This is a genomic window from Flavobacterium sp. CLA17, assembly GCF_013112255.2.
Classification (GTDB): domain Bacteria; phylum Bacteroidota; class Bacteroidia; order Flavobacteriales; family Flavobacteriaceae; genus Flavobacterium; species Flavobacterium circumlabens.
The window spans coordinates 2,578,520-2,693,862 of the sequence record NZ_CP068294.1; the positions used below are offsets into that span (position 1 = coordinate 2,578,520).

A 115,343-nucleotide genomic window follows, 5' to 3' on the forward strand; every position below is an offset into this window, starting at 1 on the left:
CTTTTGCAGACCCTCAAAAGATAACTCCAAAACAAAGGGAATACAAAATAACAAAAGGAAAACAGCAATTGCGTCTTCCTGCTTATTCGGTAACCGTTTTAAAAATGAAAATGATTTAAGGATTCAATAGGTTTAAAGGTTTATTTTCAAATTAAATTAAAAATGTATGCTATACAATTCTCTAAAAAAAAGTCTTTTTTTGCTGCTGATGACAGCAGGATTTTCTTGCTATTCACAACAGGATTTAAAATTGCAATACAACCAGCCAGCTGTTGAATGGACGGAAGCTTTACCTGTAGGAAACGGTACACTTGGAGCAATGGTTTTTGGAAGAACAGATACTGAATTAATTCAATTGAATGAAGCTACTTTGTGGAGCGGCGGACCGGTGCAGAAAAATGTAAATCCGGATGCTTTTAAAAATCTTGCTCTGATCAGGGAAGCGCTAACGGATGAAAATTTTGAAAAAGCGTATGGTTTGACCAAGAATATGCAGGGTGCTTACAGTGAAAGTTTTATGCCGTTGGGAGATCTTATCCTGACACAGGATTTTGAGGGAAAGAAGCCGGACCGGTACAAAAGAAGCCTGGATATACAAACCGGATTGGCGGTGACCACTTTTAATATTGGCGGCGTGAATTACCAAAGAGAAATATTTGCTTCGGCACCTGCACAGTGTATTGTCATTAAACTTTCGGCAGATCAGATACAAAAACTCTCTGTGGTAATTGATGCCGCAAGCCTTTTAAGAAATGAAAAATCAATACAAAATCAATCACTGGTTTTAAAAGGAAAAGCACCTTCACATGCCGACCCTAGTTATATAGATTACAATAAAGAACCCATTGTTTATGATGACGTAACAGGCTGTAGAGGAATGCGTTTTGAATTAATTATTAAACCAGTTATCAAAGACGGTGAGATAAGTTATGATGGAAATAAATTAATTATTAAAAAAGCATCTGAAATTGTACTTTTCGTTTCAGCGGCAACCAGTTTTAACGGATTTGATAAATGTCCCGACAGTCAGGGAAAAGACGAACATAAATTGGCAGAAAGTCCAATTAAAAAAGCTTTTGGTAAAAAATATGATAGTTTATTAAAAGAACATATTACAGATTTTCAACATTTCTTTAATAGAGTTTCATTACAACTTAATCAAAAAGAAACCAATAAATCAAACCTTCCAACAGATACAAGATTAGAAGAATATGCAAAAGGAGAAAAAGATGCCGGACTAGAGGCTTTGTTTTTTCAGTATGGACGCTATTTATTAATTTCGTCTTCGCGTACACATCATACGCCCGCCAACTTGCAGGGAATATGGAACAATAAACTTCGCGCACCCTGGAGCAGCAACTATACGACAAATATTAATTTACAGATGAATTATTGGCCTGTTGAATCAGGAAGTTTGTCTGAATTGTTTTTTCCGCTTGACGAATTCATTAAAAATGTTTCCGTAACAGGAGCAGAAACTGCCAAAAGTTTTTACCATGCTAATGGCTGGGTATTGCATCATAATTCAGATATATGGGCAACAACAAATCCAGTAGGCGATTTTGGAAAAGGAGATCCTATGTGGGCAAATTGGTATATGGGTGCCAATTGGTTAAGCAGACATTTATGGGAACATTATGAATATACCGGCGATAAGGACTATCTAAAAAAAGTGTATCCAATTATAAAAGGTGCAGCAGAATTTAGTTTAGACTGGTTGCAAAAAGACAAGAAAGGTTATTTGGTAACCATGCCTTCAACTTCTCCGGAAAATAAATATTATTATGATGGAAAAAAAGAAGGTGTTGTAACAACAGCTTCGACGATGGATATTGGGATTATAAAAGATTTATTTAAAAATACCATCGAAGCCTATAAAGTACTCAATACCGATTTAGAATTCAGGCAAAATGTAAGCCAGGCTGCAGATCAATTACTTCCTTTTAAAATAGGAAGCAAAGGACAACTTCAGGAATGGTATAAAGATTTTGAAGATGTAGATCCGCATCACAGGCATACTTCCCATTTATATGCTTTACATCCTGCTAATTTAATTTCGCCTTTAAAAACCCCAGAATTGGCTATGGCCGCAAAGAAAACATTAGAATTGCGCGGCGATGACGGTACAGGGTGGAGTCTTGCGTGGAAAGTCAATATGTGGGCAAGACTTTTAGACGGGAATCATGCTTATAAATTGTTTAAAAATCAGTTAAGACTTACTAAAGAGAATGACACACAGTACAATAGACATGGAGGATGTTATCCTAATCTTTTTGATGCACATCCGCCTTTTCAGATAGACGGAAATTTTGCTGGAACCGCGGGCGTTATTGAGATGTTAATGCAAAGTCAGAATAAAGAAATTCATCTTCTGCCCGCTGTGCCAGATGCTTGGACAGACGGCGAAATAAAAGGTATTACGGCAAAAGGCAGTTTTATTTTAGATATAAAATGGAATAACGGTAAAATGAGCAATACTAGAATCTTATCTAATAATGGAGGTACTTGCAGTGTAAGGTCGCAAGAACCATTTATAATTGAAAAACTTAATATTAAAAGTGAGAAATCATCTATTGGTTATACTGCTGTATTTGAAACTCAAAAAGGAGTGACTTATACAATTAGGCCATTTCAATAGCTTGCAAATTTAAGGCAGGAGGAGAATAGTTGAATTTGGTATATGACATAAAAATTCGTTGTTTTTTAATTGTTTTTATCTCACCAATTAGACAGAACCATTTCTCTTCCGGATTGTTTTTAGAAGGACATTTTCTTAAAGATAGATAAGTACGGGTATTTTTGACGAACAATGAAAATGGATCTTTTGATCTTACTTTTCTGAAATATTATGCTTATGCCAATAAAGATTTCACCGCTTTAGAAAGTGCTCTAAAATTGTTATTTGTTCCAAAATCTGAAAGAGTTTGTATTGATGGAGATAGTATTGAGAAGTATGGTGTATTTAAATACCTTCAACATCAATTGCGAATTCATTACTATTAGGTATCAGACCATAAGTTTAGATAAATAGGCTATGTCACAATTTTACTTACAATAAAAATGACCAGTTTCATTTTTTATTATAGATATTTCACTTCTTATTTGTGTACATGAAATAAAAGTTTAATTTTACTTTTAAACTTTACATACTTTCTTCTTGTCAGTACAAAATAATCCTTCCTAATTATTTAGACAAGTTTAATTAAAGAATGCATTTTAAGTGCTTATTTTTTATTTACAAAACTCAAAATTTCATGTATCAATTTGTAAAATATATTTTGATGCTTTTTTTGGCATCCTTAAGTTTAATATCCTGTAAACAAAAACAGGGGGATAAAATAAAAGTCGGGTTTTCTCAGGCCATGACTACTGACGATTGGCGCAAGCAAATGAACGGCTCTATAAAAATTGAAGCTTCATTACGACCAGAGGTCGATTTAAAAATTAGTGATGCCAATAACAACATCAATAAACAGATTGAAGATATAGAGCGATTTATTTCGAATAAGGTGGATGTTATTGTTGTATCTCCAATTCAATCTAAACCTTTAACAGCTGTTGTAGAAAAATCAATAAAAGCCGGAATTCCGGTTCTTGTTGTAGACAGAAAAATTGAGGGTGAAAACTACACCGCCTATCTTGGAGCCGACAATATTGAAATTGGCAGAATTGCTGCCCGATATATCATTTCGCATAGTAAAGGTTCAGGTAAAATCATTGAAATTACCGGAGCAAATGGTTCATCACCTGCTTATGAGCGCAGTCTGGGATTTAGTCAGATAATTAATGAAAGTAAGCGTTTCAAAATAGAAAACACTATTCAGGGTGACTGGGAAGGAGAATCGGTTAAGGAACCGCTAAAGGCTCTTCTTTTACGAAATCCAAATGTAGAATATATTTTTGCCCATAATGACCGTATGGCTTTAAGTGCTTGGGAAACTGCTAAAACTGTAGGTTTGGAAAACAAGATTAAATTTATAGGAGTTGATGGACTCAACACTGTTAATGGCGGGATAGAATTAGTAAAAAGCGGTGTTTTAGACGGGACCATTTTATATCCGACAGGAGGAAACGAAGCATTGAAATTGGCTCTGAAAATGTATAATAAAGAGCCAATTTCTAAGAATAATATTCTGAATACAATTGTTATCGATCAGAATAATGCTGAAATTATAGAAAACCAAATGGATAAAGTTGATCAGCAACAATTGGTTATTGAGACACAACAAGGTGCGATAAAAGTACAGGAAAGAGAATATGCTTCGCAGAACAATCTGGTTCGCTTACTTAGTTTTTTTCTAGTGATCATTTTAAGTTTGACGATTTACAGTATTTATTCTACTATTTCTATTTCAAGAAAGAAAAAACAACTTGAAAAAATTAATCAAACGGTAATTGATCAGAATAATGAAATTCAGGAAATGGCCCAAATTGCCCAAAAAAGCAATGAGGCAAAGTTGAATTTCTTTACCGGACTTTCGCATGAATTTAAAACTCCCATAACTTTGATTATGAGTTATGTAGAGTCGTTAATTGAAAATGAAAAAATTAAGGGTACAACGCTTGTTGATGAGGTAAAGCTGATCCATAAAAACTCGAACAGATTATTGCGATTAATAAATCAATTGCTGGATTTTAGAAAAATTGAAGAACAAAAATTCACATTACGAGCTTCAAATACTAAAATCTATGATTTTACAAATGATGTAATGGCGAACTTCAAAGGCGAAGCTGCCCGCAGAAATATTGATTTTCAGCTTTCCTGCAAAAATAAAAACCTGGAATTATTTATCGATAGAGGATTAATGGATAAAGTGTATTTCAATTTGCTTTCCAATGCCTTTAAATTTACTCCGGATAATGGAAAAATCAGCATTTCGATTATAGATAATCAAGACAATACAGTTAAAATTAGTTTTAAAGATTCCGGAATAGGGATCCCCGAAAATGAATTGTCAAATGTTTTTAATCCTTTTTTCAGAGCTTCAAACAATAATAAAAACAGTTCAGGAATTGGGCTTCACCTCTCAAAAGAATTTGTGCTTTTGCATTACGGAACAATCGAATTAAAATCAAAACAAGGAATCGAATTTGTAATTATTCTATTAAAAGGAGTGAGTCATTTAAAGCCTTCTGAAATGATTAATAAGGCTGAAAATCTTGATATTATGCCAAATTTAATATCAGATAATTTAGATATCGAAACGGAATTAAACGTAGTAAACGTGGTTTCTGAATCAGAAAAACATACGCTTTTAGTTATAGAAGACAATATAGATTTGGTCGCATTTTTAAAAGCTAAATTATCGAATGAATATGTAGTTTATACCTCTGACGGAAGCGACGCTATTGAAAAAGCAATGGAAATTGTTCCGGACATTATCATTTGTGATATTAATTTGGTAGACAAGGACGGTTATGAAATTAGCAAAGAATTGAAAAAGGATTTACGTTCCTCCCATATTCCAATTGTTATTTTAACGGCACAGGGCGATAAAGAATCTACTTTGAAAGGGCTGCAAAGTGGCGTTGATCAATATCTTACAAAACCGTTTAGTCTTTCTATTCTAAAACAATCCATTTCGGGTTTGCTTTTCAACAGGGAGAAACTTCGGTACTATTACACCAATAATATATACCGCATTGAGCCCGAGTCTAAATTTGGCAATCAGGAACAGTCCTTTATTACTAAAATGAATGATATCATAAAGAAGAATGTTGAAAACCCTAAATTCTCCGTAGAAGATTTAGCCGATAAATTAGGAGTTTCGAGAGTACAATTGTATCGAAAAGTAAAGGCTATTATCGGAATCAATATTAGCGACCATATTAATAATGTTAAATTAGAGAAAGCAGCAGAACTTTTGAAGTCAAATGAAATGAATATTTCAGAGATTGCATACTCTCTTGGATTCTCTTCTCCAAACTATTTTTCTACAGCTTTTAAGAATAAATTTGGAATTTCACCAAAGGAATACAAATCTTCCAATTAATATAAGTTCAAAATGGATACAAATTAAGTATCAATTTTGAACCTAATGTAACAAAATCGAAACTACATGGTTTTCGTAAATAAATTTTAAATTACGTAAAGCCTTGTGAATAAGGGTGTTTTTGTTTAAATGTCAAACTATCAGTATTTATAGAATTAAATTGTAACATCATTAAAAATAAGTTGTTTTTTTTGCGGATATCTTAGCGATAAGTTTTTAATACATCTACAATGAACAAGATATTGATTTGGTCTGTTACTGCTGCACTGGCAGGTTTTCTATTCGGTTTTGATACCGTAGTTATTTCTGGAGCTGATAAACAATTACAGCTTTTATGGCATTCATCTGATGCTTTTCATGGATCTGTTGTTATGGCAATGGCACTTTGGGGAACTGTTGTGGGGGCCATTTTTGGAGGAATTCCAACCAATAAAATTGGTCGTAAAAAAACACTGTTCTGGATTGGGATTTTATATCTTATTTCTGCGATAGGTGCAGCTTTTGCAAATGATCCATTTGTTTTTGCTGCTTTCAGATTTATTGGTGGTTTAGGAGTTGGTGCTTCAACCATTGCTGCTCCGGCCTATGTTTCTGAAATTGCTCCGGCAGATAAACGCGGACGATTAGTAGCTTTGTATCAGTTTAATATTGTACTGGGAATTTTAATAGCTTTTATATCCAATTACTTTTTAAAAGATATCGGAGAAAATGCCTGGCGTTGGATGGTAGGAGTTCAGGCAATCCCCTCTTTTATATATATTCTTTTTATACTTACTATTCCGGAAAGCCCGAGATGGTTATTGTCTAAAAACAGAGATGAAGAAGCACGAAAAGTGTTATTCAAGATAGATCCATCTGCAGACCTTAAAGACATCATGGATGATTCCAGAGAAAATGGCGTTACCAAACATGAAAATATCTTCATGAAAAAATATCGTTTTCCGTTAATGCTGGCCTTTTTAATTGCATTTTTCAATCAGTTTTCAGGAATCAATGCCTTTTTGTATTATGCGCCAAGAATTTTTGAAGAAGCAGGTTTAGGACAAAATACGGCTTTATTAAGCAGCATCGGAATCGGTGTTACCAATCTTATATTCACTTTAATCGGAGTCGCATTAATTGACAAATTGGGAAGAAAGTTATTGATGTACATTGGTTCTGTTGGGTATATTATTTCTTTAGGATTAGTCTCGGCTTCTTTTTATTTTAATTGGGGAGGATTATCAGTACCAATTTTCCTTTTTTTATTTATTGCTTCACACGCTATTGGTCAGGGAGCCGTTATCTGGGTTTTCATCTCAGAAATTTTCCCAAATCATATTCGTGCTTCGGGACAAGCTTTTGGAAGTTCAGTACATTGGGTTTTGGCAGCGATTATTCCATCCTTAATTCCAATGTTATTCTCAGAAATTGGTCCGGAAGTAGTCTTCTTAATTTTTACTTTGATGATGGTGCTGCAATTGCTGTTTGTCATTTTTATAATGCCGGAAACTAAAGGGATTTCTTTAGAAGTATTAAGCGAAAATCTAACCAAAAAAAATATCAAAAAAAATGAAATCAAAGAAACATCTACCGCTGGCATTTTATAGTGCTATACTACTATCGATAGCAGGTTGTAAACCATATTCAGCTGTTGCACAAAATACTTCTGTTTCAGTTTCAACTTCTTCAGAGGAGCAAATGTACCGTCCTAATTTTCATTTTACACCAAAAAAAGGCTGGATGAATGACCCTAACGGAATGTTCTACGCTGACGGATATTACCATTTATTCTACCAGTACTATCCTGAAAAAAGTGTTTGGGGACCAATGCATTGGGGCCATGCCATTAGTAAAGATTTAATTAAATGGGAGGAGCAGCCAATTGCGCTATATCCTGACAAAGACAAATATATTTTTTCAGGAAGTGCTGTTGTAGACAGATATAATACTTCAGGTTTAGGAACCGGAAAAAAGGCTCCAATTGTAGCAATTTATACGCTGCATGATATGACAAAAGAAAAAGAAGGTAAAATTGATGTTGAACAGCAGGATATTGCCTATTCGAATGACAACGGTTTTACATGGCAGAAATTTGAGGAAGGAAATCCTGTCGTGAAAAACCCCGGAATTCGTGATTTTCGTGATCCAAAAGTGACCTGGGATGAAACCCATAAACAATGGATAATGGTTTTAGCGGCACAAGATCGTGCTCAGTTTTATACCTCTGAAAATCTTAAAAAATGGGAATACTTATCTGAGTTTGGAAAAAATATTGGCGCCCATGGAGGGGTTTGGGAGTGCCCGGATTTCTTTCAGATAAAAGTTGAAGGAACCAACGAAACCAAATGGGTTTTAATTCAGAATTTAAATCCCGGCGGAGCTAATGGAGGTTCCGGAACGCAATATTTTATAGGGGATTTTGATGGAAAGACTTTTACACTCGATGTAAATTTTGCAAAAAGGGTAGAAGCAGAAAAAGCAGTTTGGCTGGATTACGGAAAAGATAATTATGCCGGAGTAACCTGGAATAATATTCCGGATGCTGATGGACGACGATTATTTATTGGATGGATGTCCAATTGGGATTACGCGCAACAGGTACCGACGAATGCCTGGAGAAGCAGTACTACCATTGCCCGAGAAATTCAGTTAATCAAAAAAGGAAATGATTATAGTCTGATCAGTAATCCGGTAAAAGAAATTAGCAAATATGTTTCTAAAACCATCAAAGGAAAAAGTGTAAAAGGAAAAGGAAAAATTTCAATTCCGGAAGCAGGAAAAATTGATTTAACTCAGGCAATTGTCAGCTTTAATTTAAAAAACTTAAAACAGGACACGTACGACTTTACACTTGCAAACGCAGTCGGTGAATCTTTGACTTTTGGCATCAATAATTCAGATCATTATTTATTTGTGGATCGTTCGAAATCAGGAAAAAATGATTTCTCAGAAAAATTTGCTGCAACAATTACCAAAGCAGCTTTAGAAGGAAATCAAAAAGAAGGTGTTTTTAAAATCATTTTAGACAAAACATCTATTGAAATATTTTACAACAATGGCGAAAAAGTAATCACGGAAATCTTTTTCTCAAACCAGCCATTTACCTCTCTGTCCGTTTCTTCAAACGAGGGAATTGAATTGAGTAACCTCGTAATTAACCAATTAAATATAAACTAACTAAAACCACTAACCTCATGAAAAGTAAAATTATTTATTTTCTATTTTTCTTCTTTCCAGTGCTGATGATGACAGCGCAGGAAAGTGGAATTAAAGGAACCGTAATTTCGTCAGATGACGGAATGCCGCTTCCGGGAGCAACCGTACTGATTTCGGGTACAAACACCAGTACCGTAACAGATTTTGATGGAAATTTTTCTTTCGGAAATATAAATTCAGAGGCTGTAATTGTTGTTTCTTTTATCGGATACGCGCCACAATCGATTCCCGTTAAAGGGCAAAAATCATTCCGTATAATTTTAAAAGTAGACAACAATCAACTAAATGAAGTTGTCGTAACAGGATATTCCAAACAAAAGAAAACAGATATTACCGGAGCGGTTGCTGTTGTAAACATGAAGGAAGTCATGAAACAGACCGAACCTAACCCAATTAAAGCGTTACAGGGAAGGGTAGCAGGGGTGAAAGTTTCGTCTGACGGATCTCCGAGCGGGGCAAATACAAAAGTGGTAATTCGTGGTGTAGGAACTTTAAACAACACTGATCCTTTGTATGTAATTGACGGAATGCCGACTAAATCAGGAATGCATGAATTAAATCCGAATGATATTGAAACCATTCAGGTATTAAAAGATGCTTCTTCGGCGAGTATTTATGGTTCCCGTGCTTCAAACGGAGTAATTATCATTACTACCAAAAAAGGAAAAGAAGGTAAAATGAGAATCAATTTTAGCACTTATACGTCTTTTTCTGATTATTCGAGAAAGCTTGAGGTGTTAAATGCCAATCAGTTTGGGCAGGCTTTGTGGCAGGCCAATATCAACGACGGACTAAATCCGAATAACAATAATTTGCGTTACCAGTTTGACTGGTCTGTGAATAATAACAAACCACAATTAAACAAAGTTTTGGTTCCTGAATATCTAGATGCGAATCAAACGCTGAAAGCATCCAATACCGACTGGTACGATGCAATTTCGCAAACCGGAATCGCAAAGTCGTATGATTTATCAGTTTCTAATGCATCAGACAAAGGAAGCTACGTTTTTTCTCTGGGATATTATGGAAATGAGGGAGTTGTAAAAACAACCGATTTTGAAAGAATTTCTGCCCGTATGAATAGTTCTTATAAGTATTTTGGCGGTAAATTGGTTATTGGGGAAAACTTTAGTTTCAATCGTACCAACGAAGTTACAGACCCCGGAGTTTTAGATCCTGCTCTTCGTGCTTTACCAATTATTCCGGTACATACGGTTGACGGAAAAGGATGGGGAGGACCAGTTGGCGGAATGAATGACAGACAAAATCCGGTACGACTTTTAGAATATAACAAAGACAATAAGTATGATTATTTACGTCTTTTCGGAAATATGTATGCAGATTTAGAGCTTATCAAAAACCTTCATATCAAAAGTAGTTTTGGTATCGATTACGGGTTTTATAAAAAGCGTACGCTGCAAAGAAGTTACCAGTCCGGTTATTTGCAAAACGATCAGACATCGGTTACAATGGATCAGTCCGTAAGTGATAAATGGACGTGGACTAATACTGCAATATATAGCTTGAATTTCGGAAAAAGCAATTTGAATTTAATGGCCGGAACCGAGATGTATAAAGATACTTTTGAGACCACAACTTTACGTAAAAATGACTTTTTGATCGAAACGCCTGACTATATGTATCCTGATGCGGGAACAGGAGAATCGTTTACAAGCGGAACTTCAACAGTATATTCACTGCTGTCTTATTTTGGAAAAGCAGATTATGAGTTCGATAATCGTTACTTGCTTTCGGCTACAATCCGTCGTGATGGTTCGTCACGTTTCGGTAAAAACAATCAATTTGGAACCTTCCCTGCAGTTTCGGCAGGATGGAGAATTTCTAATGAAAATTTCATTAAAAATAATGCACCCGTTTTTTCTGATTTAAAATTAAGAGCAGGATGGGGACAGACCGGAAATCAGGAAATCAGCAATACAGCTGTTTACAGTTTGTATTTGGCCAGTTATGCAGGAGGAAGTCCAACCTGGGCAACTTCTTACGGAACTGCTTATGATATTGCAGGAAACGGAAACGGATTACTCCCATCAGGTTTCATCGCAACCCAGTCCGGAAATGATGATTTAAAATGGGAAACTACCACACAAACCAACATTGGATTGGATTTCGGGCTATTCAAACAAAAATTAAGCGGTTCTGTTGATTATTACATCAAAAAAACAGAAGACATCCTGGTTTTACCACCTTATTTGGGAGTAATTGGCGAAGGCGGAAATCGCTGGGTTAATGGTGCTTCGATGGAAAATAAAGGATGGGAAGTATCTTTAGGGTATCATGATGAAACCTCATTTGGATTGAAATATGACATCTCCGGAAATATTTCGGGAAACAAAAATAAGATTACTCAATTGCCGGATGAGGTAAGAAATAATTATGGAGGAGACGGATTAAATGATAATATTTTAGGCCGCCCGATTAACTCGATGTACGGTTATGTTACTGACGGATTATTTAAAAGTCAGGGCGAAGTAGATAACTCGGCTATTCAGGAAGGAAAAGGCCTTGGTCGAATTCGGTACAAAGATTTAAACGGTGACGGAACCATTACAGATAAAGACCGTACCTGGATTGGTAATCCAAATCCGGGACTGACGTACGGATTTAATTTAGGTTTGGGATATAAAAATTGGGATTTTACCACTTTCTGGGAAGGAGCAAGTGATGTTGATGTCATTAACAATACAAAATACCAAACAGATTTCTGGAGTGTTGACGACGTAGGGTCAAACAAAGGAACTCGTTTATTAAATGCCTGGTCTTTAGATAATCCAAATTCTACGATTCCTGCCTTAACCACAGTAGACAGGAATGCAGAGTCAAGATTCTCCACTTATTATGTAGAAAACGGTAATTATCTTAAACTGCGTGTTTTGCAATTTGGATACAGTCTGCCAAAAGATTTATTGAAAAAAATGAATTTCGACAGCTTTAGATTGTACATCAGCGGACAAAACTTATTAATCATTGATGCTAAAAGTTTTACGGGTGTAGATCCTGAGAATGCAGGTTTTGGATATCCGCAGCCAACGACTTTCACGGCTGGTCTTAATTTTACTTTATAATAAAAGCTTAAATCAAAAAACATGAAAAAGATACTATATATAACAGCATTTTTAGTGATGGGAATATTGGGTTCCTGTTCTGATTTTCTGGAAAATGATCCGCGTGGTGTGTTGTCTGAAGAAGATATTGTAACACCACAATCGGTAGAAGGATTTATGAACGCAGCTTATGCTCAGTTGGGCAATGATCATTATGATTCACCTTATAGTTTGTGGCCATTTGGAAATGTACGCTCTGATGATGCTTACAAAGGCGGAAGCGGAACAAATGATATTCAGGATTTTCACTTTTTTGAAGTATCCAATAATATCAGACCGGATTTCGGAGAATTAGATTCTTTTTGGTACATCAGTTATGTGGGAGTTTCAAGAGCGAATAAAGCTTTGAAAGCATTAGAACAAATTTCGGAAGCCGATTATCCGCTAAAGAAAACACGTATGGCCGAGATGCGTTTTTTAAGAGGACATTTTTACTTTATGCTGAAAATTATGTTCAGGAACGTTCCTTACATCACAGAAGACATTCCGGTAGAAGCGTATAAGACGATCTCAAATAAAGCACTTTCAAACGAAGAACTTTGGAATAAAATTGCTGGAGATTTTCAGGCTGCCGCCGATGCTTTACCGGAAACTCAGCCGCAGGTTGGACGTGCTACTCAAAAAGCAGCTTATGCTTATCTGGCAAAAACCCGTTTGTATCAGGCCTATACACAAGATGACAGTTATAAAGTAACAGGAATCAGCCAGCAGCATTTACAGGAAGTGATTGCCGCGACAGACAAAGTAATCGGAAAAGCAAGCCTGGAACCTGATTTTGCGAATAACTTTTTGCCGGGAACTTTTGAAAACGGAGCTGAATCGATTTTCTCCATTCAATTTTCAGATAATGATGGAACTTTATACGGAAGATTAAATTTTTCGGATGTCCTGTCAACTCCTCAGGGTTTGGGATGCTGCGATTTTCATAAACCAAGCCAAAATTTAGTAAATGCTTTTAAAACGGGTGCAAATGGTCTGCCGGAATTTGACACCTTTAACAATCAGGATTTTGACTATAAAAATATTGATGCCAATACGGTTGATCCAAGATTGTACCACACTGTTGCCATGCCGGGTTTGCCTTATAAATATGATCCGGAATTTTTATATGTTGAAGCCTGGGTAAGATCTCCGGGAACATACGGCTATTTTGCTTCATTAAAAGAAAACGTGGCGCCAAACTGTAGCTGTGTGGTAAATATTGATCCGTTTTACGGGAATTCAAAAAATAGAATCCAGATTCGTTATGCCGATGTGATTTTAATGCGTGCCGAAGCCCTGATTGAACTGGGAAGACAATCAGAAGCTTTACCATTAATCAATCAGATTAGAGAACGTGCGGCTCAGAGTACAGGACGACTTCCGTATGTCAATAATTTTAAAATTAATACTTATGTTGACGGCGTTAATTGCAACTGGACACAGGATTTTGCCCGTAAAGCGATGCGTTTTGAGCGCCGTTTAGAATTGGCTATGGAAGGAAATCGTTTCTTTGATTTAGTTCGTTGGGGGGTTACAGATGAGGTAATGAATGATTTTTATGCGGGAGAAAAAACAAAACGCACCTATTATCAGGATGCCTTTTTTGATGCGCATAAGGAAGAATATTGCCCGATTCCTTTGAAACAAATTAATTTCAGTCAGGGATTATACAAACAAAACCCGGGTTATTAATCTATTTAAGAACAGCAACATGAGAAAATTTATATATAAAAATTGGACCGGAGTGTCTTTGATACTGGCAATGTTTTTTATGGTTACCGCCTGCGAAAACAGTTTTGAGAGTGGTGGTTTTGATGTCAATTCACCGTCTAATGTAACTTCATTTAAAATAAATGGAGCAGCAGGCGAAATTGACCAGAAAACCGGAAAAATAAATGTCACGATGCCTTATGGATCAGACATCACAGCTGTAAAACCCGAAATGGTACTAGAAGAAGGCGCAACATCAAATTTAGATCTAACGGTAACGGCTAATTATTCAAATCCGGTAAAGTTTAGAGTAATTAATGGCAATTTGTACAAAGATTATACAGTAACCACTATAGTTTTAAGTCCTATTAAGAGTTTTACCATTAACGGAGTTGCAGCAACGGTAAACGATGTAAACAGGACCATTACCCTGACATTGCCGGAGGGTACAAATTTAACAGCTTTAAAACCAATTATTCAAGTGACAGAAGGAGTTTCCATTTCACCTGCATCTGGCATGGCAATTGATTTTTCAAACCCAGTGACTTTTGTAGTAACGTCTAAAGGGAAAAGTGTGAATTATACGGCAAATGTTGGTGTTCCGGTAACTGGTTTGGTTGTTGCTTTTTTAGGAACAGCCGCAACGAGAGCTGAAATTACAAATATGGATGAAATTGCCGCTGCTGATTGGTTCTTTTCGACTTTTAGCGGAGCAAAATATATTTCATTTAACAGCATTGAAAACGGTACAGATTTAAACGATATTGATGTAATCTGGTGGCATTTTGATTCAGCTGCTAATTTGCCGGCAATTGCTTATAAACCTGCCGTAACAGCAGCTTTAAAGGATTTCAGATCTAATGGTGGGAATTTACTTTTAACCTCTTTTGCCTCTCAGTATGTAGATGCTTTAGGAATTGTTCCTTCCGGAAAAGGACCGAATAATGTTTTTGGAGATTTTCCACCAAACGGATTTGTAGATGCAAATTCCTGGGGAATGTCATTTGTTGGGCATGAAAGTCATCCCATTTTTGATGGATTAATAACTTTTGAAACCGGAAAAGCGAATCTATTGCAAGGCGGAACTTTCAGGCTAAATCATACTGCCTGGTGGTTTGTGCCGGAATGGGGAGGTTATGGTAATGGAGAAGGCTGGAGAAACCAAACCGGCGGAACTAACCTGGCTAGTGAAGCATGGGACAACAATCTTGACGGAAGAGTTACCATTGCAGAGTTTCCAAATACATCAGCTAATAAAAATGTGATCATGATTTCGATGGGAGCTTACGATTGGTATAATGAAACCAATAGCAGTGGAGTACCAAGTCAGGCCAATGAATTTATTACCAATATCAGGCTTTTGACACAAAATAGTATCAATTATTTAGCTAAAGATTAATCACTCTGAAACCAGCAAAATGAAATATAAAAATATAATAACGATAACGCTCCTGTTTTTTTCGCTTCTTTCCTGTAGTCAGGATGAAAATTATACCGGAGGTTCAATTTCGGGTGGGGAGTCTGAAATAACAAGTGTTTTTCCGGCGCCGCCGGCACAATGGATGGGAGCAAACGATCCGTATTACAGTGCAGGATTTACAGGTGATATAATGCCATTCTTTGATAATGGAAAATTTCACATTTACTTTCTGCATGATGCACAGAACAAACCAGCCGGAAAAGGCTTTCATGATATTCATGAATTTTTAAGTACCGATTTAGCTCATTTTACCTACGAAGGGCAAACTATTCCATACGGTGAAAATACTGATCCTGATTTTGCCGTTGGCACGGGATCAGTTGTAAAAGTCGGTAATCTTTATTATTTTTATTACACCGGACATAATGGTTTACCTGCTTTTTTGCAATCTAATGCCAGAGAGAGCGTATTGTGCGCGACAAGTCCGGATTTGAAAAACTGGACAAAAATCACTTTGTTTAAAATTACGGCGCCGGCGGGTTATTATAATTATGATTTCAGAGATCCTCATGTGTTTTATAATGAAGAATTGAAAAAATATTCCATGATTGTCAGTACACAGACCGAACCGGGAAGAAAAGCCGTTTTATTGCATTTTACAAGTGCTGATCCTGCTTCAGGAATATGGGACGTTCAAAACCCGATATATACGACAACACCTCAGGAAAATTATTTGATGATGGAATGTGCCGACATATTTAAAATGGGTAATTATTGGTATCTGATTTTTTCTGAAAACTGGAGTGGTAATAAAGGTACACATTACAAAATGGCCTCATCCATCAATGGCCCTTGGACAACACCACAAAATGACAGGATTGACGGGGAATTTTTTTATGCGGGAAAAACAGCTTCTGATGGAAATAAAAGATATGTTTTTGGATGGAATGCCAGAAAAACTCCCGAGAACGATCTCGGAAATAAAGATTGGGCAGGTAATATGGTCATTCATGAATTGATACAAAATACGGATGGTACTTTAGGAATGCAATCGCCAAAAGCCGTTGTGGATTTATTTTCTAAGAAAAACAGTAGTGCAGAAGTTGATGCGACTTTAGGAAGTGTGACAACAAATAATGGAAATTATACTTTGTCAGGTACTGCAGAAAAAGCAATGGTAACTTTTAAAGCTATCGGTAAAAAAGCCAAAATAAAAGCAGAAATTACCTTAGCAAATAATTCAGGTACTGCAGGAATTGTTTTTCATACCAATGATTCGGGCAGTTACTATAAAATAGCTTTTGATATCGCTAAAGGCAAAGTAATAGGATACAATTCTGCTTCACAGGAAACTACCGGAATACCCTTTCAATTTCAGGCTAATGTTAAATATAATATTGAAATAATTGCAGAAGGAAGTGTTGTAGTGATTTACATTAACGGTAGAACAGCACTTACAAACCGTATTTACGGAAGAGACAAGAATAAATGGGGATTAATTGCAGAAGGACAGAATACTGTGATTTCAAATCTTCAGCTTACACAACCAGAATAACATTAATAATAAATAATTTCAGAATGAATAACGGAAAAAACCTTAAGGCAGTGGCCTACGGAGAGGTGCTTTGGGATGTTTTTGCCAATGAAAAAAAGATTGGAGGGGCACCATTAAATGTGGCTTTGCGAATGAAAACAATAGGCTGCGAGGTGGCCATGATTAGTTGCGTGGGAAATGATGAAAATGGAAAAGCAATAATTGATCAGGTAAAAAGTTTAGGACTTGAGACAAATACAATTGTCACTTCAGACGATTTTCCAACTGGTTTGGTCAATGTTACTTTAAATGATCGTGGATCAGCAACTTATGAAATTGCATATCCTGCGGCCTGGGATAAAATTGTTTTAAATGATCAGGCTAAAAAAAAGGTTGTGGAAGCTGATGTTTTAATTTATGGCAGTTTAGTCTGCAGGGATGAGGTGTCAAGGCTGGCTTTAGAAGAGTTATTGAATGTCAATGTATATAAGGTTTTTGATGTTAATTTAAGGAAACCACATTATTCTTATGAAATGCTGGAGCAATTAATGAATGCTGCCAATTTCATTAAATTCAATGATGAGGAATTGTTAGAAATCACGGCAGCTATGAAGTCTCCCTTTAAAAGTTTGGAAGATAATATGAACTTAATTGCGGAGAGAACCGGAGTCACTGCTATGTGCGTCACAAGAGGCAAGCATGGAGCTTTGTTAATGTGGGAAGGTCAACTCTATGAAAACGGTGGCTATCCTATTCAGGTTGCTGATACGGTAGGAGCAGGAGATTCGTTTGTGGCAGCTTTGATTACATCACTACTTACCGGAAAAGAACCTCAATACGCTATCGATTTTGCCTGTGCAATGGGGGCTTTAGTAGCTGAAGCGCCTGGAGCCAATCCCGAGATTTCGTATTCTCAAATTGAAAAATTAATGTCTGGAATTAAAAATTAATTTCTGTTCTAAAAAGGGAACAATAGTATTCAATTGAATGAGTCGTTATGTTTTTAAAAGTTAAGCCTGATATCTTTTGATATCGGGCTTTTTTATGCAGAAGTTAAATGGTTTTTTTAATTTAAAATTTTGATGTTTACCTGTGAAAAACTAATTTTCGTTGCGATGTACTGAGAAGAAATGACACCTTTCACAAACCTATCAAAAGAGCACTCACAGAGTACATTCAGAAAATTGATGTTGGTGCATTCAGATTGATAGAAGAGCTTCACATTCCAACCCTAATTCGTCAGACCTTGTCGATGATAAGTTTTACTTCTGCGGAAAGCAGCCTTCATGATTCTGGCACAAAACTAATAATAGTGATAATCGAGATAATAATTAGACTGACAGCCTTAAATTTTTGTGGCAGAAAAGGTAACAGCTCCAAAAATGAAATTATATTAATCTGCCATTTCTATTAATCCTCCATCTCTGTTTTATTCAAAATTTAAACGCCTTCTTTTTTAGAATTACTGTACGACTTTAAAAACAGTTGATCTGAAGCATTCTCCATTTTTAGATTGATGTAAATACACCATTTGTCGTACATAATGCTTCAAATGTTCTATCCTAATGAATTCAGGAAAATTACATTTACAATCTCTGAATTTACTGATTTCATGTAAATGAACTGGTAAAATTACAGTATGCAAAATAAATTAGAATAAAAAAATATAATCTACTATCACCTACATAATTTAACAACACTGCAATAACTTAAAAACTATGATGAAAAAACAAATTAAAAAATATGCCTTTTTACTGCTAATTGTGTTTGGAAACGGATACGCGCAATCAAAAAAATACCTGGATGCCGGTAAACCAATTGAAGACCGGATTTCACTTTTAATGAAAGAAATGACATTAGAAGAAAAAGTAGGGCAAATGAACCAATACAATGGTTCATGGGATGTTACAGGCCCAAAACCAGAATCAGGTTCTAATGAAGAAAAATACAATAATATAAAGAAAGGATTGGTGGGTTCTATGCTAAGTGTACGAGGCGTTAAAGAAGTAAGGGCCGTACAAAAAATAGCAGTTGAAGAAACCCGTCTTGGCATTCCGTTACTTTTTGGTTTTGATGTGATACACGGTTATAAAACTCTTAGCCCTATTCCGCTCGCAGAAGCCGCAAGCTGGGATTTGGAAGCCATTAAAAATTCGGCATATATTGCTGCTGTTGAAGCCTCTGCTTCCGGATTAAACTGGACTTTTGCGCCTAATGTAGATATATCTAATGATGCAAGATGGGGACGAGTAATGGAAGGTGCCGGAGAAGATCCTTATCTGGGCAGTAAAATTGCTACTGCCCGTGTTAAAGGATTTCAGGGAGAGAATTTAAGTACTAATACCTCTATTATTGCTTGTGCCAAACATTTTGCAGCCTACGGTTTTGTAGAAGCAGGCAGAGAATACAATAGTGTCGATATGAGTAATTCTAAGCTGTACAATACTGTATTACCGCCTTTTAAAGCAGCAGTCGATGCCGGAATTCGTACTTTCATGAATTCATTTAATACATTAAACGGAGTTCCGGCAACCGGAAATAGCTTTTTGCAAAGAGATATTTTAAAAGGAGCATGGAAATTTAATGGTTTTGTCGTTTCTGACTGGGCTTCTATAGCCGAAATGATTACGCACGGTTACGCAGCCGATGCAGCCGATGCAGCTCAAAAAGCCGCTATTGCCGGTTCTGACATGGATATGGAATCAAATGTTTATGTAACAGAATTAGCTCAGTTGGTAAAAAAAGGATTGGTAAAAGAAAGTGTGATCGACGATGCTGTTCGCAGAATTCTTAGAGTAAAATTTGAATTAGGTTTGTTCGATAATCCATACAAATATTGTGATGAAGCCCGTGAAAAATCAAGTATTGGAAATAAGGCCAATAATGATGCTGTTCTGGATATGGCCAAAAAATCAATTGTGCTATTGAAAAATACTCTTCCGCAGGGGAGGAATGAAAAACTGTTGCCATTAAAAAAAGAAGGATTAAAAATCGCTTTAATTGGTGCTTTGGCAAATGATAAAAACAGTCCGCTCGGAAGTTGGAGAATTGCCGCTGATGATAATACAGCAGTATCGGTTCTTGAAGGAATGCAGCACTATAAAAACAATACGTTAGTTTATGAAAAAGGAACTGATGTGGCTTTAAATAAACAAGTATTTGTTGATGAAGTAAAAATTAATACAACCGATTTTTCCGGATTTGAAGCTGCTAAAAATGCAGCCAAACAGGCAGAAGTTGTCGTAATGGTTTTAGGAGAAATTGGTTTTCAAAGTGGTGAGGGACGCAGTAGAACAGAATTAGGCCTGCCTGGGAATCAGCAGCAATTATTAGAGGAAGTTTACAAAGTAAATCCTAATATTATTTTGGTTTTAAATAACGGGCGTCCGCTGGCATTGCCGTGGGCAGCAGAAAACATTCCTGCTATTGTTGAAGCTTGGCAGTTAGGAACCCAATCCGGAAATGCAATTGCCCAGGTTTTGTACGGAGATTATAACCCAAGTGGTAAGCTGACAATGTCATTCCCCAGAAACGTTGGGCAATGTCCAATTTATTACAATTTGTACAATACAGGACGACCAGCCAATAAAGACCAAAACGCTTTTTGGTCTCATTATATTGATGTCGAAAAAACACCATTATATCCGTTTGGTTATGGATTAAGCTATACTTCTTTCGAATATAAAAATCTGAAATTAGCAAAAACTTCCTTTCGAAAAGGAGAAAAAATTGAACTAAGTGTTGATGTTACCAATACCGGGAATGTTGATGGAAAGGAAGTAGTTCAGTTGTATATAAATGATGTCGCCGCCAGTGTGGTGAGACCTGTTAAGGAATTGAAAGGTTTTGAACTTATTGCATTAAAAAAAGGAGAAACTAAAACTGTTCAGTTTACCTTAACGGATAAGGAACTTGGATTTTATAACAACAATGGTCATTTTTTGACAGAGGCCGGTCTGTTTAATGTTATGGTTGGCTGGAATTCTAATGAAGGTCTTACCAGTAAATTTGAGCTGGAATAAATACTAATGAACTTAAAAACAAAAAGATAATCTTCGGGATTTCATTTATTTTTAAGCAATTTACAGCCTGAGTACGATTAATCCTTATGAGGTAATTAATCTACTCAGGTTTTTAGCAATATCGTAAATCTGGATAAAAAAGATAAGTGTTCTGTTTAGTTTTATTAATATTGTTTTAGATATGATTAAATAAAAATCAATTATAAATTTTATATCAAATAGAATTGATAAATATTAAAATGTAAATGAAAAATATCAAATATATTCTTCTGTGCTGCTTTGGGCTTATAAATGGTCTGTTTTCTCAGGATAAATTTGAAAACTACCAATTTAGAAGCATACAGGAAACTACTTCAAAAAGGGCTATTTCTTCTATAATTCAGGATCAAAATGGTTTTATTTGGATAGGTACAAACGGCGCAGGATTATATCGATATGACGGGGTAAATTATTTTGGATATAAGCATGATAAAAAATCAGGTTCAGTAAACAGTAACTTTATCTATGCCACTTTTATTGATTCTAAAAATAACTTATGGATTGGTACAGATGAGGGCTTGTGTTTATACAATCGGGATCTGGATAATTTTACTAAAATCAATATTCAGGATGCAATTGTAAAAGGCTACGAACAGCCAATTACTATAAAAACAATTATTGAGGATAACAACGGCGACATCATTTTAGGTTCGTATGGTTTTGGATTATTTAAATTAAATGTAAAAACTTTAAAAGCATCTTTAGTGCACTCCAAAGTTCTGGAAAAATCCAACTTTTTAATCAAATGTTCGGTAAAAAACAAACAGGGAGTTCTTTATTTAGGAACCAGTTACGGACTTTTAGAGATCGATCTAAACGGAAAAGTAAAGCAGGTTTATAAAGACAAGTTTAAAAGAGAACCTTTATTAGATGATGTAGAAAGCCTTGTCATAGACAAATTTGGATATTTATGGCTGGGAACGACTGAAAATGGCCTGATAAAAATTAAACCTGAAACGGATAATTATCAATTTGAGAATTTTTTTATTACCAAAAATAAAATCTTATCTATTATACAAAGCAGTCAGGATTATATACTTTGCGGTACCGAAAATGATGGATTATTAGTTGTAAATTATAAAGGAGAAGTACTTCAAAAATATCTGCACAGCAAATACAATAATTTTAGTTTAAAGTCGAATTCCGTATGGTCCTTATACGAAGACAAGGAAAAAAGACTTTGGCTGGGTTATTTCAATAAAGGGCTTGGCGTATTTGATAAGCCTAATAATAAATTTAATTCACTTGAGTCGCTTGTTAATAATGATAATTCCCTGCAAACAAGCTATGTAACATCAGTTATAAAAGATAAAAAGGGTAATTTGTTAATAAGTAATGAAGGCGGCGGACTGGATATCTATAATCTTTCGGCTAAAACCTATATCCATGTTAACAAAAACAATCAAAGTTACTATTCCGGTCTTGACGCTGTTGATATTCAGACTATATTTATCGATAGCAAACAAAATATCTGGATAGGCAGCTGGGACCGCGGCATCTATTTTTTGAAAAGTGGAACTACCCGATTCATAAACTTCAATACGACAAATACAGCCGGCTTGAAATCAAATCGGATTTTTAGTTTTTCTGAAGATTCCGGAGGGCGAATCTGGATTGGAACTTTCATAAAAGGACTTCATTATTTTGACAATAAGAACAACATATTTGTGCATTGTGATACTAAACCATTCGCAGGTAACGATTTAGATGAAGCATTTATTCGTAAAGTTTTTGTAGACTCTGATAATATTTTGTGGGTAGGAACGATTTTAGGACTATATCAGGTACACTTAAATGCCGATTCCGGTTTTAGAGTGATAAACATGCGGGATCAAATGTTCAGCGATAAAACGAAGTATAACGGTATTCAGACTATTTTATCAATTTATGAGTCAAACGATAAAAAAATATGGATAGGTACAGATGGTGAAGGACTTTTTAGTTATAATAAAAAAAATAAGATCTTTTCTGATTATGATGATTTCCCGGGTTTTGAAGAAAAATCAGTCCGCGCGATAATTTCTGATAATAATGGATCTTTATGGATAAGCGGTGGATCCGGTCTGACAAAACTCGATTTTAAAAACAAACAAAGCACAAATTTCAATAAAGATGATGGTCTTGTTGACAACGATTTTAATAATAATGCGGTCTTTAAAGATGGAAACGGAGAACTGTATTTCGGTGGTTATGAGGGAGTAAACTATTTTAATCCTAATGAAATTAAAAAAACAGAAAAAGCACCAAGGCTTTATTTCAGTGATTTCAAGTTATTTAATAAATCTGTAAAACCAAATGAAGAAAGTTCACCGTTAACCAAAGTAATTTCCCAGACAAAAGAAATTATTCTCAATCATGCACAATCCGTTTTTACGATCGAATATGTGGGGATAAACTATAATTATTCCAGAAAAAACCAATATGCCTATTATCTTGACGGTTTTGAAAAAGACTGGAATTATGTAGGCAATAACAGAACAGCTACCTACACCAATCTTGAGCCTGGTAATTATGTTTTTAAAGTAAAATCGGCCAATGCAGATGGTTCCTGGAGCAATGTTCAGTTAGAGCTAAAAATAAAAATTCTTCCTCCCTGGTGGAAAACCATTTGGGCTTATTTAATATACGCCTCAATTTTAGTTTTTCTGATAATATATTTCAACAAAATTTATCAAAATCGTTTTAAAGCCAGACAGGCCATAATTTTAGAACGGGAAAAAACAATTCAGTTAGAGAAGTTAAACAATAAAAAATTACAGTTTTTTACTAATATTTCGCATGAATTCAGAACACCACTCACTTTAATTATTAACCCTCTCGAAGATATTTTAAGAAGTAAGAATGTATCACGCGAAATACATAATAAATTAAAAACTGTACATAAAAGCTCAGACAGGCTTTCAAGGCTTATCAATGAGCTTATGGATTTTAATAAATTAGAGTTCAACAAAATTTTCCTTCAGGTTAAAAAAATTGAAGTGATCGCATTTGTAAAAGAAATTATAGGTTATTTTGATGAGGAAGCAGCCGCGAGAAACATAACTATTGATTTCGAATCAGAACTTGAAGAACTTGAGGATTGGTTAGATCCTAAAATGCTGGAAAAAATAATATTCAATATTATCTCAAACGCTTTTAAATTTACTCCCGATGATGGTTTTATTGCTATTTCTATAGATAAATTAGATGAGGATAATTGCTTAATAATTAATGGAAGTAAGGCTCCTTCTTTTTCAATAACAATTACAGATACAGGTTCAGGGATCTACAAAGAGGATTTGAAAAGAATTTTTGATAGATTTTATCAGGTTAATAATCTAAATAAAGATTACTATGGCAGCACCGGAATTGGCTTAGAGGTTGTAAAAGAATTTGTTGAGCTTCATAAAGGAAAAATTGATGTTGAAAGTACACCTGGAGAAGGAACAAAATTCATGGTAACATTTCCTCTGGGCAATTCTTTTTATAAAGAAAATGAAGTAGTGAATGAGGTTTTTGAAATAGAAAAAAATAAAAATAAGTTTTTGTTTGAATCGAATAAATATCAGGCAGATGATGAAGAGCTTACAAGCGATCCAACAAAAGAAATTACAGCAGATACAGCAAAAGCATATACTGTTTTGATTGTCGAGGATAATCTTGAATTACGAAATTATCTGAAAGCGGAATTGAGCAGATCATATAAAGTTATTACCGCCGAAAATGGTAAAAAGGGTTACGAACTGGCCGTTCAGAAATTGCCCGATATCATAATTACAGATGTTATTATGCCGGTAATGGACGGATTGCAATTGTGTAAAAATATAAAAGGAGATTTAAAAACAAGTCATATTCCGTTATTAATGCTCTCTGCAAAGGCAATGGTACAGGACAGGATTGAAGGAATAGACTCTGGTGCGGATATGTATTTGAGCAAACCATTTGAATTGGATATTTTAAAATCCAGTCTGGCGCAGCTTATTACAAGCAGACAAATAATGTTTAAGAAGTTTTATACCGGTATCACAAAAGACGGGAAAGAAAAAACCACTTCTTTAGACAATGATTTCATTCAGAAAATCCTTCATTTTATTAATGAAAACCTGAGCGAATCTGACTTAAGTGTGGAGTTGCTTTCTTCTAAAGTTTTCCTGAGCAGGAGTCAATTGTATCGAAAAATAAAAACGCTAACGGGTGTTTCAGTAAATGAGTTTATTAGAAATGTACGATTAGAAAAAGCAAAACAATTGCTTGAGCAAGGTAATAATACTATTAATATCAATGAAATTAGTTATAAAGTAGGATTCACTTCCCCTTCTTACTTTGCCAAATGTTATAAAATTAAATACGGTCATCTGCCTACACAGGAAACTGGAGCTAAAGAATAAAGAGTATAGAATGTGGAATATGGAATAAAGAGTATAGAATACAGATAAGAGAGTCCATTGGCTCGTATAATTTTAGAAAGCCCGATTTTAAATCAGGGCTTTTTTTGTTTGGCGTCTTTCTGAAAAGCTTTTTTTGAATTTGCTTAAACTTATTATTTTAATAAAAATACTACAATATAATTTCGCAAAATATATTTTAAAGTATAATTTTTTGTCAATACTTCATTGGTTGTTTAAGAGTTTTTATGTGTTATTAATTAAATCCAGAGGGTTGAAATGCTGTTTTGCATCAAATGATGCATGATTTGCTTCATCTGTTCTACACTTGCACTGCTCTAGATTTTACTTTCGTTAAGAAATATTTAAGAAATAGTTTTTTTATCAAAACTTATACAATGAGCTAGACAAAAAACAACCTGTTCAATATTTTTTACAAACTAAAACAACTAATTATTTAACTCAACTCTAAACCAAATTTTATGCAGAAAAGAACATTAAAAAAACTATTGTGTTTAATAGTGTGTATGTGGGGAAATTTTTTCTTTGCTCAAACTGTTAAAGGTAAAGTAACATCTGGCGGAATCAGTCTGCCGGGTGTTAGTGTAGTAGTACAAGGAACAAAAAACGCAACAGTTACCGATTTCGACGGCAGTTTTGTCTTAAACAATGTCGAACCGACAGCTTCATTGCTTTTTAGTTATGTAGGATATAAAAATTTAATACTGCCCGCAAAATCAGTCATGCAGGTGGTCATGGTCAATGACCTTGAAAAATTAAATGAGGTTGTTGTGATAGGATACGGAACTTCAAAAAGAAAAGATATAAACGGTGCTGTTTCTTCTATTAAAGCTTCTGAAATTCAGGACAAACCGTTTACTTCTATCGATCAGGCCCTTGTTGGTAAGGCCGCAGGTGTAAACGTTACTCAAAATTCAGGTACTCCCGGAGGTGGAATCTCTGTTCAAATAAGAGGAATAACTTCCATTAACGGTAACGAGCCCTTATATGTTATTGACGGAACACCCGTTTTTGCAGATAAAAACAACGACTCTTTTTCATTCAGCGCATTAGGCGGAGGAAGCGGACAAACTAAAAATTCAGCTTTGTCCGGTCTGAATATTTCGGATATCGAAACGATAGATATTTTAAAAGATGCCTCAGCAACGGCTATATATGGTGCCAATGGCGCCAATGGTGTTGTTTTGATTACAACCAAAAAGGGAAAAAAAGGAAAATCAAAGTTTACCTATGAAACCTATTTAGGAACTCAGCAGGTAACAAATACCGTTGATGTTTTAAACTTACCACAATATGCTGCTTATCAGGCAAAAATTTTCAGATTAAACGGTGAGCCTGTTCCGTATCAATATCAAAAGCCTGATTTATTAGGTAATGGAACAAACTGGCAGGATGAACTTTTTAGAACCGCTACAATGTACAACCATCAGCTGTCATTCTCCGGTGAAAAAGAGGGAACACGGTTTTATACCTCTTTAAATTATTTTGATCAGGAAGGAATTGTTCTAAACTCAGATTTCAACAGATTATCGATGCGATTAAATGTAGATTCTAATGTTAAATCCTGGCTTAAGATTGGTAATAATTTATCTGTAAGTAAGTCGTCTCAACAAGTAGTAAGAAACGATGACAGAGGTGGTTTAGTGATGAATACCTTAAGACAATCGCCGGAATTACCGGTTAGATACGCTGATGGATCTTATGCGGGACCAACATCTGGTTTAGGATCTTCGGCAAATGAAGCAACGAACCCAATAGCTTTGTCGGAATACAATAATTCAACTACGGAAAGATTTAAAATTAATGGTAATTTATTTGCTGATTTTACGATTATCAAAGGATTGGTTTTTAGATCTGAATTAGGCTATGATCTGAATTTTTCAAAAAGCAGTGCTTTTGCACCTAAATATACTTTAGGAAATGTGTCTGAACTTTTAAACAAATCTTTCAAACAGCAGGATCAAAGTTATTATTGGAATATTAAAAACTATCTGACTTATAATAAAACACTAAATGAAAAACACAATTTTACTTTCTTATTAGGTCAGGAAGCACAGGAAAGCCGTTATGAATATTTAAGCGGTTACAGAACAGGTGAGTTTTTAAACAAGGATTTTACGAACTTAAACATAGGTGATATTGATACTGCGCTTAACGGAAATGGTTCTGGCAGATGGTCTATGGCCTCTTATATTTCGAGATTGAACTATAGCTTTTCTGACAGATATTCTTTCTCTGCTTCTTTAAGAGCGGATGCTTCGTCAAATTTTGGACCTAAGAACAAATGGGGATATTTTCCGTCATTTTCAGGAGGGTGGACAGTAAGTAACGAAAAGTTCTTTGAGCCTTTATCCAATACTGTAAATTATCTAAAGTTTAGAGCTGGTTACGGTCTTGTAGGAAATCAAAATATTCCGGCAAACAGATATCAAACCATTCTGTCGTTACTTTCATCCCCCTTTGGAGGTGTATCGCCAACGATTGATAATTTAGGTAATCCGGATATTAAATGGGAATCCCTTAAATCTTTCAATGCTGGTTTTGAATTAGGATTATTTAATAACAGAGTAAAAATAGATTTTGATTATTATATTAAAAATTCTTCCGATTTCCTGACCAAACAAATCAACGATGAATCCAATCAAAGTGCACTTAATTACTACCTGAACACAGGCGAGATTGTCACTAAAGGAGTCGAATTTACATTGAATACAAGAAATATTGTGACCGAAAACTTCACATGGGACAGTACAATTATTTTATCTAAGTACAATAATGAGCTGACAAGTTTTCAGGGTCAGGGCAAATCTTTGTTAGGAAAAGTACAATTCGATTTATATAACGTTACCAGAACCACAGAAGGACAGCCGGTAGGACAATTTTATGGATATGTTACTGATGGATTATTTAAAAATGCTGCCGAATTAGCTGCAGGACCAACTCAGGAAACAGGAACAGGAATTGGAGATATTCGTTTTAAAGATCTTAACAGTGATGGAAAAATCGATAGTAAAGATCAAACAGCCATAGGAGATGCAATTCCTGATTTTACTTATGCATTTACCAATAATTTTAAATACAAAAATATCAGTTTATCTGTTGTTTTAACAGGAAGTCAGGGCAACCAGATCTACAACTTTACGCGTCATTATACGGATGGCATTTATCCGGGATTTGGAGATCGTTTTGGAAATGTTAGTACTGAGGCATTAAGTGCTTTTGAACCTGGAGTAAACGAAAATACAGACGTACCCCGAATTACACTTAATGATCCAAACGGTAATGGCAGAATTTCAAATCGATTTGTAGAAGATGGCTCTTATTTAAGAATTCAGAATGTTTCATTGAGCTATGATTTACCAGAAAAGATATTCGAAAAATCTATTTTCTCTAAAATAAGAATATACGCCAATGTTCAAAATTTATACACGTTTACTAAATACTCCGGTTTTGATCCTGCCCTTGGAAATTTAGATCAGAATATAACCCTGAGCGGCATTGATTTAGGACGCTATCCAGTACCAAGAACAATTTCTATGGGAATGAATTTAGAATTCTAAAATTGATAAAAAAACACATTTAACTTAATGATTCATAATCGTTAACATAAAAAAAATAGTTATGAAAAAACTTTTTAAACTTTTTATGATGGGAATGCTAATACCATTACTGTCTTTATTTTCCTGTTCAGATGATTTTTTGGATGCACCATCTGAAAATCAATTAACTCCGGCAGACTTACCCGAAGGTGTTACCGCTTTTGACGGAATCGCAGAGAGTTTGTATTTTAAGCCGTGGTTTACTTTCAATGATAAATTCCTGATTGCTGTAGGAGATATGTATGCGGGAAATGCTTTTTCATTTGATGGTGCCTATGCACAATTTAAAGATGCCCAGGTAACCTCGCAAAACCCAATTCTGACAGAAGGATACGTTTCGTTATTTTCGGTTGTCGATCAATCCAATAATTTAATGAGTCTGGTTGAAGAGAGAAAAAGCGAATTGCCTGAAGCCTCTTATAAAAATGCTATAGCAATATCAAGATTTATGAGAGCCAATGCCTATTTCTATCTCGTGAGAACTTTTGGTGCTGTACCTATTATTAGCAAAGCTGGTTCTGCTGCACAGCCAAAAAGGAATCTCGTTTCGGATATTTACAAATTCATAAAACAGGATTTGGAATATGCCGTTCAAAATTTACCTGAAAAATCAGTAAAAAAAGGGTATGTTACTAAATTTGTCGCTATGGGTATTCTTGCAAAAGTGCATTTAACCTTAAATGAATACGGAGAAAGTGCTGCTTTAACCCAGCAAATTATTGGAAATCAATATAATTTAATACAAGAATACGGAAACTTATTTAGCAGCCCCGAAAATAATAATAGTGCAGAGAGTATGTTTGCCCTACAATGGAAAGCGATTGCTACCGAATGGGGAACACAAAATACAAACCAGGCCTATATAGTTCCGGGAGGTACAGGAATAACCGGTGGCGGCGACGGCTGGGGAGTTTACCTGCCTTCTATCTCACTACAAGCTGGATTTGACCCCAAGGATACCAGAAAAAAGAACACGATTATGACAGATGGTGACTTTTATCCTGAATTATTAAAAAATCAAGGCGGTTTCACATACAAAAAAATTCTCTCTTCTACCGGAGCTAATTTCAGAAAATACATTGTAGGTTCTGCAGCCGAAAGAAACGATGTGTTTTTTATGAGAACATCACAAAACACGATTATATTACGATATTCTGATGTTTTATTAATGCATGCCGAAGCGATTTTGGCCGGAGCAGGTTCTACTACATCGGCAGCTGCTTTAAGCGCTTTTAATGAAGTGAGATCAAGAGCCGGATTACCCGCTAAAACGATACTTACCAGAGAGGATCTGTTTAACGAAAGAAGAGTGGAATTTGCACTTGAAGGACAGTACTTTTTTGATTTAAAACGCCGAGGTCTCGCTGAAGCGACAGCAATTATTTCACAGCAGGAAGTTGGTTTTTATTCTGATGATGCCAGAACTGAATTGGTTTCCAGAAAGATAACCCCTGGGAATAATTATTTTGAATTGCCATTACCTCAATCTGCTATTGATACTAATCCATCATTATTAGAACCGCCGGTTCCTTTTAACTTCAATTAATTTTTATACTATGATCAATAAAATAAAATATAGGATTTTAATTCTTTTGGCCCTTGCTTGTTTTACAGCATGCCAAAATGATGATAATAATGCTGCTGCAAATATAGATGCAATGGTGGCTGAACCCGGAGATTTACTTAATCAGGCTTTTCCGTTAAATAAAGTCAGAGTGGAAGGCCAGGGATTAACGGGGCTAAAAAAAATTACGCTGGATAATAAAATTAATATCAGTTTTAATCCTAATCATAATTCAGATAAAGCGTTTATTTTTACGATTCCTTTTGACGAAAAACTAGGAAGCAGATTTGGTGTACAACCTATTACATTTGAAACTGCTGCCGGTTCGTTCACAAAAGAAATTGAGATTTTACAACCCAATCCCACTATTGTAAAAACAATTCCGGCTATAGCAACTCCGGGATTTCCGCTGGAAATTGAAGACACCTGGTTTTATAATATTTCTTCGGTAACTTTAGGAGGAAAAGCACTAAATTATACGCTAAAATCATCTTCATCAATTATTATCGGTTTACCTGCAGATGCAGTTTCAGGATCAGAATTAACAATCACTACACCGGGAGGTACGGCAAAAAGAACAATAGAATTTGCCACACTAGTTCTTGTATCTGATTTTGACGGAAACGGTGTCAGAACAAGCTGGAACGCTTATGGCGATATCGATAGTTTTAACGCCAATACTACAGGTGGTCCAACAGGTAATTATGCAGCACTTACCTGGTCTGGTTCAACTGCCAACGGTTATAACGGAAGCAGCGCCGGTACAGGTGCTGGTTTTCTAAATGCATCGAGTAAAGATGCAACTAGAACTTTTATAGATATGGATGTAAGTGCCAATGTAACAGGCGCTCAATTCGCCATACAATTGAACACTATTGACGGTAAAGACTATGGTTATAATTTTAAAGTAACCGATGTAAATTGGACAACAAAAACCATATCCTTAGCTGATTTTAAAGATAATTACGGGTTCGGAGCAAATACTGCCAGTACAATAGATGCGTCTAAAATTACCGAAATTAAGGTAGGAATTGTACAGAGTGATACGCCAAATCCCAGCGTAATAAAATTTGACAATATTAAAATTCGTTACCAATAATTGAGGATTCTATGCACTTTAAATAAAAAAGAGGTTGTCATCAAAGCAGCCTCTTTTATCAAAGTAAATGATATCATAAATAATAAATAAAGTATAATAAGAGTATTTCCAGAATATTCTATAATAAAAAACAGTATGAAAATTAAATTTTTACTAGTGCTCAGCAGTCTCTTCTTTTTTTTAAATGCCTGTTCTAAAGATGACAATGAAACTGTTGAAACTTTAGAAACACCTATTGCAAATGCACCAAAAGATGTCAATGACAATGGTTTTAAAGCTAAATGGAATTATGTTTCCAATTCTAAAAGCTATCTTTTGGATGTTTCTACAACCGAAAATTTTACAGCATTTGTGCCCAATTACAATTCAAAAGAAGTAACTGATTTAAATGAAATTGTAGTGGGTTTAACAGGAGGTACGCAGTATTATTACAGAATTAGAGCCAAATCAGAGACGCAAACTTCGGGTTATTCAAATGTGATTAGTGTTGTAACTACAGGTTCCAGTGGTATTCCTGAAGATCCTACTTTTTTAAAAGTAAAAGTCAATAAGGCAGCAAATCCATTTTTTGTTGGTATGGCAATAAAGGCCTCACAATTAACCAGCGGAAGCCCCTATGATATCATTTTGAAAAATGAATTTAGCAGTATTTCTGCCGAATATGAAATGAAAATGGATCAAATTTCTACTGCAAGCGGTGTTTATAACTGGGCAGTGGCAGATAAAATTGTTGCTTACGGAAATTCAAATGGTATCAATGTTCACGGTCACGCTTTAGTATGGCATAACTCAGTACCAAAATGGTTAATAGATTTTTCAGGTACTGATACTGAATTTGCAGCAGAAGTAAAAAAATACATTACGGATGTTGTGACGCATTATGCAGGAAAAGTAAAATCATGGGATGTGGTTAATGAAGCTGTAGATGATAATGGCGGCAACATGAGAAATACTATTTTTCTTAGACGAATGGGACCTAATTATGTAAAAGATTGTTTTCAATGGGCAAGAAATGCAGCAAATGCAGCAGGTGATACAAATTTATTACTGTTTTATAATGATTATGCAACGTCTACCAATATCCCAAAACAAGACAAGGTTTTTAGCATTATAGATGATTTAAAAACAAGTAAACTTATTGATGGTGTTGGTTTCCAAATGCATAATACTTATTTAAGCCCGACAAAAACTCAAATTGAAACAGATATTAACAGAGCAGTCTCAAAGGGTCTGAAAATACATGTTTCGGAATTAGACATTCAAGTCAATCAATTTAATGACATCTCTACTTTTACAAATGAAAGAAGGTTAGCTCAAAAAGAAAAATACAAGGAAATCGTAAAAATCTATAATGCACTTCCCGCAGCAAATAAATACGCTTTAACGATTTGGGGAATGAAGGATAATGAATCCTGGATTCCATATAGTACAGATCTGAACCATGTTGGAAATGACTGGCCTTTATTGTATGACTCCAATTTTGCTGTCAAAAGTTCGCATACCGGATTCCTCGAAGGTTTAGATTAAATTTTAAAGCATATTACTTTACTATACTATTAATTAACCACAAAAAATTATGAAAAAATTAAATTTATTATCATTAGCATTATCATGTGTTTTGGGATTTGCATCCTGCTCAGATAATACAAGTCCTGTATTGGCAGAAGACCAATTGGCAAGTGTAAACAACTCTAAAAGTACAGGTAAAATAGCCGGTGCACCCTGGGTGAAACAATTTGAAGATACATTCAATGTAGGTTCTAATCTGTCACAATGGACAAAAGAACAACGAGCAGATTATAATTCGTGGTATTGCGACTATGCCAGTTCAGTGCCAACTACGCAATGGAGAGATGGAAAACAATGTTTGGAAATCAAGACAACAAAATTGAGCACTTACAAATATCAATCCGGATTCATTTCTTCTAATTATCAATATAAGCCTGAAAATAATACAGAGTATATGCTTTCCGCCAATATTAAACTAGTAGCGATGGATGGCGGAACTTACAAATCTTTCACGCAAACCTACGGCGCCTGGCCTGCCTTCTGGTCTGTGCAGCAAAATGCCTGGCCAACCAAAGGAGAAATTGACATCATGGAAGGGTACTCTTTTGCGCCTAATGCCAGTCGTTTTACTTCAAATCTTTTCTATGGAACTTCCAGCGGAACAAACCTTATAGGGAATTCTGCAGAGAGAAACTATCCGGGTAATTTTGATATAAATGGAAATGGTGGATGGCATTTATATGAATCCTTTTGGAAAATGAAAGACAATGTCGTAACCGTAACTATAAAGGTAGATAATGTAACGGTTTCAACGTATACCAATGGTAGTGCAGGAAATCTTAATTTAAATAATTTCGGACCACACTCGATTATATTTAATCTAAATGTTGGATCAAAAGATTCCAATTTCATAGACCCTAATAAGATTAACTTATTTTCATCTGTAATGATGTGGGTAGATGATGTTACCGTTTACAAAAGACCAATCTAATTGATAAGCGGAGGAAGCAGATTTCGAAAAAATTATAAATATTTGTGTTGTAGCCAGCACTGATGGTTCGAATTCAATTCTTCAAAATACAACTTTAAAAAAGAGGCTTTCCGTAAAGGAACAGCCTCTTTTATATATTAATGTTTAATCTCAATTTATCTCTTGTTATGGTGATATTCTGGAATATAATTCTTTTTTCTAAGCTTTTACTATTTTTATGTCCAGTCAAGGGACCATAACTGGACAATTCCCAGAGTTGCATGTTCTTCTACAGCTGTTATAGTAATTTTTGATAGAGTCTATGATGGAGGCTCTGTGGCATCTAAAATTAAGTTTTACCTTTAGATGCGACAGAAGCCTACCTGATTATTATAATTTATTTTTAATTATTCATCTATAAAGAATTGCTGTTCATCTGATCTATAATAGCATTATTAAATTAGAGAGTATATTTACAACTTCATATTTCTATTTTTTTAATAGATACGAACTTCGAATAAATGACTAAATTATTATTTAAATTTTTGTGGCAGGGTCTGAAAAAGGAAAACGGCATTTTGAAACTCTCTGTGCATGGGTATTTTTTTCTCTGCATCATTTTTTTTTCTTTTAGCAGTAAAGTTTTTTCACAAGACCTTCTGTTTTCTCCAATTGAAAACAGGCACCAGCTCAATGAAGAGAAAATCAGGAATTTTATTGAACTCCCGGATGGTAGGATAGGTGTTTTTACCGAGGGAATGCTGAACTTATACGATGGAGCAGATTTTAAGACAATACAAATTGATGATGATAATTCTGCCCCTCTTATATCATACAAGGGATTTCATCACAGTTACATAGAAAACAATCGCATTTGGTTTAAGTATAAAGGGAAAATCAGCCTGATTAATGTCTCTAAAGAAAAGAGTGAAGCCGATCCGATTAAAATCCTGCATTTTTTAGGATTTAAAGGCACTCCGGTTGATTTATTTGTTGATGAAAAAAAAGATATATGGGTAGTAAATGATTTAGGTGCACTGCTTTGTTACCAGCAGGATTCAAAAAAGGTAGTCTGCTTTTTAAACAGAATTTTTATAAAGGGAAGCCCGGAGGAACTACTTTACGATCTTGTTACTGCTCAGCAGAAAGTATATTTAATTTACAAATCAGGATTAATCCGTTGCTTTGACCGCTTCACCTCAAAAGAAATTTATAAACTATTTATTGTCAGGGATGATTTGGGTGATTTTAATGATTGGAATCACACCACGGTGGTAGGTAAATATCTGTATGTGGTAAGGTCCGGAATGATAAGAGGACAATTGATTCGGTATGATACTCAGACCAGGCAGTCAATAGTCTTATTACAAACCGACACCTATTGGCTTAACACCTTTGCAGCAAATAAGAATGGGGATTTTTTCATGAGCTGCAGCAAAGGGCTTTGGTACTTTAGATATGGCAGTACCTTTGGAAGTTTTTATCCTGAGTTAAATTTAACAGAAAAAAACAAAATAAAGACTGAAGTAAGTACTGTTTTATTTGATTATCAGGGAGGGCTTTGGATAGGGACATTAAATAAGGGGATTTATTATCATCATCAGGATCGTTCTCGTTTTAAATATTATCAAAAAAGCAATTTCAACTTAAAAGACAATGATGAATTTCAGATAAATTGTTTTGAAGAAACTGGTGATGGGAAATTACTGATCGGTACCAATCAAGGGCTCTATATAGCCGAACTTCCTCTCAATCACACAAAGTCATTCAAGGTTTTACTCTCTGATTTGCATTGCCATTCTCTGTTAAAAGATTCTACAGGTCAAATATGGATTTCGACCAATAAAGGACTGTATGTATTTGGTTCAAATGGCTTTATAAAACAATATACAAAACAATCCACCAGTTTTGTATACCAAACCAGTCCAGGCGAAATATTGGTCTGTACTGACACTGGAATTTTCAAGTGGAATAAGTCTTTGCAGTCTTTTGGTGTGTCCTTTTTGATTAATTCTCCTGCCGATGTATTTCAAATCACTCAGTGGAATCACCAATTGATTGGCATTTCTGATAATGGTCCTTTTATGATGAATATCGCAGGTGATAAAATTATCATGCCTTTGGCAAAAGGACATAAAAGAATGGCAATGTTTAGTCAAAAAAACCATAAATACAGTTGTCTTTTATCTGACTCTAACCAAGATTTATGGTTAGGGACTTATAATGGCCTGACCATTTGGGATCACAAAAATCAAAAGTTATATGAATTAAATACCGATAAAGGTTTAGTAAACAATAGTATTAAGGCGATAGTGGAAGATATAGATCGTTCGTTTTGGGTTACCACCTCACGTGGTGTAAGTCATATTATTAAAAAAAGAGCAGCAAGCGGACTTACTTTTAGAATCATAAATTATGATAAATTTACCGGAGTGCTGGAATATCCATTTACTGATCGCGCTGCGCTTATTTCTTCAAAAAACGGATTATTTATCGGGGGAATAGACGGTATGAATAATCTAAAAAGAAATGATGCCAGAGAAAATCAATATGTTCTTAATCCAATTTTATTTAGCTTCAAATTGTTTGGTAAAAACGTGACAAGTGGTCAGAAAATAAACAAAGAGATTGTTTTAAAAAATGCTATAACATCAACCGATACCTTAAGGCTGAAACATGATCAAAACTTTTTCAGCATTGGGTTTTCCGGACTCAATTATATCAATGAGTCACACACTTATTTCAGATATAAACTCGAGTATATTGATAGGAATTGGCGCAGGGAGAATTCTGCCCCCGGAGTAGGTGAAGCCAGTTATACCAATATAGCTCCCGGCCAGTATATTTTTATGGTGCAGGCCAGTTCTGACGGTCTGCACTGGCCTGGCAGAGTCAAAAATCTTTTAATTATCATCGAGCCTCCTATATGGAATACGATTCTTGCCAAAGTACTTTATTTGGTATTATTGTGTGTCGGGATTGTTTTAATTTCTAAGGCTATTATAAAACATAATACTTCAATTCGCAAAAAGCAACAAGATTATGCTATAGAGAGAGCTAAGTCGGATTTTATAACCAATATGAGTCATGAGTTGCGTACGCCCCTCACTCTTATTATAACACCTTTAAAATCGCTGCTTGCAAGAGTGGAAGATCAGAAAATAAAAAAAGAACTCCTGCAAATCAGTTCCAGCAGCGACCTTTTATTAGATACTGTCAATCAGTTGCTTGATTTTAAAAAGATTGATACAGGAGAAGAAATATTACATCGCAATTTTTATGATAATCTTTCCTTTATCAGTGAATTGTGTAAAGCCTATGGGTCAATAGCAGAAGAAAAAGAAATTGACTTTAACTGGGATATCGACCCGCAAAACGATGACTTGTATCTGGACAGGCAAAAAATTACCAGAATAGTAATTAACCTGCTCTCTAATGCCTTTAAATTTACCGGTTCAGGGGGTACAGTTAAATTCTCAGCCGTAATTGATAGTAAAGATAAAGTTCTGATAATTTTGGTTGAAGATTCAGGAATTGGAATTTCTACAATAGAAATAGATAATATTTTTAATCGTTTTTATCAGGCAGACAATCAAAATGGAGGATCCTCCGGCAGCGGTATAGGTCTGTATATGGTAAAATATTACGCAACAATGCATGGCGGGTGGGTCAGGGTAACCAGTTATCCGGGGCAGGGGACTTGTTTTAAGGTACTCTTATCCGTTGGTAAAGAAACCGAAGTTCCCTATTTTAAAGAAGGGGAAGAATCAACAAAAAAAAATATACTTATTGTTGAGGATCACATTATTTTTAGAGGCTATCTGCTGGCTGAATTGAAAAAGTATTATAATGTAATCACAGCCAATAATGGAGAAGAAGGTTTAAAGAAAGCAATAATGCATGTTCCGGATCTTATAGTAACAGATATGATCATGCCCCAAATGGATGGTCCACAATTAAGTCAATCGGTTCGAAATACCATTGCCGTGAGTCACATTCCTATTATCATGCTAACGGGAAGAACCTCTGATGAGGCTCGATTTGAAGGTTATAAGGCCGGAGTCGATGCTTATATGGTAAAGCCCTTTGATATTAATTTGCTGGTGCTTCGAATTGATAAACTATTGGAAATAAACGAGGCCAGACGAAAAACGTTCATTAATAAAAAGGAAGTGCAAATTGATGCCTTAACAGATAATCCGGTTGATCAGGAGTTTTTAAAACGCACTTTTAAGTGTGTCTTAGATAATTTGTCGAATTCTGATTATACAGTAGAAAAGTTCAGTGAGGATATGAATATGGACCGTACTGGTTTATATCGAAAACTGATGGCCCTTACAGATCATTCTCCCACAAATTTTATTCGTACTATCCGGCTTAAAAAAGCAGCCGAATTATTATTGGATAAAAAACTGACAATTGCAGATGTATCTGATCAGGTAGGTTTTAATAGTATTTCTTATTTTACCAAATGCTTTCATGACACTTTTGGTAAAACGCCCAGCCAGAGCAGGGAGTAAAATGTTTCAATATAATAAATTAATTTTTTTTTCTTAACATATTGATTGTGTGTGTTTTGTGATTTATTGCTATCTGGTTTCAACATGAGTTATAATTATTTCAACATAGTTTAAAGGCTTTAAAAACGACAAAAGTTATTTTTATTACACTATAAACTATCTAACTCAATTGAAATGAAAATTATTTATTCCCTATGTACTGTGCTGCTTTTTTGCCTTCATAGTAATGCGCAGAAATTCCAGAAAACCATTCAGGGAATCAAGACTATTGCAAATGGCAATAACATAGAAATACAGTTTTACAGTCCTGCAATTGTCAGGGTTATTAAATTTCCGGAGATAAAAAAAATTTCAAAAGAAAGTCTTTCGGTAGTTTTAAAGCCTGCCAAAACTGCTTTTAGTGTAAAAACCTTTGGCAATATTATCTTTTTAAAGTCGAATCAATTAACTGTTAGTGTAAATACTGCTTCAGGAAATATAGCATTTTCAGCCTCTGAAAATGAATTATTAAAAGAAAAACCTCAAGGAACGAAATTCGAACCTTTTGATGATGCAGGAGTAAAGACCTTTACAGTCACACAATCTTTTATCTTAGATAAAGAGGAACCAATTTATGGTTTGGGACAACATCAAAGAGGAGATTTAAACCAGCGAAATCAAAAATATCATCTCGAGCAGGGCAATGTGGATGATGCCGTGACTTTTTTTCAATCCATAAAAGGCTATGGGCTTTATTGGGATAACTATTCTCCAACAGAATTTACAGATGATGCCACCGAAACTTCCTTTAAATCGATTGTGGGAGATGCTGTTGATTATTATTTCATGTACGGAGGTAATGCAGATGGGGTAATTGGAAAAATGCGGGAATTAACTGGAGAAGTACCAATGTTTCCTTTGTGGACCTACGGTTTTTGGCAGAGTAAGGAGCGATACAAAAGTCAGAATGAATTGGTAGAGGTAGTGAAAAAGTATCGTGAACTAGCAGTGCCCCTTGACGGAATAATACAAGACTGGCAATATTGGGGTAACAATTATTTATGGAATGCAATGGAGTTTTTAAATCCTGAATTTTCAGATCCGAAAAAAATGGTGGACGAGGTTCATAATCTTAACGCCCATATGATTATTTCGATTTGGTCTTCCTTTGGTCCGCAGACAAAACCTTATAAGGAAATGGATCAAAAGGGAATGTTATTTAATATTAAAACCTGGCCGCAATCCGGTTCAGAAATATGGCCTCCAAATGCAGATTATCCTTCGGGAGTTAGAGTATATGACCCTTATAATCCTCAGGCAAGAGATATTTACTGGAAATATGCCGATAAGGGACTGTTTTCTCAAGGAATTGACGGCTGGTGGATGGATTCTACAGAGCCAGATCACTTCGAGGAAAAACCGGCAGATTATGACACAAAAACATATCTGGGATCTTTTAGAAAAGTGCGAAATGCATATCCTTTAATGACTGTGGGTGGAGTTTATGACCATCAGCGCAAAACCACGTCAGAGAAACGTGTATTTATTTTAACCCGATCTGCTTTTGCAGGCCAACAGCGTTACGGGGCCAATACATGGTCTGGTGATACAGGTTCTAGCTGGGAAACCCTCCGGAATCAGATTCCGGCCGGTTTGAATTTTACCCTTACCGGCATACCGCATTGGAATTCAGATATAGGAGGTTTTTTTGCTGGAGCCTACAGGCAAGCATGGAATGACAGGTCAGGAGCCAAAAATCCTCTTTATCAGGAACTGTATGTACGCTGGATCCAATTTGGCACTTTTAATTCAATGATGCGTTCTCATGGCACCGATGTTCCAAGGGAGATTTATAATTTTGGCACAAAAGGCAAGCCTGTCTATGATGCAATAGAGAAATTTATTACGCTTCGTTATGCACTTCTTCCTTATATTTATTCTACATCATGGGAAGTTACCAGTAAGCAGTCCAGTTTTATGCGGGCATTATTTATGGATTTTCCAGCTGATAAAAAAGGATGGGAAATTAAAGATCAGTTTATGTTTGGCAGGTCAATTTTGGTAGCTCCCGTCGTTCATGCACAATATACTCCGGAGAAAATAGTAAAAGTTAACGAATCAACGGGCTGGGATCAGCAAGGTGATAAAAAAAATACAGAAAAAATAACTGTAGACTTTACAGCAAAAAAGTCAAGAAATGTCTATCTGCCCGCTGGCACACATTGGTACGACTTCTGGACCAATGAGAAAATTAACGGAGGTCAGGAAATTATAGTAAAAACAGCCATCGATATGGTGCCTCTTTATGTAAAGGAAGGAGCAATTATTCCCTTTGGTCCGAAAGTACAATTTGCAACCCAGAAAAAGTGGGATAACCTGGAGATAAAAGTATATCCGGGTAAAGATTGTTCTTTTGTGCTTTATGAGGATGAGTTTGATAATTACAATTATGAGAAAGGATTTTATTCTGAAATTGAATTTTCATGGAATGAGGCATCAAAAAAATTAACGATTTCAAATAGGAAAGGACAATATACCGGAATGCTAACCAGCAGAAAATTTACTATTGTAATGCCAAATGGAATCGCGAGGATTATTAACTACAATGGTAAAAAAGTGGAAGAGAGATTTTAGTGATAATTCATTACAGTTTTTCCAATGCTTTCTCGCCCTATCCTTTAAAGTTTGCATTGAATAAAAAACAACCACAGGGTTAAGATTTGGGTTGAAAGGAATATTTAAAGGAGCTTTTTTACAGTGTTGCCTGATTTAAAGCAAAGGTAGCAATCTTCGGGCCATTAAGCAGTCCTGCCGCTGCTGTGCAGGTTTATTTGATGAATTTGCGCTAGATGATGTAGTTTAAAATGTAAACTTATAAATCCAATTCAAATGCCGGGAAAAATAAACGAAAATATAAAAAGCATCAGGGAACTTAAAGATTACACCCAGGAATATATGGCCTTCAGGCTTAACATTACCCAGGCGGGCTACAGTAAGATTGAAACAGGCACCATTCCGCTCAGTTGTGACAAATTGGAAGAGATCGTCTCTATTTTTGAAATGGATCTTATTAGCATTATACAGTTTGAAAGCAGTCTGTACCTTAAGAGTGATTTTATGAAGTTAAAGGCGCCGTCTGTGGAGCAGGATGATCTTTTTCATATAGAGATGCTCTACAGGGATAAAATTGCACTGCTCGAGAAACTGCTGGATAAAACAGATAAGGAACTTAAAAATTATAAGGATAAGTATGACTGTCTTTAAATATTTTGGCTCTTAGAGAGTTTTTTGAGTAATTTAGCTGATGGTAAAAATACCGCAGAACCGCAATGCTGCAATTCTTTGAAATATTTATAAACAACTCCCGGCTTTGAAACGAAATGGTTTTGCGCTAATAGCCACTACCCTTAAAATTAATCAAGATTTTGTTTTTACCTTTTTATTTATTTATATTTATTCTACCTGTAAATTGCATATCAATGAACTTTTCAAACGAACTTAACCACATCACAGAATTATACAATACCCTTGATTTTTCAAATGAAGATGATTTGTTGTTATCTATTGAAAACAAAAACACCTGCGAAAATATTTTGACAACAGTTCAATTTATACTAAATAAAGAGCCAAATCACTGTGAAGCATTATTATGGCGTATAAGGATAAATAACAGCCCCGTTTTTAATAATGTATCTGCTATACAAGATGATTGTAACCTTATACTGAATGAGAGTAGCGATATAACGGACAGACTTCAGGCATATGATTGGTTGATTTATATTTATATGGAAAAGCTATCGTTAAATGATCTTGCTATTGAAACCTTAAAAGATAAATTAATTGATATTAGTGGAATAAAAGATAATTGCGCTTTACAAGACCATGCTTTCGGCGATACTTACTATCGATTGGCTTATCTCTATCAGGAAGAAGGAGATGAAACCAAAGCAATCGATTATTATCTGAAATCGTTTAAACATGCTCCAAAAATGACACCTAGAAATTATGAAGGTGGTTTGCTTTTGCTTGAATTAGAAAGATTTGATGAGGCGGTACAATTATTGTCAGAGCATTTTGAAGTAGCAGATCCTGTTGAGTGTAAAGACTATGCAGAAAAGATAGAGGCGCTATTTAACAGAGGGAAGTTAAATAAACATTGGAATTTGTTTAATTTATTTTATCCCACAGCATTTGAAATACCCACAGCATTTGGGTATAAAAACCAAGATGAATTTGTAGCAAAATATCTGCCCATTATTATTAATGAAACTGAAAAAAATCCGGCAAATGCTATAGCCTGGAGGATGTTAAGTAATAACTATTACTTTAATGACAGGAATGCAAAAAAAGGTTTCGATAATTTGACCAAATATTATGAAATCGTTCAGCAGGTAGAAGATTTAACGATTGAAAGATATTATGATACTGCTGAAGACTTAGATATCGATTTACGAAGTATCGATTTTCCAATTTTTCCCAATGGTGCAATTTGCTATCATATACTAACCACCTATCTGGAAAAAGGCAATGAAGCACAGGATAGAAACGATCATTTTTCGGCACAAATGTATTATGAAACGGCAAAAAAATATGGTTTAGCTGGCTACCATGCATTCGATGATTACTTTAATGGTAATAAGGGACTGTCAATTAACAATGAACCACATACTTTTGCAATGCTTTGCAACAATCTTGGTATCGTAATTAAACAAGTTTCCTGGTATCAGCATAAAAGCTACCTTAATGAGGAGTGTAAATTCGCTTCAGATATACATTGGCAGGGTTACCAGATATCTCCTTTTTGGGAAAATTTAGATAATGGAATGGAAATTTCATGGAGAAATGATAATGCGCTGAACCTGGAGAATTTCTGTATGAAAGTACTTTCTAATTTCGATTATTACAAAAACACACTGGAAGCTGAAAAATGGTATCAGGTGATGTTTTATCTCATATCTGCTTACAGGCAATTGGAAAAATATGAAGAGGCAAAACAAATATATGAGCAAACTATCCAAAAATTTGAAGAAAACGGAGATGAACATAAAACAATTGTAAGTATAGTTCTGGATACAGCTATTGTATACTTCAATTTTTTAATGGCTAAGGACCTGCATAATCAAAGTATAAGCGATGTAAGTAATTTATTTAGTAATCCGACTTATCAAAAAATGCAAAGTGAAAAAGCAGAAGTTTTTAATTATTATTTTATGGCTCATGCCTATCTGGGTTTAAATGATAAAAATGAGGCTCAAAAGTATTTCAAACTAATTATCGAAAAATTTGCAAACACTCAGTTAAGTTATATACGCGATGTAGTTAACGATGCCAAAAGTAATTTGAATATTATAAATGCCGGACAAAACTTTGATGAAATAATTGTTTCGCTCTATGAAACTCAACCTGCAAGACTTTTTGATTATCCTTTAAAGGCAAAAGAGGAAAACGCTAAATATTTAAAGCATCTTTTAAATTTAGTAACCAACCATGAAATGCCTTCGTCCTCTGCATGGGTAGAGAAAGACATGTATATTGGTTTTGAGTCTAGAGAAAAACGAACTGAAACAGAAGAAATTTACGATTCATTTTTTTACATTCATTTAAAATCTGAAGACTTGGGTATAAGGTATGAACTAGTAGAATGGAAAGATGTGGAGAGTGGATTTTTAGGTTTATCAAAAAAAATAGTGGAGCGCAGTACTTTTTATGTCTGTTTCTATTCAGCATATAGTTCCGATACATCTGATACACGAACGGAATTTGAAATGGCATCAGAACACCTGCAGCAAAAGGCTCAGTATTTATGGAAAGAATGGATAAATAAATTGCATTATTATCAACCCGTGGCACTAAAAAAATAAATATGTTTCAACAATTTAGAGTAATTAAGTTGAATTGTTTATTACATTAATAATTATAAGAAGTAAAGAAATAAAAATCTGATAAAGAGTTTATTATGAGTATAAAAAAGGAGACAACTATACGATAGTTGTCTCCTTAATTGACCGTACGATACAAATTTCAAACCATTTTTATTCCTTCTTCTGTTACGATTAGTATACCGGCTTGTTCTAAGCACAAATAGAAATGCAGCTTAGTATATTGAGCTAGGCTGTTTTTTTATCAAATTTTGTAGTAATCAATACAAAAATACCAAGAAGTCCTTTTTTCCACCATCAATAGGGCAGGTATTTTTCGAATCATTTTTGTAGTAATCAATACAATAATAAATATAAAATGGATTTACAATTACAGTCAAAGACCGCTTTTATCAGCGGCTCTACACAGGGCATCGGATTTGCCATTGCCCAGCAACTTCTTCGTGAAGGAGCAGCGGTAATAATTAATGGACGCAGTGCGGATAAAGTTGATGCTGCCTTGCAAAAATTAAAAGCTGAGTTGCCGCAGGCTAGTGTATCAGGAATAGTTGCCGATTTTTCAAATGTAAAAGAGGTGGATGCTTTAATAAGCGCCTAGCCTCAGGTAGATATTCTGATCCATAACGTTGGGGTATTTGAATTAAAGAATTTTACGGAGATCACCGATGAGCAGTGGCTTTCTATCTTTGAGGTCAATGTATTAAGCAGTATCAGGCTCTCAAGGGTATTGCTTCCTAAAATGATTGACAGGGGCTGGGGCAGGGTACTGTTTATCAGCAGTGAATCGGGAGTTAATATTCCAGAGAATATGATTCACTACGGAATGACCAAAACAGCTCTACTGTCTATTAGCAATGGCCTTGCCAAGCTAACAAAAAACACACAGGTTACTGTTAATGCTGTTTTAGGGGGACCTACTTATTCCGATGGAGTTGCGGCGGCAGTAACACAGATTGCCAAGTCACAGGATTTAACAGAGGAACAGATGAAAGGAATGATTATACAAAACACCAATCCAACCTCACTCTTACAGCGTTTTATCAGTCCTTCAGAAATTGCGAGTACTGTTACTTATCTCTGCAGTCCTTTGGCCTCAGCAACTAACGGAGCAATAACCCGGGTGGATGGCGGTGTTCTCACCACACTCTAATACTATTTAATTTAATAATCTTCAAATAAAAAAAATATACCAATAAAAGGTCAAAAGCTGGAAAATCCGGCCACGGGCAGTATAAAGATTACAGATTTAAATGTAGTTGAAAACTCTAATGCCTTTTTTTACTAGTCTAACACTCTATTTTAATAAATTAAAATAATTTTTTGACGCTGGAATTAAAAAGAAAGAGAAATAACGACTGTTTTTTTTAAATTTTGATAATATTTAACATTATTTGAAATAACTGTTGAAAATAAATTGATAATTTTTAAAATTCTTTAGTTTTGTATAAGAAACAACTCTTAAAGTAGAAAGATCTTCAATGAAGAATGAAAAGAGCGATATTGATTTATGGAATGGCATAAGAAAGGGAGATTCTCATGCTTATCATAAATTATATGATCGGTACGCAGATATGCTTTTTACTTTTGGTATCCAGTACACAAACGATGAAGCTTTAGTACAAGATGCCATTCATGATATTTTTGTAGAATTGTATCGCTATCACAAAACTATTGCTGAAGAAGTAATTATAAAATCCTATTTGTTTAAATCACTTCAGCGGGATATTTTCAAAAAAATCAAATCACAATCAAAAATAGTTAGTCTTGATACAGTTTCACATAATATTTATAGAACAGGATCGACAGAAGAAGAACTTATTCAAGACGAAACTATTTATAATAAACACGCTAATTTAGCTTTGGCTTTAACTTTGCTAAGCAAAAAACAACGCCAAGCATTACATCTTAGATTTACAGAAGATCAATCTTATGATGAAATTTCTGCCATTTTAGATATTAGCCTTGAATCTTGCAGGACTTTAGTTTACAGGGCTTTAAAGGAACTTAAGAAGAAACTTTAAAAAAAGATTAAAAAAACATTAAATTTTTTGTCTATGTTTTTGCTTTTAAATTCTCTTACTAATATAGAGAATTTAAAAATAGAATTATTTTGTACCCAAATTTCAAAATTTTATCAAAAGAAGCAAAGGCAGATTTAAAAGTCAGACTTGAAAATAGTCTGGCTTTAGAAAAGCAACGCCCCAGACGAAAAAGGCTTCATACACTTTCGTGGAGTGTTGCTGCTGTATTCTGTATTTGCCTCGGAATTACACTTGTTATAAAAAAACAACAAGAACAATCAATTAGTCCAATAGAACAATTTGCGAACCGAACCACTGCAACTGTTCTTGAAGAAAGCGGCGAGGTTAGATTGGTATTAGCAGGACAACAAACCATTAATATTGCGGACAGCAGTACCATAGCTTATAATGCATCGGGAAATAAAATACGGGTAAATAACAAGCTATTCGTTCAAAAAAGCTCTTTTGAACCACAATATAATACGATATTGGTACCGTACGGAAAAAGAGCGCAACTAAGTCTTGCAGACGGAACTTTAGTCTGGCTGAATTCGGGATCCAAATTAATTTACCCAGTGGTCTTTAATACAAAAAACAGAGAGGTATATCTTGAAGGCGAAGGAATTTTTGATGTAGCTCATAATGCGACAAAACCATTTTTTGTGAGAGCACCAAATAATTATAGTGTTCGTGTATTGGGAACTTTATTTAATGTGAGTTGTTATGCTACAGACACTAAAGTTTCAACTGCTTTGTTACGCGGAAAAGTGAGAGTGGCGTATGCTAAAAAAGGCTTTTTTGCAGGAGATACAGTTAAGGAAGATCTTAAGCCAGGAATGATTGCCACTTTAGACAAAAAACATCAAACGATGCAAACTACTGTAGAAGATGTTGAACCATTATTTTCCTGGAGAAAAGGATATTATGAATTTTCGCAGCAAAAACTTCCATTGGTTTTAGAAAAATTGACAAGATATTATAATGTCACTTTTGTTATCAATGAAGAAAAGAATCAAAACCGGACGTATTCAGGAGCTTTCAAACTAAATGATGATCTGGACAAAGTAGTCAAAACATTAGAAGCAACTACAGGTTTTGAGTTTGTCTATGACGCAGCGACCAGAAAAATAATTATTAACTAAATATACCATTAACTAAAAATTACGGATTGCCCATGAAGAGATAAAACACGACAGAATAAAACAGTAAAAACTAACCAAAAAAAAAGCCAAAAGATGCTCGAACATCTCTTGGCTTATGTAAAATTTTAATTGCAAATGCAATTATCGATAAACTAAAACAAAATTATGAATAAAAATCATGATATAGGCTTTCTATTGCCTGAAAAAATCATCAACATTACTTTTATTTTACTTATGAGAGTATCCATTTTAGTTCTGTATTTAGGATTAACCAGTATTTATGCTAATGTTGTCAAAGCACAAGATGAAATATCTGTAAAAGTACAGGGAGCTTCGCTGCAAACGCTTTTTAATACCATTCAACAAAAAAGTGATTTTGTGTTTTTTTATAACGATGATTTAATATCGTCTACCAAGAAAGTCACTGTAAATCATTATGGAACAGTAGAGCAAATCTTAAATACTGCCTTATCTAATACAGGCTTGTCTTATACGATTATTGATAAACAAATAGTCATCAAAAAAAGTAAGCCTAAAACGTCGTTAAATGAATTGGAACCTTATGAGGTTAAAGGAACGGTTACTGATAAAAAAGGGAATCGTTTAGCAGGGGTAAATGTCTTATTAGTGGGTACACAGATTTGGGATGTTACTAGAGAAAAAGGAGACTATAGAATTGAAGTAGTTGCTACAGATTCGCTTAGATTTTCTTATTTGGGCTATAAAACTAAAACAGTAAGTGTCAATTATAAAAAATTGATAAACGTAGTTTTAGAACCTCAGGTCGAATTATTAAAAGATTTAGTTGTTGTTGCTTCAAATGGTTATACTGATATTCCTAAAGAAAGAGTAACAGGTTCTTTTGAAGTTATGGGTGCCAAAGAGCTTGCCGAAGTTCCAACAGTAGATATTCAGTCAAGACTTGAAGGAAAAATGGCAGGGGTAAAGGTAGATCCAAGAACAGGTAGTATTTCAGTAAGAGGAACCAACAATTTTGGAGGTACAGGTAGTCCACTAATTGTTATTGATGGTTTTCCGCAGTCTGAAAACGATTTTAAATTTAGCAAAAGGAGTGTACCTGGTTCTTCAATTTTAAGTTATCTTAATCCGGACGATGTAGAAAGTATTACAGTTTTAAAAGATGCTGCTGCTGCATCTATTTGGGGATCTCGTGCAGCCAATGGAGTAATTGTAATAACCACAAAAAAAGGTAAGAAAGGAGATCCGATAATAACTTTTAACACCACTACTACGATAGGTGAAAAAATGGATTTGGGTAAACTTCGTGTTATGAATACTGCACAATATATCAACTATGAAAAAAGTTTAGTATCCGGTGGATTTATTGTTGACAATATTACAAGCGCTATTGGCTCCGGTGCTGAGAAAAATCCAAGTGTGGCTCAGGAAATAATGTTTCAGCAACAAAGAGGAACTATTTCTATGACAGAAAGAGATCAGTTATTAAATAAACTGGCACAAAATGACAATCTTGGTCAGATAAATAGATATTTATTAAGAAATTCGGTAACCAGACAATATGATTTATCTGTAAGTGGAGGAAGTGATAAAAGTGCGTATTACTTGTCTTTAGGATTTAACAAGGACGAGGCAGCCATGAGAGGCAATGAATCCCAATCATACAATATCACTTTAAATAATTCTTTTCAGCTCAAAAGTTTTTTAAAATTAAATACAGGAGTAAATTACATTTCAAGTACTTTTCAGGAAAATAATACTGTTAATGAGGCATTGTCGAATGTTTCACCTACTGCGCTGCGTCCATATGATATGCTGGCAGATGAAAATGGAAATGGAATTGATCGCTATATTATTTTTAGACCTGAAGTAGCAAAAGGATTTGAAAACAAAGGTTATTTGCCCTGGACTTACAACTATTTAGATGAGTTAAATTACTCGAATGTAATTACAAAAGGAGCAAATTTAAGATTAAACGCCAGCTTAACTGCTACAGTAAACAGTTGGTTAAACTTTGAAGTTTCCGGTATGTATACTTCCATTGGAAACAAAATCAAAACATTAAATGAAGTTGACAGCTACTATTCCAGAAATCTAATTAACGTGGCAACTTCTGTAAATGCTGCAGGTAAATTGGTTTATGGTATTCCGTTAGGAGCTTATCTGAGTAATACTATAGCTTCTAATAATTCGCAAAGCATGCGTTTTCAAATGAATATCAACAAGAATTTCAATGAAAACAGCGGGTTACACTTTTTGGCTGGTTCAGAAATCAGAGAAGAAATCAGAGAAAGTTCAGGCCAAAGGTATTACGGTTATAATATAGATACAAATGCCGGACAAACTGTAAATCCTACAGCTCTTTACACTACCATTTATGGATGGTCCACAATTATTGGGACTTCAGATAACGCAATAAACAAATATAGAGAGCGCTTTTTATCGTATTACGGATTAGGCTCTTATGATTACATGAATAGATATCACATGTCAGGAAGTGTGCGTTTTGATGATTATAATTTACTGGGAGCTTCCAGAAAAAACAGAGCATTACCGCTATGGTCAGTGGGTGGTAAATGGGATATTAATAAAGAGTTTTTCTTAAGAGAAGTGAGCTGGCTAAACAATTTGTCTGCAAGAGTAACTTATGGTAAGGCAGGAAGTTCACCTAGTGGTGGTTTTGGAAGCCAAAATGCTATTATTAGTGTTGGTTCAGTTGATTTTAATACACAATTACCAACTGCCACTATTTCATTACCTGAAAATCCTGAAATTAAATGGGAAACGACAACAACGCTTAACTACGGTTTAGATTATTCTATTTTTAATAATCGTTTAAACGGAAGTGTTGATTTTTATTATAAAAAATCAAAAGATATTCTTGCAAATGTTCCTTATAACCCTACCTATGGCTGGTCTTATTTAAACTACAATACAGCTTCACTTAAAGGACATGGCGTTGATTTAAGTATTGGGGGACTAATAGTAAACAAAGCTTTTAAATGGAACAGTAATTTCAATTTTTCGTATAATACGAATGAGGTTACAGATACTCGTTACGAACTTACTACAACTAATCAGTATTTATCAGGAGCTGCAATGTTGGGTCATACTATAGGCTACCTTTATGCTTATAAGTGGGCTGGTCTGGACGCTACAGGTCAATCGACTATTGCCAAAAAAGATGGTACCATTATCAATTCTACTCAAGGGATTTCAATGATTGATAAGGAGGATTTGAAATATATGGGAAATACTATTGCACCTTATTTTGGAGGATTCATGAATAATTTCTCCTATAGTAATTTTACATTAGGTGTACAGGTTACTTATTATATGGGCAGCGTATTTAGAAATCCGGTATTGCAAAATTATCCTACTTATGTGGGGGTACAAAGTGGTGCTGTAGCAAAAGATGAACTTATTGCTAGTCGTTGGCAAGTATCCGGAGACGAAGCTAATACAAATGTTCCAGGGTTAACCAACATTAATTATAACAGTGTGAATCGTTTTCAGATGGCAGACATCAATGTATTGCCTGCAGATAATGTTAGACTCCAGCAAATTTCTTTAGGTTACAGCGTTCCGTCAGAATTTTTAGACAGGACATTTATAAAGTCTTTGAGTTTTAATTTTGCCGCAAGAAATTTAGGTTTATTATGGGTTAAAAATGATTTAGGTATTGATCCGCAATACTTGTCAAGCAACAATTATAATACACTTGCTCCTCAGCGTAATTATACTTTACAATTTAATTGTAGTTTTTAATTTTAAAAAATAAACTTATGAAATTTCTAAAATTCACACTATATATTTTCCTGCCTTTACTTTTATTAAACTCATGTAGAGATTATGTTGAAGTAGAACCGGTTGGGAACAACAGAATATTAAAATATACTTCTGATTACAGAGGTTTGGCTAACAACTATACAACGATGAGTTCTTTTGGAGGAATTCAGCTGCTAGCCAGTGCAGATGTAGAATTCCCGACAACTTATCAAAATGGAGTTTCTACCATTTGGAGTAACAGTTATACCTGGCAGCAAACAATATACAATCCTTCTCAAGGCGATCCAGATTGGAATGGTTTATATTTATGTATTTGCTATAGTAATACCATTATAGACGGAGTAATGAGCAGTGAGGGCGGAACAGATGCCGAAAAAAGAGAAATTTATGCCGAAGCTTTTGTACACAGAGCCTTTGCTTACCTGCAGTTGGTTAATACCTACGGCCCACAATTTAATCCGGCTTCTGATAATTCTGAAAAAGCGGTTCCGTTATTGTTAAAACCGGAGTTATTTTCTTCTTTAGAAAGAAGTACAGTTGCTCAGGTTTACGATCAGATTATTTCTGATTTGAAAAGTGCTTTGGCTAATGATATTCAGGATACACCACAATTTAATGTAGTGCCATCAAAAAGAGCGGCTTATGCATTACTTGCCAGAACGTATCTGTATATGGGATCATACGAATTGAGTTTAGATAATGCACAGAAAGCACTTGAAATGCAAAACGGTCTGATTGATTTAAAAACTTTTGCTTCTGGAAATAGTTATCCCGTTTTAATTCAGAATCCGGAAATCATATTTTCTAAAACGTTATTACTTACCTATAGAGGAGCTCCATTATCAAATGATTTACTAAACAGTTTTGAAAGTAATGACCTTCGTTATAATTATTATACTATCGCAGGAACCAACTTTTTCCCAAGTTACACAGGCAGAGGTTTTGCAATTGCAAATTATAGTCCAACCACCGGCATCAATATTGGAGTCTCGGTTCCGGAAATGTATTTAATTGCTGCCGAGTGCTATGCAAGATTAGGACAGCCGCAAAAAGCAGTCGATAATCTGAATATCTTAAGAGCAAAAAGATACAAAGCAGCTACAACTTACGAAGTCTCTGCAACTTCCAACACCGAAGCTTTGAATCTTGCATTAGTAGAAAGACAAAAAGAACTGATTGGAAGAGGATTCCGTTGGTTTGACCAAAGAAGATTAAATCTTGATCCGGCTTTTCAAAAAACGTATACAAGAGTTTTTAAAACCATTACATATACTCTTGAACCTAATAGTGAAGGATATGTATTCCCAATCAATCAAAATTACATCGATTTAAACCCGGAATTGGGTAAATAAAAAACAAGAAAATGTTCAAAAAAATATTAAATATCAAATTACTGGTATTGGCATTTTGCGCCTTTACCCTACAAGTTACAAGTCAGGAAACAAAGCTTAGATTAACCGGAATGGCTGATATGCCCATTCCGGGATCAGCTTTAAACATGACCTTTGATCCAAAAGGCGGGCCTTTGGAGAACATCAAAGAAATTAACGGTTACGTATATGTCTTTAATGATTACAGATGGGAAATTGAAGATCTTAAAATGAAAAAAAACGGTGCCGTATGGAACGTAGAATATACCGTTCCAAAAAACTGTGCTTTTATGGCTTTCAAGTTTTATGGTAATACAGACAACGGGTTAGTTACAGATACCGGACAAGACACCGGTTATCTTTTGGTTGTTTTTAAAGAACCAAAAGTAAAAATGCCGGGAGCAGATTTGGCCTGGGCAACGTTTAGAAACAAAGATTTCAACAGTCAGTTTAACGGTTATTTTAAAGATTTTACAATAAACGGAGACGCTTCAGAATATTGGTTAAAAAAAGAAGTTGCAGATCATGGTGTAAATTTTCCGAAATTTATTGATACTTATATCAAGATTTTAAAAGTTCAGAAACCTGAAAAATTTGAGGAATTGGGACACCGCTTTTTGGGAGATTTTACAAAGAAAATAAACGGTCAGCCTGAAGAGGTTTTTCTAAAAGTTCACAATTTATATTTATTCGATCTTAAAGATAAACCAAAAGCAGATTCTCTTGAAACGGTAATTCAAAAGCAATTTCCAAAAGGAGCTTTTATGCGTTTTAAAGCATATCAGAAAATTATGCCAATTGCAGATGCTGCAGAAAAAAGCAAAGTTATAACTCAGTTTTTAGCTGATTTTCCATGCACTTCTGATGTGCCAGATTCGCAAAAGTATTTCTATGATAACATTGTAAAAACGCAATTTGGATATTATTTTGAGACCAAAGATTACGACAGTGTTTTAGCTTTAATTCCAACCATGAATTTTGCTAATCTGAATGATGCTTATCACCAAAACATCTCTAAAGCCTTGTACTTAAAAGCGGTTGATCCGGCAGTTATAGAAACAATGGCAGTGCCAATAATTAAGTTAATGCAGGAAAAAGTAAACGACTTGTCGTACATGCAGGGAATTTACTGGTCACCAAATCAGGCTACAGAAAATGCAAAAGCACAGCTTAATAATGAGTTGGTGATCCAGATTCGTATGTACGATATGCTTAAAAAGTATAAAGAAGTTCTAGAAACTTTTGAATTATTGCCATTCCAAAAACGTTATGAAAAAGCGAGTATCAACGATATTCATGTAAGAGCTTTGGAAGCTTTAAACAAGCCAATTATTGAAGTTTTAAAAAATGAGGCACGAACCAATACTTTATCTGAAGGATTAACGGCTAAATTAAAAGAAGCCTATTTAAAAGAAGGAAAAAAAGAAGCTGATTTTCCGGCTTATTTAGAGCAGTTGAAAAAAGAAAACAATTCAGAAGAGAAAATAGTTCTGATGAAACCTGTTCCAGCACCCGCAATTAAAGTCCAGACAGCAGATGGAAAAGCTAAAGAACTAGCTTTAGACAACGGAAAAATTATCGTAATTGATTTTTGGGCAACATGGTGCGGGCCTTGTAAACAGGCGTTTCCTGCTATGGAGCAATTGGTAACCAACTTTAAAGAAGACAAACAGGTTGAGTTTGATTTTATAAGTACTCAGGAAACCAAAGAAGGATATAAAAAAGAAGCTTTGGCTTATTTAAAATCAAAAAACTTAAAAGTTGACACCTATTTTGATTTAGTTAAAAAAGGTGGCGGAACGAATAACGAATCTTTCGCAAAATATGCAGCAATCTTTAAGTCAAGTGGAATTCCGAGAAAAGTAGTGATCAAAAACGGGCAAATCCGCTTTACATCTGAAGGATATTCAGGAAATCCGGGTCAGCTTGTAGATGAACTTACAAACGTTATTAACGCTTTAAAGAAAGAATAATTTCTTTTTGAAAATCAAAAAAAATATGAAAAAAATAGTGGCACTGTGTACACTCGTTTTGAGTGTGCATGGTTTATTTGCACAGAAAAAAGCGGTAGATGAATCGGCTTACCAAACATGGCAAAGAATTAACAGCAAATCTTTGTCCTACAACGGTAAATGGATGTCGTACAGCACTGTATTTCAGGATGAAGAAAAGCAAAATAAAAAACAGATCATTATTCAGGAAGCTCCAAAAGGAAAACGATTGGTGCTGGAGAACGTAAGCGATTTAAAATTCATCGGAAAAAAAGACTGGATTCAGTACAATGAAAATAATAATACGCTTTTACAGAATTTGAAATCGGATGAAAAAAGGCTTTGGAAAACCCAGCACTATACCAATGCACTTGAAGGTACAGATATTTTGTATTATACACGTCCGGAGGTGGCTAAAGGGGATTTTTTTCTCCAGCGCTTGGTTTGTTATAATATAGAAAACAACGACAGTATTTTTGTACATAACATTAAATCATTTCGTTTTTTAAAGAACAAATCGATCGTATATGTGCAAATAGAAAAAGATAAAATGTTTTTAAAAAACGGAATTCCCGGAGGAAAACAACAAACCGTTTACAGTGGAAAAGCAGCTGATTTTGGAGATTTTCAGTTAAATGGGAAAGAAGATGGAGGGAGTTTTACTTTAAAAGGCAGAAACAGCGCAGATTTTAATTTGGTGTATTATTTTAGTTTGAAACACAATTCGGTTAAACCGTCATTTAATTACGATGACATTAAACTAAACGACCCTGAATATTCTATTTCAAAAACAGCGTACGGATTGACTGAAAACACCAATTTTGTTCAATTACAGGTTTTTGGAAATAACCGTTCAGAAAATACACAGATCCCAAAATCGGGAGTTGAAATCTGGAAATCGAGTCAGGGAGCAATGGAACGAAGACAAGAATTGGTACGAAATTCTAAAACACTGCCTAGTGAACCCAAGTTTCTTTATGATATCAAAAGTAATAAAGTTATCAAAGTAGCTTCGGCTGGTGAGTTTGATCAGTTAATTGTGCCAGAATCTGTTGATTTTAAAGGTATTTTTGCAATCGATAAAAAACCATATGTAATAGAAGTAGACTGGACATTTAATGAGCGTAACGATATATTTTGGGTTAATGCTTTAACAGGAAAATCGACAAAAGTATTAACAGGCGTTTTTGGCAGTCCATCATGGAATCCCCAGGGAACTTTTGCTGTAATGTATGATGAAAAACAAAAATCCTGGATGGTTTTTGATAGCAGTAGCATGCAGTTTAAAAATATAGGTGTACAAATTCCTTTTTCTGTTTCAAATGATAATATAGATATGGCATCTGCCAATACGGCTTACGGATTTGCGGGCTGGTTAAACAATGGAAATACACTTGTTATTTACGACCAGTTTGATATGTGGGCAATTGATCTTACCAATCAAAAAGCGCCTTATTCCATAACTCAGGGCTATGGTAGAAAAAACAAAGTTGAATTGCGATACAGTGAAAACGGTTTTATAGGTGATTTAGACCAGAAAAAAGCAATTACTTTAATAGGATTTAATACCGAAACAAAGTCTAAAGGTGTTTATAAATTGGCAAACAATACCGTTACCAGAGTTTTTGCTGTACCGGATTACAATACCAAGATTGAAGCTGTTTCCGGTGATGATTTGAGTATATTATTTACCAAAGAAAGTTATACCGTTTTTCCGGATCTTTGGTGGGCGAAATCAAATTTTGGCTCACAGCAAAGAATCACAAATGTAAATCTGCAGCAAAAAGAATATGCGTGGGGAACTTCAAAATTGATTACATGGACTTCTTTTAACGGAAAAGAAAATCAGGGAAATCTTTATCTTCCAGACAATTATGACAGCAAAAAAACATATCCGGTACTAGTTCATTTTTATGAAAAACATACCGAAGAATTAAATCAATACCAGCTTCCGGAAGTGAGTACTTCAAATATTAATATTCCATCTTATGTAAGCAGGGGCTATATCGTTTTTCAGCCTGATGTGCATTATGTTTATGGCACTCCCGGAAGCAGTGTTTACAATGATGTGATCAGCGGGATTGAACATTTAATTGCAAAAGGCATTACAGAAAAAGGTAAAATTGGTATTCAGGGGCATAGCTTTGGCGGTTACGAAACATCTTTTTTATTGACTAAATCAGATATTTTTAGTTGTGCTATTGTCGGTTCAGGAGTAAGCAATTTTACAGCTAATTACCCTGTTATGAGATCAAACGGAATCTCGACGATGTTTAAATATGAGGCAGATCAATACCGTATGGGCAGTTCGTTATACGACAATATTGATGGTTACATAAAAAACTCGCCTCTTTTTTCTGCAAAGAACATTAAAACACCAACACTTATTTTTCATAATGATAACGACCGCGCAGTGCCCTATCAGGAAGGTCAGTCTTTGTTTTTTGCACTTCGCCGTTTAGGAAAGCAAGCCTGGCTGGTGAATTACAAAAAAGAAGGACATACTTTAGAAGATGCCGCGAACAAAAAAGACTGGACGCTCAAAATGCAGCAATATTTTGATTATTATCTAAAAGGTGCAGACCGCCCAAGCTGGATGTAATACAAACCAATACATTATTATACAATTCAAAACTGTTATTTGAAGGTTTCTTTTGAAGCCTTCAAATGGACAGCAGTAGCTTCTTATACCATTTTTAAAAGTTAATTCAAGAAAAACCAATCAAAAAAAAAGATTAGAAATCAACAAATATGAAAGTAAAAATATTTTTAGTGCATTTTATGATACTGGGTCTGGCTCAGCTATCGGCACAATTTAAAACAACAATTCCCTTGCGGAAAGATGTTGTTCATGGTACTTTAAACAACGGAATGCAATATTTTATTCTGCATAACGAATGGCCAAAAGACAGGGCAGATTTTTATTTTGTTCAGAATGTGGGGGCAATTTTAGAAGACGACAATCAAAATGGTCTGGCGCACTTTTTAGAACACATGGCTTTTAACGGAACAGAGCATTTTAAAGGAAAAGGAATAATCGATATGCTCGCCAAACACGGAGTTACTTTTGGTCGAGATATTAATGCTTATACCGCGCATGATGAAACGGTTTACAATATTAGTAACGTTCCGGTAAAAAATCCTGTTTTACTGGATTCCTGCTTATATATATTACACGACTGGTCGGGATTTTTATCTTTAAAAGAAAAAGAAATCGATGCCGAAAGAGGTGTAATACACGAAGAATGGCGCACAAGAAAAAATGCCGATTTACGAATTCAGACACAATTGGAACCGATTATTTATAATGGAAGCAAATATGCCAAAAGAGATGTTTTGGGCGATATGAATATTGTTGATAATTTCAAATACAAGCAATTACGTGATTATTATAAGAAATGGTATTTGCCAAATCATCAGGCTGTTGTAATTGTTGGAGATGTTGATGTTGCAAAAATAGAACAGCAAATCAAAACCATAATGGGCACTATCCCAACGCCATTAAGCGCGGCAGAACGTACTTATGAAACCATTGCCGACAATGAAAAATTAATGTACAAACTAGCCGTTGACAAAGAAGCGCAGAAAACAACTATTGCACTTAATTTTAAAAAGAACAAACCACTGGTTCAGGATTTGGCCAATTTTGAAAATAATTTTACACAGCAACTGGCTTTGCAAATGATGAACAATCGTTTTAGAGAATATATTGTAAACAATCAAACCGCATTATTATCTGCCGGAGTCGGAAATTCAGATATTACAAGATTAACTTCTTTTTTTACATTGAATGTTGTTCCTAAAAACGGCAGAATTTTAGAAGCCTTTACACAAGCTTATACAGAATATGAACGTGCGATTCAAAATGGTTTTACCAAAGAAGAACTGGATCGTGTAAAAGAAAATATGCGCACGATTTACAACAATCAACTAAAAAATAAAGACAAAATTGGAAATGCTAATTGGGCATCGCAGCTGCAAAGTTATTATCTGGAAGCGTTGCCGGTTATGAGTTTAGAAGACGAAGTTGAATTGGTTAAAAATACCTTATCTAAAGTAAATGTAGATTTGGTAAATAAATTTTTTTGGGCCCTTCCAACAGAAAAAAATCAGATTTTAACGGTTTTAGGACCAGATAAAGAAGATATAAAATACCCTTCAGAATCTGATTACACGACTATTATTAAAAGTGTAAATAATCAAAAACTAACGCCTTATAAAGAAACGGTAAATACTGCTGCACTTGTTAATGAAATATTAGCGGTTAAACCAATTTCGAAAAAATTTAGAATAAAAGGAATCAAAGAAGCAAAAGGATATATTTTAGATAGTGGAGCAAAAGTTGTTATTTATCCAACAACTTTGGCTCAGGATCAGATTCTTTTTTCTGCTTTTAGTGCCGGCGGTACTTCTTTGATTTCAGAAGCTGATTTACCTTCTGCCCAAATTGCAACTGTCTTGGCAAAGAATTCGGGACTTGGAGATTTTAAAGCTACAGATTTACAAAAGCAGCTTGCCGGAAAAACTATAAAATTAAGTCCGTTTTTAGGAGAACATTATGAAGGTTTTAGCGGAAGCTCAGTAAAACAGGATCTGGAAACTTTAGTGCAGCTGACCTATCTTTATTTTACGCATCCTCGTTTTGAAAATCAAGCTTATAATCGAATTATTGATTTTTATAATAATTCATTAGAAAATGCCAGCGAGAATAACAGCAAAGTTTTTGGAGATACAATAGCTTTATTAGATACCAATCACAATAAGAGAACTTTTCTCTTGACTAAGGAAAATCTGCAATACCTGAAATTTGACAAAGCTTCAAAAATTTTCCAGGAACGTATTGCAAATGTTTCTGATTTTACTTTTGTTTTTGTTGGAAATGTAAGCGAAAGTGATCTTGGAACCATCAACAAATACTTAGGAAATATTGCAGGAAACCAGACGCAGGAAAAATATATTGATCATAAAATTGGAATGGCAAAAGGGAGTGCGAAAGAAAAATTGGCAAGAGAAATGAATGTTCCTAAAACAAGTATTTATGTACATCTTGAAAATAAGCAGGTTTCTTTTTCAGAAAAAAAGCAAATTATGGCGTATATGCTGTCTCAATTGTTAGACAAACGTTATTTAGAGAAAATCAGAGAAGATGAAGGCGGAAGTTACGGCGTTCAGGTTGGAAGTTCATTATCTAAAAATCCAACTCCAGTATTTACTCTTGAAGTAAGTTTTGACTGTAATCCCGAAAAAGATGCCAAACTGCTTCAGATTGTTTATGAAGAACTAAATGGTATTGTAAAAGAAAATGTTGATGCAAAAAACGTATCAGATATCAAACAGGATTTAATCAAAAGCAATCAGCAAAACATCAAGTCTAATTCATATTGGATGAACACTATTGTTGAGCAGTTAAAATCAGGTGATAAATTTATCAGCAGCAAAGCTTACGAAAAACTGATTCAAAGTATTACGGTAAAAGACATCAAAGAATATGCAAATGAGGTACTTCCGCAAGCCAATAAAGTTGAAGTCATGATGCAGGCAAAAAACAATCAATCTTCAATAAAATAACAGAATAAAATGGAAGGCAATCCTAAAAATAAATTTTAATGGTCTTTACAAATATTTTGAATTAGTTATTTTTTTTTGGCAAGACTAAAAAGAGCTGTTTGCCTACAGCTCTTTTATTAATTGTTTTGGCCGCTTTTCAATGAGCTGTACATAACTAAAAATTGGAAACACTCATAGCAAATCCTCATTTTTTATGATTACGATCAAATTAGTACAATTTATACAGGTACTATATAGATATTCTCCATTTTATTTAACTGCCTAAGTTGGTTGGCAATTCATAATGCGGGCAAATTATTTTTTTCTTCATGCTTAATTTAGAGAGATATAAATTAATTGCAGATTCAGAGTTATGCCATAATTGTAATAGTACTATTATCCATACAATAGCTTATTATACAATCTTATAATTATTGACAAACCAGCAGCATAAAAAAATCATTAAAAATGTTAATAGGCGAAAAAATCAAAAATATCAGAGAATTAAAAAATTATACGCAGGAATATATAGCATTCCAATTAGGTATAACGCAGTCTGGATACAGTAAAATTGAAAAAGGGAAAACGAGTCTGAGTTTGGAGAAACTTGAACAGTTGGCACTTATACTGGAAGTGCCTCTGGAGAATATCATAAATTTTGAGAGAAATAGATATTTTAATCAAAATAAATGTAATGATGAACAATGGTCTACGGACGTTAGGAGCAAATTTGAATTGATTAAAAGGCTCCATGACGATAAGATTGTGCTATTAGAGAAGCTTATTGAGAAAACAGATTTGGAGCTTCAATTTTACAAACAAAATTACGGAAATTTGTAATCCATTCGTTTCGAGACTGATTAACCTGGTAAATCATCGTATAATAGACTAAAATCTATAAAAAAACTGTCTTATAAAAATTATAAGACTTCCCTCAAAAAAGTTTATCAATAGCTTAATAGAATTGCTGCGATTGCAGTTACAAATTTGGCTATATTTTTCTTTTTATACTAATCTTAACAGGCGTAAAATATTCTAAATGACTATATTATTTCCTTTTAAGGGGTTTATATTCCATTTATGAAAGAACTTTCCTCTTATCATAAAAATTCAGTGATATTGAGTACCATTGGGATTACTGAATATTGAAAAAGTAGCCATTACTCTGGGTTCTGACAGATGCGACAGAACCGTTTAAATACATAGTTAAGCAACCAGTTGTTTTGTATGTCTACTTTTTTAGTCTTTATTACGGATGTTTGAAAGTAAGTAAGACTCCTTATTTGTGATGATTGTAAAAATTAATGCTCTATTTTTTTTTCATTCTTTTCTGATATTTTAAACTATATTTTTTTAAACTTTTAATTTTTAGCTTGAAAACGAATCTATTAATGATTTTAATTATTTTTTGGCTATAAATATAATGTATAATCTATTTTATTGTGATTATATTTTATAATTAGTAAAATAAACAACACAATCGGTTGTTTTTTAATTGTTTTTATTATTAAATTAGCAGTAAAAAACCTACTCAAAGGTGAGATAGGATATTTATTAATTAAACCATTTAAGTTATGAAAAGAGTTCAAAAATTACTTTTTCTATTTTTAGTGTTTATTCCCTTGGTACAATTATTTGCATGGCCAGGAATGCCGCTGCCTCCTCTGCATATTGAAGGCAAGAATTTAAAGGATCCTTGCGGAAAAAACGTTTTACTACATGGTGTTGCTATTACTCCCAGTCCTTGGTTTAATGGTTGCTCTTATAATCAATGTCGTTGGGATAACTATAATGTTCAGGGTTGTCTAAATTATAATAATGCCGTTATGGATGCACTCACGGATACAAATAACGGATGGAAATTAAATTATATAAGGCTTCATATTGACCCTTACTGGACCAATACACCTGGTTGCTCAGCAGGAGAAAATAATATCTCATGCTTTGATTACAATAGATTAGTAACTTATGTAAATCAAGTTATAATCCCTTTAATTAATCATGCCAGAAGCAGAGGACTCTATGTTGTCCTTCGTCCTCCTGGCGTATGTCCTAATCGAATTGCTTATGGGGACAATTACCATAATTATTTAAGAACGGTATGGCGATATCTGTCGAACCATCCAAATTTAAAGAATGTAGATAATGTTATGTTTGAAATAGCCAATGAACCTATAGAAATACTTGGAACAAATGGAAATTGGGGTGCAACGGGTGATGAGCATTTTGCCGCTTTACATAATTACTTTCAGGATTTAGTAAATATAATTAAGGGGAATGGTGCAAATAATGTTTGCTGGATACCAGGAACGGGATATCAATCTCATTACCAAGGATATCCAAACCATTTGATAACGGGAGGTAATATAGGTTATGCTGTTCATGTTTATCCGGGATATTGGGGAGCTAATGCAGAAAACACCACTAGTTTTAACAATGCCTGGAATGCTAACGTGCAGCCAATTGCTAACGTAGCACCTATTATGATAACAGAAACAGACTGGTCTCCTACTGGTGCCGAAACATGGGGTACTGGTACAACAAGCGGTTTTGGTCTTAATCTGAAAGGCAGAATTGACGCTACCGGAAATTGCAGTTGGAATTTACTTGCACCAGAAGGGTTAATAACTAAAGCAGATCCATATAATGTTACAACTGCTTTCAATAACGATTGGGAGTCTTGTGGTGCACCAGTTAAGCAGTGGTTCTCTGTATATGCAAATAGTAATATACCATCACAAATCTGTAGTAGTACTTCACTAGTAAACAATGGTGTTTATGAAATTGAATTTAAAACAAATTCAAATAAAGTAATAGATCTTAAGTACGGGACTAATGCAAATGGCACTGTAATCCGTCCCTGGGATAGATTAGGGGCAACAGCACAACAATGGATTGCTATTGATGCTGGAAATGGCTACTGGCGTTTTAAATCAAATGCAAGTTCTACAGGACGTGTAATTGATCTTGATAGCGCAGATCCGACAAATGGAAAATCGATAAGACTTTGGGATAGTTATAGTAATGATGCTCAGAAATGGCTAGTAACCGATGTGGGTAATGGTTATTATAGCATAAAATCAGCCATAAATACATCGAAAGGCTGGGACATTTCTAATTGTAATATGGATGGCACAGTAAATCTTCAACTTTGGGACTATTACGGGACTTCATGTCAATTATTTAAGTTTAATAAAATAGGAAATACTTCAAAAAGTACAGATGAGAAAAATATTTTAATAAATAATATTGAAATAGATACTGATGTCCAGGTATATCCTAATCCATCAAAGGGTGGAGAGTTTAATATTTATTTTGCTTCACAATCAGACGAAAATTATTCTCTGACTATATACTCAATAGACGGCAAGTCATTATACGAAACAAAAAATCTGAAATCTAATACTAATCAGGTTATTAGAACTAAACTTGCCAGAGGTATATATTTGGTGATGATTTCTCAAAATTCAACCAAAATAACCAAAAAAATAGTAATCGAATAGCCTATTCTAAAATAGTACATATAGATTTTTGAGATTTACTTTATAATTTTATACCTCATTATTTATTCATTACAAAACCACTATTTTAAATAAAGTAGTGGTTTTATTTTTTACTCCAAACTTAACGACCATCCTGTAATTTTTTAAAGAAAGGAATTTATATCACATTTCGCCATTCAAAACCTTTTAAAATTTACTTACCCCCTTTGGGCTATAATCTGGTAGTTTCCGCTAAGATGCATTAAACTGAAGAGATATAGTAATCCATCATAATATGGATCAAAGTATCCGTCTTCATAAGGTTCAAGTTTGGCATTCCAGACAGCATGAACAAAATCCATACTTGCTTTATCTTTATTTACTAATGATGCTGTTGCTGCAGTTCCTACTAACCCAATCGAATGTCTAAGTTTTTTGACCGGACCAGCCTGAAGAATAAACTCCGGAGTAGAACCATCCAGATTAAACTGATCTTTATAGGTATGTAATCCTTTCGATCTTAGGAAATTTTGAAATCGTTTGGCATAATCTTCCTGCCATTCTTTATCTTTTCCATACCAGGTATAATCCATTGCAATATTCATAGGAACACGCCAGGAGTCATAGCGGAATCCCGGAGGCATCCAGGGTGTTGGATGTGGTTCACCGTTAAACTCGGTATAATCTGAATTTAGCCCCGTCGCAGAATGGCAGGCTTTATGTAAAAAATTACGCGAAACATCGGCGCATTCTTTATAAAACTTCTCATGACCGTCTTTGGCATACAATGCCCATATTTCGTAAAATGCAGGAACGTGATAAGAAGGATCTGTCCAATTGTAGCCTCCTCCTTCCGGCACAAAGGAAATCTGCTTATATTCTGTATTTATAATATTATGCACATTGTCAGTACCATCTTTTTTCCACATGGCATCTAAAATTCTTCTTGCTTCTTTGTAGTAGTTTATTCCTGTATCATTACCCCATTTATTAGAAGCAAAAAGCAGGCTGGTTATATAATACAATTCCCCGTCTGAAGCAGAACCGGGAGAGTTTTGTTTTTTGGTCTCTGGATTTACACTCCACGCAAAGTACCCTTCTCTTGGCCCTTCCTGATGCTGCATGTATTTTACTGACCATCTCCAAAGACGATCAAAAACATCTTTTTTATTGAGCTGAACGGCAACCATCATTCCGTATGACATTCCTTCGGTACGGGCATCTTTATTTTTGACATCAGAGACATATCCTAATGAATCACCTGCTTCAAAATAAACTTTATCCGGTCCTTCAAAAACATCGTAATAGGCTTTGGCTAATTTCTTATCTATTTCGGTCTGGCTGTACCCTGCTTCTTTAAAAAGATTCCGGTATTGAGGTCTTTTGAGTTCTGATTTATCCGTATTCTTATTCTGCCCTATGATTAAAACGGGAGCCGTCAACATAAAGATCAGTACCAAAGCCGAAATTTTAATTAAACTCAAGCTTTTGCTTTTTTTATATATAACCATGTTTTTATTTTTAAATATAATTCTGAAATAACCCAGAATGGAAGTGGAAATCTTCCTTTGTTATAAGTTTACTGACGACACATTGGAGAGTCTGCACTATTTTTATTAATTAAAATAATTCAAAAGAGCAGATTTTATTTCAATGGTATTTTTCTAAATAATAAACAGCGCAGTGAAATGCGCTGTTTATCCAACTAACTTAACTTAAACTAACCAAAATTTAAATTTTCTTAATAACCAGGATTATTATCACTTGGTTTTATTTTAGGATTAGAAGATGTTTCCCTGTTTGGTATTGGCCATAATTCGCTTTTACCAGCAGTAAAACCTGTTCCCTGTAATGCGGTACTTGCTATACCCCATCTTATGAGATCATCAAAACGAGATTGTTCTCCGGCAAATTCTACCTGACGTTCGTGAACAATTGCGGCAAAAACCGCCTCTTTGTTTAGTGCAATAGTAGTTGTCAGGTTTGCTCTGTCGCGGACTTCTTTAATATATGCAATAGCTGCTGTCTGCGAACCGCCATCTCTTTGGTTTTCGCATTCGGCTTTCATAAGCAATACATCTGCATAACGCATCACTTTAAAGTTAATGCTTGATCGTGTTGCTTCATCTTCCCTTGTGTAATAATTTTGATATTTTTTCCAGCCCGCTCTTCTAATACCTGCAGAGGTAGTAAAGTTGCTTGCCAGCATTACACGTGTTCCTTTTAAATAAGATGAACCCGGTACATAAAAAGTATCACCAAAACGGTTATCACCTGCTTCATACGAATTTAAAAGATCATCTGATGGATAAACATTGTACCAGCTAAGATTTCCGTATTCCTGACCTCTGAGTGTTGACTCCTCAAAACCTGTTCCGCCGCTATCACCAACAGCTCCCCATTGATCACCAGTTCCATTTTTCTCGTCAAACTCTATTTCAAAAATCGATTCTTTACCATGTTCCGTTTCTTCCATAAAGTTGTTGTAAAAATTACCTTTGTCTTCAAGGCTATAACCTGTAACATTGTTAAAAGCAGCTAAAGCTTCATTATATTTCTTTTGATATAATAATACCTTGCCCAAATGCGCATAAGCCGCTTCTCTATTAGCTCTCCCTGCCGATTCTGAAGCCTTTGGCAAAAGATTTTGTGACGCAAATACAAGATCTTCTTCAATCAAAGCATATACCTCTGCTTTAGGGCTTCTGGCGTTTCCAACAATAGTGCCTGATTTATAAATGGGTAAATCACCAAAACGTCTTACTAATAGAAAATAATAGTACGCTCTTAAAAAATGAGCTTCTCCTAAATATTTTTTCTTTTTTTCCTGAGATAAAACAATATCTGGAAGAGCATTGATTTTCTGCTCGTTATCCAGTACAAAATTAGCTCTGGAGATTCCTGTATAACAAGATTCCCAGTAATATTGAATAATATCATTTCCTCCGTTAAAAGAAAAATCCTGAAAAGGTTTCTTGTTACCTTCTAACTGCGGGTTTCCTAAAGCATCATGCCCCATAAGATCCATGGCGAAAAAAAGATTTCTGCCATAGAGTCCTCTTGTCTGAAGATTTGCATATGAAGCATTTACAGCAGACTGAACCTGTGCTTCGGTTTTAAAGAAAGTTTCAGGCGATAAAGTATTAGGATTATTTAATTCTAATCCGCTCGTGTCACATGAAGTTATGCTTAAAACTCCAGACAGTACTATAAGTATATATTTAATTTTTTTCATCGTCTATAAATATTAAAATGTAACATCAATTCCAAAAATCACCGATTTCGGCTGTGGGTATCTTCCTAAATCAATACCTGCTGAATTTGCATTTGCATCAGCACGGGTAATTTCAGGATCTAAACCGGAGTAATTTGTAATGGTTATAAGATTTTGTCCGCTTACATAGAATCTTGCTTTTGAAAAATAGCTTTTAAAAGCATCTCCTGATAATGTATATCCCAGAGCGATGTTTTTTAATCTGGTGTAAGAACCGTCTTCTATATAACGCTGGTTTGCTGAAGACCAGTTGATATCTGCTCCTTGTGCTCTTGGTAATGTAGCCGAAGGATTTGTAACAACGCCATTTACAACAATTGCCCTGTCTAAAACATCTGTGCTGGCGTTAAACAAGCGGTTCATTCCTTTTAGATCAAAAGTGTTTGCATTATAAATATCGTTACCTGCAACCCCGGTTATAAAACAATTGAAATCGAAGTTTTTATAGGCTGCGCTCAGGTTTAAACCGTAAGTGAAATCCGGGTATGGATTTCCGATATTTGTTTTATCATCTGCATTGATAATTTTATTACCGTCTCTATCAATTATTTTAAGATCCCCCGGTTTAATAGTAGTCTGCCCCGGTCCAAAAACAGCATCAACTTCTGCCTGATTTTGATAAATTCCATTGGTCTGATATCCGTAAAAATAAAATAAGGGCTGTCCGACTTCTAATCTGGAGAAATTTTCTAAACCTGCTCTGGCAGAAGGACCTCCTAATACACCTGACACTCCAGGCGCCAGGCTCACTACCTCATTTTTGCTGGTTCCCAAATTAGCTACAGCAGACCATGTAAAATCTCCTTTTCTGTCATTGTAACCAATTGACAATTCATAACCGCTTACTTTTACGTCTGCAATATTTTGAATTTGAGTTCCGCCGCCCGCAGATCCAACAGAAGCTGCAAGAGGTACTGCAAAAAGAATATCACTGCTCTTATTATTGAAATATTCAAATGAACCCGTTATTTTTTCATCAAAAAAACCAAAATCTAAACCGATATTCCTGTCTAGTTTTGACTCCCATTTTAAGTTTGGATTAGCCGCAACTCCCAAAGAAACACCTGGCGCATTCGCACCTCCAATTGGATAATTATAATTTGCCAGTAAAGTAGCACTATACTGATAATTGTCTATCCTGTCATTTCCTGTCGTTCCTGTACTAGCTCTAAGTTTTAATGTACTAAAAATAGAATTTTGCATGAAATTTTCCTTAGCTATATTCCAGCCTACAGCAACAGAATAGAAATTACCCCAGCGATTATTAGCCCCAAAACGTGAAGATGCATCTCTGCGTCCTGAAACAGCCAGGATATATTTTTCATCATAGTCATAATTGATACGAGCAATATAGCCAATGTTTTTTTCTTCATAATTGGCAGATACTAAACTTCCCTCATTATAGCGAAGCTGATCAATTTCGTCTGAAATATAGTAGCGGCTTCCGGCTGCTACATTTTGTGATTTTCCATCAATTTTAGTAATAACTCCTAACACTTCAAGATTGTGCTTGTTTGCAATAGTTGTTTTATAAGTTAAACTATTGTCAAAAACGATAGTCTGGCCTTGAGAATTTGTTTCGTTTGTTGTCGAAAATGCCTGTTTATGATAAGAACCATCCTGAAAGCTCGGGACAAAAGTATGATCTTTACCTGTATAATAATCTAAGGAAACTTGGGATCTGAATTTCAACCCTTTGTAAATTTCTAATTCAGCGAAAATATTTCCAATAATGGATAAGTTATTTATTTTCTGATATCCTAAATTAGCCACTCGAAGAGGGTTTTCTGCGTCATTACCATCTATAGCGCTAGGTCCCTGATAGCCACCTAAATTATTTTCATTGTAAATTGGAAAATAGGGTGCCATTTTAATTGCATGCTCTAATAATGTTCTTCCTCCTGAAGCACGTTCAGGATCAATAGTACTGAAAGAAACTCCAATGTTACTTCCTATCCTTAGCTTACCAATATCCTGCGTGTTATTTGCTCTAAAAGAATAACGTTCGAAACCTGTATTAATAACAGCTCCTTCCTGTTTTAAATATTCAGCAGAATAACGACTTGTAGAATTCTCAGTACCATTTGAAAAACTCAAATTGTAATCCTGCATAATTCCGGTTTGAAAAATCTGATCCTGCCAGTTTGTATTTATATTTCCAAATTCAGCCGCTCTTGCTGTTAAATCACTCCCTAAATCTTTAGCGTATTGAAGATACTGCTGGGTATTTAAAACATTATATCTCTTTGTCACTTCCTGTCCGCCAACGTAAGTACTAAAGGTTAGCTGTCCCGGGCCTTTTTTTCCTTTTTTAGTGGTTACTACGATAACACCGTTAAAGGCTTTAGAACCATATAAAGCAGTGGTAGAGGCGTCTTTCAAAACAGATATACTCTCAATATCGTTTGGACTTAAACCAGAAAGATTACCGGTTAAAACCCCGTCAATCACATATAAGGGAGCACTGTTTCCCATAGTAGCCAGACCGCGAATACTAACAGTGGGATTGGAACCAGGTGCGCCATTTACAACTGTAACCCCTGCGGCACGTCCTTGTAAAGCTGATTCAGCGTTAGTAATAGGTACCGCAGCGATATCCTTTGAACTTACAGTCGAAACTGCTCCTGTAATCTTGGTTCTTTTTTGAGTACCATAGGCTATAACTACTTCATTTAAATTTTGTGTGGATTGAATAAGAGTAACATTAATTGAACTTCTTTCACCTACTGTGATAGTCTGTGAGATTAAGCCAACATAGGAATAAGTTATTTTATCGGTAGGATTAACCACTTTTAAAGAGTATTTACCGTCAAAATCTGTTGATGCGCTATTCTGCGTTCCTTCTACATTAATACTGGCACCCGGTAATGGAAACCCCGAAGGATCAGTAATCACGCCATAAATGGTCTTTGATTGTGCCATTATACTATGACTGCCCACGATCAACAGTCCGATTAGTGCAATTTTGAGTTTTAAATTCATATTAATATTTTTTTATTTGGTTTAAATAGTTAAATGGTTTTTGTATTCTAATTGTATTAGTTCATAAGTGGTATTATTTATTTAGTTACTATTTTGATTTTTTTTTAGGGATTGATTCAATGTGAATCAGTATGAGGTAATTATATCACTAACAAATATAAAAAAACAATCAATAAAACAATCGGTTGTGTTGTGTTTTATTTAAACTATAAGCAAAAAATAGTAAAAATAAAAACATTAAAAATATTTATTTACTGAAAAAAATATAAATAATTCAATACTAAAATAAATTTAAAATAAAAAATAATAATTTAATAGCGAACAGACTGATTTTATACAAAAAATATAAATATTGAAAAAAAGAAGAAATTTCATTAAAATTACCTAAAACATACGTAAAAAGCTATTAAAACAAGTTAAAAAGCCAACTTTTACAATTTATCTTATAGAGAAATAAGTCTTAAAAAGCAAAAACTAATAAAAAAACAATCGGTTTCAAAAAAAAAATAATGTTATTTTAAGCTATTGTAATTCATATCAAAAAAACAATACGATTAGTTGATAATATGCACCAGGCCACAATTAATTAAAATTGTATTGTTTATTACATTTAATCCATCATCAAAACCTGCATAAGCCTGTTTACGGCTAAACTTTATATTCATAAAGCCTGTTTTATCAAAAGATTTTCACTCTATCCCATAAGACTGAATATGATTTAATGTTTTAATGACCACTATTACCTTAAAAAGTGATTTGGTCATTTTCCGGAATACCAATAGGGAGTAGTTCTATTTTTACCTGTAGTAACTGCTCTAACTGTTTTGGGGCTTTATGTAAATATTTCTTTTACCGGTCTCGATACAGCCCTGCTCCTTAAATTGTTTAAGGCTTCTGCCCGGACTTTCCTGTGATGTCCCGATAAGTTTGGCCGGATCAGCATGTGTCAGATCGATGCCTTTTACTGTTGTGGAGTCTCGATTTAATCTGTTTTCCAGAAGAAGTAAAAATAACGTCAGGCAGGCATTTTGATTCTTTTGGGCCGATACCGCTACTGTAGAAAATGTCGATTTAACCGGGGAATAAAACCACCATTAAGGCTACTGATTTGCCTGACAATCTGACTGAAAAATAGCAAATGCTCTAAAAATCCCGAAAAAAAGTTTGGACGGAGGAGTGACGGAAGAGTGACGGTACGGTGACGGAGAAGTGACGGGTGCAAAAATAATGTCAAACTGGCAGAATTAAGCTTGAAAATCGTGATCTGTAGTTCTCCTTCGCTATCACTTTTAGGATCCGTTTTTCTTTTAATGAAGGTTGGAGGAGGGATTTATAAAAAGAGTTAAAAAAAAGAAAAACATGCCAAAACAAAAAAGAGACTCGAAAGTCTCTTTTGGGAATTATATCTTCACTAAATAATTATTTATTTACTAATCAATTTTTCAAGCCTCACCATCATCTCATCTTTTTCTTTCAGCATACGCTCATATAAAGCAATCTTTTCTTCATGTAGTTTAATCAATTGATCAATTTGATTAATGGTAGAATTGTAAAATACAGATGCAGGTTGCTGACAATTATCAAAAGTATTAGAAATAATATTTATCGCTTGTTCCTCATCAAAATTCTGAAAAGCTTCAACTGGAATTTTTAAGACAGCTGAAATTTGTTTCAGCAGGCTGTCTTCAATTACATCTTTCTGCTCCAGCATAGAAATTTTCTTTTGGTTCCAGTCTGCGCCCAGATCATAAGCTAATGCTTCCTGCTTTATGTTAAGCATTTCCCTGAAACGTTTTACGTTTTTTCCCTGATGTATTTTCTGTTCCATAATGCGTATCAATTTTTCTAAAGGCTCAAAGATAAAGCCATTTGGATTAAAATCCTGAATTTCAAAGATAAAAAAATATCCCGTAAAACATTCTTTTTGTCAGAATATTATAGATGTATTCCGAATGGATTATCCTTTGTAAAGAACGGAACTTCTTTTGTGAATTTTAAATCTCATTACTATGAAAAAAAAAATAAACTTCGAAACCCGCTTTTGGTCAGGATTTCCGGCAGCAAATAAATTTAAGGCAGTTGATGCCTTTTTTGACTTTGCCGATATAGATTACCGATCAAACTAATGAAATCTTTTGTTCTGCTATTTTCCCATGCAGAAATTAACAGCCCAATGTTTACTGGGTTTTCAGATTTCGAGGTACAAAGTAGGTACGAATCTGAACAAAATAAAACAAACTAAAAATAAGTAAACTTTTTACTCATTATTTCAATTAAATGAAAGCTATTTTATGATTTGTAGTAATATCTTTTCTAAGAACACATTAATCCAGTGGTTGAAAACAAAAATATAAAATTTATTGGACAAAAAATATGATTTTTTTTAGGTGACCTCAACTGGACAAATTTCTATAAATTTTATGGAAGATTTGAAGAGATTGGCTTACTACAAGTAGAGGCTGTCTTTATATGTACTCAGTATTTTGGTTTAGATTTCCTGTTGGGAATTGAAGCAAAAATGGATGTAATTTTATATCTGATTTTGCCATAAAATGTAATTTGATAATTTTTACTTTATTAATTTAATGCAAGAAGAGACAGCCTTAATTTTTTGTAGCAAAAAAGGTATTAACTCCAGCCTGAATAAAGGACGTATTATTGTTTGTTTAAAATAGTGATTTCAAAAAAAAAGCAGGACAACTGTAAGTTTTTCAAATTTTTATCAACTAATGAATGAAATAGAAATTATGAAGAAAGTAAGCAATCAATTATGAAAGATCAATTCACAGATTTAATATTTCCTCATCAGGCATTGATTCATAAGATTTGCCGGATGTATAGGGATACACCCGAAGATCAGGAAGATCTTTTTCAAGAGATAATCTATCAACTTTGGAAATCCTATCCTAAATTTCAGGGAAAGTCTAAAATATCGACATGGATGTATCGTATAGGATTAAACACTGCCATGGCATCATTCAGAAAAAACAAAGTCAAATTATTGTATTCTGATACTATTCCGGATAAAAATATCCTTTCGGAAACCACAGAACATTGGCGGGAGGAACTCCTGTTTTCGGCGATTCGCCAACTGAGTGAAGACGAAAGAGCACTTATTGGACTTTATCTAGACGATTTTGGCTATGTAGAAATTGCAGAAATCATTGGCATTTCAGAAAACCACATAGGAGTTCGTTTGAACAGAATTAAGAAAAAATTAAAAGTAATTTTAAATACATAATTATGGAATTAGAAAACTTAAAATCAGAGTATCAAAATGCAGGAAAAGTAGCATTGAGTAAAACAGACATTGAAAAAATAATTTTGGAAAACAATCGTCCTGTATTAAAAGATATAAAAATACAACTACTAATAGAAACGGTTCTTTGGGCTATTTTCCTGGCGGTATATTATAATGTTTTTGATGGACACTTAAAATCCCCTCTTTGGAACTTCCTGCTTGTTGTAGCTGTTATTTTTATATTGATACATAATGTATTGGGATTTCAAATCATAGGCAATCCCATAAATGGAGAAACCATTCTGGAATCATTAAAAAAATACTTAATAAAAATTAAAAATTATGCTGTTATTTCTATTGCTACACGAGTATTTGCAATTCTAATGCTTTTGGGTTATTTTATTTCAACTATATCATTAACCAATGAAAAACTTGTCTCTTTAAGTTTTATCTCTCTTATTATTCCTGTTCAAATTTACTTATTGCACCGAGTTTGGGCTAAAAGAAAAAGGAGAATAAATAAGATGTTTCAAAGGCTGAAAGAATAAACTAATAGGCATAGTCGCTTAGATCGCAAATAATTATTTTAACCCAAAATTAATGGTATAAAGCTTTTGCTTCGTACAAAAGGCTTTAGATATTTTTATGATTAAGTACCTTAAAATTGCTTTCTAATTCTATTGTTTGACTACAGATACAATACGATAGTATAGGGGCTGATCTCATTATAAGGTGATATAAAAACTTATCTTTTTAATTTTTACTGGTCAATCTGCCGGGTGTAGTTTAAATTTGTAATAGGACAAAACGGGTTAACTTCGGATTCTAATTAATGATCAGGAGCAACAAAATTGGCTTTTATAAGAACATGATTTCCCGCCATTCGCCATATCTTTACCTGCCATAAACAAGGCAAGCAAAGGATATCGCTTCTGTCGGGGCTAATTTCAAACATTCGGCTTCTTATAAAGATTTTTTAACCTTCTCTAAAATAGAAAGATTCCCAATTTCCTAGTCCTGAAACTAAGATGGTTGAGAATCTTTTTCTACTTTCAAAAATAAAAACGTCAGTAAAAAGGGATCGAAATTAGTTTATAAAACCAAACTGATCTTCAAACATTTTTCCAATTATGGGAATTGGTTTTTTCTGTTCGTTAACGGCATTTATGATACCAAAAATCCATAACATAAAAATGGCGTAACCAATGTAATTCAGGAAATAAAGTGAAGTCACTGTCATTACCACAACAGACAGTATGATATTTACTGCAAAAGAAACTAAAAAGATTCCGAAGCCTTGTTTCAAATGGTATGTTACCAAATCGCTTTTGGGGGTTAAATCTTTACTTTTTACGAAGGCTACAATCCAACCAATAATAGTGATGTAGCTTAAGATAGATAGGGTTTTTCTGTTCATCGTTAATTATATTTATTGGTCAAAACTAGACATTACGTTTATAAGATGAAACCCATACTTTGTCATCTGTCGTTTCTGGTTGGTATTTTGTTCCTTTAAGCGGATAATGTGTATCAGAACTACATTTCGTACTTCATGAGCTTAAAAAAAGATTCTTTTTTTCCTCTTGAAACAGGTACAAACGATTTATCAGTCATCTGTACCATACCTTCCCGGGAATAACTCACAATACAATTCACGTTTATCAAATGAGACTGATGGATTCTGAAAAATGCCGGCGGTTCGAGCAAATCTTCATAATTTTTTAACGGTTTTGAAACCATGATTTTTCTGCCATCATTAAGAAAGAAAGTCGTGTACGAACCGGAAGTTTCACATCTGATGATTTGATCCAGCTTCACCACATACATCGCTTCCTGTGTTGGCAAAATAATACGGTCAGGTGTTTTGATAAGGTTGGTCTGCAGTTCATTAAGCTGTTTTTTTTCTAAAACCCTTTGCTGTAAAACAGCAATACGTTCGATAGCCGTTTTAAGTTCTTCCGCATCTATGGGTTTCAAAAGATAATCAATAGCGCTGTATTTAAAAGCATTAATGGCATGCTGTTCATAAGCTGTTGTAAAAATGAGGTGGAACGAATTAAAAGTAATTTGCTGCAGGACATCGAAACTGGTTCCGTCTTTCAGCATGATGTCCATAAAAACCAAATCAGGTTTCAGGCGGTTTATTAGTTTTACGGCTTCTTCGACACTTTCGGCATAAGCTACAATCTGTATCGTATCGGGAGCGGTCATTTCAAGCATGATAGACAATGCCTCTCTTATGCGCTGTTCATCTTCAATAATAATAGTTTTATACATCTTTATAATATTGGAATATTTAAAATCACCATACAGCCCGATTCGTCTGTTGTGATGTCACGTTCGAGAACCTGAAAACCGGCATACGGATTTTCTTTTTTCATTTTGTTTAATCTTTCATCTGTAATTTTAGTAGACAAGGATTCGTGATTGTCTTTTAATTTTAATTTTCGGGAAGCAGCCAGACCAATTCCGTTGTCCTTAATCGTGCAGACCAGTTTTTTTTCATTAATGTACTGCGTAAAATGAATTGTTATTAAACCCTTAATTTCTTTTGTCTGGGGTTTTAGGCCATGTTCAACAGCATTTTCTATAAAAGGCTGAATGAGTAGTGGCGGAATCAACGTATCCCTTTCAACAGTATCATCACATTCAATTCGATATTCAAAACCATTATTGAGACGCAGCTGCTGTAGTTCGATATAATTTTTTAAAGTGCTGATTTCTTCGTCAAGCGAAATGGTTTCTTTACGGGACTGCTCCAAAACCTGACGTGTGAGTTTGGCAAATTTATTCAGATAAGAAACTGCCGGAAGGGTATCTTTTTGAAGAATCATGCTTTGAATATTTCCAAGGGCATTAAAAATAAAATGCGGATCCATTTGAGAACGAAGCAGTCTTCTTTCCAGGGAAAGTGTCGCAGCCAGATTCTCTATTGTTTCCTTTTCCATCAGCTGTACCTTAAGTTCGCTGTTGGCTTGTTCCTGTTTCATGAAATCTTCACGGTTTTGGTAATAACGCTGACGATAGTAGTACGATCGAAACATAAATACCAGTCCAATCAGTAATACACCTGCAATTCCGTAGCCTAAAAGTTTGTTTTTTTGTACCAGTTGGTTTTCGAGTTCCAATTGCCTTATGCGTTCTATTTTTTTGGAAGATTCATATCTAACATCGGCATTTTGCAATATTTTTTGAGTCGATTCATCATATTTTAACTGATTGTATTTGGCGTATTCTGTATCATAACGGTAATAGGCTTCAAAGTCTTTTCGTTTTGCAGCAACATCTTTCAGGCAATCGTAAAAAGTCGCTAAAAGGTAATTGTCTTTGTAAGGAAGGCTTTGCTGGTATTTTATTCCTTCTCTAAAAAGAAGTTCTGCTTTGGTATAATCGCCTTTTTCGGTATAATGAAATCCCTGAAGGCCAATGGCACTTCTGTAGATAATCCTGATGTTGTATTGTTTGGCAATCACAGTTGCTTTTTCAAGATTTTTTAAAAACGATTTCTCGTCAATAGGTTTTGGTCCTTTCGAATAAAGGTCTGCCAGATTGATATAAGCAACTCCAATATTGCTTTTACTCACAATAGTACTGGCGTTTTTTTCGGCAAAAATAACCGTTGCGTTAAAAAAAGCTAATGCCTTTTGCCATTTTGCCTTGTCTTCCGTTTCAAGATTATCAGTTAAATGACTTCCAAAAGCCAGCCGGGCATGCAAAATACTTTCATTATCACCAGCTTTTGAAGCATGATCCAGGGCTTCCCGTGCATATTTTTCGACTTTTGTTGGTGAAGACGGGGAAAAAAGATACGATATATCCGAGGCAATTTTTGCGCAGTGATCGTGTGCAGCAGCCTTTTCAAAAAGTTTATAAGAATCCAAAAGATATTGTATGGCATGCTGTTTTTCGTCAATATAAGATTTTAACGTTCCCATGGCCAGGAATGCATAAGCCTTTGGTCGTATTTTATTGGTCTTGCCTGATAAATAATAGGCGCTATCAGCATAGTGTGAAAACTCTTTTAAATGGAGTAAACGTCTTTCGGTTAATGCTAAATAAGAATAGCAAACAATCTTGTCGTCGATATCATTTTTCTTTTTTGCCAGATCTAATGCCAGTCGCTGCATTTTTTTGCACGAAGAAGTATCGGAGAAGCGTTTTGAATATCCATAAGCCGCTAATTTTTCAATAGCAGATGCTTTTTGTGCATAGGCAGAAAGATCCAAAAAGAAAAAAGGCAATAGTAAAATAATGAATTTTAATTTGTTAATTTTTACTGGCAAGATTATAAAATTGGAGCACATAAATAGTAATATTACTGAGGGAAAGTACAAATAGTATGATTACTGACCAAACATTTGCAGGCTGAAATATTTATTTTAAATGGTATCTAAGCATGGTTTTAAAATCCTCGAAAGCCTTTTTTTTCTGATACCATTTCTTCCTGACCAAATAAAAATCTAAAGCTACCATTTGCCAATTCCGGATTGTAGTAATTTGATGTATAGCGTAATCTTGCTGTAAATATTTTTTTAAACAATCCTAAATTATGAATACGAAAAAGTTTACATTTTTAATAATCGCCTTTTGTTTTTTGACCGGACTGACTTACGGACAGCAGTTGGAAGACAAACGTGTCAAGATAGAAATTACCGTAAAAGACGGCAATAAAACTATTATTGCTCCGGTACGGACTGCAACATTCTCCTTTACTACTTCTATCAACAATGGTACTGCAAATGATGGCACAGAAAAGAAGGGGCAGACAAAAAACTATTATTTATCTATAGATTTTGAAAAGCCTAATATTGCCTTGTTAAAAGCCTTTATGGCAAATAAAAACGGACTCGACGGCCAAATCACTATGGTGGATTCTTACGGAAAAATGCCTTCCAGAAAATTAGAATTTACAAAAGCGAACATAGATTCCTTAAGCGATCAGATTACCGCAGATTACACCAGTACCTACATATCAATTATGTGTGCGACATTAATTATTGATGGAGTAAATATTGAATAATTTATGGAAGCTTTGCAAAAATTTACAAAAAAAGGAAACCAGTATGTCATGAAAAGACAATATGGTTTTGGTCTGATTGTAGTTTTCGGAATGGCAGCTTTGGCCTTTGCCGGCATATGGTTGAAAAAACCAGTGATGATCTGGATTTTTGGAATTCTGACAGTTTTATGCCTGATTTCACTCTTTATAAACCACGTTATAATAGATATGAACCAAAAAGTTATCCTAATCAAAAACGGTTTGATCATTCCTCCGGTTCAGATTACACTGAGTGATTTTGTCAATTTTGAATTGGTCAGGATGAAACAGTATTTTATTACTATAAATGTTTCGCTGAATCTTTATTATTTAAAAAACGGGAAAGAGCAGTGTACCGGAATTGCTCAGGGATTCACTACCAGAGCCATGCAAAATTTACTTAATGAAATTCAGGAAATCATAAAAGCAGATGAAAATTCAGGAAAAATATAATATTGAGGAGACAGCGAACACCTTTTCTTTTTGTCCCAAAAAACCAACGCTTGCTGCGTCGTGGTGGTTTTTGGCAGGTATCATTGCAGGTATTGTGATAGTACTGTTTTTTGATAATCGTCTTGACGAAGCCATGCGATGGGCAATTTATATTTTAATGGGGTATTTTGTCCTGCATAGTTTGTATGATATACAAATAGGAAGTAAAATACGTTACACTTTTGATGCCAATGAAAATGCGGTTTACAAAAGCAGTCCATTGAGAGCAAAAACAAAAATTATGAAACTGGAAGAAATTGTAATTTTCGTTCATTCAGAAATGGGAAGTTCATATTATGCCTTGGGTGCTAAAAAAAAGCAATTTATAAAGAGTTACATTATAAGTGAAGGCTTTAGTGCGGGTAAAAAATGCGAAATAAAGCAGCAGGCATATGAAAATTTTGTCCTGATGAAAATTGACAAATTACAAGATTCAGTTTTAAAAAATGCTGAAACCAAAAACACTTAATAATATAAAACTTAAAGGTTCTGTCGCATTTGGGAGTAACTTTATTTTTTTATTTTTAAACCCATTAAAAAATGAATGCTAAAAGGTTATTGTTATTCAAAATATATCATTCTTCAGGCAGTGTATTTTAAATTAAGACTTTGTTCTTAACCAGAACTCCACGCTAAGTTAGCACATCCAGTTTCTGAATCGGGTTTTTTCTGCAGGGTAAGTTTGGCATACTTTTTTTGACTTTGTAAACAGAAAGCCATTTTTTACAAACAAGAAAAAAAAGGCAGATTGTTATTTCTATCAATTTGTTTTTTATATCTTCAAATAATTAAAGAAGGTAGAGAAATAGGATTTATAGTAATGGTTTTCTATCTATTTTTTTAGCAACAGATTTAACAAATCTGTAAAAAAACAAAATATTATAATAAAAGCACAGCAGTAAAAAACTATTACAGAAAAAAGGATGGGTAAATTATTTAATAAAAAATATTTTTTGATTGTTTTGTTTTCTCTTCTATATGTTCCAGCGGATGCTCAGGTTGCGTATTATGATTTAAAATTAGATAAGTGGGGAGTGAAAAACAAAGGCCGAATTGTAGCGAAACCTCAATATGATTTTATAGGTGTTTTCAGGGATGGAAAAGCGCAAATCACGCTAAATAAAAAGCAAGGATATATTGATGAGACTGGAAAAGAAATTATTCATCCAAAATATTGGGCAATATATGAATTTAATCAAGGTTTGGCTATTTTTATTAATCATATAATTGGAACGCAGATTTATCAGTGGGGAGTTGTAAAAGATAATGGAGAAGAAATTGTGGCAGCTAAATATCATCAGATTCTTAATTATGAAAATGGATTTGCTATTGTAAGTTTAGTTTCACGGTTTGGTGTAATAAACACTTCAGGTGTTGAAATTATAAAGACAAAATATGATAAAATTACACGGAGTAATAATAAATCAATAGACATTTTTATAGTGGAACTCAATGGGAAACAAGGAATTATATCGGAAACAGGAGAAGAAATAGTTCCACTAAAGTATGATTATATTACCCCTTATAAGGATGGGGCTGCTCAAGTAACTGCACAAAAAAAAATAGGTCTTATAGACAACTTTGGTAAAGAAATTGCAACGACAAGATATGATTACATTGATAGTTTCCAGGAGAACCTGGCAGTAGTAAAATTAAATAACAAATCCGGGTGTATTGATAAAACGGGAAAAGAAATTATTCCCTTGCAATATGATGCGGTTTCCGAATTTTTTGATGGTTATGCTATCGTCATGATCAATAATAAAAGAGGGGTAATTAATCGGAAAAATGAAATTATAATTCCCATAAAATATGATTCCATGTCATATTTTATTAAGGGAATCTCATATGTAGAATTAGATGGTAAGGAATTGTTCATTAATATCAAAGAAGAGCTTGTTCCTGCGGAGCCATATCTGAAGAGTTTTAAATTTTAATTAGATTAAGTGACAAAAAAGCAATTGTAACTGCCATTTCTTTTGGTTTTGCAACTCTTTTTAATGGTGTTCGTGAAATCACCTGTGCTATTTTCTCTTTATCATGGAGCAGGTTTTCGGTTAAAGGAGTCTCAGTAAACCAGTGAGAAACTGCATTTATACGAATACCCTGGGAAGCCCATTCTACTGCTAAGTTTCTTGTTAGCTAGTAGCCCAGCTTTTGAAATCCCATAAGGAGAACCTGTTTTAACATCTAAAAGACCGCAACTGAAGCAACATTAACAATAGAAGGATAGGAAGTTTTTTCGACAGTTACCGAACAGCAGCATGTCATCGATGCTTATTCCAAGTCGGTTCAGGGATTTTTTGTCAAGCCCTCTGATTTTAATAAAATGACAACCATGATAAAAAACATTGTCGAATACTGGCAGAACTGTGTTTCTCCCAATTACATAAAATAACGATTTAGAAATTTTCATAATCTTTTAAATTTTATCCGACACCTGAAGCTCGATGTAAACAAGTGCAGAGATAATGGCTGTTTCTGCAGAAAAATAGGCAAGGCCTAACTTGGTAACCCCCCTTATAGTATAAACAAATAAGTATCAGGGTTGCAAGGCAGTAAAGCAAATTGGCAAAACTTATGATCCTTATAAAAAAAGGTCCATTTTCCTTTTACCAGCAAAAAGCAGGCGGCCGAATAAAGGAAAAAACAAGCTGCTGTTATACAATACAGTTTTAAAACTGTAAATGGGTCTGACATTTAGAGGTGTTGATTTTATTTTTAGTTTGTTTTCTTTTTCTGTAAATTACAAATCCGGTGATGAATAAAATACCAGATGATAAACCGAATATCGAATAGATAATTTTTGACCAAAGTCCTGCAAAGGTTCCAAAATGTAAAGGATCCTGACTGTAGAATATTTGGGTACCTAAACCCGCTAATCGGGGATCAAAATGGCTTATAATCTGTTTTCGCTCTTTATCTATATACAATTTTGCCGCATCGTCTTTAATTAAGGCGTTATTATAGTCAAGTTTTACTTCAATAAACGGATTATCCTTATAGGCTTCCCGAATTGTTTTTATTTTCGCATCTGGAAAGTTTAAGGCAACAGTAGTAGCAATTTGATCATAAGAGAAAGGATTTATTGCTACAGGATTTTTAAGAATCACAGGTTTGGCAAAAGTTTGATTGGGTTTCCCAATGGCAGTTTCAATAATGCCCGGTAAAAAGGCAAGAGTAATTCCTGTAATTGCCCAAACAAGATTAAAAGGAACTGTTGTAATACCTAAAAGTTTGTGCCAGTCTGCAGATACTTTTCTGGTTCCTTCGCCCCAGCGTATTTGAGTTATACGCTTCTTTTTCATGAAGTTTCCATAAATAACTAAGCCAATTACAAGCGTTGTAAGCAGTGCTATTCCGAATATCCCCACAATGTATCGCCCTATTTTTCCGGCTAACAGGTTGGTGTGCAATTTAGCAACCCAGTAAAGTAATCCTGATTCAGGTGTTCTAACTCCGTTTATCTCACCGTTATTAGGGTCAATAAATAAATCTAAATCTTTGTTTTTTTTGTTTTTCCCTGATTTTGTTTCAGGTTTAATTTTTATTTCTAATACTTTGTTTTCCCCATGAAATTTAAAATGGTGCAAATAATAACCGGGATATTTTAAAAGTACTTTTTTTGAAATTTCATCCAGTGAAACTATTTTGTTTTCAGATGCCGATACTTTATATAATTTTGGGTTGAGTACTGCATCAAGTTCGGCTCTAAAAACAATGCAGGAGCCGGTGATACTGAATATCAGAATCATTATCCCTGCATAGAGGCCAAGCCACGCGTGTATTTTCCAAAGATTTTTTTTGCTCACGGCTTAAATTAGTGTTTTTAAGGCATTTTCTAATACAACTTTCCCTTCCTCTTTTTTATCAAGTTCCGTAAGTTCCGCTGCAGTTTTTGCCAGTATTGTTGCTTTTTTACTTTCAGAAGTAATAGATTTTGTTTTGCTGATAACTTCTTTTAAAATAGTGTAGGCTTCGTTAGTTTGTTTTGTTTTTGCATAGTTTTTTGCAAGTACAATCAATGCTTCAGAACTGAAATAAGCATCGGGAATTCCTCTGGCAATTTCAATTCCTTTTTCAAACTTTTTAGATTGGCCATAATTTCTGGCTATTTCACTGGTTACATCCGTTCTTTTTTGTTCTTCTTTTATTAATAAGCTTACTTTTAAGGCTTCGTCAAGCATTTGAATTGCTTTTTCCGGCTGTCCTTTTTCAGCTAATTCACCGCCAAGCATGGTAAGTATAGCGGCTCTTTCAAAAGGATCTTTTAATTGAGACGAAAGTGTATACGCTTTATCAAAAAGTTTAAATGCTTCTTCTTTTTGACCGGCAGCTACCATATTTGCGGCTATTTCAGCATACAGACTTAATTTGTGATCTAAAGGAATGTTTTTTATTTTTTCTACAGCTATGTTCGCTTCTTTAAGCAATTCTTTTGCAACATCTGTTTTATTCAAACGAATGTATTTTCCGGATAACTCGGCTAATAAAGCAGGTAAATCATCTTCCTCTGCTTCTTTGCGTGCTTTGTTTACAGCTTCATTTAATAATTCGTTAGCCAAATCAGGGTTGGATTTTACTAATTTATTAGCAATTTTACCCATATTGGTAGCATATAGATGTACATCAGTGATGCTGCGGGTAATATTAATTGCTTTTTTGGTTTCATCTAATCCTGCATATTCGTTTGCAATAGCAGCAAGGACAATTTCTCTGTACTCTTTGTTATCTATAGTATAGATTTCTGAAAGTGCTCTTGAAAGAATTTCTAAGCCTTTTTGTTTGTCAAAAAATCTTCCCATTTCGCCACCAACTTTTGCTAAAGCAGCTATTTTACCAGCTTCCGTATCAAGTATGTTCACTTCTGTTCGGTGCGCATTTGCCGCTGTACAGATTAATAAAATAATACTTAAAATTAAATTTTTCATTTTTTTGTGTTTTAGTGGTTATTTTTTAAAAATTCCATTTTACTCCGGTACTTATGATTTGACCTCTGGTATTTTCAGTTTCGTAGGTGATAGAATTAGTTGCTGTTTTTGTTTTTTGTTTTGTAATGGAGTCAAATATATCGGACACACGAAACATAAACGTTCCATTTTTAAGAAAGTTTTTAGACACGCCTAAGTCAACAAAGTAAAGTTCTTTTTCAGACTCCTGAAGAGATGGTTTAGGCCCTATAAGATTTCCGATTAGCTGGACTTTAAATTCTGCAGGTAAAGTAAAATCCATTATTAATTTTGCAGTATATTTAACTTGATCTTTAAGCGCGTCACCATTAAATGCAGGGTCATTAATTTCTGATTCAAAATACGAGTAACTCGCGTTTAATGTCCACCATTTTGTAAGCTTTGCAGAAGATATTAATTCTATTCCTTTCAGATAAGCTCCCGCAAAATTATCCGGTTTTTCATAGAGAATATTATTCTCGTCTTCGGTAGTAACTTTTTGAATAAGATCGTGAATATCACGATAAAAGATATTAATACCAGCGTTGAATTTTTCAAAGCTTTTTAAATAACCTATTTCGTAATTATACGAATATTCAGGCTTTAAATCCGGATTTCCTTGTTTGATGATTAAAGGATCCCGATTATCAATAAATGGATTTAAATCTTGAAAGGCCGGACGTCTCAAACGCTTACCAAATCCCAGTGCAATGTATTGCGTTTGGTCAATATTAAACTGAGCAGTAAGATTTGGAAGCAACATGGTGTAGTCACGCGTTTCATCAATAGCATCTAATGGAGATTCTAATTTCAAATACGTTTGTTCGGCTCTAATTCCGGCATTAATTTTTAAGAATTTCCAGTTAAATTCATCAGTGATATATAAAGCATGGGTATTTTCAGTAAATGAATAATTTTTTTCATTGCTCAGACCTGTTTCCCATACACCCGTAGTGTGGTTGAAAGTAGCCAGAGAATTGGATAGTTCCCTGTTTAATGAAGCTAAACGATAACCTGTTTTAAGTTTGTTATTTTTGCCAATTGGCAGACTATAATCGAGGTTCCCAAAATAGTTATCATCATTTAGCATTTCAGTTTCCTCTTGTAAAGCTGGATTACCGCTATAAGTCCCATTAGCATTTAGCTTCTGAATGTTGATGTTTTTAGTTTTAGGCTGATTAAAATCTAAATAGCTGAATGCAGCTTTTAAAACTCCCTTATTTTTGAATGTTTGTTTAAAATCAAAATTGTATTCGTAGTATTTATTATCTTTAGTTTCAGGTTCTGTACGAATGGAACTATCTTTAAAAGTTTCATCCGCTTTTGTAGTGTTGATATCTATGTTTTTTTCTTTAATCTCCAGTTGTTTTCCATAGGTTAAGCCTGCAGTTGCAACTCCATTTTTCCAAAGTTTGAAATTAGTATTCAATCGTAAGTTTTCATTTAGGAAAGATTTGTCTTCCAATTGATTTGTTCGCTGGGTTCCATCATAAACACCGCTTTTATAATTGATTTTTTCAACAAATTTGTCGTTGTTTACAAACCGCTGCAAACGATCATAAGAAATAATATAACCGAATTTATCTTTTTGTTGTGACAACGAGAAACTTCCATTATAACCATCAGCATTATCTGCCATAAAGGAAACATTTCCTTTTAATTCGTTGTTTGTATACCCTTTTTTAAGTACGATATTTACAATTCCATTAATTCCATCGCCTTGGTATTCGGCACTTGGATTAGTTATGATTTCAATATATTCAATGGCACTTGCCGGAATTTGATCAAGTACCGTTTCCCTATTATTTCCGCTTATACCTGAGTTTTTGCCATTAATCAATACTTGTGTATAACCATTTGATAATCCTCTTAAACGGATGTCGCGATTATGGTTAGGACTTCCTCCCATAGCTACAGATGGCATACTTTTTAAGATGTCACCAGCTGTTCCTCCGTTTTGAGAAGCAAGATCACTTGCAGAGAATCTTATCTTTTGAGGTTCTATTTGTGTCACTCCAATTTTTGAAGAGACAACAACTTCCTGAAGATTCGAAACAGAATCTTTTATTTGATTTTCACTTTGCGAATAAGTTATACTTGGAAAGAAAATAAAAACTAAAACAAATAAAATGTATTTCATATTGCTTATTAAGAATAAATAAAAATAATTTTCAGCAAATATAACTAGTGGTTTTAGTTTTTACAAAGTTTATTTGGATTAATTATAATTAATTTGTTTGTTCTGTTTGGTAACTTGTAAATCAGGTGTTTATAAGTGATTGGGAGAGAGTTTTTAGTAATTTAATTTAGATTGTAATGAAAGTAGAGTGGTAATTTAAAATAATTTATTGATGAGAAGCTCAATGATTAATCCGTTTTCTAGGTACAAATTAGGAGCAGAATTATACAGAAAAATAATAAGTAGCCTTTATTGCTGCCAATAAATATGAATATTGAGGGGATTCTGGAATATCAAAGTTCTATTATGTCATTCAAAAGATATTATAAAATTGTAAAATATTCAGACAAAAGTTTTCAGTTTAATAATAGTGATGAAGGAAATAATAAAGAGCAAAACCGACTTAATAGGTCGGTTTTTTGCTTTTAGACTTTCTGAATAAAGTGTTTCTTCTCTTGCTATAGCTAAATATTAGATTAACTTTTCTGCCGGTCAATCTTTTAATTTTATTGTACCTGTTCTATACAAGTCCAACGCTTTTTGCAAAATGTTCTCAATTGCTCTTATGGGTAAATCTTTATTGGGATTAACTCTGAAAATTTTCATTCGGGAACGATCGCCTGCTTCCAGTTCCGGATGGTCAAGGTATTTTCCTTCTGTCATAAGGATATAAGGTTCGTATGTCTTTTTATCAGTCCACAAATAGCAAAATATTTTTTTCTTATAGCAGAAGCAGGGCATTCCCCATTTCTGCGTTTCAGTAACATTTGTGTCTTGGTTAAGAATAATACTCCGTAATGCAAGCAGGCATCCCTTGTTTGGTTCTTCTTTATTCAGATAGTAGTTATCAAGCTGCTCAACCATTTTTTTCTATTTTACAGCAATTAAAAAATCTATTTCTGCATCGGTCGGATTTTGTGCTTTTTCACTAAAAACTTCAAAATCTGCTGTAAAGACTCTTTCTAAATCCATTTGCCAAATTTCCAGCCATTTGTTTATAATCAAATCTTTGGACAAATCTCCTTTAGCTGATAGTTTTACATAGTTTCCGCCGTCAAACGATTTACCAATCATTCCGTTGGGTATATCGTTTAGATTTTCTACTCTGCAGCCCAATATTGTCGTGTAAGGCTTTGTGTGGTCGCTTTCGTAATCAGTGTATATTGAATATACCGTGTTGTCAATTTTGTTTGGAATTGCTTCTGAAATTTTATCATTCATAAATCTGTTCCACAAATCTGCAATATCTTTTCCAGCCTGATTGTTTTGGTTTGTGGTTCTTACAGAAATGCCGATTACTTTAAAATGCCCAATAGTTACTTTTCTCATTTTTGAAATATTTTAGTTCAGTCACAAAAATAAAATGGGGTTGCGACAACCCTATGTCAGGGGTTGGGAAGAATATTTTTTCCTGCAGATTTCAAAGTATTCCTGTAAGGTCATTTTATGAGGTTCAAACTGTTCATTGAGTGTGGTCAGGTTCTGAATTCTATCCAGTCGAAAGGCTCTGAAATCCTGTCTTAACAGGCAAAAAGCAATGAGAAGCCAATTTTCCTGTGTGCTGTAAAGGGCAAAAGGTTGGATCGTTCGTTCAGTTATCTGGTCACTATCAGGCGAATGGTATTTTAGCCTGACAAGGTAAAAGTTCGTCAAGGCCAATTGCAGCGTTGAGAGATAATTGCTTGTTCGGTCGTTGCCAGCATTTTGTCTGAATACAATCCGGTCAGAAAGCAAATTTGCTTTGTCCTTGGTGTTGATGCGTAAAACAGATTTTATCTTATTGATGGCTCCCGAATATTCTTTTACAAGTGAAGCATCTTTGTTTTTAAGTATAAGCTTTTCTGCGGTTATTAGCGCATTGGCTTCGCTTTCGGTAAACATGACAGGTGGAATTCGGTAACCTTCCATTAAGGTATAACCTTTACCGTCTTCTGTCAGTATTGGAACGCCCGCTTGTTCCAGTGCTTTAATGTCCCTATAGATGGTTCGTTTGCTAATTGAGAATGTTTCAGCCAGTTCGCTTGCGGTCAATAATCGCTTGGTCTGTAATTGGGTCAAAATTGCAGTTAATCTGGAAAGCCGCTTTGTATCGTTATCGTTCATTGCAAACTATAAATTTTTTTTATATTACTCCGTACCGTCCCTTTGTGAGGCTGCGAGCTTCTTAACCGGGTATTTTCTGTTACTAAATTTCTTTGGAAAGGCAAGCGTGAATTTACCACATAATTGCAATCTCTCAAAACGGGTTTTAGCAGTAGTTAATTCTTAATTCCATATGTAAAGTTGGATATGGTTTTCCAGAGGAATCCAATTCCGAACGACTTGTGGTTTCAAATCCATATTTTCTGTAAAAACCTACTGCCTGGTCGTTTTGTTCATTTACATCAACTTTTCTCACATTCATTTTTTCAATTGAAAAATTCAATAATGCTTTTCCAATCTGTCTGCCTCTATAGTCCGGATGAATGAATAACATTTCCAGATTTTGATCTGCTGCTCCAAGAAAACCAGTTATTTCACCTTTCTCATTTCTTATACACTTCAATTCAACAGCATCTAGATAGGTATTGAAGATAAGTGGCTTAAAATATTGAATATCTTCTTCTTTTAAAAAGTGATGCGTTGCCCGAACAGAGGCTTCCCAAATATTGACAACTTCATTATACTCGTTTTTTTTAATATTGTCTATTTCGTATTTCATGTTATTTTTAATTACTGCTAACATCCAAATTTACGAAATAAAGTATTGAGGAAATTTAGTTTTACGCTAAATACTGTCTTTCAAAGCACGACCATTCTAAATAGATAATCGAAATCTTGATGCTTCTATTTGAGAAGCCGATCAAATTGTGACTTAAACAATTTCCCAATAGGAACAGTGTAATCATCAATAAATATCTTGTTTCCTTCTATCCGTTTGATGTGCTTCTTTGCTACCATAAACGATCGATGTACCTGAACAAACCCTTGTGTTGGAATATGCTCCGATAGCGAAGATAATGCTCCACGCATGGTGATGATTTCTTCTTTTAGCACAATTTTAATATAGTTGCCCGAAGACTCCACAAACAAAACATCATCAAGCACAATTTGTATGTATTTGTTGTCTGAACGCAGAAAAAGCCTTTCCTGATTGGTATCGCTAACAACGTTGTGCATATTAGATTGTATTTTCGGAGTATCTGTACGTGCCTTATTGACCGCTTTCAAAAAACGTTCGAATGAAAAGGGTTTCAGTAGGTAATCGGCAATGTTTAATTCATAACCTTCTAAGGCATGCTCTTTGTAGGCAGTGGTAACAATTACCTTTGGTGAATGAGACAGTGTTTTTAAAAATTCAAAACCTTGTAGTTTAGGCATATTCAGGTCAAGAAAAATTAAATCTACTGTATGATTATTGAGATATTCAATGGCTTCAATGGCATCGTAGCAGTCTTGCATCAATTGCATATTGGGCAACAGCGAGCAATACTTTTTGATGATGTCATGTGCCACCGATTCGTCATCCACTATAATGTATTTAGTACTCATAAAGTAAGTCTTAATCGGATTTTATAAATATCACGACGGTTAGTATCTATTTCTAGTTGATGTTTGTTCAAATAAACCAATTCCAGTCTTTTTTTTAGGTTATTCAGTCCAATACCTTCAGTCCCGCCTTGCTCTTCGGTATCAAAATTATTTTCAATTTCAAAATCAACATATTGCAATGTAGCCTTCAAGTGAATGTAAACAAATGCATCTTTTCTCAGTTTTTCTACTCCATGCTTAAAAGCATTTTCAACCATAATAATAAATAGCAATGGCATGATCTTAATGCTACGATCTTCTGCATCTATATCAAAGCGAATGGTAATCTCCTTATGGTATCGCATTTTATGCAAATCCATGTAATTTTCAAGGTAGGTAATCTCATCCGCTAAGGCAACCCAGTCATTTTGCCCTTCATAAATACTGTACCGCATCATGTCAGAGAGTTTAAGAATTAACTGCTGTGCTTTAGCGGTGTCTTTTTCTACCAATCCATACAGATTATTCAAGGTGTTGAAAAAAAAGTGTGGATTAACCTGACTTTTCAAGTGCATTAATTCAGCTTGCGTTTTGTCTTTTTTTAGTCGGAGTATGATTTTAATCTGAATAATTAACCAGCGTATCATCCAGACTATCATTGAAATGAAAAACAGCAGAATGAAAATATGATAATCTTCTTCTTTTCCAAAAAAATCATTAAAAACCACAATTAACATGGTGGCCACGATGAAAAAGTAGGGTACGAGCTTTTGAAGCCGCTGCTTATTAAAAGGTTTTTGTAGGAAAGTCATCCTGCAAAATTACACAAAAATTCAAGCTGATCAATGAGTTGTTACAAATGTACCTGTCGATGTGATGAGCGTACTGTTTATAGTGGCAAGTGCTTTTGTCACTTGATACCAGTCATTCAAACCTGTCCTTCATATATCTGTCCCTCTTCTTTTTTTATCCATTCAATTCACCATAATATTGGGTCAAAATTAAATTAATCATGGACAATCTGATCATATCTGACCTTTCTAAAACATACAGTAACGGTGTTAAGGCACTTCAAAGCGTATCATTACAAATACCCGTGGGGATGTTTGGCCTGCTGGGACCAAATGGCGCAGGTAAATCAACACTCATGCGTACTATAGCAACCTTGCAGGAGGCTGATAGTGGAAGCATTAAAATGGGAAGTCTCAATATTTTAGAAAACAAGAATGAATTAAAAAAAGTATTGGGCTATCTGCCACAGCAATTTGGGGTATATCCGGCATTATCAGCAGAGATGCTATTGAGCCATCTGGCAGTGCTGAAAGGAATTATGAATAGAAAAGAGCGTAAAGAAATTGTAGATGCGCTTCTTCATAAGGTAAATCTGTATGAAGTGCGAAAGCAAAAACTGGGTGAGTTTTCCGGAGGAATGAAGCAACGCTTTGGCATTGCACAGGCATTGCTGAACAATCCTAAGCTGCTGATTGTAGATGAGCCCACAGCAGGATTAGATCCTGTAGAACGCAACCGTTTTTATAATCTATTAAGTGAGGTGGGCGAGCGTACCATCGTAATTCTCTCCACGCATATCGTAGAAGATGTGAAAGAGTTATGCCCCAGGATGGCCATCATCAACAAAGGCAAGGTGCTTATTCAGGGAAATCCCGTACAAATTATGGAAAACCTGCAGGGGCGGTTATATGAGAAAATCATACACAAAAACGAATTGGAACAATACAAAAACGAATATCAGGTCATCAGTGAACGCCTGTATTTAGGAAACCAAATTGTGCATATAATCAGTGACGCGCACCCAGGCTCAATGTTCAAACTTATTGATGCCAACCTGGAAGATGTTTATATGTCTCAAATCCTTAACTCTTAATTTTTACCAGATGTTATACGAATTTTTCCTATTTGAAATTAAATACAGATTGAAGCGACCTGAAACGTATTTCTTTTTTTTGCTTCTATTTTTATTCTCAGCAGTAGGCATCGAGTTTGTCTTTCAGGGAATAGATTTAGGATTAGTGAAGAAGAATTCTCCACTTGTAATTGCTAAAGCCATGGGGGCAATCACGGGATTGTCGATGATTATTGCATCAATTGTTATGGGTGTTCCTGTACTGCGTGATTTTCAGTACGACGTTACTTCACTTATTTATGTTAACCCTATCTCCAAAAAACATTATCTGTTGGGCCGTTTTTTAGGATCATTTTTTGTGTTACTACTTATTTTTAGTGCTCTGCTCTGGGGAATGATGGCGGGAGAATTTATGCCATGGAATGATCCCAACGAATTTTTGCCTTTTCAATTTATTAATTACCTACAGCCCTTTCTTTGGGTGGTTTTGCCCACCCTGTTTTTTGGTGCTTCTGTTTTTTTTGCCACTGGTGCACTCAGTAAAAATTTGATGGTTGTGTACACTCAGTGTGTGGTCATTTTTGTGTTGTTCATGATTACCAAAGGTATTACGAATGAAACCTTTCAAGCGTTGTTAGATCCCTTTTCGCTTACTACTTTAACTAAAGCAACCAAAGGCTGGACGGTAATGGATAGAAACTCTTCTCTTATTCCGGTGTCGGGTATTATGCTGCTTAACAAACTCTTCTGGATAGGCTTGGGCATGTTGGTGCTGACGATTGGCTATATCAAGTTTAAATTGATGGTCATCAATGAAAAGACTTTCCATAAAAAACAGCAACAAAAAAATAAAACGTTACGAGTTACTTTTAGTAAGAGCATGCCATCGGTTACACCTGCTTATGATATGAAGGCGCAGGTCGTTCAGTTGTTACTCAATGCCTGGTTTCATAGCGTGTCCATTCTCAGGCTCATTTCCTTTTGGGCTATTATTCTGTGCTGCTTCATTGTTATTATTGTCAATTCGGTGAGCTTAGGCACTTCCTATGACGTAGATAGTTATCCAACCACCTATTTCATTATTGAAGAATTGCGGGAGATGTCCATTTACTTCTTCATGATTATTTTAGTCTTTTACTCTGGTGAGATTATGTGGAAGGAAAAGGACGTAAAGCTTGACCTAATTCATGATGCAACTCCGCTCTCTAGTTTTGTTAATCTAAGTAGCAGATTTCTCGGATTACTGTTTATCTATGCCATTGTCATGCTCTCACTCATTGCTGCCGGAGTGCTGTTTCAAACATTAAACGGCTACTATCGCTACGAGTTGGGTGTCTATTTCTTCGGATTTTTTTTAGAGCTATTTCCATTTCTGGCCTTATATACATTTGCGTCCATGTTCTTTCAGGCCCTTACGGGAAACAAGTTTATAGGGATGTTCGCCACCATCGCATTTGCTGTCATCAATGTAGCCATTGGCGTATTTGGTTTGGAACATGCCTTACTTAACTTTGGTGGACAGGCACTGGCCTCATACTCTGATATGAATGGTTATGGGCACTTTCTGAGCGCTTATCTCTGGGTAAAAATCTATTGGGTATTGTTTGGTTTGCTGCTCTTGATCTTCGCAAGTATTTTGATGGCAAAGGGAACCGAAACAGGGTTGAGAAAACGATGGACGAGCGGAATAAAGCAAATGGTGAAATCGTTGAGAATTTTCAGTTTAGTTTGCCTGACGCTCTTCATCAGTATTGGAAGTTATATCTTTTATAATAACAATGTGCTGAATGAGTTTTGGACTAAGGGTCGGCAAGATGATTTTAGAGCTGGTTATGAAAAAGCGCTTAAGCAGTTTGAATATATTCCGCAGCCGAAAATTACAGCTATCAAGCTAAAAAATGATTTGTTCCCATCAAAAAGAGCCTATGAAATAAAAGGTTATTATATTGTTGTCAATACATCGCAAGTATCCATTAAGGAAATTCATGTACAAAAACTAATAGAAGCAAACGTAGAATTAACAGATGTAAGCTTTGATCGTGACTCAAGAATAAATAGCAGGTATAAGAAATATCATTATACCATTTACCAATTGAGCCAACCGCTGGCATCCGGTGATACACTAAAAATGAATTTTAAACAAACCTTACGACCGAAGGGTTTTGAAACTGACAATTCTGAGATAGATGTAGTATATAATGGCACTTTCTTTGACAATGCGGTGTTGCCGGGTTTTGGTTATCAGAAAAAATATGAACTTCAGGATCAGGACAATCGAAAAGATTTTGGGTTGGCTCCACGACTGAAAAAAGCCAGGCGGGATGATGTAAGAGAATTGGTGAATGCACGTAGCGGAAGTGATTCGGATGGAATCACCTTAGATATAGTAATCAGTACAGAAGTGCCACAAACAGCACTCACCTCTGGCGATTTAGTAGCGACATGGAATACAAGCGGGCGCAATTATTTTCATTACAAAACCAATCAACGGATCATCCATTTTTATCCCATTGTATCAGGCAGGTATGAGGTAATGAGAAACACCCGTATTCCATCGGGCAATATTTCAAAAAGGCCTGTTGATTTAGAAATTTATTACCACAAAGGACATGAGTACAACCTGAAGCGTATGATGGAATCTATGAAAATTTCGTTGGATTATTACAGCAAGCATTTCAGTCCTTACCAATACAACCATCTCCGTATTGTCGAGTTTCCAAGGTATCGCACATTTGCTCAATCGCTGCCAGGTGTTATTCCTTTTTCGGAAGCTATCGGTTTTGTGATGGACATTGATGATAAAAAAGATGTAGACATGGCATTTTATATTACTGCCCATGAAGTGGCTCACCAATGGTGGGGTTTGCAATTGGAAGCTGCAAACGTACAGGGACAAAATATGATTTTGGAAACACTAGCGCAGTATTCTGCCATAATGGTGCTTAAAGAAAAATACCCGGATGAAAAAGTTCAGCAATTTTTGAAGTTTCAATTGAATGAATATACAGAAGCTAACTTAAAGTCCAGCAAGAAAGAACTGCCGCTGGCATTGGTTGAAAATGAAGAACATATCTATTACAACAAAGGAGTACTCTCTATGTATGAATTGCAGAAACAAATTGGTGAAGAAAATGTAAACACAGCATTACAGCATTTTCTGAATGATTGGCATTCTTTCAATAACCCGAACAAGCTAAATCGATATGCAACTACCTTTGACTTAATTAAGTATTTCCGAGAAGTAGCTCCGGATTCGAAACAACATGTTATAACAGATTTGTTTGAACATGTGAATAGCATTGAGTAAAGAAAAGAAATATCGGTTTCTTATTGCGTATATAAAGAAAAACAAAGCTACTTCAAGACAGTGGCTTTGTTCTTTTATTTAAGTCTCATTTTGAATATTTAAATTTAGCTTTTCATTAAATTCTTGATTGTACAGCGGTACAACAATTAGTTACAAATTTTATAGTTATTCTAGTTTTAGCCGTTCAATGATTTTAGAATCAACCCAATATTTTTTTGACTCCCAATATTTGCTTCCATCTTCCCTTACTTTTTCTTCTGACCTTTCAAAGAGCAAATATTTTCCATCAGGTGTTAATCTTGCACCATTTTCTACTAGTTCTGAATTTATCTTATTTCCCATATTGATAGTTGAACCCCATGAACCATCTTGCTGACGAAAACTGATATAAAGGTCAGACTTGCCATATCCATTTTGTCTCTCGCTATCCCAAATTAAGTAGGATTCATCAGGTGCTATAAAGGGGTGAGCTGTCCATTCTCCTGAGTTAATCTCCTTACCGAGTAGTTTTGGTTCTTCACGCTTACCGTCTATTATTCTTGATATGCGGATTCCGTCATTGCTTTTATAATCGTCAAAAACAAGAGTGCCTTTAGAAGATACTGACATCACCATAATACCCAAATCTTCCTTATCAAACATGGAGCCTAGGCTTTTAATTTTGGACCAACCAGAATCTTTACGCTCTATGTAGTTCCATCTAGAGTATAAGATGTTTCTATCGCTAGGATTATGTTTAAAGCTATATTTATTAACCTTGTAATAATTACCTTCATTTCTATACACAACAACGAGAGGCTCAAAGGGGTCGTTACCTTCATGTGTAAAATAGAACTCATCCATATCTAAAGAGTCTGTATTCCATAATACCCAATCTTGAGAGGTGCTCTTTTTAGGAACAAAAATTTCGGGGGTTAATCCTGGTGGTTTATTTCCATAGTAAAGGTTCTCTTCTGTTAAAGGATTATTTTTCTTTGTTTTATACTTTTTTGTTTTACAGGCACTTAAAAATATTACAAATAGCAGTACTGTAATTTTAATCATGTTATTTCTCATTGCTTAATTTGTTTTAATTCTAACTAACGTCAGTCTGTGAAAAAAAACTCAGTTGTATTATCTCCTTATATAATAATTATCCAATGAATTGTTGAATTATATGTTTCTTCTAGTTTTGTTTTTTCTATTCTTTTCGAAATACATTTTGATAAAATTCTTTCCATATATAATTTGCATATCCTTTTTCAAAACTCTTTTCCTATTTATTTGATAGTCTGTTCCAATTTTGCAAAAAGCCCGGACTTTTCTGTATCACTTGCAAAATGAAATCATAAAAAGATCAAAATATTTTCTTTATAGGTTTTTCCAATTGGCACTTTATACACATCAATTAATATTCTGTTGCCTTCAATCTGTTTGATTTTATTTTTAGCAACAATAAAAGATTTATGGGTTCTTATAAAGTTATTTTTTGGAAGCAACTGTTCCAAATCAGAAATTTTTTGAGGACTAACAATCATCTCATTCTTTAAATACACTTTGGTGTAATGCCCATAAGCTTCTATAAATAATAAATCTTCAAAATGAATTTGATGGTGCTTTTTATCACCTCTTAAAAAAAAGCTATTTATATTTGGTTCTGTTTCGTTTGGTGGCAATGCAGCGCTACTTTTTTTATTTTGAGCACTATCAAATGTTTTGTTAATGGCTTTTAGAAATCGGTCAAAGCTAAAGGGCTTTAGTAAGTAATCAGAAACATTAAGTTCATACCCTTCTATTGCAAATTCTTTGTAGGCTGTAGTGACAATTATTTTGGGTGGATTGGGTAGGGTTTTTAAAAAATCGAAACCTGATAGTTTGGGCATGTTAATGTCCAAAAACAGTAAATCTACAGTATCTTCATTCAAAAATTGTAAGGCTTCAAAGGCATTATAACAGCTTCCTTTCTTTTCTAAATAGGGCAAATTTTCGCAATAATTTTCAATAATGCGATGGGCAATAGGTTCATCATCAACAATTAAATAGCGAATCATAACATTTCTATTTTAAGTTCTAATTTGTAAATAGAATCTTTAACATCTATTTTTATTTTGTGTTTGTCAGGATATAATAATTTTAAGCGCTGTTTTAGATTCTGTATTCCAATACCGGCAGTTCCCCCGGATTCCCGTGCTTCAAAGTTGTTTTCAATGTCAAAATAAATTATATCACTATCACTATCAATGTTTATATTAATATGAATATAAGCATCTTCGGTTATGCTTTCTACGCCATGCTTAAATGCGTTTTCCAACGGAATAATAAATAGTAATGGTGCAATTTGATAATTAATTTCACGACTATGATTAAACACAATATCGACTCTTTTTTGGTATCGTATTTTATGCAATTCAATATAGTTCGTTAAGTATTCTATTTCCTCTTTTAATGGTACAACATCTTCTTTTCCCATATAAATAGTATAACGCATTATGTCTGATAATTTTAAAATAACATTTGGTGCATCATCAGATTTTTCTATTACTAAACCATATAAATTATTTAAAGTATTGAAAAAAAAATGGGGATTGATCTGGCTTTTCAACAAAGATAATTCTGCTTTTGTTTTTTTTGATTCTATTGTTTTCATCCATTTCCATTGCTGATAAAACCAAGTTAATAGCAATACAAAAAAAGGTGCTGTCAAGATGATTTTTATTTCTTTTTCCTGCTGAAAGTATCTATTTATATCGTTAATATATACTCTTAGATAGCAGAAATAACCCAAAACCAAGCTATAATAACCCATTACAATCAACGCATACTTTTTGAAATAAGAAGGAGCTATGATGGCAAAAAAGGACAATCCAACGCAAACTAATCCGATAAAGGTTATGGGATTGTCAATTATTTTGGAATTCAGATCATTTATAATGATTACAAAAAAAACAAAAAGCAGAATAAGCAACTTTAGAGAAATGGTTTTATGCTTTTTTAAAAACGAAAAATAATGAATGGGTAAAGAGATTAGAAACCAGCTAAAAATAAAACTTAGCATATTCGCTATTGTTCCAGAATCATCAATGTAAATAAAATTAAAGTACAGCAGTACATCTACTGCAATCCTTTGGAGTAGTAATCCATACAAAAAGGCTTTGTACTTTTTAAGAAATTCAATCATGAGTCAAAATTAACAAAAAATGACTTTTTCCCAGTACAATCTGCACCAATTCACTTAAAATAAGCACAAACGCTGCTTTTTTAGGCTTAAACCGGATTTGAACACAAATCAATTGTATGTGATTATTATTAACCAGTTTGTGATAAATATTTTACCCACTTTTAGTTTAGGGATATGTTTGCTGAAAATTATAAATATTTAAAACTAAAACATTATGAAAGCCCATTTTAAAACAATGCTCTTGATGCTATTTGTAATCGTGCAAAATACAGTGGCACAAGACACTAAACGTATATTTAATACTAAAGAGAAAAATGCCGTTGTATCAGCAGTAAAGACTCATCTTGAAGAATCTTATATCGATTTAGATTTATCAAAAAAAATGATAACTGAGCTGGATAAAAATTTAAAATCCAATAAGTATAATAAAATAACAAGTCCTGATGAATTTTCTAAAACAATAACCGAAGATTTACAAAGCATTAGTAAAGACCTGCATCTAAAAGTTCGATTTGAACCAGAGCGTATCGCTCAGGAAAAGCATGTTGTTTCTGAGGAAAAACAGCTAGAGATGGAGAAAAGAACAGCTTTGCAAATGGCAGAAGTTAATTACGGATTTGAAGAAGCAAAAATACTGGATGGAAATATTGGCTATTTAAATTTAACCCAGTTTGTAGATATAAAATATGCAGAAGAAACTGCATCAGCTACTATGAATTTTTTAAGCAATACCAACGCAATTATTATCGATTTACGTTCAAATGGAGGCGGTGTTCCTAGTATGATGCAGTTATTATCGAGTTACTTCTTTGATAAAACCCCCGTTTTGTTAAGTGATTTTTATGAACGAAAAACAAATACAAAAACGCAACTGTATTCGTTTGAAAATGTTATTGGAAAAAGAAGTATAAACAAGCCACTTTATATTTTAACCAGCAAGAATACATTTTCTGCAGCAGAAGCCTTTGCTTATACTTTAAAGCATTTAGACAAAGCAACTGTAGTAGGCGAAATTACTAAGGGCGGTGCTAACAGAACAAAACGAGTTAATTTAAATGACGAATTTACAATATCAATACCTTACATACAATCTATTCATCCAGTCACTAAAAGCAACTGGGAGGGAAAAGGTGTTCAGCCTACTATAAAAACAAACGAAAAAGACGCTTTTGTGTATGCGTATGTTGATGCTATTGAAAAAACATTTAAAAGAAACAAAAATACTACACTAAACAAAATTGGCTACGTTTTTTTACAAGATAAATCGGTTGATAATGCTATTATCGTATTTCAGGAGAATGTAAAATTATTTCCAAATGATTCCAATTCCTGGGATAGTCTAGGTGAAGCGTATTTTGCAAATCAAGATAAAAAGAACGCATTAAAAGCATACAAAAAAGCTTTAGAATTAGACTCTACTTTAGATTCGGCAAAATCAATGATCCAGAAATTAGAAAGCAAGAATTAAGAAAAAATCGACCATAGCTCATTGGTGCCATAACTTCTATTATTAGGGGGCTCCGGGGCATGAGAGGAAGGATGGAAATTGCAAAAAAAATAAAACCTTTAAGATAATTATCTTAAAGGTTTTCAGACATTAATGTCAGTGAGAGTATCAATTATTAGTAATTTATAATTTTTAATTGCTATAAGAAAAAACTCTTCGGCTATTATTTTAATAGAAAACCAGAACCTTACTCGGTCGTAAAGTTTAAATCATTTATTCTAGTTATTCTAGTTTTCAAAATTTAGACAAAAGTTAGCAGATATCCCGTTATAGAACCTGCTAAAACTATTAAAGCGGAGTTGATTTTCTTGTATTTAAATAGTATGGCAATACTTAATAAAGCAATTAAAATAGTGCGCCAGTCAACGAAAGTTTCGCTTCCCATTTCTAAACAAATGGAAATTATAATGGCTACGGATGCCACATTTACAGCATCTAAAAATGTAGAAAACAATCGAGAATGCCGCATTTTTTTAACCAGTGGATTTAGTAATGCAACAAAAATAAAAGATGGTAAGAAAATGGCAATAGTTGAAAATAAAGCTCCTGAAAAACCATTAATTTGATAGCCGATAAAAGTTACTGCTGAAAAAACCGGACCGGGGGTAAACTGTCCAACAGCTATCGCATCAATTAATTGTGTTCTGGACAAAAGTCCAGCTACAACTAATTCAGCATGGAGAAAAGCGAAAAGCACATAACCACTTCCATACAAAATGGCACCAATTTTTAAGAAAATCAAAAATAAATTCCAGTCTACTGCCGACATGAAATGATTATCCGAAATTTGAAAAAGTGTCAAGGGAATAAAAGAATGCACGTTATTATTCTTATCGAGTTTGAAATAATAAAGTAACACTGCCAGTATTCCGGCACCAAACATCAAAATTATTTCATTGAAATTTAGTAGTGAAAGCAGCAAAACTACACCTGCGATAATTCCCAGCTGGATTGTTTTTATGGATTTTTTTGCCAGTGGAAAAATTGCAGACAATATAATGGCAATAATAGCGGGCTTTATGCCATATATAAAAGGTTTAACTTCTGGAATCTGCCAATATTCTTTATATAGCCAGGCGAAAAATCCGGTAATTAAAACAGCAGGCAGGATAAAACAAAGCCCCGCAGTGACCAAACCTTTCCAGCCTGCTTTTTCATGTCCGATATGAATTGCCATTTCGGTACTGTTTGGGCCGGGTATTAAATTCGTTGCGCCAATTAAGTCTAGAAAGTGCTGCTGGGTAAGCCATTTTCTTTTTTGAACTACTTCTTCCTGCATCATGGCGATATGAGCCGCAGGACCGCCAAAACCAATTACTCCAAGTTTGAGAAAAAGTTTTGCAATCTCTTTTAAAGGAGTTTTGTTATTCATTATTAAACCATCTTTTGTCAAGAGCCCATGAGCCTGCTCCTTTTATTAAAAGGAAAATACTGCCTAAAAGCATGGCCCAGTCGGTTCTGCTTTCGTGAAGCATTTTCCAGAATCCTTTATCTATTAAAACTTCCGTCTTTGTTGTGGCAATGGCAGAAATCATAATAATGATTAATGGAATACTGGCAGCCCTTACATATAGACCAAGTAAGACCAGAATTCCGCAGATAATTTCAAAGCATCCTGTAAAATTTCCTAAAAACTCAGGAGATGGTAATCCAATTTTCGCAAACCGGCCAGCACCTAAGGTTTCGGGGAATAGAAATTTTTGAATGCCTTCAGAGAGAAATACGGCTCCTGTCATGAGTCTGATGAGTATGGTAGTTTTGGAATTATCGGTATTGAATATTTTAGATTTAATTTTCATGCAGTTTAAAATTTAAACTCAAGGTTCGTAATTGTTATAAAGAGGATCAAGGAAACTTTAAAGAGATGGATTTTTATACTAATTTTTTATGGAATAAAGATATTACTGTTTTGCGTTTTTTTTAGATTCATCCTTTTAATTAATTAATTTTTTTTCGGAATAGCTTTCAAAACAAGAATTTTTAGGTTCTCCAGCGACTTGTTTGTAATAGATACTATTATGACCTCATAACAGATAATAAACCACACTGGCAAAAGCGGCATAAATCCCGCATTCTGCTCCAAATATTTCAATTTCAATTGCATTAACATACAGGCATGGGGCGTATTAGTTGCTCCTGCAAAAACGGCTACAAATCCCATTGCGGTAAAAAGACCAGTAGGTAAGGGATAAAGAGCGATAAAGCACTCCCCAGGGCAGCGCAACTCCTGAATAAAAAAATGAAGTAATGAAATTTATTAATGCCTTTATTGTTAAAGAAAATCTAACCGATAGTATCCGTAAAGAAAATAATATTAAGTTAAGGTAAATTATATCATTTTATCTTTATGATAACGCAGCAGCCACTGTTCCATTTTTTGAAGAAGTTTGACCTCTGCAGGATTACCCAATGGATCGTCCAGTCCATTTACCGTCCTGCTTATATTAAATTTTCCATTCTCAAACTCGCATGTAAATTTAGGAAACTCATTGTGTGATATGATCCAGCTGTCTGACAACATTTTTTTAATTTCAAATTTCTTCATGGTAAGGCATTGCAGCAGTAGTTATTTTTAGTCCCTTTATAAACTACAAATTTAAAGAATTATTACAGCGGATTTCTAATAGTAGGAAATTGTAAATTTTGTTGAAAATTTATAAATATATTGATTATCAATTGTTCCTATTTGATTCGTAAAAATGAGAAGAGAATTTTAATTTAAAGTAGTTATGTATAAAAATGTTTTATTTTTGAGCATTCTACTTTAATTCAATTAAACTAATCCATAAGTGCTAGCAGACAGACCCTATTTAAAAGAAATATCATTGAAAAGAGAACTTGTTAGAAGTTATGATGAATATCCTTTTACAATACCTTCTATAAAGAATTTAGATAAACTATCTTTTCACTCTGATGTTACTTTTATAGTAGGAGAAAATGGCTCCGGGAAATCTACATTGATAGAAGCTATTGCTTTAAGTATGGGACTAGGGCAGGAAGGTGGGAGTAAAAATGCTCGTTTTAGCACTCATGAAAATGCATCAGGTCTTTTTAATTTTTTAAAGATTGCGAAAGGTTATAGCCTTCCGAAAGATTATTACTTTCTTCGCGCTGAAAGCTTCTATAATCTTGCAACATATATGGAGGAAACCGACAACCTTCAAGGGACAGGGTATTCATTACACGAATGTTCTCACGGAGAATCTTTTATGAAAATTGTTACTGAAAGATTAGGAGGAAATGGTCTGTATATTTTTGATGAGCCCGAAGCTGCCTTGTCTCCTATGAGACAACTAACCCTTCTGACAGCAATAGATGAACACGTAAAAAATAACTCTCAATTCATAATTGCTACACATTCACCAATTCTTTTAGCTTATCCAAACGCTATAATCTATCAATTGGATGAAAAGGGAATACGACAAATTAATTATGAAGAAACTGAACATTACTTAGTGACGAAAGGCTTTCTCAATAATTATAAGAATATGACCGATATATTGCTAGATCATGATAATACAAAAAATCATTAAATCACCTTTCAGGTTTGTAATTATTCTTGTTTTAAAACCAACCAAAGAATACCTGCAAAATTTGGGCATACTGGCCAAAAACGGTTTGAAGATTCATATCGATACAACTATCCATGGAGCGATTTCACAAAAGCCTTTGATGAAACAAAAGGAAATGGAGCAGTAGGAAAAAATACAATTTCTCTCTTGTGATTTATTTTAATAAAAGAAGAGAAATTAGAAAAAGAAGGATATTTTAAAGCAAGCCGTTTTAGAAAAGGTTTACATAAATTGAAAAAGGACACTTACTTAGGTGTCCTTTTTTATTTAACCTGATTTCGATATGTGCACTTTTAAGATGCAATTTTAATCTTAAATCTTATGGCTTCAATTTGAATTATTATAGTTATGAAGTATTCTCAGGGAATTTCTATGTGCTTGTCGTTTTTTGTTAACCTATTGTATTTAAATGGATTCAGTCGATCTACCTACTTTTTATTACTACTATTATAAATTTTATTTATAAAATGTAAAAATTATTAATTTGATTTATGATTACAGATCAGCCAATTTTGTCCTGTCAATAACAAACAAGGAATGCGTAAAGTCATTTGAAAAAATTATCCATTATAAAGAGAAAATCAGCCATTTCATCCGGCTGAGCTTTGCAAGATCTTTGCTTTATAGAATTGACAATCATTATGGTAAACCAATTAGAAAAACAAATTTTTAAAAATTAACAATTAAAACGTAAAGAAAATGAAAACCAGTTTAAAAACAATCGTAACAAGTGTAGCAGTGTTCTTAATAGTAGTAACAGCTGCTTTTTCTCAAAGTCAAAGAAAACCGGCAGGTTTAGGCAGAGAAGAATTTATTGAAGTGGAGAAAAATGTAAAACTGCACGTAACTGATTTAGGTGAAGGAAAACCAGTGGTATTGATTCATGGATGGCCGCTAAGTGATGCGATGTACGAATACCAATACGCAGAATTAATTCAAAAAGGTTACAGAGTGATCGGTATTACGCTAAGAGGCTTTGGTCTTTCAGACAAACCAGGCGGGGCTTATAATTATGACGTATACGCAGATGACATCAAAGTAATTCTGGACAAATTAAAAATTGAAAATGCCACTATCGGCGGATTCTCTATGGGAGGGGCCACGGTGATTCATTATGTAGCCAAATACAATGCAGCCCACGTTTCGAAATTGGCTTTGTTTGGCGCTGCGGCTCCGGTATGGACCAAAAGACCAGACTTTAATTATGGATTTTGGACAAAAGAAGATGTAAACGGGCTTATTGCACTAAACAATACCAACAGACCACAGTTATTTGAAAATTTTGGAAAAATTTTCCCTGCCAACCAAACCAGTGTTTCTCCGGGGTTAGGAGCTTGGTTAGGCACCATTCAGGCTCAGGCTTCGCCTTACGCTATGGGAGAATCTATGAAAACGCTTCGTGATTCTGATCTAAGAGAAGATTTAAAAAAGATCAAAATACCAACCCTTATCCTTCATGGGACACAGGACAAAATCTGTTCTTATGAACTTGCTGAGCAAATGCACAAATCCATCGCGAATTCCATTTTGGTTCCTTTTGAAAAAAGCGGTCATGCTTTATTTATCGAAGAGCTTCCAAAATTCAATGCCGAACTAATCAAATTCATTCAATAATAATGCTTCAATAAAAAAATGCTGTCTTTTCAAAGACAGCATTTTTTAGTTACAACAACTTATTTTTTAACCCTTCTTATTTTAAATCAAATGAAAAATATACTTATACTATTATTTAGCATCACAAGCTTTACCGTAGCAGCGCAGACTGCCGATCAAAAGATTAATCAATTGGGAATTCAATTGCCAGAGATTTCCAATTCACTTGGAAGTTATGTGGATGTAGTTCAGGTTGGAAATATTCTTTATCTCTCAGGTAAAGGCCCTTTAAGGGCTGATGGCACTTATATCACAGGCAAAGCAGGGCAGGACCTGACTACTGAGCAGGCTTATCAGGCATCGAGATTGACTGCCATCAATCAATTGGCAGTGCTTAAAAAATACTTGGGCAGTCTGGATAAAATCAAACGAATTGTCAAAGTCAACGGTTATGTCAATACAGCAGGTTCTTTTAGCGAGCAGTCCAGGGTTATCAATGGTTTTTCAGATCTGCTGGTAGAAGTTTTTGGTGATTCCGGCAAACATGCGCGCACTTCCATCGGAGTGGCTTCACTGCCAATGCAAATGGCTGTTGAAGTTGAACTCATTGTAGAATTGAAATAAAGACCTGGGGAAAAACATCCATCATAAAGAGAAAAATCGCCATTCCGGGCACGGTCGGATTGCCTGACCTTTGTATTATAATAATCGAGTAAATAAAGTGAAATGAAAAGGATACAGGCGTTGGATCCACAAAAGGCAGAAGGAGAAATTAAAAATCTTTTTGATACGGTAGAGCAGCAATTAGGAATGGTGCCCAACATGATGCGGGTAATGGGAAATTCTCCAGCGGTTTTAAACAGCTACCTCTTGTCCTGCAAAGCATTAAAGGAAAGTTCGATCGGCTTTACCTTGTCTGAGCAGATTGCGCTGACTGTTGCCCATGTCAATGGATGCGACTACTGCCTGACCTCCCATACTTTTATCTCGAGCGTTATCTTAAAAATAGACCCGAAGACCATCGAATTGGCCAGAAAAGGAGAATCATGCAAAAGCAAATCCCAGTCTGTACTGGAATTTGTAATCAATCTCATGCAAAACAAAGGAAAGCCCTCTGATGCGCATCTGCAGGCTTTGCAAAAGGAAGGTTTTGACGACAGGCAAATAACAGAAATCATAGCCCATACGGCTTTTGAGATCTTTACCAACTTTATTGCCAATGCTTCCCAGGTTGCCATTGATTTTCCTGATATCACCAGCAATGGTCTGAAGGCTAAAATTTAATTAATACAAAAAAAAGAAAAAATGAAATCTAAATTTTATCACAGCGGAAGCATCAGTAACGTATTCTTAACGGTTCTTCTTTTTGCTTTCGGACTTAATTTCGGACAAAGCAAAACCACACAATCCGGTTATCAGGTTATAACAATAGGCGATACAGAAGTTATCGCACTTTCCGACGGTACCGTAGCGGTGAGTGCCAATGAGCTGCTGACGGCCAAAGAACCAGGAAGTATCAATCTATTGCTGGATCGGGCTTATCTGAAAGATCCTGTAGAGGTATCTATTAATACCTATCTGATCAAGACCCCAGACAGACTCATTCTTGTGGATACAGGGGCAGGGAGTCTTTTTGGAGCTTTTGGAGGTCATCTTAGCGCTTCTTTGAAAGAAGCAGGCTATAGCCCTGAGGCTATTACCGATATTTTAATTACACACATTCATGTGGATCATTCGGGAGGATTAACGCTAAATAACAAAATGTTATTTCCTAATGCCGTTATTCATGTCAATCAAAAAGAGATTGATTTTTGGATGAAAAGACTCGAAGCCAAGAAAGAGGATTCCAGAGGTGTCACACAAAACAGACCTGCCTTTATGGCCATGAAACCGTATCTGGACGCTGGAAAAGTAAAACCATTTCAGGGTGATGTGGACTTACTTCCACAGATCAAAACAGTAGAATTTGTGGGACATACAGCAGGTCATACGGTCTTTGTACTTCAGAGTAAGGGCGATAAACTAGTGTTCTGGGGTGATCTGATTCATGTAGCTGCCGTGCAGTTGCACCAGCCGGAGCTGCTCAACGATTTTGATTTTGACCAGCAGAAAGCCATTACCCAAAGGGTAAAAGCCTATCAGCTGGCAGCTAAGGAAGGTTATCTTATTGCGGCGGATCATATCTCCTTTCCGGGGATTGGCAGAATCCGCACAGCACAGGACGGATTTGTATGGATTCCGGCTCCTTATAGTACGCTGGGCCGTAACCAGTAAAAATCAGAAACTATTTTAAAGAAATTGTTTAAATTTGTTGTAATTCATCAAAAGCCAGGATCATGATTATAGACTCCACCTTATCGCTTATCAATTCGGCAGATAAAAATTTAGCCTTTAGAATCCGACATTTCGAGGACGATGCTGCCTTTAAAACGTTACAGGAGCAGGCTTATTCTTCTATCATCTGGCTTAAGGAAGGCAGCGCCAATATAAAAGTTGACTTTTCAGAATTCCCAATTAAAGCGGGTAGTATTTTATTTTTGTCTCCTTTTCAGCCTTTTGTTTTAGAGGCAGAAGAAGAAATTAAAGGAGTTTGTATTGATTTTCATCCTGAGTTTTTCTGTTTGATGAAACACCAAAAAGAAATTGCATTCTGTGGTCTTATTTTCAATAATATTTATGATCCGCCTTTTATTACCATCACAGAATCAGAGGCTGTGCTGTTTGAGGTTTTGATTGTACAATTAATTAATGAAGTGCAGAAAACAGCTTTGGCGCAGCATGATATTTTGGTTTCGATATTGAAGATTTTTATGATTCATGCGTCGAGAATAAAAATGCAGCAAAGCGTTGCGGCAGAAATTCCATTGTCCGATCAGGAACATCCTTTTATTCTGCAGAACTTAAAGGATGCTATCGATGCCCATTTCAGGGAAAAGCACAGCGCGAGTGAATATGCCGAGGTTTTAAAAATATCACCCAAGTCCTTGTCTAAGATTACCAAAACACATCTTAATAAAACCCTGACCAACCTGATCTCGGAAAGGATTGTATTAGAGGCTAAGAGGGATTTGTATATGACAGGTAAATCCGTAAAAGAGATAGCCTATGGGTTGGGATTCAAAGACGAGTATCATTTTAGCCGTTACTTTAGAAACAGTACCAATGTTTCGCCGCAAATTTACCGCGATTCTCTGAGATCCTCCAAATCAGAGGTCAAAATAGCCGTTTAAGGTATCTTATAGGCTTCATTATTTAGGATTTTGCCACTTAAAGTATTGGGAACAAAATACTTATGAAGTTTATGAAAAAATAACATTGAAAAACTTAGTTTTTAAAAGAAAGATTCTATTTTTGTATCGATCATTACAAAAATAATATCATGAGAGGAAGACCTACGATTTTTAAGGAACAGGAACTGCTGCAAAAGGCACAGCATGTCTTTTGGGAAAAAGGGTATACGGCAACTTCACTTGAAGATTTGCTAAAAGCCATGGAGATCGGCAGCGGCAGTTTTTACAATACGTTCAAGGGGGGTAAAAAAGAATTGTTTTCCAGGGCAATACAACAACGCAGAGAGGCCTTTGCTGAATTTAAAGCTGAAGTTGATACCAGTGCATCGCCTCTTGAGGTAATCAAAGATTTTTACCGTTCTCTTGCAAATGCAGATAGACAGACTCATCTGCAGGGCTGTTTGATTGTTAATACTGTAACGGAAATGACCTTTGTAGATCAGGCATTGGAAGAAGAGGCGGTAAGAGTCTTAAAAGAAGTGGAACAAATGTATGTGGATGTCATTGCCAAAGCACAGCAGGACGGAACGATTAAAAACCAGACCAGTGCTGCAATTTTGGGACGTTATTTAATTACGTTCTGGAGTGGCTTTAATGTCACTAGACGTATGTATCCGGACCGTGCAATACTTAAAGAACAAATAGAAATGCAGCTTAGTATTTTGAGCTAGGCTGCTTTTTTTTACTAATTTTTGTAGTAATCAATACAAAATAAATAGTCTGAAATTCCATTTTCAGTAAGGGATAGTAGGGATTGTTTTTTTTTGGAGAATTTTTGTAGTAATCAATACAATAATAAATATAGAATGGATTTACAGTTGCAATCAAAGACCGCTTTTATTAGCGGCTCAACGCAGGGCATTGGTTTTGCCATTGCCCAGCAGCTCCTTCGCGAAGGAGCTACAGTTATCATTAACGGAAGAAGTGAGGAAAAACTTGCCGCTGCTTTGCAAAAACTCAAAGCCGAACTTCCAGAGGCTGCTGTCTCGGGAATAGTGGCCGATTTTTTGAGCGGCGAACAGGTTGATACCTTAATCAATTCGTTGCCCCAGGTGGATATACTGATCCATAATGTAGGGGTATTTGAACTCAGGAATTTTACCGAGATTACCGATGAGCAGTGGCTTTCTATTTTTGAAGTCAATGTACTGAGCAGTATCAGGCTTTCCAGGAGATTGTTTCCTAAAATGATTGCCAGAGGCTGGGGCAGGGTAGTGTTTATCAGTAGTGAATCTGGAGTTAATATTCCGGAGAATATGATCCACTACGGCATGACCAAAACGGCATTATTGTCGATTAGCAATGGTCTGGCTAAACTCACTAAGAATACGCAGGTGACGATCAATGCTGTTTTAGGGGGACCAACTTATTCTGATGGTGTTGCCGCTGCAGTTACTCAGATTGCCAAGGCACAGGATTTAACGGAGGAACAGATGAAGGGAATAATTATACAAAATACCAATCCAACCTCACTTTTACAGCGATTTATCAGCCCATCAGAAATTGCCAGTACCGTTACGTATCTCTGCAGTCCTTTGGCCTCAGCAACCAACGGCGCGGTAACCCGGGTAGATGGAGGTGTTTTAACGTCACTTTAATAAAATCCAATTTAATAATCTTCAAATAACAAAAGTATGCCAATTAAAGGTCAAAAGCTGGAGAATCCAGCCACCGGGGATGTGTATGAATTCATTGAAACTGCTGCCGATACAGCAGGGAAACAGGTAAAGGTCAGGATTACCTTAAAATCCAAAGGGGCTCTGGTTCCCAATCATATCCACACATTTCAGCATGAAAAATTTGAGGTACTATCCGGGCATCTGACGGTGTTCTCAGAAGGCCGAAAATATGTACTGACACCAGGGGAAGCCATTGATTTGCCAAAAGGCAAAGCGCACAATCATTACAATGAGCATCATACCCCGGCGGTATACATTCAGACCGTATCTCCGGCGCTGGACTTTGAGCATTTGCTTGAAACCATCGTGGGACTCAGTTCTGAAGGGAAAATGCCAAACGGCAAAGCGGGCCTCATGCAGGAGTTGGTACTGCTGCGCTACATCGACAGTAAAAGTGTCCTGGCCGATATTCCACTAGGCGTTCAAAAAATATTACTCAATACAATTGCACCTCTTGGACGACTTCTGGGATACAGGGCGGTATACAAAAAGTATTCAGGCATCGAAAAATAAGAACAGCTGCAAATCATACTCAACCTAATTTTTTAGAAAATAAAACAACTTGTCCCATACAGTTAAGACATTACGCCATATATCCATTTTTTATAAGCTCCTCTTTAATGAACTTTGCCAGCATTAAAAACGTTATCATTCACCGACATTATTATGCAAAGCACGTCGAGAAGAACTTTTATAAAACAATCGGGACTGGGACTTACTGCATTGATGCTGCCTTTAGGTCTCATTTCTTTAGAAAAATACGATATTATGGATGATGCCTCATTTTTTGATGTGATTATAATAGGAGGGAGTTATGCTGGACTTTCTGCAGGGATGGCTTTGGGTAGGGCACTCAAAAAGGTTTTAATTGTTGATAGTGGTCATCCCTGCAATATCCAGACACCACATTCGCATAACTTCCTGACCCAGGATGGCAAGACTCCCAAAGAGATTGCTGCTATTGCCAAGGAGCAGGTATTATTTTACGATACAGTAAGGTTTCATGAAGGACTCGCCATTATGGCCAATAAAATCAATGAAGGTTTCGAAGTTTGTCTGGTTTCGGGGGCTGTTATTAGGGCTAAGAAACTCATTTTCGCCACTGGGGTCAAAGATATTATGCCACAGTTGGATGGTTTTGCAGCCTGCTGGGGTAAATCCATTATCCATTGTCCTTTTTGCCATGGCTATGAGGTTAAAAACAAACCTACAGGAATTCTGGGCAATGGAGATTCGGGATTTGAATTTGCCAAAATGCTTTCGAACTGGTCGCAGGATCTGAGCTTGTTTACCAATGGTCCCGCTACTCTTACGGAGGTACAGTTGAAAAAATTACAGTTCCATCATATCAAAGTAATTGAAAAACCTATTGCCTATTTTGAACATCAGGAAGGGAATCTGGAGCAGATTGTATTTTCTGATTTAACCGACCATCCACTGAGCGTCTTATATGCCAAGCTGCCTTTTGTACAGCAGTGCGTACTGCCTTTTGCCCTTGGTTGTGATCTTACTTCTCAGGGACTCATAAAAGTGAATGAATTCCAGAAAACTTCCGTGTATGGTATTTCTGCCTGTGGTGATAGTGCCAATCCGTTACGTTCTGTTTCCAATGCGGTGGCATCGGGTACTGTGGCTGGAGCCATGATTAATAAGGAACTTACAGATGATACTTTTTAATTAATATCCAGCACAGCTTATGCCACACAAAGGTCAGATACTTGAAAATCCGCATACGGGAGATACATATGAATTTTTAGAAACGGCTGCCGATACCAATGGTGATTATATTAGGGTAAAGGTTACTATAAAATCAAGGGGAATCCGAATGCCTGCTCATATTCATAAGGTACAGGATGAATTCTTTGAGGTTATTTCCGGCAAACTCACTGTCGTGGACAGGCGGGAGAAAATAATCATATACCCGGGTGGAGAGTGGTTTTTCCCCAGTGACCGCCCACACAATCATTATAACAACCACTTAGGAAAAGTGGTTTATATACAGACCATTTCTCCTGCGCTGGACTTTGATTACCTGTTGGAAACTCTTCACGGGCTGAGCTGTGACGGAAAAATCCGAAAGGGAAAAATTGGATTCCTGCAGCAGATGGTACTGCTTAAATATATAGACAGCAAAAGAGTACTGGCTGATGTTCCCCTTGGATTACAGAACGTTCTGGTGAATGCGCTTGCACCCGTTGGGCGCATTTTAGGGTATAGAGCGGTCTATAAAAAATATTCCGGGATGGAGAATAAGGCCGGTGCCTTTTATGGTTATTGTTTTCGAAAATCAGATGGTTTCAGGTTGGTGGCTTTTTTAAAAAAACGGCTAAAATGACCTGCATCACGAAAGCCGAGTTCATAGGCTATTTCTTTAACCGATAGTGTGGTATAGGTAAAAAGTCTTTTGGCCTCCATGATAATCCGATCCTGTATGATTTGTGAGGGGGTGCTATAGTTGAAACCGCTAAAAATGCGGGTGAGAGTTTTCGGCGTTTTGTGCAGTCGCTGTGCATAGTGGCTGACCTTGTGCTGGGTCTTAAAATCCTGATCGACCAGTATATTGAATTGCCGGATGAGGTCAAATTTTTCTTCTTCATATATTTTTCCTGCCAGATATTGTTCTTTGGCCAGTCTGGTGGTGAGGATAATGAGACGTTTGAGCAGCATCTGAAGCATATCGGTCTGAATGGTGTCGATAGTTTGGAATTCCTCTATGAAGAGCTGCCGGAGTACAGAAAATTTTTCACGGCCGGCTTCATTTAATTGCAGGAACTGGCTGCCACGGTAACCAAAAAACAACACACCAAAACAGCTGATTTCAAAATAACTGTCAACGTTGCAGTAAAAATCCCTAGAGTACTGCCATGCGGTGATCTGTTCGGGTTTTTCAAAATTGTAATCCTGTGCCGATACCAATGGAATAATACTGTAGGCGGGAAATTGATGAGTTATGCCGTTAATGATAATTTCCTGCGCCTGTTCCCCATTGAGGGCGATGGTTAACAATAGGTCTTTATCGAGACCATTTTTATTGAAATAAGCAGGCCTCTTTTCGAGGTGGGTAAAGATCAATTTCCCTTTTGTTTTGGGGCACAGGTGTTCGAGCTGCATAGACAAACTGGTATTATTCGGTGCAAAACTATAGAAATTCTGTTCTTAAAAATGCGGTTGGGAAAATTCGTCAAGTCTTTGAGAAATATGTCCCACTCTTTTTATTGAGTCCCTAATTAGATTTGCATGCATTAAAAGTTAAACCCTAAATTATTACTAATGAAAACACTGCCGTTTTTCTTGATGAGGACTTCTTTTTTTGAAGTTCCCTTGCTGGCAAAAATCCCATTGGGACCGCCTCCGCTGCCCTGCATATTGTTCAGCCTTTTTACAAGACCTGAATCGCCTTTAAAATTACAATGAAAAAATCAGAATTTATCTTTAAAGAATCTTAAAAAATACCTACATGAAAACAACCTTTAAAATCTCCCTATTGTCTTTTCGTTTTTTGGCTATTGCCTTAGTTAGTGTGTTATTAGCTGCAGCCTGCAGCAGCGAGCCTTCTGAGGCGGAAACTGACCCAACGGAAGAAGGCACTACTCCAAAAGATCCTGTGGCCAACAATCCCGTGGACGCACTTGCCTGTAAAAAGAAGCCCAGCCAGATTATGTACGGTCTTCATAAAATAGATGTAAAGTACAATGCCAAAGATCAGGCGATTGAGTTTACGACCAATATGGTCAACGACCGAAAGCTGTCCGATCCTCCTGTTAAAACGATTTATACGGTTACCTACAATGCGGCAGGCAAACCGGAAAAAGTAAACAAAACTACCCAAGACAAGCCTGACGGCCACTATGTACTGGAATATAATACCAACGGGAAAGTAAGCAAACAATCAGAATATGATGCTGCAGGTAAACTGATTTATTATACCAATGCGGAATATGATGCCAATGGCATTATGAGCAAGATTACCACTATTAAAGAAGGTAATGATAACGGTATGGATCTGAGTAATACCTATGAATTTACGAACGGGAATCTGAGCAAAAAGACTACCAAGAATTTGTTTGATACCGACGCCAAGGAATATTACAATGCAGATTACAAATACACTTATGAAGATAAGGAAACCAAAGTACAGTCTCTTTTCGACGGACCATTGGGACTACGTATTCTGGCCAATATTGCGCAGAGTGCTTCACTGCAGTACCAGTCAGTGGATCATATTGCCCAGTATTTTCAGGTGCATGAGGCCAGCAACAGCAAGAATATGCTGAAAAATATCGAAATTATTGCGTACCGTTACGGGACACGCGACACAACCAATATCGATTATTCGTATGAATACGATGCCGACGGTTTTCCAACTTTTGAAAAAGCAGTCTTAAAAAATATTACAAGACGAAAGTCTAACGGTCCATTTGGTTCAGTTGTTATCACTACAACTCCTCATTACCAGACCGTAAAGCTGAATATTGAATACAAATGTAAATAAACCCACTTCCAAGTAAGCTCCTGTTGAGACAGGAGCTTTTTTTGTATCACTTTTTAAACCCTGATTTATGAAGACCAGGAAATTACATTCCTCTATTATCATAGCCGCACCTCGACGCGACGTATTTCAGCACATATTTGCCTACGATCTGCTGAAGATTTTTGAAAAACTCTGGTATCTTCCTGTTTTTCTGCATCCTATATTTGAAAGGGACTACAGTGTTCCAGGCTGCGAGCGCACTATTTACTTTGAAGACTTTAATACGATCAAACAGCGACTGATCACTTATGTGGATCAGGAGAGTTTTTCGGTACTTCTCACTGGATTTACCTCCAAAAAATTTGCGGGACTGGACAGTATCATTTACCAGTTCACCTTTACCGATTTCGGGAATGATAAGACTACGCTCCGATGTGAATATACTTTTTTTATCTCCACTGTACTCTGGGACATACTCTTTCGGCATTTTGCCCAGAGGGTTCTGCAGGAGCGCATCAGTGCGTTTTTAGTTTCTAATGCCAAAAGACTAGCCCGGACTCCGGTGGGAGAAACGGTCTGAACTGCTTTTCAATTTTAATACCATGTCAAATTTTAATTATGCTTCTACTTGATTGTGTTAATCCGGAAAATTCAATTTACTTTCTCAGCATGTATGTACTAAAAGCCCTTCGCACAAAGACAGTCAGCCTCTGATGGAGCTTTATGGCAATGTCAACAGTTGCGAAATATCCCTTTCTCTAAATTTATTGTATGTCTGGACTGGCTGTACAGCGTATTGAAAATGAGATAGAGGAAGTAGACGGCTTTATAGCCGCACTAACGGTTCATAAAGCGACTTTGTAACTATTTATTGTAGAAGTTGGAGGGCTGTTCGGGTGGGACAGCCCTTTTTTATGGGAGTTTTTTTTAATGGGTGTTCTACTTACTGGTTTATTAATTGTTATTTTCCGATGCAGAAATTGGTATTCCAGTATTAACTGGGGTTAACAGATGTCGAGGTACAAGTAAAGTACCGATCTGAACAAAGTAAAACGAAACAACAACAAACAAATTTTTATTGATTTTCAATTGAAAAAAGTGTATTTGTCAATTTGTAGAATTATATTTTCTAAGAACACATTAACCCAGTGGTTGAGACAAATATATAAAATATATTAGAAGTAATTTTATTTTGTTTTTTACTTGTAATCTATCACAAAGTAATTGAGTGTCGATAAAGATTTGTATTTGAAGCTTAATGAAATTGAAAAAAATGATTACTACTTGAAACTCATCAATCAGGTTATCATTATATATCTAAATCTAAGAATATTGATCTCACAGAATTATTTAGTATAAGTGAGCAGTTAAAAAAAGAAAATTTTATCAATGA

At 35.0% G+C, this 115,343-nt stretch carries 79 protein-coding genes and 1 pseudogene (1 of these 80 cut by a window edge); 55 read left to right on the forward strand and 25 right to left on the reverse strand.

What is annotated here, in order from left to right; translation table 11 throughout:
- From HAV12_RS10615 to HAV12_RS10770, 32 genes and pseudogenes are all read left to right on the forward strand, one after another.
- Positions 1 to 119 carry the 3' end of an alpha-L-arabinofuranosidase C-terminal domain-containing protein gene (locus HAV12_RS10615; RefSeq protein ID WP_171569637.1) on the forward strand. Its footprint begins 1,861 nt before the window's first position, so 119 of the gene's 1,980 nt are visible here — the last part of the coding sequence; the start codon falls outside the window, past its left edge; the stop codon is at positions 117 to 119.
- 47 nt (positions 120 to 166) lie between these two features.
- Complete coding sequence (locus HAV12_RS10620; protein ID WP_171569639.1) at positions 167 to 2,638, forward strand: glycoside hydrolase N-terminal domain-containing protein; 2,472 nt, start codon at positions 167 to 169, stop codon at positions 2,636 to 2,638.
- A 161-nt stretch (positions 2,639 to 2,799) separates the two neighbouring features.
- Complete coding sequence (locus HAV12_RS10625) at positions 2,800 to 3,003, forward strand: hypothetical protein (RefSeq protein WP_205423366.1); 204 nt, start codon at positions 2,800 to 2,802, stop codon at positions 3,001 to 3,003.
- 251 nt (positions 3,004 to 3,254) lie between these two features.
- Complete coding sequence (locus tag HAV12_RS10630; protein WP_171569640.1) at positions 3,255 to 5,993, forward strand: substrate-binding domain-containing protein; 2,739 nt, start codon at positions 3,255 to 3,257, stop codon at positions 5,991 to 5,993.
- Between the two features lie 230 nt (positions 5,994 to 6,223).
- Complete coding sequence (locus tag HAV12_RS10635; protein ID WP_171569641.1) at positions 6,224 to 7,582, forward strand: sugar porter family MFS transporter; 1,359 nt, start codon at positions 6,224 to 6,226, stop codon at positions 7,580 to 7,582.
- On the forward strand, positions 7,545 to 9,152 hold the full coding sequence (locus tag HAV12_RS10640; RefSeq protein WP_171569642.1) for a glycoside hydrolase family 32 protein: 1,608 nt from the start codon (positions 7,545 to 7,547) through the stop codon (positions 9,150 to 9,152). The genes HAV12_RS10635 and HAV12_RS10640 overlap by 38 nt, the downstream gene beginning before the upstream one ends.
- A 17-nt stretch (positions 9,153 to 9,169) precedes the next feature.
- Positions 9,170 to 12,274, forward strand: coding sequence for a TonB-dependent receptor (locus HAV12_RS10645; protein ID WP_171569643.1), 3,105 nt, complete (start codon positions 9,170 to 9,172; stop codon positions 12,272 to 12,274).
- Between the two features lie 21 nt (positions 12,275 to 12,295).
- On the forward strand, positions 12,296 to 13,987 hold the full coding sequence (locus tag HAV12_RS10650) for a RagB/SusD family nutrient uptake outer membrane protein (protein ID WP_171569644.1): 1,692 nt from the start codon (positions 12,296 to 12,298) through the stop codon (positions 13,985 to 13,987).
- A 19-nt stretch (positions 13,988 to 14,006) separates the two neighbouring features.
- Positions 14,007 to 15,404 (forward strand): DUF4960 domain-containing protein, encoded by a 1,398-nt coding sequence (locus HAV12_RS10655; protein WP_171569645.1) that lies wholly within the window; start codon positions 14,007 to 14,009, stop codon positions 15,402 to 15,404.
- A 19-nt stretch (positions 15,405 to 15,423) separates the two neighbouring features.
- Positions 15,424 to 16,980 carry a glycoside hydrolase family 32 protein gene (locus HAV12_RS10660; RefSeq protein WP_205423367.1) on the forward strand — a complete coding sequence of 519 codons (1,557 nt, stop codon included), beginning with the start codon at positions 15,424 to 15,426 and terminating at the stop codon, positions 16,978 to 16,980.
- A gap of 23 nt (positions 16,981 to 17,003) precedes the next feature.
- Positions 17,004 to 17,909: a carbohydrate kinase gene (locus HAV12_RS10665; RefSeq protein WP_171569647.1), complete on the forward strand. Its 906-nt coding sequence runs from the start codon at positions 17,004 to 17,006 to the stop codon at positions 17,907 to 17,909.
- A 771-nt stretch (positions 17,910 to 18,680) separates the two neighbouring features.
- Positions 18,681 to 20,981, forward strand: a complete 2,301-nt coding sequence (gene bglX, locus HAV12_RS10670; RefSeq protein ID WP_171571668.1) for a beta-glucosidase BglX — start codon at positions 18,681 to 18,683, stop codon at positions 20,979 to 20,981.
- 245 nt (positions 20,982 to 21,226) lie between these two features.
- Complete coding sequence (locus HAV12_RS10675; RefSeq protein ID WP_171569648.1) at positions 21,227 to 25,387, forward strand: two-component regulator propeller domain-containing protein; 4,161 nt, start codon at positions 21,227 to 21,229, stop codon at positions 25,385 to 25,387.
- A gap of 479 nt (positions 25,388 to 25,866) precedes the next feature.
- A complete protein-coding gene (locus HAV12_RS10680) occupies positions 25,867 to 28,965 on the forward strand; it encodes a TonB-dependent receptor (RefSeq protein ID WP_171569649.1) in 3,099 nt (1,032 codons plus the stop codon).
- Between the two features lie 61 nt (positions 28,966 to 29,026).
- Complete coding sequence (locus HAV12_RS10685) at positions 29,027 to 30,550, forward strand: RagB/SusD family nutrient uptake outer membrane protein (protein ID WP_171569650.1); 1,524 nt, start codon at positions 29,027 to 29,029, stop codon at positions 30,548 to 30,550.
- 10 nt (positions 30,551 to 30,560) lie between these two features.
- Complete coding sequence (locus tag HAV12_RS10690) at positions 30,561 to 31,667, forward strand: hypothetical protein (protein WP_171569651.1); 1,107 nt, start codon at positions 30,561 to 30,563, stop codon at positions 31,665 to 31,667.
- Between the two features lie 135 nt (positions 31,668 to 31,802).
- The gene (locus tag HAV12_RS10695) at positions 31,803 to 33,194 is read left to right on the forward strand and encodes an endo-1,4-beta-xylanase (RefSeq protein WP_171569652.1); all 1,392 of its coding nucleotides are present in this window, start codon (positions 31,803 to 31,805) and stop codon (positions 33,192 to 33,194) included.
- Positions 33,195 to 33,243: 49 nt separating this feature from the next.
- Complete coding sequence (locus tag HAV12_RS10700) at positions 33,244 to 34,167, forward strand: family 16 glycosylhydrolase (protein ID WP_171569653.1); 924 nt, start codon at positions 33,244 to 33,246, stop codon at positions 34,165 to 34,167.
- Positions 34,168 to 34,667: 500 nt separating this feature from the next.
- A complete protein-coding gene (locus HAV12_RS10705) occupies positions 34,668 to 38,666 on the forward strand; it encodes an ATP-binding protein (RefSeq protein ID WP_171569654.1) in 3,999 nt (1,332 codons plus the stop codon).
- Positions 38,667 to 38,840: 174 nt separating this feature from the next.
- Entirely contained in the window at positions 38,841 to 41,279 is a 2,439-nt protein-coding gene (locus tag HAV12_RS10710) for a TIM-barrel domain-containing protein (protein WP_171569655.1), read from the forward strand.
- A 255-nt stretch (positions 41,280 to 41,534) separates the two neighbouring features.
- Positions 41,535 to 41,909 (forward strand): helix-turn-helix transcriptional regulator, encoded by a 375-nt coding sequence (locus tag HAV12_RS10715; RefSeq protein ID WP_171569656.1) that lies wholly within the window; start codon positions 41,535 to 41,537, stop codon positions 41,907 to 41,909.
- 161 nt (positions 41,910 to 42,070) lie between these two features.
- A complete protein-coding gene (locus tag HAV12_RS10720; protein ID WP_205423368.1) occupies positions 42,071 to 44,506 on the forward strand; it encodes a lipopolysaccharide assembly protein LapB in 2,436 nt (811 codons plus the stop codon).
- 376 nt (positions 44,507 to 44,882) lie between these two features.
- Positions 44,883 to 45,674 (forward strand): annotated as a pseudogene (locus HAV12_RS10725) (SDR family NAD(P)-dependent oxidoreductase).
- Positions 45,675 to 46,002: 328 nt separating this feature from the next.
- Positions 46,003 to 46,545: an RNA polymerase sigma factor gene (locus HAV12_RS10730; protein WP_171569658.1), complete on the forward strand. Its 543-nt coding sequence runs from the start codon at positions 46,003 to 46,005 to the stop codon at positions 46,543 to 46,545.
- Between the two features lie 89 nt (positions 46,546 to 46,634).
- Complete coding sequence (locus HAV12_RS10735; protein ID WP_171569659.1) at positions 46,635 to 47,687, forward strand: FecR family protein; 1,053 nt, start codon at positions 46,635 to 46,637, stop codon at positions 47,685 to 47,687.
- Between the two features lie 165 nt (positions 47,688 to 47,852).
- Positions 47,853 to 51,434 (forward strand): SusC/RagA family TonB-linked outer membrane protein, encoded by a 3,582-nt coding sequence (locus HAV12_RS10740; RefSeq protein ID WP_171569660.1) that lies wholly within the window; start codon positions 47,853 to 47,855, stop codon positions 51,432 to 51,434.
- Between the two features lie 17 nt (positions 51,435 to 51,451).
- Positions 51,452 to 52,807, forward strand: coding sequence for a RagB/SusD family nutrient uptake outer membrane protein (locus tag HAV12_RS10745; RefSeq protein WP_171569661.1), 1,356 nt, complete (start codon positions 51,452 to 51,454; stop codon positions 52,805 to 52,807).
- Between the two features lie 11 nt (positions 52,808 to 52,818).
- Positions 52,819 to 54,798, forward strand: a complete 1,980-nt coding sequence (locus HAV12_RS10750) for a TlpA disulfide reductase family protein (protein WP_205423369.1) — start codon at positions 52,819 to 52,821, stop codon at positions 54,796 to 54,798.
- Positions 54,799 to 54,823: 25 nt separating this feature from the next.
- On the forward strand, positions 54,824 to 57,418 hold the full coding sequence (locus tag HAV12_RS10755; RefSeq protein ID WP_171569663.1) for a S9 family peptidase: 2,595 nt from the start codon (positions 54,824 to 54,826) through the stop codon (positions 57,416 to 57,418).
- 149 nt (positions 57,419 to 57,567) lie between these two features.
- Entirely contained in the window at positions 57,568 to 60,384 is a 2,817-nt protein-coding gene (locus HAV12_RS10760; protein ID WP_171569664.1) for a pitrilysin family protein, read from the forward strand.
- A gap of 447 nt (positions 60,385 to 60,831) precedes the next feature.
- Positions 60,832 to 61,203, forward strand: a complete 372-nt coding sequence (locus tag HAV12_RS10765) for a helix-turn-helix domain-containing protein (RefSeq protein WP_171569665.1) — start codon at positions 60,832 to 60,834, stop codon at positions 61,201 to 61,203.
- Between the two features lie 734 nt (positions 61,204 to 61,937).
- Positions 61,938 to 63,866, forward strand: coding sequence for an RICIN domain-containing protein (locus HAV12_RS10770; RefSeq protein WP_171569666.1), 1,929 nt, complete (start codon positions 61,938 to 61,940; stop codon positions 63,864 to 63,866).
- A gap of 197 nt (positions 63,867 to 64,063) precedes the next feature.
- On the opposite strand, the gene HAV12_RS10775 is transcribed toward HAV12_RS10770, so the two are convergent.
- From HAV12_RS10775 to HAV12_RS10795, 5 genes are all read right to left on the reverse strand, one after another.
- Positions 64,064 to 65,329, reverse strand: coding sequence for a glycosyl hydrolase family 8 (locus HAV12_RS10775; RefSeq protein ID WP_240345264.1), 1,266 nt, complete (start codon positions 65,327 to 65,329; stop codon positions 64,064 to 64,066).
- Positions 65,330 to 65,586: 257 nt separating this feature from the next.
- Positions 65,587 to 67,080: a RagB/SusD family nutrient uptake outer membrane protein gene (locus HAV12_RS10780; protein WP_171569667.1), complete on the reverse strand. Its 1,494-nt coding sequence runs from the start codon at positions 67,078 to 67,080 to the stop codon at positions 65,587 to 65,589.
- Positions 67,081 to 67,092: 12 nt separating this feature from the next.
- Complete coding sequence (locus HAV12_RS10785) at positions 67,093 to 70,101, reverse strand: TonB-dependent receptor (RefSeq protein ID WP_171569668.1); 3,009 nt, start codon at positions 70,099 to 70,101, stop codon at positions 67,093 to 67,095.
- Between the two features lie 815 nt (positions 70,102 to 70,916).
- Entirely contained in the window at positions 70,917 to 71,120 is a 204-nt protein-coding gene (locus HAV12_RS23070) for a helix-turn-helix domain-containing protein (protein ID WP_171571670.1), read from the reverse strand.
- Between the two features lie 404 nt (positions 71,121 to 71,524).
- Positions 71,525 to 71,929: a helix-turn-helix transcriptional regulator gene (locus HAV12_RS10795; protein ID WP_171569669.1), complete on the reverse strand. Its 405-nt coding sequence runs from the start codon at positions 71,927 to 71,929 to the stop codon at positions 71,525 to 71,527.
- A gap of 942 nt (positions 71,930 to 72,871) precedes the next feature.
- Between HAV12_RS10795 and HAV12_RS10800 the strand changes: the two genes are divergently transcribed.
- Complete coding sequence (locus tag HAV12_RS10800; protein WP_171569670.1) at positions 72,872 to 73,342, forward strand: RNA polymerase sigma factor; 471 nt, start codon at positions 72,872 to 72,874, stop codon at positions 73,340 to 73,342.
- A gap of 2 nt (positions 73,343 to 73,344) precedes the next feature.
- A complete protein-coding gene (locus HAV12_RS10805) occupies positions 73,345 to 73,890 on the forward strand; it encodes a hypothetical protein (protein WP_171569671.1) in 546 nt (181 codons plus the stop codon).
- 539 nt (positions 73,891 to 74,429) lie between these two features.
- Here the strand turns inward: HAV12_RS10805 and HAV12_RS10810 are convergent.
- From HAV12_RS10810 to HAV12_RS10820, 3 genes are all read right to left on the reverse strand, one after another.
- Entirely contained in the window at positions 74,430 to 74,759 is a 330-nt protein-coding gene (locus tag HAV12_RS10810; protein ID WP_171569672.1) for a DUF4870 domain-containing protein, read from the reverse strand.
- A 119-nt stretch (positions 74,760 to 74,878) separates the two neighbouring features.
- The gene (locus tag HAV12_RS10815) at positions 74,879 to 75,619 is read right to left on the reverse strand and encodes a LytTR family DNA-binding domain-containing protein (RefSeq protein ID WP_197984789.1); all 741 of its coding nucleotides are present in this window, start codon (positions 75,617 to 75,619) and stop codon (positions 74,879 to 74,881) included.
- Positions 75,620 to 75,621: 2 nt separating this feature from the next.
- Positions 75,622 to 77,625 (reverse strand): sensor histidine kinase, encoded by a 2,004-nt coding sequence (locus tag HAV12_RS10820; RefSeq protein WP_240345265.1) that lies wholly within the window; start codon positions 77,623 to 77,625, stop codon positions 75,622 to 75,624.
- Between the two features lie 266 nt (positions 77,626 to 77,891).
- Here HAV12_RS10820 and HAV12_RS10825 point away from each other — a divergent pair, with 266 nt between their 5' ends.
- The 4 genes from HAV12_RS10825 to HAV12_RS10840 all read left to right on the forward strand — a co-directional run bounded on the left by HAV12_RS10825 (position 77,892) and on the right by HAV12_RS10840 (position 80,809).
- Positions 77,892 to 78,362 carry a hypothetical protein gene (locus HAV12_RS10825; protein WP_171569674.1) on the forward strand — a complete coding sequence of 157 codons (471 nt, stop codon included), beginning with the start codon at positions 77,892 to 77,894 and terminating at the stop codon, positions 78,360 to 78,362.
- A 3-nt stretch (positions 78,363 to 78,365) separates the two neighbouring features.
- Entirely contained in the window at positions 78,366 to 78,833 is a 468-nt protein-coding gene (locus HAV12_RS10830; RefSeq protein ID WP_171569675.1) for a hypothetical protein, read from the forward strand.
- Complete coding sequence (locus tag HAV12_RS10835) at positions 78,811 to 79,341, forward strand: hypothetical protein (RefSeq protein WP_171569676.1); 531 nt, start codon at positions 78,811 to 78,813, stop codon at positions 79,339 to 79,341. Before HAV12_RS10830 ends, HAV12_RS10835 begins: the two co-directional genes overlap by 23 nt.
- A 454-nt stretch (positions 79,342 to 79,795) precedes the next feature.
- Entirely contained in the window at positions 79,796 to 80,809 is a 1,014-nt protein-coding gene (locus HAV12_RS10840; protein WP_171569677.1) for a WG repeat-containing protein, read from the forward strand.
- On the opposite strand, the gene HAV12_RS23075 is transcribed toward HAV12_RS10840, so the two are convergent.
- From HAV12_RS23075 to HAV12_RS10890, 10 genes are all read right to left on the reverse strand, one after another.
- Positions 80,799 to 80,975, reverse strand: a complete 177-nt coding sequence (locus HAV12_RS23075) for an SDR family oxidoreductase (RefSeq protein WP_171571672.1) — start codon at positions 80,973 to 80,975, stop codon at positions 80,799 to 80,801. The two genes, HAV12_RS10840 and HAV12_RS23075, sit on opposite strands and share 11 nt — an antisense overlap.
- 572 nt (positions 80,976 to 81,547) lie before the next feature.
- Complete coding sequence (locus HAV12_RS10850) at positions 81,548 to 82,684, reverse strand: PepSY domain-containing protein (RefSeq protein WP_171569678.1); 1,137 nt, start codon at positions 82,682 to 82,684, stop codon at positions 81,548 to 81,550.
- A gap of 3 nt (positions 82,685 to 82,687) precedes the next feature.
- Positions 82,688 to 83,803, reverse strand: a complete 1,116-nt coding sequence (locus HAV12_RS10855; RefSeq protein ID WP_171569679.1) for a lipopolysaccharide assembly protein LapB — start codon at positions 83,801 to 83,803, stop codon at positions 82,688 to 82,690.
- Between the two features lie 25 nt (positions 83,804 to 83,828).
- Positions 83,829 to 85,961 carry a TonB-dependent siderophore receptor gene (locus HAV12_RS10860; RefSeq protein WP_171569680.1) on the reverse strand — a complete coding sequence of 711 codons (2,133 nt, stop codon included), beginning with the start codon at positions 85,959 to 85,961 and terminating at the stop codon, positions 83,829 to 83,831.
- 531 nt (positions 85,962 to 86,492) lie between these two features.
- Positions 86,493 to 86,864, reverse strand: a complete 372-nt coding sequence (locus HAV12_RS10865; RefSeq protein ID WP_171569681.1) for a DUF1801 domain-containing protein — start codon at positions 86,862 to 86,864, stop codon at positions 86,493 to 86,495.
- 6 nt (positions 86,865 to 86,870) lie between these two features.
- Positions 86,871 to 87,329: a GyrI-like domain-containing protein gene (locus tag HAV12_RS10870; RefSeq protein WP_171569682.1), complete on the reverse strand. Its 459-nt coding sequence runs from the start codon at positions 87,327 to 87,329 to the stop codon at positions 86,871 to 86,873.
- 51 nt (positions 87,330 to 87,380) lie between these two features.
- The gene (locus tag HAV12_RS10875) at positions 87,381 to 88,103 is read right to left on the reverse strand and encodes a YafY family protein (RefSeq protein WP_171569683.1); all 723 of its coding nucleotides are present in this window, start codon (positions 88,101 to 88,103) and stop codon (positions 87,381 to 87,383) included.
- Positions 88,104 to 88,248: 145 nt separating this feature from the next.
- Positions 88,249 to 88,701: a GNAT family N-acetyltransferase gene (locus tag HAV12_RS10880; protein ID WP_171569684.1), complete on the reverse strand. Its 453-nt coding sequence runs from the start codon at positions 88,699 to 88,701 to the stop codon at positions 88,249 to 88,251.
- Between the two features lie 125 nt (positions 88,702 to 88,826).
- Entirely contained in the window at positions 88,827 to 89,531 is a 705-nt protein-coding gene (locus tag HAV12_RS10885) for a LytTR family DNA-binding domain-containing protein (protein ID WP_171569685.1), read from the reverse strand.
- Positions 89,528 to 90,322 (reverse strand): sensor histidine kinase, encoded by a 795-nt coding sequence (locus HAV12_RS10890; RefSeq protein WP_171569686.1) that lies wholly within the window; start codon positions 90,320 to 90,322, stop codon positions 89,528 to 89,530. Before HAV12_RS10890 ends, HAV12_RS10885 begins: the two co-directional genes overlap by 4 nt.
- Positions 90,323 to 90,522: 200 nt before the next feature.
- Between HAV12_RS10890 and HAV12_RS10895 the strand changes: the two genes are divergently transcribed.
- On the forward strand, positions 90,523 to 91,395 hold the full coding sequence (locus HAV12_RS10895; RefSeq protein WP_171569687.1) for an ABC transporter ATP-binding protein: 873 nt from the start codon (positions 90,523 to 90,525) through the stop codon (positions 91,393 to 91,395).
- A gap of 10 nt (positions 91,396 to 91,405) precedes the next feature.
- The gene (locus HAV12_RS10900; protein ID WP_171569688.1) at positions 91,406 to 94,681 is read left to right on the forward strand and encodes a M1 family aminopeptidase; all 3,276 of its coding nucleotides are present in this window, start codon (positions 91,406 to 91,408) and stop codon (positions 94,679 to 94,681) included.
- Positions 94,682 to 94,846: 165 nt separating this feature from the next.
- Here the strand turns inward: HAV12_RS10900 and HAV12_RS10905 are convergent, their stop codons facing one another.
- The 3 genes from HAV12_RS10905 to HAV12_RS10915 all read right to left on the reverse strand — a co-directional run bounded on the left by HAV12_RS10905 (position 94,847) and on the right by HAV12_RS10915 (position 97,838).
- Positions 94,847 to 95,737 (reverse strand): PD40 domain-containing protein, encoded by an 891-nt coding sequence (locus tag HAV12_RS10905; protein WP_171569689.1) that lies wholly within the window; start codon positions 95,735 to 95,737, stop codon positions 94,847 to 94,849.
- Positions 95,738 to 96,006: 269 nt separating this feature from the next.
- Positions 96,007 to 96,711, reverse strand: a complete 705-nt coding sequence (locus tag HAV12_RS10910; RefSeq protein ID WP_171569690.1) for a LytTR family DNA-binding domain-containing protein — start codon at positions 96,709 to 96,711, stop codon at positions 96,007 to 96,009.
- Positions 96,708 to 97,838, reverse strand: a complete 1,131-nt coding sequence (locus HAV12_RS10915; protein WP_171569691.1) for a sensor histidine kinase — start codon at positions 97,836 to 97,838, stop codon at positions 96,708 to 96,710. The genes HAV12_RS10910 and HAV12_RS10915 overlap by 4 nt, the downstream gene beginning before the upstream one ends.
- Positions 97,839 to 98,052: 214 nt before the next feature.
- Between HAV12_RS10915 and HAV12_RS10920 the strand changes: the two genes are divergently transcribed.
- Positions 98,053 to 99,306: a S41 family peptidase gene (locus tag HAV12_RS10920; RefSeq protein WP_171569692.1), complete on the forward strand. Its 1,254-nt coding sequence runs from the start codon at positions 98,053 to 98,055 to the stop codon at positions 99,304 to 99,306.
- Between the two features lie 280 nt (positions 99,307 to 99,586).
- Here the strand turns inward: HAV12_RS10920 and chrA are convergent, their stop codons facing one another.
- The 3 genes from chrA to HAV12_RS10935 form a co-directional block, all read right to left on the reverse strand.
- A complete protein-coding gene (gene chrA / locus HAV12_RS10925; RefSeq protein ID WP_171571673.1) occupies positions 99,587 to 100,717 on the reverse strand; it encodes a chromate efflux transporter in 1,131 nt (376 codons plus the stop codon).
- A complete protein-coding gene (locus HAV12_RS10930) occupies positions 100,710 to 101,144 on the reverse strand; it encodes a DoxX family protein (protein ID WP_197984790.1) in 435 nt (144 codons plus the stop codon). The genes chrA and HAV12_RS10930 overlap by 8 nt, the downstream gene beginning before the upstream one ends.
- Positions 101,145 to 101,674: 530 nt before the next feature.
- Positions 101,675 to 101,866 (reverse strand): hypothetical protein, encoded by a 192-nt coding sequence (locus HAV12_RS10935; RefSeq protein ID WP_205423370.1) that lies wholly within the window; start codon positions 101,864 to 101,866, stop codon positions 101,675 to 101,677.
- 304 nt (positions 101,867 to 102,170) lie between these two features.
- On the opposite strand from HAV12_RS10935, the gene HAV12_RS10940 reads away from it, so the two are divergent.
- From HAV12_RS10940 to HAV12_RS10995, 12 genes are all read left to right on the forward strand, one after another.
- Entirely contained in the window at positions 102,171 to 102,878 is a 708-nt protein-coding gene (locus HAV12_RS10940) for an AAA family ATPase (protein WP_197984791.1), read from the forward strand.
- The gene (locus tag HAV12_RS10945; RefSeq protein ID WP_171569694.1) at positions 102,856 to 103,044 is read left to right on the forward strand and encodes a hypothetical protein; all 189 of its coding nucleotides are present in this window, start codon (positions 102,856 to 102,858) and stop codon (positions 103,042 to 103,044) included. Before HAV12_RS10940 ends, HAV12_RS10945 begins: the two co-directional genes overlap by 23 nt.
- 572 nt (positions 103,045 to 103,616) lie before the next feature.
- The gene (locus HAV12_RS10950) at positions 103,617 to 104,531 is read left to right on the forward strand and encodes an alpha/beta fold hydrolase (protein ID WP_171569695.1); all 915 of its coding nucleotides are present in this window, start codon (positions 103,617 to 103,619) and stop codon (positions 104,529 to 104,531) included.
- A gap of 90 nt (positions 104,532 to 104,621) precedes the next feature.
- The gene (locus HAV12_RS10955) at positions 104,622 to 105,134 is read left to right on the forward strand and encodes a RidA family protein (protein WP_171569696.1); all 513 of its coding nucleotides are present in this window, start codon (positions 104,622 to 104,624) and stop codon (positions 105,132 to 105,134) included.
- 102 nt (positions 105,135 to 105,236) lie between these two features.
- Positions 105,237 to 105,794 carry a carboxymuconolactone decarboxylase family protein gene (locus HAV12_RS10960; protein ID WP_171569697.1) on the forward strand — a complete coding sequence of 186 codons (558 nt, stop codon included), beginning with the start codon at positions 105,237 to 105,239 and terminating at the stop codon, positions 105,792 to 105,794.
- A 21-nt stretch (positions 105,795 to 105,815) separates the two neighbouring features.
- Positions 105,816 to 106,784, forward strand: coding sequence for an MBL fold metallo-hydrolase (locus HAV12_RS10965; RefSeq protein ID WP_171569698.1), 969 nt, complete (start codon positions 105,816 to 105,818; stop codon positions 106,782 to 106,784).
- A 62-nt stretch (positions 106,785 to 106,846) separates the two neighbouring features.
- Positions 106,847 to 107,740 (forward strand): AraC family transcriptional regulator, encoded by an 894-nt coding sequence (locus tag HAV12_RS10970; protein WP_171569699.1) that lies wholly within the window; start codon positions 106,847 to 106,849, stop codon positions 107,738 to 107,740.
- A 149-nt stretch (positions 107,741 to 107,889) separates the two neighbouring features.
- The gene (locus HAV12_RS10975; RefSeq protein ID WP_171569700.1) at positions 107,890 to 108,471 is read left to right on the forward strand and encodes a TetR/AcrR family transcriptional regulator; all 582 of its coding nucleotides are present in this window, start codon (positions 107,890 to 107,892) and stop codon (positions 108,469 to 108,471) included.
- 135 nt (positions 108,472 to 108,606) lie between these two features.
- Positions 108,607 to 109,398, forward strand: a complete 792-nt coding sequence (locus tag HAV12_RS10980) for an SDR family NAD(P)-dependent oxidoreductase (RefSeq protein WP_171569701.1) — start codon at positions 108,607 to 108,609, stop codon at positions 109,396 to 109,398.
- Between the two features lie 36 nt (positions 109,399 to 109,434).
- Positions 109,435 to 109,992: a cupin domain-containing protein gene (locus HAV12_RS10985; RefSeq protein ID WP_171569702.1), complete on the forward strand. Its 558-nt coding sequence runs from the start codon at positions 109,435 to 109,437 to the stop codon at positions 109,990 to 109,992.
- A 153-nt stretch (positions 109,993 to 110,145) separates the two neighbouring features.
- Positions 110,146 to 111,156, forward strand: coding sequence for an NAD(P)/FAD-dependent oxidoreductase (locus HAV12_RS10990; RefSeq protein WP_171569703.1), 1,011 nt, complete (start codon positions 110,146 to 110,148; stop codon positions 111,154 to 111,156).
- A gap of 19 nt (positions 111,157 to 111,175) precedes the next feature.
- Positions 111,176 to 111,814 (forward strand): cupin domain-containing protein, encoded by a 639-nt coding sequence (locus HAV12_RS10995; protein ID WP_171569704.1) that lies wholly within the window; start codon positions 111,176 to 111,178, stop codon positions 111,812 to 111,814.
- Here HAV12_RS10995 and HAV12_RS11000 read toward each other — a convergent pair.
- Complete coding sequence (locus tag HAV12_RS11000; protein ID WP_171569705.1) at positions 111,751 to 112,590, reverse strand: helix-turn-helix domain-containing protein; 840 nt, start codon at positions 112,588 to 112,590, stop codon at positions 111,751 to 111,753. The genes HAV12_RS10995 and HAV12_RS11000 overlap by 64 nt on opposite strands.
- A 346-nt stretch (positions 112,591 to 112,936) precedes the next feature.
- On the opposite strand from HAV12_RS11000, the gene HAV12_RS11005 reads away from it, so the two are divergent.
- Both HAV12_RS11005 and HAV12_RS11010 read left to right on the forward strand, forming a co-directional pair.
- On the forward strand, positions 112,937 to 113,971 hold the full coding sequence (locus tag HAV12_RS11005; RefSeq protein WP_171569706.1) for a hypothetical protein: 1,035 nt from the start codon (positions 112,937 to 112,939) through the stop codon (positions 113,969 to 113,971).
- 67 nt (positions 113,972 to 114,038) lie between these two features.
- A complete protein-coding gene (locus HAV12_RS11010; protein ID WP_171569707.1) occupies positions 114,039 to 114,530 on the forward strand; it encodes a hypothetical protein in 492 nt (163 codons plus the stop codon).
- Positions 114,531 to 115,343: the final 813 nt, after the last annotated feature.

Coding starts and splice junctions, on each gene's coding strand:
- HAV12_RS10740 (WP_171569660.1), top strand. CDS start 47,853: ATGAATAAAAATCATGATATAGGCTTTCTATTGCCTGAAAAAATCATC.
- HAV12_RS10665 (WP_171569647.1), top strand. CDS start 17,004: ATGAATAACGGAAAAAACCTTAAGGCAGTGGCCTACGGAGAGGTGCTT.
- HAV12_RS10645 (WP_171569643.1), top strand. CDS start 9,170: ATGAAAAGTAAAATTATTTATTTTCTATTTTTCTTCTTTCCAGTGCTG.
- chrA (WP_171571673.1), bottom strand. CDS start 100,717: ATGAATAACAAAACTCCTTTAAAAGAGATTGCAAAACTTTTTCTCAAA.
- HAV12_RS10840 (WP_171569677.1), top strand. CDS start 79,796: ATGGGTAAATTATTTAATAAAAAATATTTTTTGATTGTTTTGTTTTCT.
- HAV12_RS10915 (WP_171569691.1), bottom strand. CDS start 97,838: ATGATTGAATTTCTTAAAAAGTACAAAGCCTTTTTGTATGGATTACTA.
- HAV12_RS10830 (WP_171569675.1), top strand. CDS start 78,366: ATGGAAGCTTTGCAAAAATTTACAAAAAAAGGAAACCAGTATGTCATG.
- HAV12_RS10825 (WP_171569674.1), top strand. CDS start 77,892: ATGAATACGAAAAAGTTTACATTTTTAATAATCGCCTTTTGTTTTTTG.
- HAV12_RS10795 (WP_171569669.1), bottom strand. CDS start 71,929: ATGGAACAGAAAATACATCAGGGAAAAAACGTAAAACGTTTCAGGGAA.
- HAV12_RS10870 (WP_171569682.1), bottom strand. CDS start 87,329: ATGAGAAAAGTAACTATTGGGCATTTTAAAGTAATCGGCATTTCTGTA.
- HAV12_RS10945 (WP_171569694.1), top strand. CDS start 102,856: ATGATAATACAAAAAATCATTAAATCACCTTTCAGGTTTGTAATTATT.
- HAV12_RS10810 (WP_171569672.1), bottom strand. CDS start 74,759: ATGAACAGAAAAACCCTATCTATCTTAAGCTACATCACTATTATTGGT.
- HAV12_RS10640 (WP_171569642.1), top strand. CDS start 7,545: ATGAAATCAAAGAAACATCTACCGCTGGCATTTTATAGTGCTATACTA.
- HAV12_RS10710 (WP_171569655.1), top strand. CDS start 38,841: ATGAAAATTATTTATTCCCTATGTACTGTGCTGCTTTTTTGCCTTCAT.
- HAV12_RS10950 (WP_171569695.1), top strand. CDS start 103,617: ATGAAAACCAGTTTAAAAACAATCGTAACAAGTGTAGCAGTGTTCTTA.
- HAV12_RS10920 (WP_171569692.1), top strand. CDS start 98,053: ATGAAAGCCCATTTTAAAACAATGCTCTTGATGCTATTTGTAATCGTG.
- HAV12_RS10865 (WP_171569681.1), bottom strand. CDS start 86,864: ATGGTTGAGCAGCTTGATAACTACTATCTGAATAAAGAAGAACCAAAC.
- HAV12_RS10685 (WP_171569650.1), top strand. CDS start 29,027: ATGAAAAAACTTTTTAAACTTTTTATGATGGGAATGCTAATACCATTA.
- HAV12_RS10620 (WP_171569639.1), top strand. CDS start 167: ATGCTATACAATTCTCTAAAAAAAAGTCTTTTTTTGCTGCTGATGACA.
- HAV12_RS10935 (WP_205423370.1), bottom strand. CDS start 101,866: ATGTTGTCAGACAGCTGGATCATATCACACAATGAGTTTCCTAAATTT.
- HAV12_RS11010 (WP_171569707.1), top strand. CDS start 114,039: ATGAAGACCAGGAAATTACATTCCTCTATTATCATAGCCGCACCTCGA.
- HAV12_RS10900 (WP_171569688.1), top strand. CDS start 91,406: ATGTTATACGAATTTTTCCTATTTGAAATTAAATACAGATTGAAGCGA.
- HAV12_RS10745 (WP_171569661.1), top strand. CDS start 51,452: ATGAAATTTCTAAAATTCACACTATATATTTTCCTGCCTTTACTTTTA.
- HAV12_RS10985 (WP_171569702.1), top strand. CDS start 109,435: ATGCCAATTAAAGGTCAAAAGCTGGAGAATCCAGCCACCGGGGATGTG.
- HAV12_RS10660 (WP_205423367.1), top strand. CDS start 15,424: ATGAAATATAAAAATATAATAACGATAACGCTCCTGTTTTTTTCGCTT.
- HAV12_RS10965 (WP_171569698.1), top strand. CDS start 105,816: ATGAAATCTAAATTTTATCACAGCGGAAGCATCAGTAACGTATTCTTA.
- HAV12_RS10860 (WP_171569680.1), bottom strand. CDS start 85,961: ATGAAATACATTTTATTTGTTTTAGTTTTTATTTTCTTTCCAAGTATA.
- HAV12_RS10780 (WP_171569667.1), bottom strand. CDS start 67,080: ATGAAAAAAATTAAATATATACTTATAGTACTGTCTGGAGTTTTAAGC.
- HAV12_RS10895 (WP_171569687.1), top strand. CDS start 90,523: ATGGACAATCTGATCATATCTGACCTTTCTAAAACATACAGTAACGGT.
- HAV12_RS10715 (WP_171569656.1), top strand. CDS start 41,535: ATGCCGGGAAAAATAAACGAAAATATAAAAAGCATCAGGGAACTTAAA.
- HAV12_RS10785 (WP_171569668.1), bottom strand. CDS start 70,101: ATGAATTTAAAACTCAAAATTGCACTAATCGGACTGTTGATCGTGGGC.
- HAV12_RS10885 (WP_171569685.1), bottom strand. CDS start 89,531: ATGAGTACTAAATACATTATAGTGGATGACGAATCGGTGGCACATGAC.
- HAV12_RS11000 (WP_171569705.1), bottom strand. CDS start 112,590: ATGCAGCTCGAACACCTGTGCCCCAAAACAAAAGGGAAATTGATCTTT.
- HAV12_RS10650 (WP_171569644.1), top strand. CDS start 12,296: ATGAAAAAGATACTATATATAACAGCATTTTTAGTGATGGGAATATTG.
- HAV12_RS10675 (WP_171569648.1), top strand. CDS start 21,227: ATGAAAAATATCAAATATATTCTTCTGTGCTGCTTTGGGCTTATAAAT.
- HAV12_RS10995 (WP_171569704.1), top strand. CDS start 111,176: ATGCCACACAAAGGTCAGATACTTGAAAATCCGCATACGGGAGATACA.
- HAV12_RS10690 (WP_171569651.1), top strand. CDS start 30,561: ATGATCAATAAAATAAAATATAGGATTTTAATTCTTTTGGCCCTTGCT.
- HAV12_RS10880 (WP_171569684.1), bottom strand. CDS start 88,701: ATGAAATACGAAATAGACAATATTAAAAAAAACGAGTATAATGAAGTT.
- HAV12_RS10635 (WP_171569641.1), top strand. CDS start 6,224: ATGAACAAGATATTGATTTGGTCTGTTACTGCTGCACTGGCAGGTTTT.
- HAV12_RS10930 (WP_197984790.1), bottom strand. CDS start 101,144: ATGAAAATTAAATCTAAAATATTCAATACCGATAATTCCAAAACTACC.
- HAV12_RS10770 (WP_171569666.1), top strand. CDS start 61,938: ATGAAAAGAGTTCAAAAATTACTTTTTCTATTTTTAGTGTTTATTCCC.
- HAV12_RS10695 (WP_171569652.1), top strand. CDS start 31,803: ATGAAAATTAAATTTTTACTAGTGCTCAGCAGTCTCTTCTTTTTTTTA.
- HAV12_RS10875 (WP_171569683.1), bottom strand. CDS start 88,103: ATGAACGATAACGATACAAAGCGGCTTTCCAGATTAACTGCAATTTTG.
- HAV12_RS10750 (WP_205423369.1), top strand. CDS start 52,819: ATGTTCAAAAAAATATTAAATATCAAATTACTGGTATTGGCATTTTGC.
- HAV12_RS10955 (WP_171569696.1), top strand. CDS start 104,622: ATGAAAAATATACTTATACTATTATTTAGCATCACAAGCTTTACCGTA.
- HAV12_RS10680 (WP_171569649.1), top strand. CDS start 25,867: ATGCAGAAAAGAACATTAAAAAAACTATTGTGTTTAATAGTGTGTATG.
- HAV12_RS10815 (WP_197984789.1), bottom strand. CDS start 75,619: ATGTATAAAACTATTATTATTGAAGATGAACAGCGCATAAGAGAGGCA.
- HAV12_RS10805 (WP_171569671.1), top strand. CDS start 73,345: ATGGAATTAGAAAACTTAAAATCAGAGTATCAAAATGCAGGAAAAGTA.
- HAV12_RS10730 (WP_171569658.1), top strand. CDS start 46,003: ATGAAGAATGAAAAGAGCGATATTGATTTATGGAATGGCATAAGAAAG.
- HAV12_RS10855 (WP_171569679.1), bottom strand. CDS start 83,803: ATGAAAAATTTAATTTTAAGTATTATTTTATTAATCTGTACAGCGGCA.
- HAV12_RS10655 (WP_171569645.1), top strand. CDS start 14,007: ATGAGAAAATTTATATATAAAAATTGGACCGGAGTGTCTTTGATACTG.
- HAV12_RS10835 (WP_171569676.1), top strand. CDS start 78,811: ATGAAAATTCAGGAAAAATATAATATTGAGGAGACAGCGAACACCTTT.
- HAV12_RS10975 (WP_171569700.1), top strand. CDS start 107,890: ATGAGAGGAAGACCTACGATTTTTAAGGAACAGGAACTGCTGCAAAAG.
- HAV12_RS10800 (WP_171569670.1), top strand. CDS start 72,872: ATGAAAGATCAATTCACAGATTTAATATTTCCTCATCAGGCATTGATT.
- HAV12_RS10905 (WP_171569689.1), bottom strand. CDS start 95,737: ATGAGAAATAACATGATTAAAATTACAGTACTGCTATTTGTAATATTT.
- HAV12_RS11005 (WP_171569706.1), top strand. CDS start 112,937: ATGAAAACAACCTTTAAAATCTCCCTATTGTCTTTTCGTTTTTTGGCT.
- HAV12_RS10755 (WP_171569663.1), top strand. CDS start 54,824: ATGAAAAAAATAGTGGCACTGTGTACACTCGTTTTGAGTGTGCATGGT.
- HAV12_RS10705 (WP_171569654.1), top strand. CDS start 34,668: ATGACTAAATTATTATTTAAATTTTTGTGGCAGGGTCTGAAAAAGGAA.
- HAV12_RS10970 (WP_171569699.1), top strand. CDS start 106,847: ATGATTATAGACTCCACCTTATCGCTTATCAATTCGGCAGATAAAAAT.
- HAV12_RS10760 (WP_171569664.1), top strand. CDS start 57,568: ATGAAAGTAAAAATATTTTTAGTGCATTTTATGATACTGGGTCTGGCT.
- HAV12_RS10765 (WP_171569665.1), top strand. CDS start 60,832: ATGTTAATAGGCGAAAAAATCAAAAATATCAGAGAATTAAAAAATTAT.
- HAV12_RS10700 (WP_171569653.1), top strand. CDS start 33,244: ATGAAAAAATTAAATTTATTATCATTAGCATTATCATGTGTTTTGGGA.
- bglX (WP_171571668.1), top strand. CDS start 18,681: ATGAAAAAACAAATTAAAAAATATGCCTTTTTACTGCTAATTGTGTTT.
- HAV12_RS10910 (WP_171569690.1), bottom strand. CDS start 96,711: ATGATTCGCTATTTAATTGTTGATGATGAACCTATTGCCCATCGCATT.
- HAV12_RS10960 (WP_171569697.1), top strand. CDS start 105,237: ATGAAAAGGATACAGGCGTTGGATCCACAAAAGGCAGAAGGAGAAATT.
- HAV12_RS10980 (WP_171569701.1), top strand. CDS start 108,607: ATGGATTTACAGTTGCAATCAAAGACCGCTTTTATTAGCGGCTCAACG.
- HAV12_RS10630 (WP_171569640.1), top strand. CDS start 3,255: ATGTATCAATTTGTAAAATATATTTTGATGCTTTTTTTGGCATCCTTA.
- HAV12_RS10990 (WP_171569703.1), top strand. CDS start 110,146: ATGCAAAGCACGTCGAGAAGAACTTTTATAAAACAATCGGGACTGGGA.
- HAV12_RS10890 (WP_171569686.1), bottom strand. CDS start 90,322: ATGACTTTCCTACAAAAACCTTTTAATAAGCAGCGGCTTCAAAAGCTC.